The 115,343-nt window shown below is 47.1% G+C and carries 87 protein-coding genes, 1 tRNA gene, 7 pseudogenes and 1 riboswitch (1 of these 96 only partly in view); of the genes and pseudogenes, 59 read left to right on the plus strand and 36 right to left on the minus strand.

Annotated elements, in window-relative coordinates; translation table 11 throughout:
* Window positions 1–23 precede the first annotated feature (23 nt).
* The gene (locus tag KDW_RS00490; RefSeq protein ID WP_151754153.1) at window positions 24–1,019 is read right to left on the minus strand and encodes a methionyl-tRNA formyltransferase; all 996 of its coding nucleotides are present in this window, start codon (window positions 1,017–1,019) and stop codon (window positions 24–26) included.
* Between the two features lie 304 nt (window positions 1,020–1,323).
* Here KDW_RS00490 and KDW_RS00495 point away from each other — a divergent pair, with 304 nt between their 5' ends.
* Together KDW_RS00495 and KDW_RS00500 are read left to right on the plus strand one after the other, a co-directional pair.
* On the plus strand, window positions 1,324–1,644 hold the full coding sequence (locus KDW_RS00495) for an oxidative damage protection protein (protein WP_151754154.1): 321 nt from the start codon (window positions 1,324–1,326) through the stop codon (window positions 1,642–1,644).
* On the plus strand, window positions 1,641–3,077 hold the full coding sequence (locus KDW_RS00500) for a CUAEP/CCAEP-tail radical SAM (seleno)protein (RefSeq protein ID WP_269822459.1): 1,437 nt from the start codon (window positions 1,641–1,643) through the stop codon (window positions 3,075–3,077). Before KDW_RS00495 ends, KDW_RS00500 begins: the two co-directional genes overlap by 4 nt.
* A gap of 212 nt (window positions 3,078–3,289) precedes the next feature.
* Here the strand turns inward: KDW_RS00500 and KDW_RS00505 are convergent, their stop codons facing one another.
* Complete coding sequence (locus KDW_RS00505; RefSeq protein ID WP_198925132.1) at window positions 3,290–4,711, minus strand: PQQ-dependent sugar dehydrogenase; 1,422 nt, start codon at window positions 4,709–4,711, stop codon at window positions 3,290–3,292.
* 337 nt (window positions 4,712–5,048) lie between these two features.
* Between KDW_RS00505 and KDW_RS00510 the strand changes: the two genes are divergently transcribed.
* Together KDW_RS00510 and KDW_RS35640 are read left to right on the plus strand one after the other, a co-directional pair.
* On the plus strand, window positions 5,049–5,225 hold the full coding sequence (locus tag KDW_RS00510; RefSeq protein WP_151754156.1) for a flavin reductase: 177 nt from the start codon (window positions 5,049–5,051) through the stop codon (window positions 5,223–5,225).
* A gap of 3,296 nt (window positions 5,226–8,521) precedes the next feature.
* Window positions 8,522–8,702, plus strand: a pseudogene (locus tag KDW_RS35640) (3-hydroxyacyl-CoA dehydrogenase family protein); the annotation flags it as partial.
* Between the two features lie 85 nt (window positions 8,703–8,787).
* On the opposite strand, the gene KDW_RS00520 reads toward KDW_RS35640, so the two are convergent.
* The 4 genes from KDW_RS00520 to KDW_RS00535 all read right to left on the minus strand — a co-directional run bounded on the left by KDW_RS00520 (window position 8,788) and on the right by KDW_RS00535 (window position 12,808).
* Complete coding sequence (locus tag KDW_RS00520) at window positions 8,788–9,156, minus strand: hypothetical protein (protein WP_233097568.1); 369 nt, start codon at window positions 9,154–9,156, stop codon at window positions 8,788–8,790.
* Window positions 9,153–9,581 (minus strand): cytochrome c oxidase subunit 4, encoded by a 429-nt coding sequence (locus tag KDW_RS00525; protein ID WP_162004835.1) that lies wholly within the window; start codon window positions 9,579–9,581, stop codon window positions 9,153–9,155. The genes KDW_RS00520 and KDW_RS00525 overlap by 4 nt, the downstream gene beginning before the upstream one ends.
* Before the next feature lie 2,030 nt (window positions 9,582–11,611).
* Window positions 11,612–11,953 carry a hypothetical protein gene (locus KDW_RS00530; RefSeq protein ID WP_151754159.1) on the minus strand — a complete coding sequence of 114 codons (342 nt, stop codon included), beginning with the start codon at window positions 11,951–11,953 and terminating at the stop codon, window positions 11,612–11,614.
* 267 nt (window positions 11,954–12,220) lie between these two features.
* Window positions 12,221–12,808 (minus strand): hypothetical protein, encoded by a 588-nt coding sequence (locus KDW_RS00535; RefSeq protein ID WP_151754160.1) that lies wholly within the window; start codon window positions 12,806–12,808, stop codon window positions 12,221–12,223.
* 458 nt (window positions 12,809–13,266) lie between these two features.
* Between KDW_RS00535 and KDW_RS00540 the strand changes: the two genes are divergently transcribed.
* Window positions 13,267–14,409 carry an ABC transporter ATP-binding protein gene (locus KDW_RS00540; protein WP_151754161.1) on the plus strand — a complete coding sequence of 381 codons (1,143 nt, stop codon included), beginning with the start codon at window positions 13,267–13,269 and terminating at the stop codon, window positions 14,407–14,409.
* Window positions 14,410–14,466: 57 nt separating this feature from the next.
* Here the strand turns inward: KDW_RS00540 and KDW_RS00545 are convergent, their stop codons facing one another.
* From KDW_RS00545 to KDW_RS00565, 5 genes are all read right to left on the minus strand, one after another.
* Window positions 14,467–14,796, minus strand: a complete 330-nt coding sequence (locus tag KDW_RS00545; RefSeq protein WP_151754162.1) for a hypothetical protein — start codon at window positions 14,794–14,796, stop codon at window positions 14,467–14,469.
* A gap of 60 nt (window positions 14,797–14,856) precedes the next feature.
* Window positions 14,857–15,915, minus strand: coding sequence for an ABC transporter ATP-binding protein (locus KDW_RS00550; RefSeq protein ID WP_151754163.1), 1,059 nt, complete (start codon window positions 15,913–15,915; stop codon window positions 14,857–14,859).
* 73 nt (window positions 15,916–15,988) lie between these two features.
* Window positions 15,989–16,807, minus strand: coding sequence for an ABC transporter permease (locus tag KDW_RS00555; RefSeq protein ID WP_162004836.1), 819 nt, complete (start codon window positions 16,805–16,807; stop codon window positions 15,989–15,991).
* Between the two features lie 5 nt (window positions 16,808–16,812).
* Complete coding sequence (locus KDW_RS00560; RefSeq protein WP_151754165.1) at window positions 16,813–17,607, minus strand: ABC transporter permease; 795 nt, start codon at window positions 17,605–17,607, stop codon at window positions 16,813–16,815.
* 280 nt (window positions 17,608–17,887) lie between these two features.
* Window positions 17,888–18,784 carry a hypothetical protein gene (locus KDW_RS00565; RefSeq protein ID WP_151754166.1) on the minus strand — a complete coding sequence of 299 codons (897 nt, stop codon included), beginning with the start codon at window positions 18,782–18,784 and terminating at the stop codon, window positions 17,888–17,890.
* Window positions 18,785–19,727: 943 nt separating this feature from the next.
* On the opposite strand from KDW_RS00565, the gene KDW_RS00570 reads away from it, so the two are divergent.
* From KDW_RS00570 to KDW_RS00580, 3 genes are all read left to right on the plus strand, one after another.
* Window positions 19,728–20,246: a serine/threonine protein kinase gene (locus KDW_RS00570; protein ID WP_151754167.1), complete on the plus strand. Its 519-nt coding sequence runs from the start codon at window positions 19,728–19,730 to the stop codon at window positions 20,244–20,246.
* Window positions 20,247–20,265: 19 nt separating this feature from the next.
* Window positions 20,266–21,858, plus strand: a complete 1,593-nt coding sequence (locus KDW_RS00575; RefSeq protein ID WP_162004837.1) for an outer membrane protein assembly factor BamB family protein — start codon at window positions 20,266–20,268, stop codon at window positions 21,856–21,858.
* Window positions 21,859–22,060: 202 nt separating this feature from the next.
* Window positions 22,061–22,522, plus strand: a complete 462-nt coding sequence (locus KDW_RS00580) for a MerR family transcriptional regulator (protein ID WP_151754169.1) — start codon at window positions 22,061–22,063, stop codon at window positions 22,520–22,522.
* A gap of 5 nt (window positions 22,523–22,527) precedes the next feature.
* Here the strand turns inward: KDW_RS00580 and KDW_RS34715 are convergent, their stop codons facing one another.
* From KDW_RS34715 to KDW_RS35645, 3 genes are all read right to left on the minus strand, one after another.
* Window positions 22,528–23,091: an MFS transporter gene (locus KDW_RS34715; protein ID WP_269822460.1), complete on the minus strand. Its 564-nt coding sequence runs from the start codon at window positions 23,089–23,091 to the stop codon at window positions 22,528–22,530.
* A complete protein-coding gene (locus KDW_RS00590) occupies window positions 22,980–23,837 on the minus strand; it encodes an MFS transporter (RefSeq protein ID WP_151754171.1) in 858 nt (285 codons plus the stop codon). Before KDW_RS00590 ends, KDW_RS34715 begins: the two co-directional genes overlap by 112 nt.
* Before the next feature lie 123 nt (window positions 23,838–23,960).
* Window positions 23,961–24,206, minus strand: a complete 246-nt coding sequence (locus tag KDW_RS35645; RefSeq protein WP_151754172.1) for a MoaD/ThiS family protein — start codon at window positions 24,204–24,206, stop codon at window positions 23,961–23,963.
* A gap of 321 nt (window positions 24,207–24,527) precedes the next feature.
* On the opposite strand from KDW_RS35645, the gene KDW_RS32515 reads away from it, so the two are divergent.
* A complete protein-coding gene (locus tag KDW_RS32515) occupies window positions 24,528–24,950 on the plus strand; it encodes a hypothetical protein (protein ID WP_198925133.1) in 423 nt (140 codons plus the stop codon).
* Window positions 24,905–25,773 (plus strand): annotated as a pseudogene (gene map, locus KDW_RS36385) (type I methionyl aminopeptidase). Before KDW_RS32515 ends, map begins: the two are co-directional and overlap by 46 nt.
* A 124-nt stretch (window positions 25,774–25,897) precedes the next feature.
* Here map and KDW_RS00610 read toward each other — a convergent pair.
* From KDW_RS00610 to KDW_RS35650, 3 genes and pseudogenes are all read right to left on the minus strand, one after another.
* A complete protein-coding gene (locus KDW_RS00610; RefSeq protein ID WP_151754174.1) occupies window positions 25,898–26,392 on the minus strand; it encodes a hypothetical protein in 495 nt (164 codons plus the stop codon).
* Window positions 26,392–27,282 (minus strand): ABC transporter ATP-binding protein, encoded by an 891-nt coding sequence (locus KDW_RS00615; RefSeq protein ID WP_151754175.1) that lies wholly within the window; start codon window positions 27,280–27,282, stop codon window positions 26,392–26,394. Before KDW_RS00615 ends, KDW_RS00610 begins: the two co-directional genes overlap by 1 nt.
* Window positions 27,276–28,452, minus strand: a pseudogene (locus KDW_RS35650) (FecCD family ABC transporter permease). The gene KDW_RS00615 and the pseudogene KDW_RS35650 overlap by 7 nt, the downstream one beginning before the upstream one ends.
* Window positions 28,453–28,501: 49 nt before the next feature.
* Window positions 28,502–28,700: riboswitch (cobalamin riboswitch) on the minus strand.
* A gap of 269 nt (window positions 28,701–28,969) precedes the next feature.
* Here KDW_RS35650 and KDW_RS00625 point away from each other — a divergent pair.
* Genes KDW_RS00625 through KDW_RS34725 form a run of 3 tightly spaced genes read left to right on the plus strand, consistent with a single transcriptional unit; the run spans window position 28,970 to window position 30,202 of the window.
* A complete protein-coding gene (locus KDW_RS00625) occupies window positions 28,970–29,605 on the plus strand; it encodes a flavin reductase family protein (RefSeq protein ID WP_151754176.1) in 636 nt (211 codons plus the stop codon).
* Window positions 29,580–29,933: a uracil-DNA glycosylase family protein gene (locus KDW_RS34720; RefSeq protein ID WP_162004838.1), complete on the plus strand. Its 354-nt coding sequence runs from the start codon at window positions 29,580–29,582 to the stop codon at window positions 29,931–29,933. The genes KDW_RS00625 and KDW_RS34720 overlap by 26 nt, the downstream gene beginning before the upstream one ends.
* Window positions 29,934–29,962: 29 nt before the next feature.
* Complete coding sequence (locus tag KDW_RS34725; RefSeq protein ID WP_162004839.1) at window positions 29,963–30,202, plus strand: uracil-DNA glycosylase family protein; 240 nt, start codon at window positions 29,963–29,965, stop codon at window positions 30,200–30,202.
* 62 nt (window positions 30,203–30,264) lie between these two features.
* Here the strand turns inward: KDW_RS34725 and KDW_RS00640 are convergent, their stop codons facing one another.
* From KDW_RS00640 to recD2, 3 genes are all read right to left on the minus strand, one after another.
* A complete protein-coding gene (locus KDW_RS00640) occupies window positions 30,265–30,684 on the minus strand; it encodes an iron-sulfur cluster assembly scaffold protein (protein ID WP_151754179.1) in 420 nt (139 codons plus the stop codon).
* Window positions 30,685–30,853: 169 nt separating this feature from the next.
* Entirely contained in the window at window positions 30,854–31,342 is a 489-nt protein-coding gene (locus KDW_RS00645) for an ATP-dependent DNA helicase (RefSeq protein WP_151754180.1), read from the minus strand.
* A gap of 20 nt (window positions 31,343–31,362) precedes the next feature.
* On the minus strand, window positions 31,363–33,165 hold the full coding sequence (gene recD2 / locus KDW_RS00650) for an SF1B family DNA helicase RecD2 (protein ID WP_151754181.1): 1,803 nt from the start codon (window positions 33,163–33,165) through the stop codon (window positions 31,363–31,365).
* A 465-nt stretch (window positions 33,166–33,630) separates the two neighbouring features.
* Here recD2 and KDW_RS00655 point away from each other — a divergent pair, with 465 nt between their 5' ends.
* Window positions 33,631–34,038 carry a VOC family protein gene (locus KDW_RS00655; protein ID WP_151754182.1) on the plus strand — a complete coding sequence of 136 codons (408 nt, stop codon included), beginning with the start codon at window positions 33,631–33,633 and terminating at the stop codon, window positions 34,036–34,038.
* A 139-nt stretch (window positions 34,039–34,177) separates the two neighbouring features.
* On the opposite strand, the gene KDW_RS00660 is transcribed toward KDW_RS00655, so the two are convergent.
* Window positions 34,178–34,630 (minus strand): hypothetical protein, encoded by a 453-nt coding sequence (locus KDW_RS00660; RefSeq protein ID WP_151754183.1) that lies wholly within the window; start codon window positions 34,628–34,630, stop codon window positions 34,178–34,180.
* A 223-nt stretch (window positions 34,631–34,853) separates the two neighbouring features.
* On the opposite strand from KDW_RS00660, the gene KDW_RS00665 reads away from it, so the two are divergent.
* From KDW_RS00665 to KDW_RS00675, 3 genes are all read left to right on the plus strand, one after another.
* A complete protein-coding gene (locus KDW_RS00665) occupies window positions 34,854–39,221 on the plus strand; it encodes a DUF6788 family protein (protein ID WP_151754184.1) in 4,368 nt (1,455 codons plus the stop codon).
* Window positions 39,222–39,692: 471 nt separating this feature from the next.
* Window positions 39,693–40,643: a GNAT family N-acetyltransferase gene (locus KDW_RS00670; RefSeq protein WP_162004840.1), complete on the plus strand. Its 951-nt coding sequence runs from the start codon at window positions 39,693–39,695 to the stop codon at window positions 40,641–40,643.
* A 178-nt stretch (window positions 40,644–40,821) separates the two neighbouring features.
* Window positions 40,822–41,508, plus strand: a complete 687-nt coding sequence (locus tag KDW_RS00675; RefSeq protein WP_151754186.1) for an O-methyltransferase — start codon at window positions 40,822–40,824, stop codon at window positions 41,506–41,508.
* Between the two features lie 78 nt (window positions 41,509–41,586).
* Here the strand turns inward: KDW_RS00675 and KDW_RS00680 are convergent, their stop codons facing one another.
* The 3 genes from KDW_RS00680 to KDW_RS00690 form a co-directional block, all read right to left on the minus strand.
* A complete protein-coding gene (locus tag KDW_RS00680) occupies window positions 41,587–43,176 on the minus strand; it encodes a hypothetical protein (RefSeq protein WP_151754187.1) in 1,590 nt (529 codons plus the stop codon).
* Window positions 43,173–43,763 (minus strand): RNA polymerase sigma factor, encoded by a 591-nt coding sequence (locus KDW_RS00685; protein ID WP_151754188.1) that lies wholly within the window; start codon window positions 43,761–43,763, stop codon window positions 43,173–43,175. The genes KDW_RS00680 and KDW_RS00685 overlap by 4 nt, the downstream gene beginning before the upstream one ends.
* Before the next feature lie 806 nt (window positions 43,764–44,569).
* A complete protein-coding gene (locus tag KDW_RS00690) occupies window positions 44,570–45,247 on the minus strand; it encodes a Chromate resistance protein ChrB (RefSeq protein ID WP_151754189.1) in 678 nt (225 codons plus the stop codon).
* A gap of 428 nt (window positions 45,248–45,675) precedes the next feature.
* On the opposite strand from KDW_RS00690, the pseudogene acs reads away from it, so the two are divergent.
* The 5 genes and pseudogenes from acs to KDW_RS00720 all read left to right on the plus strand — a co-directional run bounded on the left by acs (window position 45,676) and on the right by KDW_RS00720 (window position 51,896).
* Window positions 45,676–47,615: pseudogene (acs, locus tag KDW_RS00695) on the plus strand (acetate--CoA ligase).
* A gap of 181 nt (window positions 47,616–47,796) precedes the next feature.
* Window positions 47,797–48,027, plus strand: coding sequence for a hypothetical protein (locus tag KDW_RS00700; protein ID WP_162004841.1), 231 nt, complete (start codon window positions 47,797–47,799; stop codon window positions 48,025–48,027).
* Window positions 48,028–48,134: 107 nt separating this feature from the next.
* Window positions 48,135–49,874 (plus strand): arginine--tRNA ligase domain-containing protein, encoded by a 1,740-nt coding sequence (argS, locus tag KDW_RS00710; RefSeq protein WP_151754191.1) that lies wholly within the window; start codon window positions 48,135–48,137, stop codon window positions 49,872–49,874.
* A gap of 231 nt (window positions 49,875–50,105) precedes the next feature.
* Window positions 50,106–50,906, plus strand: a complete 801-nt coding sequence (locus KDW_RS00715; protein WP_151754192.1) for an LLM class F420-dependent oxidoreductase — start codon at window positions 50,106–50,108, stop codon at window positions 50,904–50,906.
* A 216-nt stretch (window positions 50,907–51,122) separates the two neighbouring features.
* Window positions 51,123–51,896 (plus strand): alpha/beta hydrolase, encoded by a 774-nt coding sequence (locus KDW_RS00720; RefSeq protein WP_162004842.1) that lies wholly within the window; start codon window positions 51,123–51,125, stop codon window positions 51,894–51,896.
* Between the two features lie 102 nt (window positions 51,897–51,998).
* On the opposite strand, the gene pyrF is transcribed toward KDW_RS00720, so the two are convergent.
* The 7 genes and pseudogenes from pyrF to KDW_RS00755 form a co-directional block, all read right to left on the minus strand.
* Window positions 51,999–52,847: an orotidine-5'-phosphate decarboxylase gene (gene pyrF / locus KDW_RS00725; RefSeq protein WP_151754194.1), complete on the minus strand. Its 849-nt coding sequence runs from the start codon at window positions 52,845–52,847 to the stop codon at window positions 51,999–52,001.
* Window positions 52,837–53,538: a phosphoribosyltransferase family protein gene (locus tag KDW_RS00730; protein ID WP_151754195.1), complete on the minus strand. Its 702-nt coding sequence runs from the start codon at window positions 53,536–53,538 to the stop codon at window positions 52,837–52,839. The genes pyrF and KDW_RS00730 overlap by 11 nt, the downstream gene beginning before the upstream one ends.
* Before the next feature lie 212 nt (window positions 53,539–53,750).
* Window positions 53,751–56,955 (minus strand): annotated as a pseudogene (gene carB, locus KDW_RS35655) (carbamoyl-phosphate synthase (glutamine-hydrolyzing) large subunit).
* Complete coding sequence (gene carA / locus KDW_RS00740; RefSeq protein WP_151754196.1) at window positions 56,948–58,078, minus strand: glutamine-hydrolyzing carbamoyl-phosphate synthase small subunit; 1,131 nt, start codon at window positions 58,076–58,078, stop codon at window positions 56,948–56,950. The pseudogene carB and the gene carA overlap by 8 nt, the downstream one beginning before the upstream one ends.
* Window positions 58,079–58,219: 141 nt before the next feature.
* Entirely contained in the window at window positions 58,220–59,212 is a 993-nt protein-coding gene (pyrB, locus tag KDW_RS00745) for an aspartate carbamoyltransferase (RefSeq protein WP_151754197.1), read from the minus strand.
* 477 nt (window positions 59,213–59,689) lie between these two features.
* Window positions 59,690–61,078, minus strand: a complete 1,389-nt coding sequence (locus KDW_RS00750; protein WP_151754198.1) for a solute carrier family 23 protein — start codon at window positions 61,076–61,078, stop codon at window positions 59,690–59,692.
* A gap of 149 nt (window positions 61,079–61,227) precedes the next feature.
* Window positions 61,228–61,977: an FKBP-type peptidyl-prolyl cis-trans isomerase gene (locus tag KDW_RS00755; RefSeq protein ID WP_198925142.1), complete on the minus strand. Its 750-nt coding sequence runs from the start codon at window positions 61,975–61,977 to the stop codon at window positions 61,228–61,230.
* 171 nt (window positions 61,978–62,148) lie between these two features.
* Between KDW_RS00755 and KDW_RS00760 the strand changes: the two genes are divergently transcribed.
* From KDW_RS00760 to KDW_RS00775, 4 genes are all read left to right on the plus strand, one after another.
* Window positions 62,149–63,243: a hypothetical protein gene (locus tag KDW_RS00760; protein WP_151754199.1), complete on the plus strand. Its 1,095-nt coding sequence runs from the start codon at window positions 62,149–62,151 to the stop codon at window positions 63,241–63,243.
* A 5-nt stretch (window positions 63,244–63,248) separates the two neighbouring features.
* On the plus strand, window positions 63,249–64,688 hold the full coding sequence (locus tag KDW_RS00765) for an Eco57I restriction-modification methylase domain-containing protein (protein ID WP_151754200.1): 1,440 nt from the start codon (window positions 63,249–63,251) through the stop codon (window positions 64,686–64,688).
* A gap of 86 nt (window positions 64,689–64,774) precedes the next feature.
* Window positions 64,775–66,868 carry an Eco57I restriction-modification methylase domain-containing protein gene (locus tag KDW_RS00770; RefSeq protein WP_151754201.1) on the plus strand — a complete coding sequence of 698 codons (2,094 nt, stop codon included), beginning with the start codon at window positions 64,775–64,777 and terminating at the stop codon, window positions 66,866–66,868.
* 44 nt (window positions 66,869–66,912) lie between these two features.
* Window positions 66,913–67,110, plus strand: a complete 198-nt coding sequence (locus KDW_RS00775; protein ID WP_151754202.1) for a hypothetical protein — start codon at window positions 66,913–66,915, stop codon at window positions 67,108–67,110.
* A gap of 150 nt (window positions 67,111–67,260) precedes the next feature.
* Here KDW_RS00775 and KDW_RS36390 read toward each other — a convergent pair whose 3' ends face one another.
* Window positions 67,261–67,695, minus strand: a complete 435-nt coding sequence (locus KDW_RS36390; RefSeq protein ID WP_151754203.1) for a DUF6992 family protein — start codon at window positions 67,693–67,695, stop codon at window positions 67,261–67,263.
* Window positions 67,696–68,160: 465 nt separating this feature from the next.
* On the opposite strand from KDW_RS36390, the gene KDW_RS00785 reads away from it, so the two are divergent.
* The 12 genes and pseudogenes from KDW_RS00785 (at window position 68,161) to KDW_RS00840 (ending at window position 84,226) form a co-directional block, all read left to right on the plus strand.
* Window positions 68,161–69,006: a DUF8726 domain-containing protein gene (locus KDW_RS00785; protein ID WP_151754204.1), complete on the plus strand. Its 846-nt coding sequence runs from the start codon at window positions 68,161–68,163 to the stop codon at window positions 69,004–69,006.
* A complete protein-coding gene (locus KDW_RS00790) occupies window positions 68,987–70,690 on the plus strand; it encodes a DUF8815 domain-containing protein (RefSeq protein ID WP_151754205.1) in 1,704 nt (567 codons plus the stop codon). The genes KDW_RS00785 and KDW_RS00790 overlap by 20 nt, the downstream gene beginning before the upstream one ends.
* Window positions 70,691–70,798: 108 nt before the next feature.
* Window positions 70,799–71,556: pseudogene (locus tag KDW_RS35670) on the plus strand (SIR2 family NAD-dependent protein deacylase).
* A gap of 135 nt (window positions 71,557–71,691) precedes the next feature.
* Window positions 71,692–72,774 (plus strand): glycosyltransferase family 2 protein, encoded by a 1,083-nt coding sequence (locus KDW_RS00800; RefSeq protein WP_198925144.1) that lies wholly within the window; start codon window positions 71,692–71,694, stop codon window positions 72,772–72,774.
* Between the two features lie 111 nt (window positions 72,775–72,885).
* Window positions 72,886–74,076 carry a glycosyltransferase family 4 protein gene (locus KDW_RS00805; protein WP_162004843.1) on the plus strand — a complete coding sequence of 397 codons (1,191 nt, stop codon included), beginning with the start codon at window positions 72,886–72,888 and terminating at the stop codon, window positions 74,074–74,076.
* Between the two features lie 38 nt (window positions 74,077–74,114).
* Window positions 74,115–75,077: an NAD-dependent epimerase/dehydratase family protein gene (locus KDW_RS00810; protein ID WP_198925145.1), complete on the plus strand. Its 963-nt coding sequence runs from the start codon at window positions 74,115–74,117 to the stop codon at window positions 75,075–75,077.
* Between the two features lie 80 nt (window positions 75,078–75,157).
* Entirely contained in the window at window positions 75,158–75,547 is a 390-nt protein-coding gene (locus KDW_RS34735) for a lysylphosphatidylglycerol synthase domain-containing protein (protein WP_162004844.1), read from the plus strand.
* A gap of 34 nt (window positions 75,548–75,581) precedes the next feature.
* Window positions 75,582–76,241: pseudogene (locus KDW_RS34740) on the plus strand (lysylphosphatidylglycerol synthase transmembrane domain-containing protein); the annotation flags it as partial.
* Window positions 76,242–76,546: 305 nt separating this feature from the next.
* The gene (locus KDW_RS00825; protein ID WP_151754210.1) at window positions 76,547–77,644 is read left to right on the plus strand and encodes an efflux RND transporter periplasmic adaptor subunit; all 1,098 of its coding nucleotides are present in this window, start codon (window positions 76,547–76,549) and stop codon (window positions 77,642–77,644) included.
* A 25-nt stretch (window positions 77,645–77,669) separates the two neighbouring features.
* Window positions 77,670–79,088 carry a tetratricopeptide repeat protein gene (locus KDW_RS00830; RefSeq protein ID WP_151754211.1) on the plus strand — a complete coding sequence of 473 codons (1,419 nt, stop codon included), beginning with the start codon at window positions 77,670–77,672 and terminating at the stop codon, window positions 79,086–79,088.
* Between the two features lie 230 nt (window positions 79,089–79,318).
* A complete protein-coding gene (locus KDW_RS00835) occupies window positions 79,319–82,618 on the plus strand; it encodes a glycosyltransferase family 39 protein (protein ID WP_162004846.1) in 3,300 nt (1,099 codons plus the stop codon).
* Between the two features lie 300 nt (window positions 82,619–82,918).
* Window positions 82,919–84,226, plus strand: a complete 1,308-nt coding sequence (locus KDW_RS00840; RefSeq protein WP_151754213.1) for a hypothetical protein — start codon at window positions 82,919–82,921, stop codon at window positions 84,224–84,226.
* Between the two features lie 83 nt (window positions 84,227–84,309).
* Here KDW_RS00840 and KDW_RS00845 read toward each other — a convergent pair whose 3' ends face one another.
* Window positions 84,310–85,029 (minus strand): hypothetical protein, encoded by a 720-nt coding sequence (locus tag KDW_RS00845; RefSeq protein ID WP_151754214.1) that lies wholly within the window; start codon window positions 85,027–85,029, stop codon window positions 84,310–84,312.
* A 560-nt stretch (window positions 85,030–85,589) separates the two neighbouring features.
* On the opposite strand from KDW_RS00845, the gene pgmB reads away from it, so the two are divergent.
* From pgmB to KDW_RS00925, 16 genes are all read left to right on the plus strand, one after another.
* Window positions 85,590–86,237 (plus strand): beta-phosphoglucomutase, encoded by a 648-nt coding sequence (gene pgmB / locus KDW_RS00850; RefSeq protein ID WP_151754215.1) that lies wholly within the window; start codon window positions 85,590–85,592, stop codon window positions 86,235–86,237.
* Between the two features lie 61 nt (window positions 86,238–86,298).
* On the plus strand, window positions 86,299–88,515 hold the full coding sequence (locus tag KDW_RS00855) for a glycoside hydrolase family 65 protein (RefSeq protein WP_162004847.1): 2,217 nt from the start codon (window positions 86,299–86,301) through the stop codon (window positions 88,513–88,515).
* A gap of 218 nt (window positions 88,516–88,733) precedes the next feature.
* A tRNA-Glu gene (locus KDW_RS00860) sits at window positions 88,734–88,807 on the plus strand.
* A 446-nt stretch (window positions 88,808–89,253) separates the two neighbouring features.
* On the plus strand, window positions 89,254–89,637 hold the full coding sequence (locus KDW_RS00865) for a cupredoxin domain-containing protein (protein ID WP_151754217.1): 384 nt from the start codon (window positions 89,254–89,256) through the stop codon (window positions 89,635–89,637).
* Between the two features lie 235 nt (window positions 89,638–89,872).
* Window positions 89,873–90,490, plus strand: a complete 618-nt coding sequence (locus KDW_RS00870; RefSeq protein WP_151754218.1) for a hypothetical protein — start codon at window positions 89,873–89,875, stop codon at window positions 90,488–90,490.
* Window positions 90,491–90,990: 500 nt separating this feature from the next.
* On the plus strand, window positions 90,991–91,497 hold the full coding sequence (locus tag KDW_RS00875) for a (2Fe-2S)-binding protein (RefSeq protein WP_151754219.1): 507 nt from the start codon (window positions 90,991–90,993) through the stop codon (window positions 91,495–91,497).
* Window positions 91,498–91,591: 94 nt separating this feature from the next.
* Window positions 91,592–93,928 (plus strand): xanthine dehydrogenase family protein molybdopterin-binding subunit, encoded by a 2,337-nt coding sequence (locus tag KDW_RS00880; protein WP_151754220.1) that lies wholly within the window; start codon window positions 91,592–91,594, stop codon window positions 93,926–93,928.
* Window positions 93,929–94,021: 93 nt separating this feature from the next.
* Window positions 94,022–94,888, plus strand: a complete 867-nt coding sequence (locus KDW_RS00885) for an FAD binding domain-containing protein (RefSeq protein ID WP_151754221.1) — start codon at window positions 94,022–94,024, stop codon at window positions 94,886–94,888.
* A gap of 201 nt (window positions 94,889–95,089) precedes the next feature.
* The gene (locus tag KDW_RS00890; protein ID WP_151754222.1) at window positions 95,090–96,193 is read left to right on the plus strand and encodes an aminopeptidase; all 1,104 of its coding nucleotides are present in this window, start codon (window positions 95,090–95,092) and stop codon (window positions 96,191–96,193) included.
* Window positions 96,194–96,445: 252 nt separating this feature from the next.
* Entirely contained in the window at window positions 96,446–97,303 is an 858-nt protein-coding gene (locus KDW_RS00895; RefSeq protein WP_151757264.1) for an AAA family ATPase, read from the plus strand.
* A 2-nt stretch (window positions 97,304–97,305) separates the two neighbouring features.
* Window positions 97,306–98,658: a vWA domain-containing protein gene (locus KDW_RS00900; RefSeq protein WP_151754223.1), complete on the plus strand. Its 1,353-nt coding sequence runs from the start codon at window positions 97,306–97,308 to the stop codon at window positions 98,656–98,658.
* Between the two features lie 24 nt (window positions 98,659–98,682).
* Window positions 98,683–99,000, plus strand: coding sequence for an XdhC family protein (locus tag KDW_RS00905; protein WP_151754224.1), 318 nt, complete (start codon window positions 98,683–98,685; stop codon window positions 98,998–99,000).
* Between the two features lie 49 nt (window positions 99,001–99,049).
* A complete protein-coding gene (locus KDW_RS00910; protein WP_151754225.1) occupies window positions 99,050–99,805 on the plus strand; it encodes an XdhC family protein in 756 nt (251 codons plus the stop codon).
* Window positions 99,806–100,159: 354 nt separating this feature from the next.
* A complete protein-coding gene (locus KDW_RS00915) occupies window positions 100,160–100,477 on the plus strand; it encodes a hypothetical protein (RefSeq protein WP_151754226.1) in 318 nt (105 codons plus the stop codon).
* Window positions 100,478–100,536: 59 nt separating this feature from the next.
* On the plus strand, window positions 100,537–101,502 hold the full coding sequence (locus tag KDW_RS00920; protein WP_151754227.1) for an LCP family protein: 966 nt from the start codon (window positions 100,537–100,539) through the stop codon (window positions 101,500–101,502).
* Between the two features lie 180 nt (window positions 101,503–101,682).
* Window positions 101,683–103,083: a protein kinase domain-containing protein gene (locus KDW_RS00925; RefSeq protein WP_151754228.1), complete on the plus strand. Its 1,401-nt coding sequence runs from the start codon at window positions 101,683–101,685 to the stop codon at window positions 103,081–103,083.
* Between the two features lie 2 nt (window positions 103,084–103,085).
* On the opposite strand, the gene KDW_RS00930 is transcribed toward KDW_RS00925, so the two are convergent.
* Window positions 103,086–104,768, minus strand: coding sequence for an isovaleryl-CoA dehydrogenase (locus KDW_RS00930; RefSeq protein ID WP_151754229.1), 1,683 nt, complete (start codon window positions 104,766–104,768; stop codon window positions 103,086–103,088).
* A gap of 249 nt (window positions 104,769–105,017) precedes the next feature.
* Between KDW_RS00930 and KDW_RS00935 the strand changes: the two genes are divergently transcribed.
* Complete coding sequence (locus KDW_RS00935; protein ID WP_151754230.1) at window positions 105,018–105,341, plus strand: ferritin family protein; 324 nt, start codon at window positions 105,018–105,020, stop codon at window positions 105,339–105,341.
* A gap of 45 nt (window positions 105,342–105,386) precedes the next feature.
* Here the strand turns inward: KDW_RS00935 and KDW_RS00940 are convergent, their stop codons facing one another.
* Window positions 105,387–106,430: a homoserine dehydrogenase gene (locus KDW_RS00940; RefSeq protein ID WP_151754231.1), complete on the minus strand. Its 1,044-nt coding sequence runs from the start codon at window positions 106,428–106,430 to the stop codon at window positions 105,387–105,389.
* A gap of 15 nt (window positions 106,431–106,445) precedes the next feature.
* The gene (murJ, locus tag KDW_RS00945) at window positions 106,446–108,770 is read right to left on the minus strand and encodes a murein biosynthesis integral membrane protein MurJ (protein WP_151754232.1); all 2,325 of its coding nucleotides are present in this window, start codon (window positions 108,768–108,770) and stop codon (window positions 106,446–106,448) included.
* Between the two features lie 438 nt (window positions 108,771–109,208).
* On the opposite strand from murJ, the gene KDW_RS00950 reads away from it, so the two are divergent.
* From KDW_RS00950 to pepF, 4 genes are all read left to right on the plus strand, one after another.
* Window positions 109,209–110,087, plus strand: coding sequence for an acyl-CoA desaturase (locus KDW_RS00950; RefSeq protein WP_151754233.1), 879 nt, complete (start codon window positions 109,209–109,211; stop codon window positions 110,085–110,087).
* Window positions 110,088–110,377: 290 nt separating this feature from the next.
* Complete coding sequence (locus tag KDW_RS00955) at window positions 110,378–111,442, plus strand: mannose-1-phosphate guanylyltransferase (protein WP_151754234.1); 1,065 nt, start codon at window positions 110,378–110,380, stop codon at window positions 111,440–111,442.
* Window positions 111,443–112,286: 844 nt separating this feature from the next.
* Window positions 112,287–113,291: a glycosyltransferase family 2 protein gene (locus KDW_RS00960; RefSeq protein ID WP_151754235.1), complete on the plus strand. Its 1,005-nt coding sequence runs from the start codon at window positions 112,287–112,289 to the stop codon at window positions 113,289–113,291.
* Between the two features lie 422 nt (window positions 113,292–113,713).
* A protein-coding gene (gene pepF / locus KDW_RS00965) for an oligoendopeptidase F (protein ID WP_151754236.1) crosses the window boundary here: on the plus strand, window positions 113,714–115,343 show its 5' portion. Its footprint extends 167 nt past the window's final position; only the first 1,630 of its 1,797 coding nucleotides appear in the window; its start codon is at window positions 113,714–113,716; its stop codon lies off the right edge, out of view.

Below are 115,343 nucleotides of genomic sequence, written 5' to 3' on the forward strand. Positions count from 1 at the left end.
CCTGAAATGTGTTGTCAAAACTATTATTTACAGTATACTCGTAGCCAGCCGTCACGGCAGAGAATTGTTCCATCGCTATGACTATCGTGCTGTATAACATCCATATCGGCCTCTATACCTTCTAAACTATAAGAAACAGCACCGGTGGCGAGAAGATAGTGATTGGTAGTGACTATTTCAACGGGCCGCTCTTCACTGGCTACACCACAGATGAAGTTATAGAGATGCCGGGCGGACCACTCGTTCGCGTTTACGACATAATCATCATCAACTGGATACGAATGATAACTGGCTTGCTCTTCATCTTGTGGGTATTCGCTATTTTTGCCTGTTGCTAACGCTTCTATCGCACGCGTTAGTAATTGCCCTCCTTTTTGCGCACATAGCAATTCCAGTTCTGCATAGCTAATACCTTCAGGAACTGCCATCTCCTCTTGCTCCAGGATCGGACCACTATCAAGCTTCTCTGTCAATCGATGAATAGTAATTCCGGTATCTTTATGGCCCTCATAAAAGGTCCAGAACAGAGGTTGCGGACCTCGATTGTCTGGTAGCAATGAGGGGTGGACGTTAATACATCCAAATGGTGGTAGATGCAAAATGGATGCAGGGATTAATTTGGAGAAACAGGCAACACATATCAAATCTGGCTGATATGCGACAAGTACGTTCAAAATTTCTGGATCATTCAGTGTCCGTACCTGCCAGACAGGAATAGCGTGTGTCCAGGCTAGTTGCACAATTGAATGTGTAGAGGTAGAAACCATCGGTAACATTCCCCGCGCTACATGTGGTGGTGATTTCTGGAGTATGATTGGAGAAAGATGAATACCTGGGAGGATACTCTCGTCTGATGGAATGACAACGGCAACTATATGTATGTTGTTGCGTAGCAAAGCTTCCAGGACCGGGAGGGAAAAATCACACTCCATGCCGAAAAATACGATACGCAAAGCTTGCTGAGATGGTTTGCCAGTAACTCCTGGCAATTGTCGTAACTCATGTGAAGTTCCCGACATGTCATTGATCCTGTTCTAGCGGTTTTACTATACGCAACGCTTCAGGCAAACAAAAGTTCTAAATAATAGTAACAAATCACTCATCCACTGTCAAACAGCCTGATTATCAATTCCCCAAATTGACTACGGTGATCAGTGGGAAATGCTAGCAGAATTCGGAATGGTAAATCCATGCAAAGATACCCGCCGACATAGTACAATAACAAGTAAGATATGTCATAGGGCATTGTCCAGAGTTTTCCATTAACGGCAAGTGCGAGCTGCTCAATGGTCTTCAATACATCCACTATGGGAGACATTTCATATGCCTAGAATAGTTTATTGTGTAAAGTTACAGCGCGAGCTACCAGGGCTGGATAAGCCTCCGTTCCCGGGCAAACTCGGGCAACGCATTTATGAGCAGATTTCAAAGCAAGCGTACGATATGTGGCCAGCTCAGCAGGTGTTGATTATTAATCACTATGGACTGAACATGGCCGATCCTGAGTCCCGTAAGATTTTGCGTGAACAAATGGAAGAATTCTTTTTTGGCCGGGATTCCGCAATGCCAGAAGGATGGGCTCCAGAAGCCGCTGGGGCAGGTCCACAGCGCAAAGGGGGAGGAGGCGCACCACGAAAGAAATAAAAAAACGCGGAGATATTCTTTTGATCTCTTGCTATGAATTAGGGCATCAGCCCTTTCACCTGGCATCATTGTCGGCCATGCTTGAGCAGGCCGACTATCTTCCTGTCTGCGTGGATACAGCACTGGACGCGCTATCAGATGAGACAATCAACCAGGCACGCTTCGTGGCAATCTCGGTCCCTATGCATACAGCAATGCGTCTCGGAGAACAGGTAGCCCAACGTATCCGTACCCTGAATCCAACCGCCCATATCTGTTTGTATGGACTTTATGCTTTACTTAATGCCGATCATTTGCTCGCACAAGGCGCGATAGATGCCGCGATTGGTGGCGAATATGAAGTGCCGCTTTGCCAGCTCATTGCTGCCTTTGAGCAAGAAAAGGAGGAAGCTATTCCTGGCGTTTATAGCCATGGACATGTGAGTGGCCCCTGGATTCAGCGGACTCCTTTTGTTGTACCTGAACGCAACGGATTGCCTGCTCTGGACCGTTATGCACGCATGGAACAGGGAACAGAAACACGTGTAGTTGGCTATACCGAAGCCACGCGCGGGTGTAAGCATACCTGTGTCCACTGTCCAATTACGCCAATCTACCAGGGCCGCTTTTTTGCAGTCCCGGCCGAGATTGTGCTGGCGGATATCCGTGCTCAGGTAGCACGGGGTGCACAACATATCACATTTGGTGATCCAGACTTCTGGAATGGACCAACGCATGCGCTACGTATTACGCGTGCGATGCATCAAGAATCCCCCGATTTAACCTTTGATGCCACAATTAAGATTGAGCACTTACTCAAACATCGGCATCTATTGCCAGAAATAAAAGAGCTTGGCTGCGTCTTCGTGGTTTCAGCGGTAGAATCGCTGAATAATACAGTGCTGCAACAATTAGCAAAAAACCATACCGCCGCCGATGTCGCAGAGGCATTTGCTGAAATGGAACGTGTCGGCATAACCTTGCGCCCTTCGCTGCTTCCTTTCACCCCCTGGGAAACGTTGGAAAGCTATATCGAGCTACTCAACTTTTTTGAGTCCGGTCATTTTATCGAACATATTGATCCAGTCCATCTCTCGATTCGCCTCCTCATTCCTCCTGGTTCCGCCCATCTGGATACACCAGATAGCGAGCAATGGATTGGCGAGCTTGATCCAACCGCCTTTGGTTATCGCTGGAGCCATCCTGATCCTCGCATGGATGAACTACAGAAGCAGGTGGCTATTCTGGTCGAGCAAGGAGAACAGATGGGATCTGATGCGATCATGACCTTTTTCCAGATCAAGGCCAAAGCGCTGGCGATGCAGGGACAGAAACTTTCAGCCTTCAAAGCTATGCGCCAGTATGGAGATCGCAAAGAACTCCCCCACCTGACAGAATCCTGGTTCTGCTGTGCAGAGCCAACCAGTAATCAACTCTGCGCCAAACGAGCATAATTGCCAGAAACGAGTTGTGGATATATGGATTTCGCGCTGTCTACAGAATGGCAGTCATCCCCACAACTCGTTGCTTGTTACTTTTCTCACCTCAATCGTATCTATATAAACAACGCAATCCTCAGCCACTTGCCAGGCTTATATATTGAAACAGGAGAAATTTGCTAGCAGATGACCGAAGGCCAGGTAGTCTCAATCAGTCAGACTAAAAATTAGGCCTGATAGGACATTTTATAAATGGTGCCACTACTATCATCTGAAATAAAGATATTTCCTTGATGATCGATAGCAGTATCTACTGGTCTGCCCCAGATATTGGCATTATCATTCCAGCCCGTCACCAGATCAATCTGCTGTCCTGGCTGTTGTGATTGCGCATTCCATGGAAAATAGATAACTTTATAACCTGTTGGCTGCGTTCGATTCCAGGAGCCATGCAAGCTAATCAACGCTCCCGTATGCTGTGGATTAGCGGCCAGCGGATCTTGCAGGAATGTTAACCCCAGCGGTGCTGAGTGGGCCTGGATCCCTTTGTCGATACGAGTCATTTGACCACAGTTGACGTGCCCATCCGCGTTAAACTCTACATCACGATCAAAGGGCATCTGCTTCACACCGTTATCTGGATTGGGGTTACAAAATGGCCAGCCATAGTTGGCTCCTGCACGCACTCTGGTAAACTCTTCCGCTGGATGATTATCTACATAAGCTGGTATTTTCTGACCATACTGACCGGTAGCATCCTGGTGTGGATACAACAGGTTGTCGCGATTATTCACAGCGGCCCAGAGATCATTACTCCCTGGAACAAAAGCCAGCCCTTCAGCGTTACGTAGACCGCGCGCATAGAGTTTTCCCTGCGTGCCGTCAGCATTGTACTGATAGATCGCGCCACGCACAGGATTGCTCTGTGTATCGGCCAGGCAGGCATTACAGGTGGAAGCAATCGAAACATAAAGCTTGTGGTTGCTATCAAGCGCAATATTCTTCAACTCATGGCCATAGGCACCGTGTAGTTCACTGGTACTGCTATCTGGTAGATTAGCCACTACCACCTGCCGATCATGCGCCTGCGTATCACCTTTGTGATACATGAAACGGTTAATTTGATTCGTCTCAGATATATAAAGATATGTCTGCTGACCAATAGTATGGAACACCATATCATGTGGTCTGCGTAGACCAGTAGCAAAATCTGAAATAGTTGAATCACCTTGTTGGGAGGCCCGAACCAGGATAATTTTTCCTTCATCTGGTACAGAAACAAGCAAATCACCGTCTGGTGTGATAACCATAAAACGGGCCTTTGGAATACGGCTATACACAGCTATTTGCATTTTCGGCGGAACATTCAAATAGCGATCTTGTTCAAACACTCCGGTGCGCATCGCTGAAGAAACCTGAACCTTGACGCGCTGGCTGCCATTACTCGGCTGCGCCAGAATCTCCGCCACTGCCGATTTTTTCATTTTTTGATCCACCTGCGAAGTTGCGGTGGTCATGACGGTTGCTGTCGGACTGCCTGCTCCCGGCTGAGCATTCGTAGCAGTATTATTTTCACCACAACTACTCAATACTAAAGCCAAACAAAACCAGAATGCGGTCATGCTGGCAAGACGTGAATATTTTCGCACAGTACGTGGCTCCTTTTTCAAAACCATTCAACTCCCTGATTCAAACACGCACCACAACGTAATATGGTCCCACCACTCCCCATCTACTCAATTCAACAAACTTACTGCCTACAATACTTTCTTTACTCGATTTTCATATTCAAAATAGCAGCAAAGTACCATGCACGATAAAGAGGCTTAACCTGCAGATCGGTTCCTTTGCGATGTCTACCTGTAGCGTTATCCGGGCGTAAAAAGAGATGAAGTCGTCGACCTCGCTCGACCTCGGGTGGATACTTCCTTACGTTGAGCGATACAATGTGATAAGACATCTACATGAAAGAAATGAGGTAATATCATGGACCCGGCAGTAAAAAAGCAAGCCTTGCGGACATTTACCTATGGACTCTATGTAGTTATGAGCAAAGAAGATGAAGTGGTAAATGCCTTTACAGCCAACTGGCTGACGCAGGTTTCATTTGAGCCTGCATTGGTAGCGGTCTCAATTGAAAATGATGCAGACGCTGCTGATTGAACTACTCAAACGCTTTACGCATAAATGTCCTGCGTACTGGACAGCGCCCCTGGCAGAGGCTTAACCTGCAGATCGGTTCCTTCTGCGCATGTCACCGTAGCGTTTATCCGGCGTAAAAAGAGACTGAACGTTCGTCGACCTCGCATCGACCACTCGGTGGATACTGCTTACCCTGAGCGAATACAATGTGATAAATCATCTACATATACGAAATGATCAAACTGACGGTAATATCATCCTGGCACCCCCGGCAAAGGTAAAACAAAAGAGCAAGTCCCTGCGGATCATTTACCGAATGGACTCTAGTTGTTTTATGAGCAAGAAGTAATGAAAGTCTCTAAATACCTTACAGCAAATGGCTGACGCAGGTTTTCAGGTTTGAGCCTGCATTCGGTAGCGGTTCCTCAATTGAAATGACGCCAGATCGCTGGCACATGAACTTGAACCATTTATCAAACCTTTACCATCACAATGTCCCTGCGTACTGGACAAATACCGCGACTTGGGACAGGACATCTGGGCGTTCATCCCGAAGAATCCCATAGTAAGCTCTCACGGGCATCGAACTACCACAGTTGTATTTGACAATCGTTACCCGAGCTACAGGCAGGCTCTCTACTCCACTGGATCTAGCCTTATGGGTACGTCATACTGGTCCGCGAAGATGGGATATATACTTGCACCTTTTATTGCATCTGCACGAGCTTATAGAGTGCTGAAGGCAATGGCGTGGAAGTGCAATATTGCAGCTTACATATGATAATAGAGGCTCCGGCTTATGCGCCATGCTGGCACTAAAATATTCACTGCTAGAGTTGCAGACAGTTGACATTTCCTCACACACCGGAAACACTGTCCGTGCCGTCCTTTTACACACTATACATAATCACATAAGATACTCTCATTTATATCTCTCTTTACCTGCAAGAGATAATACACAAGAAAAAGGCAGTTGCCTGTATGGCAGCAACGAAAATAGTAGCAACCTCTCATAGAGCACACTGAAAAATTCATGCCTGCAATAGTCTCTTTTGACCAGTCAGAAATCCTCTATTACTGAATTGCTTCCGATGTAGAAGAATTTTTTTATAACTTAATTCCTAACTTCCTCTGTGTTATCTCCTGTTGTGTTATCCTGACCAATCATTGGCACTTTATCATTTGAAATGTTAGGCGATCTGGTTTAATATCTCTTATACAACACTTACACTCTTCGCTTTCATGGGGATGTCTGCCTCCACCTCGTATCTATTTAGATGTGATTTGATGTTCTCGCTACTTCTCATGTGCCGTTAATGAAATGACGAGCACCTCTTACTTCTCAAACCTCTCACCTGACGTTCGTATCCGGTCTTCTTATTTGGTGTTATCAGAGGTCACTTTTCTCCATTCAAACTTGTCTTTCCTCCTCCCGCATATATGCTTTTCTCCCACTTTTATGCTCCTTACATCTGCTTCGCCCATATGTCGTACCCCCTCACGCTACTGATAATACATTTTGTCTCACCGATGATCTTGTGCGGTCGACCAATTTTGGTTTACGTTATTCTGAAGGAGCCAATGGATTCGCTCCCTGTTCTATTCATCGGACAAAGGTGAACTTTGTTATTATTTCAACTCTGGAGGTGTCTCCATGCCCCAAGCGCGGCTGGTTCTTCCCTCCGGTTGAAGGCAGCATCTCTTTCTTTTACTGACTGGTTATTGTCTTAGTAATACACGACATGACATATTACGGTCCTAATGGATCATACCGCCCATAGCAATAATCATAAACACTGTCCGCTCTGTCACTATTTTTGTTCCACTAGTGAACTGGCACCTATTTTGATGAGTCCCAAATCCATTTCTTGATTTAGCTCTGTCATACAGATAATGGTCAATGGCTGATTCGTCATTGATACTTACGTCATTTTTTCAACGTAGTCTTCAAGCAACCATCATTCATAACGATGACATTCCCTACACACTTTCGTTTTCAACCGTTTGTTTTTCAATATTCGTTTGTTACTACGCAAAGTTTCTCAAAAACGGCGTAATTGATAACCAGTGTCGCTCGTTCGCTGAGCATATTCATCCATTGCAAGTGGAATATATTCTTTTTTCAATATAATACTCAAGTCAGTATTAAAATATTTGTCTATCCTAAGTTATCATTGCATCCAATGAGTCTTTCGCAAAGTTGGCGTTATTGGATTGTCGAGGTTTTATTGGTAGGCTGCTATATCGCTTCGAAGACCTCTCATCGGGCGCTCAACGCCTAGTGATTCACTATAACACCATCGTACGCCGAGTCATCAACCAAGGTGATTATCTTCTGGATTATTATATAGGTGGGTTTCACCCTTATTTCTCCTGATTTGTCCTCTCTATTGTGATCTCGCCTGGTGCAAAAGATGTTAAGTACAATCTTGGTGAATAAATTTATATTCCGACCCAATCAGGCTGCAAAGTAGACTTCTAGCGAATTTTATACTATATAATCGTCTTTGCAATCAGAGCATCTGATATCTGAATCTGTAGCCAGAATTGAACAAGATCTGGCGCGTATTCTTCTTATCTATATTTCTCATTCATATTTTCTTTTGTGTATGTTTTGTTATACTCGCTTCTTTTCGACATTTACTCTTCACGCCATCTTTCAATTTAATTCCCAAGCCAGTAATTATTCTCCAGAGGAATTGTGTGCTCAAGAAATTATTCTTGTCAATTATCCTACTCTCGACCTATTTCTCAAACCCAGATGCATTTATAACAATTTTATCTTCTTCTCTAGCTAACTTACTTCATTCTCACATTAAGTGTTACTAAACCCGCTAGATAATTCGTTGCGCGCTCGCTCTCGGTTCCACCAAACGTTCTCCGACTCTATGTGTCCGTGACTGTCATCTTTCTTTACAACATTTCCTGCTTTCTTGATCATCCAATCCAACTCGGTTGAGACTTGTCGCGCAGTCTAATCCAGCCTCGGATCGAAACAATTCGCTACGCGTCAAACAATTTTTCTCAATACGCATGGGTATGACACCCTGGTCGCTGGCCCAAACAGTTTACTTGTCTACCAATTTTTCACATACGTGTCTAATGCTATTACTTTCTTATCTTCTTCTGCCTTATTCTTCTATGTTATTCGACGTCAATCTGTTCTTCATTCGGATCTCTTTTCTCTTTTCCACTTGACTTTTTTATTCTAGCTTATCACGTTTTCTGCTATCTGGTAATATATATTGTCCATTGGTCGGACACGCTCTTTCACGAATCTAATTATGCGAAGTACGCGTAGAAACTCGCTGCGGCTTCCTATGGGACCTTCACGTCCTGGACTACGTAAAGGACTGATTACGACGCTACTGGGCCGGTGAAGCCATCTATGATGAGTATAAAGATCCTCTGTATGCTCCACCACCACTCTTACGCCGCATGGTGCAGTCTGGACACTATGGCAAGAAAAGTGGTAAGGGATTTTACGATTACCAGTAAAAATTGAGGAGAGAAAAAAAATGGCAGGGATGCCATTTCTTGCAAGAAAAAAGGGCTGTGAGTTTAACTCACAAGCCCCTTTATTTTAGTCGGCAGCTACTACGCGAGGAGGCAGAGATCGGCGCGTATTATAACCACGGCGATCAGAGACATAGCGCTGAGGCGTTGGTCGTACCTCTTCAGGACGATATGAGCCAGCTGCATCGGTGTTGATACCAGGGAAGTTGGGACCATAGTTGTAGTGGCCAGTCTCGGCAGGCGATAAAGGACCACGTGCAAACATTGGCACGCCTTTGACCTGTGGTACACCAAAATCAGGCGTCTCATTATAGAGATCGGCTGGCACGCGATCAAGACCGCGCTTCAGCAAATCAACTTCGCTGACCTTCAGACGTACAACATCATTTACAATATTGCTTTCAATGAAACGGAGAGGCACATAATAAACCTTCATGGAGAGACCCCACGATCGGCCAGAATATAGTTGCCCAGGCGAGCCTGCACTGTACCCAGCGACTCACCGTCTCTATCAATGATGCTTTGACCAATTTGGAATTTTGCCAGCTCTCCTGCTAGCTGCGGAGAAGAAATATATGTTTCCTTCATTGCAGCCATCGGATCTTCTAGTGCCCATCCCAGGATACCGATAAGGACGAAGACGGCGCCCACCAGCGTTAACCATGGAGCGTCGGGAATGAACAACAAGCCAATTATCGCCACCAAAATTGCGACGCTGAGTAAAACAGGCCACAGGCTTGGATTGGGTAAATGAACATGATGTTCTTCCTCAGTAGCCAGTGCCTCCTCCTCATGATCTGCGACGAGAGCACTCTCTTTCTCGTCCAGGGCGGGATTCACACGTTGAAGAGAACTATCCATAAGCATTTCCTCTAGAATGTAGTGACACTCCTGTCCCCTAAAGGGTGACAGGCTTCTGAGCAACGTCGGGGTGGTAGCCTATCTCCGAAGAGAGCACGTCTACAACGTGTGGTTGAAGCCCTGACTGACTCAGACAACAAAGGGGCGTGTCTGCCCTCCTACTACTTCAGTCCTTTCGAACGTACGTAGATACGTTGGTGCTACAAGTCTCTGCCTCGATCACGCGCCAACACGTGAGGCATTTGGAGCAAACAAAATACTTCTTGTGCCAGGGGTATCTGGAGGAGCAGGCCAACGGGCTTGTACCGTACCTACGAGCACAACCACCCTGGTTATTCGTATACGCTCTCTCTACGTATTCTATCAAAAAAAGGTGAAATGCACAACCACCCTATCCACCGGAAAAGGACTCGCCTTTCATCCCGTCCCATGAATGGAGACGAGACTTCCAAGCTCGGTAGTTAAAATCTGTGCGGACGAGTATCCCCTATAAAATTGTCCTGCTCTTAACAATAGCACAAAATCCCCATTTTTGACCAGAGTATAGCCTTCCCGATCAGGGTACACGTATGGTATGACTGCCGGCCTATGCGTAACACATACGTGTGCCTTGCCACAAGTAATGTGTCGTCAGGAGAGGAGTTCCTGGACGATCTCTTCTGGATGGAGTTGCTTACGCTTATTCCAGGCAGCCACAACGATATGTTGAATAACCCGACTATGGGTACGGCCAGGATGCCACCAACGATCCCAAAGAGCTCAACTGCCTTCGAAACAACGACGAGCATGGCCAGGATAGGAGGGAGGCATGCCCAACGGCGCTCTCCAGAAAGTGGGCTCTACATCAGTCTCCTCTTATCGTGTATGATACGCCCTGAAGTCCAGTAAATCACAAAAGTTATCTCCGCGACAATGAGGGATCGTGCAATCCCATCCAACTCCTCGCGGAATATCGCCATTCAATGATTCTGACAGACGTCGGCGTATCATTTTTTTCTTTCATCACCAATATGCCCACTCTTCTGATCATACCACCGGGGTTGTATTATTGATGAGTCACACATAACACATAGTCTCTTAATTAAGACTGACATAGGGACTCCCAACTTGCCACCTACCGTCACGGCCTCAACTTTCCTGTTCAGCATCGCCAGGCTATGGCTCCGACGATACAGAAAGCCGGCGAAAAATATGCACTCAGCCTTTGGTTTGCATCTACAATCCTATCAAGCCAGTGTCGAAAATTTCTCTTGATCCTCTATTTTTTCTGATCATTGAACTGAGTATAAATCACAAGCTTTTATTCTTTTTTTTTTATTATGTCTTTTCTTCGTTTCCTTTTTCGCGCATCTCTAGCTGGCCATACCGTTGTACTACCGCAGCCTGTCTTTCTGATAATAGTTTAACACCCTCCAGTGTGTCTTGGCTCATACACAATGATATCGATCAGATCAACATTATTAAGTCCCCCTCTATCTTTGTCGCACCGAATGTGTTATTCATATAAGCGCACCCATGAAAGATATGTTTCCTTATTGACGTGTTCGAATACATAAGAGCTGTTGTCTTCATAGAGTTAGTTATTCCTTTATTGCTTGTGTAGAATATTCACATACCCTCTGTTTAGGTTTATTCAAGATGCCTGTTTGGATCCCTTCTTGTTGTTTCCCTGTTCTTTTGTACTCCTTTTCACGACCTTGAATCTCAGTTGATTCTAATTCCCTTATTCACGCTCTTTCACTTTTTTTTTCTTTTCACTATTTCGTTCTCATTTTTTTTCTCACCTTTTCTGGTTTTTTCTTTTCTATTTTCTCTTATCTAGGTTCTTTTTCTCTATAGTTCAATTCACTTTTTCATTTTTCGTCCTTCATCTTTCTTCCTGTGCTCAATTTCTCTCATGGTCTCTCATCTTATGAAAATACAACCTTGTGTGCTTGATCAATCCTGTAATGCGGCAATTTGATTAAAGACAACCTGTCCAACGCTGGCAACCAGCAAGCATAACGCCACCAATAATAATACAAAGACAATCACAATAGCGATAACACGCGGATGAAGCGTTCAAGAAAGAGCACAATCGGATAAATGAGGTATGCCAGGAGTGCACCTGCAAAAATCAATGTAAGTGCTGCCCCGACACGTGCCACGGCCATAAAAAAGAAGTAGAAAAGAATAGCCCAGATCAAGATTGCCGCACCAACGATCAATCGCCGCGTCCATAAAGCACGAAAGTTGGCTGCGCGCCGGGACTTCTCCTGGTTCTCCACTGTGTCGGCTGAACCTGGTTTTGGTGTTGTTGCCACCTGCGTGGAAGATGAAACTGCATTCTTCTGAGCAGTCATCTCCTGCGCTGGCTGTTCCATAGAACCCATGGATCGGATACCTCCGAAGTTTTAAAGTTGCAATCGCATCCTTTTTCTGTCTGCCTGTTTTTAAAGGAGACAGTGCGCTGCATATATAGAGCAAGTATACCAGCATAGGACTATATTTTGCATTCCCCGGGGTGAATGTATCCATATCACAATAAACATCTATTCTCACCCAGACCCATCGTTACACTGCCTGAGTCCCTGGCATAATGCTCTACTTTTCTCATTGGGATTAAATAACAATGGTTAGCATTTGTTGGAGTTCCCGGTTCAACGGCTGGCGCGCTTGAATGTGTTTTCAGTCGGGTACTTCATATCTCCTGATAACTTCTGCTTGCTCGATAAATAGAAGTCCTGGTCTACCTGCCTCTTGATGATTGCGTCTTGCATGAATGCCAACAACACAACACGCTGTTCAGATGCAACTGACTGGGAAGGCAAGGTAAGGATCGAGCGTTGTGCCAGGGCAAGTAAAGCCGTGGAGATATTCAATACACGAGCTAATCCCAACTTATCCAATAGAGCTGTGTGTTTCTCTTCCTCGATGTCATCAAGTAAATCAAGAGCAGATATAAAACACATTATTGCGGCAGCTACGCTGGCAGCGGTATCGGGATCAATCTCAGGTTCAATATACTTAGCAATCAAGAAAGGAAACAGCAGAGATATACCAGCATATTTCCTGTCGTCACCTTTCTGCATTACAGCACCAAACAATCTTTCAGGATCGTGGAAAACCTGGCTCACATCAGCTTTCACATGTTCATCGAGCGATGATACCAATAACGCTAAATGTTTTAATATGCTTTCTTGCCGATCAGCAAATAACGGAAATAAAGCGATAGGTTGCTTATTCATAACAACAACTTTCTATTATTGCTATATTAAACCACAATGTAATTTTATTGAAAATCGTAATTTTCAATATGCAGTGATATTTTTATCCACGAGATATTTCTATCAGGCCATTTCTTCTCATACTCACCGCGAGTTTTTTTTCTCCTCTAGTTATTGATATTTTTTTCACAATCGACCGTTCTACACTCGAGAAGGTTTTTTCCTGCAATGCTATTTCTTTCATTCCTGGAATAAATTTCAGGCTACCCTTATCGTCTTATTTTTACCTGTATAAGGTTATAGTATACACTGAAACATTGATATTCATCATTATTTCAGTGTATAAGTGATGCATAGCAGTTATGTTCCATCTGGCTGTTATTTAGTACGTTCACAAGTAGCAAAACTTGCGCTATTGGAAGAACAACAAGGATGATCATGCTCACTGTTCAGGATTTATCAATGGAGATGATACATGTATGAGTAAATTGGAAGTACGCAATATTTCAAAATGGTATAACGAGAAACTTGCAGTAGAGAACATGAGCTTTACGGTAGATGATGATGAGCTTTTTGTTCTACTTGGTCCATCTGAGAGCGGCAAAACAACTCTTTTCCGGATCATTTGTGGCTTTGAAAATCCTGATGAGGGAAGTATCTGGCTCAATGGTTATGATGTCACCAAACACGAGGCCGCGCAGCGCAATATCGCTGTGGTTTTTCAGGATTATGGCCTCAATCCCAGACTTACGGTTTATAATAATATTGCCCAGAGCCTGCGCTTTCGCCGCTTTCCAAAAAGTGAAATCGAGATGCGCATCGTCATGGTGGCTGAGATGCTGGGCTTAAAGGATAAACTACAGGTCCAACCCAAAAATCTTTCAGGCGGTGAAATACAACGTGTCGCTATCGCTCGCGTGATGGTTAAAGATGCTGATTTGTATCTCTTCGATGAACCAATTTCTCAATTGGATCCCGGTACACGACGGCGTACACGCCAGGAAATTTTGATGGTTCAGCGCATTAAAAAGAAACCTGGTATCTATATTACTCAGGATCAATTTGAGGCGTTTAGTATGGCGAATCGTATTGGCCTGGTTGCTGATGGCCGTATCCAACAAATTGGGAGTCCTGATGAATTGGTACAAACACCGGCAAATTTATTTGTAGCGCGTTTCCTCAGTGACCCACCACTGAATATAATCGAAGGCTATATTCAACTGGTTGGCACACGTTATCATTTGAGAAGCGAATGCATGACCATTTCGTTTCCTCCCCCATGGACACCGCTGCTTTCACGACTCGGACCACAGTCTAAAATCATCATGGGCATACGTGCTAACATTATTGTGCCTGAATGGTCATTTTCAGCGCTAGGGGCGGCTCCTCGCGTAATGATGCGCGCCCAGGTTATCCATTCTGGACCATTAATGGGACGCCGTACAGTGTTGTTGCGTGTAAGCCAGAACGTAGAAATAACAGCAGAGTTTAAAGATAATATCAGCATTCAAAATGGCCAGATCATCACTGTCGCCATCAATCCTGATCAAATGTTTTTCTTCCATCCTCACACGGAGGAGTTGCTCAATCCAACCCATACCTCGGTTTTTAGCATGCACTGATACCACTTTATTTTTTCGTTGAACTGGTCTCTATTTGTGACACAAACAGAGACCAGTTCAGGATTCAAGTTCTGAAGGTGGTAACCACTCGTGTTTCTCTACTAATTTCTTGCCCTTACGCCAGCGTAAAACTATAGGTGGAGCATCTTTCAGGATGCGATCTGATGACCATGGTGCCACTGGCGCCATAATTAATTCCGCCAATCCCAATAAGACAGTATCATAATTGACACGCCATCCCTGATAATCTTTCCATGCTTGCTCACGGTCCACTACCAGCGGCACATCGGCAGCAGCTAATTGATCAAGCGCCGCGTCGAATTCAGTGCGGGAGATACTGATTGGATCGGTATATGTAGCATTAGCAGGATAACGTATTAAAAACATTTTAGCTCATCTATACTACGCCTGAGGTCACTTGTATCTTCGCTTATATACAATCATTACTTATACAGGCATGCCAATATCTCCAAGTAAGAGATCTTTTTCATAAATGCGCCGAATAATATCTTCAATGTCAGGCTCACGAAAGGTCACGTCGCGTAAAGTATAACGTGCACCTAACCATGCTACAAGTTCGTGTGCTGGCAAGGCTTCACGGCCAAAACCAAGCTCGATCTGCGGCCCGTCCAACTTCAGTAAACGCACGCCAGCGGGTAGATCGGGCAATGTAGCTAACCCATCTTCAGCACTGGGTAGCATTGCTAATCTCGCCAACTCAGATCCATCCAGGACAGCAATCAGCGTTCTCTCACCGCCGAAGCGGGTGCGAATATCTTTGACAGCACCATCATACAGTTTACGCCCATGGTCAATAATCAAGATGCGTGGACACAGAGTTTCGATATCATCCATATCATGTGTCGTAATGAGCACAGTAGTCGAACGCTGAGTATTAAGCGCAAGCAAAAATTCTCGGATGCGCGCTTTCGCAACCACGTCCAGGCCGATAGTTGGTTCATCCAGATACAGCAGTTCAGGCTCATGGAGCAGAGCCGCCGCCAGATCGCCGCGCATACGCTGTCCCAACGACAATTGACGGACCGGGGTATCAATAAATTCATCCAGATCCAACATTACGCGCAGTTGCTTCAAGTTCTCACGATGACGCGCTTCCGGTACGCGATACAGGTGTCGTAATAATTGCAGAGAATCTAACAGCGGCAGGTCCCACCAGAGTTGCGTTCGCTGTCCAAAAACAACACCAATACGTTTGGACAGTTCACGGCGCTGATGGATTGGCGTAAGCCCTGCTACACGTATCTCGCCACCTGAAGGGGTTAAAATACCTGTGAGCATTTTGATGGTGGTACTCTTGCCAGCCCCGTTTGGTCCAACCAACCCTACCATCTCTCCTCGCTGTACCTGTAAGGAAAGATCCTGTACCGCAGAGACTATACGTACCTCAGGATCTACAATGCTACGCAGACCACCAAATATACCTGGTCGACGCTTAGCCACACGGAAGTTTTTCTGTAAAGCTTGCGCATCTATGATAACCGTCATCGTCCTCACCTTTCCTGTAACATGACAGATCGGCATATATATTTTTCATCTTCTTATACCAGGGACCTGTAATCTAACTGCCTGTGCTTTGATAGTGACGTACCCCAAAGGTCCAGATCCAACCTGAGACCAGGGCGAACAAAAGGGCGACGATAGGAGAGGCCAGAGCCAGCTCTGCTGGCAATCCAAATGGAAGAGGCCGCTCCAGCACATAGCAGACCGGAACATATGAAGCAAATGCCACAGGCACAATGAATAGAAAAAAGCGTTGCAGTACCTGATGGTAGATTGTCAAAGGATAGCTCAACATCTCACGGCTTCCATATGTCAGGATATTGGTGATCTCGGTGGTTTCGACAGTCCAGAAACACAATGTGGCGCCTAACAATACAATGGATAGGAATATAATGGTTCCACTTATGATGCCAATTCCTAATACAAGCAGTTTGAAAAATGTCCAGTGAAGCGCTGGTAAGAAATGCAGGGCGAGTGCAAAAGCCAGCATACCCTGTGTGATGCGCCCCAGACGACGTAAGCGAAAATCATTACCAATCACCTGGACAAATGCACTGACTGGCCGCAATAACACACGATCAAACTCGCCGCGATTGATTAAAACAGAAAAGTTGTCGATCCCTGCTCCAATTAATTCTGATAGACCAAAACTCAGCGACATCACTGCTGCCAGCATAGCCACTTCACCAACATGCCAGCCGAGCAATGTCCGAAAAGGTACAAAATAGAGCAATAGCGCGACGAACTCCAGTCCTGTTATACCCAGGTACGAAATAATATCTAACGACAAGTTGGCCTTATACTGCAGTTGCGCTTTGATCTGTATCACTAATAAATGTTGATACAATTGCAGATCTTCCCAAAGATTTCGCCACATCTCTTTTATCCTCCCTGGACAACCACATGCTGTCTGGCTACCTGTACCAACCACAGAACCAGGCATGTCAGAATGATTAACCAGCCCACCTGCAGCCCAAATGCTCCCCACAGTAAACTGCCAGATATTTTTCCGAGAAAGACTTGAACTGGAAGATCCATAAAGCCACGAAAAGGCAACCAGTTGACGATAGTCTGAAGCCAGCCCGGAAGCAGCGGCAATGGAATAAAACTACCCGTAAGAAATTGAGCAATGGTAAGCGCAAAGGACACCACTGCCCGTGCCTCAATAATCCAAAAAGCCACGATATTATAAAGAAAGCGATAGGCAATTCCAAGTGTGGCTCCAAATGGGGGGATCAAACCAAAAGCAAGCCAGGACTGCCATGTCAATGGTACACCCAACTTGAAAATCACCATGCCCGCCAGATACGTTGGCAAACCACGAAAAATGGCATAGTACACATTTTTTCCCATCTCGCGACTAAACCAGTACAGATAAAAGTCACAGGGTTTGCTTAGATCTGTCACAACATCGCCAGTCCGAATGGTCTGCATCAAATCTGTAAAGCCAAAGGGCAACACGACCATCAAGATCGCTTGCATCATCCAGGTATAACGTAAAGTATCGTGAACATCATAACCCGCTACCACAGGACGAACAGCATAGAGCGCAATGATGATGTAGCTGACAATCAACGCAAAAAATATATTAGTACAAAGGCCAGCCAGATTAGCCCAGCGATAGACAATCTGCCTCCGAAAGGCGGTCCCCGCCACCTCAAAGTAGAAGCGTAGCATTATCTTCTCCTATCTGATAGTGAGCAAACAGAAAAAAACCAGGCACCTGACAAATTGGTCCCCGGCTCATACGCTACAATTTTTGGCATGCAAATACGCAGGATAGAGGAAAACTACCCTGTAACCTTCATCGTCAGTAATTACTTACCTCTGATTGCGGAAGGGACGATTAGTATAGCGGAAATGGAGATGAGCGTCAACATCTTTACCAGGCTTTTTTGACAGATGAACGGTTTTTTCTGAATATTCTTCCAATATTGATAAACGCAAATATTTTGATCTATCGTTCTTTATCTAATGGATCTGGAACGGCTGGATAGGCACGATAAGTATTCAACTCAGATAAGGTGGCTCGGCCTTCCTGGCTTTGTTGACTTGGATGAGCACGTTCTAGCGGCAACTGTTGATGATGGTACAAACGATTAGAAATCAAGGCACTATTAGAGGTCATTGCGACTTGCATAGCTTCAATCAACTGCTCCAACCGCTCTACGCTTTTGGCGGCATTTTGTGTTACAGCGATGCTCTCATGGGATGAGGATAAAGATTCAGTAGTAGCAAAGTTGCCTGGCTGTGGCAAAGAAAGTTGTAGCGCGGTAATCTGAGTCTGGGTTGTCTGTCCTAGCTCTTTCAAGGCTGCCAGCACTGTTTTTTGCAGGGCAGTCAAGCGTTCTTCAATGGTATTATCAACCAGTGTGGCAAGTTCTTCCCAGGGAATCTCAGTCTGTACTTCGATGGTATCAAATTCTGGTTGCCCTTCAAGGGTATAAGACATCGTCAATTCTGAATCTTGAGCTGTTGCTGCGAAGCGCTGGTGCATCATTTGTTCTATGGCTAACAGCTGAGCAGCCAAGGCACGATCTATTGTATCCTCATAACGCTGTTGTTGTTGCTGCTGCTGGATCTCAAATGCATGTTCCAAAGCCTGCACATAATGAGTCTGCTGACTATTAAATTGCTGCTGTAAAAATTCACGTGTACGCGTATGCTGGTCAGTCAAACGCTGTGAGATTGTACGCGCTAAATCGTGGTGAACAGTAGTCACACGCTGCTCAAACTCACGTCGCAATGCTTGCAGGCGTAAATCAAAGGTCCGCTCCAGATCATGACGCTGCGCCAACAGCTTTTGCTCCATGATTGTGTTGAGTGATTGTAGTTCATCTTGCGTAAACGCCATTGAACGGTACCTTTCCCCTTCTTCTGCATCCATTTAGCTGGTATGCATTGTGGCTCATACAACAACGAACATCAGAGATGTGGCTAGTATGGCCACAATAATGTAATATTAACAGTCGATCACCTCAACAGGCAGATTCTAGCTCTTTTGCTGGACACGGTTATAGGGTCTACCTTGCTGTCCCCTTAGTATAGAAACAGCATAACAAGGTGTCAACGTCTCTAAAGGATAAAGCCCAAGTTGGCTATTCAACAAGCTTCACAACACGTTGCACCCGGTAAAAATTCAAAAATATTCAAGCCGTTTTCGGCTTAGCCGGGAGATATGTATTCCAGTATTCAAAGGATATGGGATATTGTAATACTATATAAAGCAGGGTTATATATCTATAAATTCAACATTACACACATAAATAAGTGGACAATATGCACATTACAATATAAATCTATAACTTGTATAATGCATCTAGTAGGAAGGAAACCTCCCTATGAGGCAAGGAAGCCTCGAATAATTCATCACCCTAAAAATCACCTGATCCCCAAAAAACCACAATCTATGAAGCAACTACCCACTAGATTAGCATCACAATACACTCCATTTCAAATATACTTTGTTTGTGAGACAATTCTCCTCACCCTCTCTTTCAACAATACATTCACATTCACCTGCTCATGCGTCATCAACTGGCTCATAGGTGCTATAATGATCACCATCTACTATTTGCTATAAACCAACTATTACATTAATGAAGGTAAGCAAAAACTGAACAGTACTATCTACTACCTGCAATAGTTACAGGTACAATCACTAAATTGAGGTCAGTAAGTCTTCTTGCTGACGAGAAAAGCAGAACTCAATCCTAATCTCCCTTCTGCATTGTCTATAAATCGTATATAATTTTAGGTGACACATTCAATACAGCCTCTCTACGCAAAGGACGCGCATGGTGAACGACAAATTAATAGGTAGCCAGCTTGGCAGTTATATCCTCGTGGAGTTATTGGGTCACGGGGCATTTGGCAGCGTCTACCTCGGGAAGCACTTTCTACTGGAGCACAAACAGCCTGTGGCAATCAAGGTGTTAAATACAACCTTGAATACCCAGGAGGAGATTGATCGCTTTTTTCAGGAAGCCGTAATTCTCGACAAATTGACTCATCCCAATATTCTTCCCGTGGTTGATGCCAATCTGTATGAAGGCTATCCCTTCTTTGTAGCAGAATACGCTCCCGGCGGCTCTTTACGTGATCTTTTAGATACTTTTGATGGGGCCCCGATGCCTTTAATGGATGCAATGCACATCCTGAATCAGGTCGGCCAGGCGTTGCAGCATGCCCATGATCTGGATATTGTTCACCGGGATCTTAAGCCCGCCAATATCCTGTTCAATGCTGATGGAAACGCCCTGCTGGCGGATTTCGGCATTGCTATTCAGGTGCAAAAAAACACGCCGCGTCGATGAGATTGGCACACCACCATATATGTCGCCGGAACAGTTTAAAGGCAAGATCAGTAAGAAGAGTGATCAGTACGCACTCGGCTGCGTAGCTTATGAATTACTGACTGGACAACAATTGTTTACAGCCGACGATCCATATACCATCGGTTATAAACATATTTACGAACAACCAGTTCTACCTCGCGATCTCAATCCAAATATCCCACCCGCCATCGAGATTGTTATTCTGAAAGCACTGGCGAAAGAACGGGATGATCGCTTTGAGAATGTTGCGGATTTCGTTATTGCTCTACGCGAGGCAGTAGGTTTACCGATGACTCAGAGTACGCCTCTGCCACCATTGCGCAACCCATCCACTGCGACGCCACCGGTCAAAAAGGTTGATGGTGTACTTGATCCAAATTCAGCGCAGCGTGATGGCTCACAGGAGCATTGGACGCATCAGGTCCCGGATCACCATCGAACATTGTCGAATACAGGAGGTGCATCAACACCGCAACCCTTCGTACGCCCGCCTGCCCAGACTCCAATCGCCAATCGCGCAAGGGCGCGAGCTTCTTCCAATAATGGAAGCTCCAATTCGTCACGGACGGTGCTCGCCTGGTCAGTCACCACAGGACTGGATCATACTTACTACTCAGAGCCGGCGGTCTTGAATAGCGTCGTTTACGCTGGCACCTATACCACGACGATTGATAATCCTTTGAAAGAAGCGAATCAGTTACGTGCGTTGGATGCTCTTACCGGTCAACAACTCTGGGCGGTCACCACAAAATATGGCATCTATGATGCGCCAGTCATTGCCAGCGGTGTCGTCTACGTTTGTGCTGGCAATATCAATCAGCCAGGGGAAGTCTATGCAGTGGATGCTGCGGCCGGAACTGTACTCTGGTCCTTTCCAACGGATGAATTTATTAAGGTACGACCAACGATTGCTAACGATATCGTTTATGCCTATCCAGACCATGCTGTCCATGCGCTGGATGCCCAAACTGGCAATGAAATCTGGGGCGTAACTATCAAAGCAGGTCTGGCGCACCGGCCAGCCATCGCTAGCGGTCGCATGTATCTGATAACGGAACGCGGCTACTGCTATGCGTTAGACGCTTTGACAGGTGAAAAGCTCGAAACATTTACCGATCTGGGTGAAGTCCATGCTGCCGAGACAACGGTTGCTGGCATCAACTGCATCTGCTCCGCAGATGGGGAACTGTATGCCATTGATATGCAAACACAGCAAAGGATCTGGAGCACGCGTCTGGATAAACAGATCTCTGGCGATCTGATACTCAAAAATGGTGTGGCGTATGTTGGTTCTCATGGAGGCTTTGTGGGTGATTCAGCCAATACAAAACTTCATGCGATCGACACTACCAATGGTCAGATACTCTGGGTTGCCCATCTCAGGCATGAAATTGAGTCGGCCCCAGTCGTCACAGATAATAATATTGTCTACGTCAGTACGTTCGGGCGTGAGCTTTACGCCATTGATGCTCAAAATGGACGCATTCTCTTTACCTCCAAGTTAGGAAAAGGGCGTATCAATCGTCCAGCCGCCGAACAAGGGATGATCTTTGTGAGTACCGGCGAAATGCATGCTTTGGAAATCAAATAAAAGTCAGAAAAGAGCTAGAAAGACAAACGCTTATTTTTTACAGAGCGTTTTCTGATGGCTCTTTTTTGGCCTGATATTGTGGCTGATTTTCTCGCTCCCACATCGCGCTTGGAATATTCATGAAAGATGCAAACAGAAACAGCTATAAATAATATTATCAATTATATAGAGTCAGGACAGTCAAAAGAAACACTTGAGCAGCATGGAAGATTTAACAATCAGTCAGGTCGCAGGTCAGGCTGGAATACGCCCATCCGCAATCCGTTACTACGAGAGTATCAATGTTCTTCCACCTCCACGCAGGGTCAGCGGGCAACGACGCTATGATGCCGCAGTAATTGATCAACTCACCTTTATCCAGATTGCCCAAAAATTGGGATTTACACTGACCGAAATACAATTGCTCTTTCAAAATCGCGATGCCGAGGTTCCACTTTCTGATTTCTGGCAGGGATTAGCACAGCAAAAACTTACTGAAGTAGATAAGCTGATTCAGCAAGCACTGGGTATCCGTAAATTGCTTGTCCGAGGTTTGAATTGCCACTGCCCTAACCTGCACGACTGTATCAATTGTGTGCTTACTAATTGCCATGGATCACCACCACATGCTGCAAAAAACGTGCGCCCAAACCGGACTGGTTCAGGCACAGTTCAGCAGGATTAGTTTACTTACGAGTTGCCAGTTTTGACCTTAAGCAGGCTGGGAACAAGGACAGCAATAATCAAGGTGGTAAGCATACAGGCCACACCACCACTGATCACCGAAAATTGAGTGCTTGTCAGACCAGCAACCAGACCAGATTCAAATTGTCCCAGCATAGGACCTCCAATGACAAACATCGCTGTAACAGCCCCCATGCGTCCACGGAACTCATCAGGCGTTGTCAATTGCACCAATAGATGGCGAAGTACCATGCTCACCATGTCAGCCGCCCCGGCGCCAGCTAAGAGGAATGCGGATAGCCAGAGGGGTCCGGGAACCAGGCCAAAAATAATGATACAGATACCCCAGACGAAAATCGCCAGCACGACTCCCAGTCCCTGTCGGGTGATACGGCTGATCTTGCCCGTCACTGGAGTCAATGCCACTGCCCCCAGTGAGATTGCACCCAACAAAATGCCTAATCCCTGCGGTCCCACATGTAAAATATCACTGGCATAAACAGGAAGAAGCGCCCTGGGTGAGCCAAACAGAGTGGCAAAGAAGTCCAGTGAGAGTACTGCCAGCAGTATTGGATGCGTACGCAAAAACTGGATACCTTCTCGCATTGCTCCCAGCCCGCTTGTGCTCTCTTCTCCAGAGGAATACGTGGCACTACCATAAAAAGTAATGAACCAATAACGATAAAATAGGATAATACATCGATCCAATAGGTATTAACTACTCCGATTTGAGCAATCGCCAGACCACCAAGCGTAGAACCGGCGATCATCGTTACCTGCATCATAATTGTATTGAGTGAAACTGCATTTGCCATCTGCTCAGGCGGGACCAGCGAAGGAATCATCGATTGGCGCGTGGGAAACTCGAAGGCTGAAACAGTTGCCGAGATCAGAACTGCAGCACAAAAAATAGTAATGTTGATGATATGCGCCGCAGTAGAGACAGCCAGAATCATTGAGGTAAAGGCCAGAATAACTTCAACGATCAACAGGAGCTTGCGCCGATCAAAGCTATCCGCCAATACCCCGCCTACCAGTGAAAAAATCAAGCGGGGTATCGCTTGCAGTAATCCAATAATCCCTAATATCACTACTGAGTGGGTAAGCAGGTAAACCTGCCAGGAGACAGCCACAACTTGCATCTGTGTTCCAGTTGAGGAAAGAAGTTCACCCCAAAAAAAGAGCGCAAAGTTGCGATTGCGCAATACGCTCCACTGGCTGGGAACCTTCGCCGCTACATTGCGATCCTCGGTAGAGACAGAGATAGCAGGAGAGGTTGCTTCAGATGATGAGTCTCTGTTTGATTTGATCCTCATGAAGAATTCCAATTCTAGCAAAAGTAAAAAAGACAGCAGAAATACTTTTCTTAGTATACTATAGCCTTTCTTCGCTGAGATTGGGATATCACTATAACGAGACTCGGGCCAAACAGGGTTAGATTACACATTGAAGGTAGTTGGTAGAACTATTACTTCTTGTCCTGGCATTAAAACTGTCTTGAGTCCATCATTGCCACTAATCAACTGATTGTTGACAAAGATTCTGACATGCTCACGAATGCTTCCATCCTCGGTACACAACTTTTCCCAGACCTGGGGATGCTCTTTATGTAAAGCGTTGAGTAGTTGCTCAACCGTTTCAGCTTCAACCGTAATCTGGCTTTTCCCCCACTGTAGGCGCTTAATGTTGAAGGTAAACGAAGGGTAGCCGTAGCCTTGTCTGTATCACTCATATACACCTCTTTTAGAGAACTCTCATAGGTTTCTTTACGGTATTTATATACAAAAAGAACAAACGTTTATACATGTGTTCCACAACTTGGTGCAAGTATACGGGGAAGTCTTACAGATTGCAAGTGGTCAACCAGGTGAATCCACAGTGAGGGATTTCTAGCAATGCTCGGTCTATATTGTACAGGCAAGCAAGTACATTGTATTGACATGCCACTACAATGTTGTTATACTGAATACAGATGTAAAGACATTGAATTTTTTGAGGTGCTGATCATGACCATTTCCTGCAAATTACGCCTGCTACTGGCCAGAGCAAATGTTGAAAGGGCCAGACTGGGTGAACCTGCTTTAAGCTTACGCCGACTGGCTGATGAGAGCCGTGTTTCTCTGAGTGTGCTTGCGGCACTGCATACAGGCAAAAGCCAGCGCATAGACTATATGACGATTGATCACCTCCTCACTTACTTTAATCGCTATTTCCAGGTCACTACCGATGATCTTCTCAATTGGGAATTTGCGCCTGAGCGTGATCTCCCATTGACATATCCAGATTATCCAAAGAGGGTACCCAGAAGACATCGTATGCATGACCATTTTGATTTTTTAGCAAGAGGATATTATGGCAGTTCTTATAAAATCACGGCAAAGAAATTGATAAATTACGTGAGGCTGGCCGCCTGGTGCCGAGACGTTTGAAGTCTTCGCCACATGTAAAGCCAGGTGTGACGACGGCAGAACTGGATCAGATCGCTGAGGATTATATCCGTAGTCATAATGCGATTCCTATCTATAAAGGCTATGGTGCGCATCCCGGTGGACATGGCCGTCCAGCTATCCCTCCATTTCCTGTACGATCTGTTCATCGTAATGCAGTGTTGTCACGGATCCAGGATAAGAAAGTGTTACAGATGGCGATTATATGCGTAGATATTGGTGTGACACTATGGCTGGTTGGCGATTCCTGTAATGACCTAGCTGTAGTTAGATTGAGATGTATAATCACGGCATTAGTGATAAGAAAGTGTTACAGGATGGCGATATCATTGGCGTCGATATTGGTGTGACACTCAATGGCTGGGTTGGCGATTCCTGTATGACCTATGCTGTAGGTAACATAGATGAAGAATCTCAGCGTCTGATGGATGTAACCCGCAAATGTATGGACCTGGGTATTGCACAGGCCCGCCATGGAAACCGCCTGGGAGATATCGGCGCCGCTATTCAGACATACGCCGAGTCAAATGGCTTCTCAGTTGTTCGCGACCTGGTTGGGCATGGTGTTGGACGCTCGTTGCATGAAGATCCTAATGTTCCTCACTTTGGTCGTGCTGGTACCGGCATGCGTCTGCAAAAAGGCATGGTCTTTACCATTGAGCCTATGATCAACGTCGGCACATATGAAACAGCGACCCTTGCGGATCGTTGGACTATCGTAACCGCTGATCGCAAGCGCTCCGCCCAGTATGAGCACAGCCTGGCTGTCACCGATGGTGAGCCAGAATTGTTGACTGTACTTTAAGTCTCTTTACTAATAAGAAGCAGGCAGGATTATTGTAGGGATAATCCTGCCTGCTTCTTATTAAGTCATTCCAAACAAATAACCATTTTCTAGTCAGGCATATCATAGCGGTCACTTGCAAGGGCTAGATGGCCTGGCTGGAAGCACCTTTGCGAATTTCTTCGAGTGCAGACCCAACAGATTCAACAATAATAGCACCGGTGTGAACCAGTTGCTCGAAATAATATGATCCCTGCCCCCCTGTATAGTCACGCGCAGCAACGCTTTTGAGTAAGTGCTCGGTGGTCGATCCCTCGACTGGTATCTCCTCGCCTGGTGCACAAGTTGTGTTAAAAGGCGCCGTTACCAGCACGACAGAAAGTCCATCGCGGGCCGCCTGAAGTGCTTCTTGTATGAGTACCAGATTGCCAGGTCCAATGGCTGTCGGACACAGCAGGAGCACATCAGCTTGTTGCAAACGTTGGCGCACTTTAAGTAAAGATGTCTCTGAGATTGGAGCATACGGCTGCTCAGTAATTACTTCTTCGGCCAATCTCAAGGCCAACGTATGATCACTATCTCCAATATTTAAGGCCCCAATGCTAAAAGGGATATGCGCATCCGCCAGCGCTCGCATCATCAGTTCACCAGAGCCACCACCTGCGATAAGATGGACTGCTGGCGTTGTATGCTGTTGCTGCCTGGGTATTTCCTCAGTTTGTGTCGGGGGAGAACGCTCAGATGCTCGGCACCACGCAGGATGCCTACCTGAACTTGAATGCCATACACGCGGCTGAGCAGCCCTGGTTCCAATATTTCAGCCGGGCTGCCGTCCGCGACAATGCCACGTTGAAAGAGCAGCAGACGCGGAAAATAACGCGCGGCCAGATTAAGATCATGCATGGCCGCAATAATGGTCATTCCACGCTCGTGGTTGAGTTGCTGTACCAACTCAAGCAACTCAATCTGGTATTTAATATCCAGATGGGAGGTAGGCTCGTCCAATAAAAGAAGACCAGGTTGCTGAGCCAGTGCCATCGCCACTGTGACACGTTGGCGCTCACCGCCACTCAACTCGTTGAAGATACGTTCACTTAACGCACTGACTCCCGCGGCCTGCATAGCGTCTTGAATAATAGTCGTGTCGTGCTCTTGGCGAGATCCAAAAAAAGATGAAGCAAATGGTGTTCGCCCCAGGCTCACCATCTGCTCAACGGTATATGCAAACGGCATGTGTAATTCTTGCGGTACGACAGCAATCCGCTGCGCCGCCTGGCGGCGTCCCCATTGTGTCAGTGTTCGCCCTTGCAGCAAGATCTGACCTTGTCGAGGCTGCAGGACTCCACTTAACAGGCGCAATAAGGTGGTTTTCCCTGAACCATTGGGTCCTAATAGTCCAATCATCTCTCCTGAAGCCACTGTGACTGAGACATCATATAAAAGGTCGTGCCGTTTATAACCAAAAGAGATACCTTGCATTTCTAAGATTGGATCAGGCCTGACTGCTACAAGTTTTTTGTTCTCTACCATTTATATTCTCGCTTACTGCTACGCAATAGAAATAAGAAAAAAGGCGCACCAACCAGAGCGGTAAAGACACCAACAGGAACCACCGTTGGGGCCAGCAGTACGCGAGCAAGCATATCTGCCAGGGTCAAGAAAATCGCTCCCCCAGCGCGGATGCTGGTAGTAATGTACGATGGCGGGGCCCGAGGAGCAGGCGCATAAAGTGCGGTGTCACCAGACCAACAAAACCAACCAGTCCACTAATCGAGACAGCGGCGGCGGTTAATAGCGAGGCCACAATGACAATCAAGAATTTGGTCCATTCAACATGCAAACCTAAATGTGCCGCCGCTTCTTCTCCAGAGCAAAAACATCTAAGCGACCAGCAAGCCTGAAGGAGAGGAGTAATCCCAGCAACACAATACCAGCCACGATACTCAGCGAGGTCCATCCTACAATGGCAATACCACCTGAGAGCCAGTTATACAATCCAAGGATGCGTCCAAAGTCATTCGAAGGCCAGAGATTTAAAATCAGCGTCTGGAAGGCCGTTAAAATAGCGTTGACAACCACACCTGCCAGCAACAACATAATGACTGGCGTCTGACCATCAGAACGTGCCAGTGTATAGACGAAAAGAACGGTCAGCAGAGCCCCGACAAAAGCCAGTACAGGAGTGAGAGGAAACAGGCTTCCATAGACCGTATCAAGGGGCAGTACAAAGGCAATGGTGGCTCCCAGCGCGGCTCCCGATGAGGTCCCCATAAGATAAGGATCAGCCAGCGGATTGCGTAACATACCTTGAAAAAGCGTTCCTGCCACTGCCAGTGCGGCTCCCACCAGGACAGCACCTAAGACTACTGGTAGGCGTACCTGCAAGATAATAACTTCTAACGACGGATCCCAGGTCACAGGAAAATGGAATAGTGTTGTACTATTCAGCAAGATCTGCACAATAGTAATTATCGGTATGGAAACTGAACCAAAACTGACAGAGGTCAATATCACAGCGACCAACCCTATCGCCAGACAGCTTAACACAAATGGAGGCAAAACGCGTCGTGGAGACGACGGTGAGGGCGCGGGTGACGCAGACGTTGGGCGCGTTACCATCTTCATAACTAAATTGCTCACTTTGATTAATAGAGCGAGAAGGAGAGCAATGGCCTGGATGAGCCACCTGGAGGAAAACATTGAGCGGCATGCACACAATGGTCCTGGTTCACTCCTTTGACGCGAAGGAATGTGAGCCTCTCATCGGGCAGGTCTCCTGACTTCCGGAGCATACATTCCCATTCTTCTCGTACTCAATAAGCACTGAACTGGGATCAAGCTATGTCTGAATCACTTCTCCGGTTACAGTAGCGCGACTGTGTCGGATTTTCACCGACTTCCCTATTCTGCCTGGCATACACCAGGCCACCCAATGAAGACACCATCAATTTTTTTATCTTTAGGAAGAGTATATCGATACCAATCTACAAAGTCAAGCAATTACTATGCTCCTAAAATAGAGGAACCTGTACAGAAGGCCAGTTGACAAGTGCCAGATGAAAGGGTGATACTTTTAACAAGAAGAGTAGTCGCCCTGGCACAATAAAACTTTTTTTATACAACGTTTGAGATGCAGGGGAAGGAACCGACCACTGCGTTCGGCGCTGAGCCAATGGAGTTCCTATGTTTTGTATGTTTCCACTTGAAGGACTAATAAATGGCGATTGAAAAAGAACTTTTCAGGCAAGTAATGGGGCGCTTTGCTACCGGTGTTACGGTTGTCACAACAAATAGCAATGGGGTCCTTGCTGGCCTTACTGTAAATTCATTTTGTTCGGTTTCTTTAAATCCACCTCTGGTTCTTATCTGTATTGATAAAAATAGCAATACTCTCCCTCTTTTAAGAGAAAGTAAGATCTTCGCAGTCAATATGTTGACGAAGGCCCAGGAGGAATGGTCACGCGGCTTTGCGACAAATAGCCCGGAACGCTTTGAACATTTCTGTCATGCTCCACATTATACTGTCGCAACTGGCGCTCCTATCATTACGGATGTATTAGCATTTATCGACGCAAGGATCGTGGCAGAATATCCCGGTGGGGATCATGTGATCTTTATTGGTCAGGTTGAAGCGATGGGTACACCTCAACAGACAGCATTTGTAGATAGCGAGGGTCGCACTGAAAATAATATTCCAGCTGTGAACAATAATGGCAAACATACACACCATGAAGAAGATCCGCTGCTCTATTATGGTGGGCAGTATCGACATATAACAAAATTGTTCCATGAGCCGAGCTTAGTTGAAGAATATCACGAGGGAAATCTTGAAGAGCCAGCCCGCGGTAGATAAGATCGAGGCACTGGCTGATCTACAGCAATGTATTCGTCAGTGCCGTCTCTGCCAGGCGCGTGGATATATTCCTGTCGCTCATCCGATCGTAAGTGGGCGCGCAAGCGATCGTATCTTGATAATTGGACAGGCACCCGGCCATCGCTCAGTCACGCAGGATCGGCCATTTAGCGGGCCTGGAGGACGCATCTTACAATCCTGGTTGGAAATCGCCGGCTTTCCTCCTGGCTATCTCCATGACCATACGTATTTGAGTTCTCTGACTCGCTGCGATCCAGGTCGCAATCCACGCGGTGGTGGTGATCGCAAACCCTCCCCCCGGAAATAGCCCTCTGCCGTCCATACCTTCATGCTGAATTGCGCATCTTACAACCAAAGGTCGTCCTGCTGGTTGGCACCATGGCAATCGAAGCATTCTGCGGCAAAATCAAACTTGAGGATTGCATCGGTTCCTATATTGATGCAGATGGCACGCTTTTCTTACCTCTTCCCCATCCTTCAGGAGTCAGTCGCTGGCTCAATGATCCCGCGCATAAAAAATTGCACCAGCGGGCCTTGATGCTTCTAGCCGACTGGCGCAATAGATATAATTTGTAATTGGTGCTGGTAACACCGAAGCTTAGTGGGATGAATGCATCGGCAACCATCGCAACTCACGATCAGTGCTGATGGTGCGAATAGTCCGCTTTATCGGCACGCTGGCGCATATCAAACTCGTGGACGCCCTTTTTCAGTGTACCTAACGCCAGAGTAGCGCAGGTTGGACGTGTCATCACGATTTCGCGACCCAGTTGATCCATCAGATCCTCAAAGGTCACGTTTTCGATTTCCTCGGCACTCATGCCTTGTACCATCTCAGTCACATACGAAGCAGCGGCGCGACTAATGGTGCAACCGGTACCATCCCAGGCAATCTCTTGCACTTTGCCATCCTCACCAAAACGTGCCTGCATGGTAATCACATCGGCGCAACCAGGATTACCACCATTCAGATTGACATCAGGATGCTCAATTTCACCTTGATTGCGTGGATTTTCATAATGATCTAGCAGAAAGTCAATGGCTTCTTGACGATTCATATCTTCTCCTCTTTGGAGGGGTTTAGTATCAGGTCTTCCAAAGTGCACCCCACTCCGTTCACCAATTATAACATTCAATCCAAAATGCTGATATGGCAATGCACAACGTTTTTACATTCTTTTAGTAAAAACACAATCGAGAGGGAACTTTATTCCAATCTGAGTCAGGCTAACCTGATATTTGTATGGGATTGCGACGTAGTTCCAGTAAGCGTTCAGCCAGACCAGTATTACGCAATGCCACGCGATCATTATGGACAGCATATTCCAGAGCGGATGGCTGACCAACGATGACACAGAAGCGTTTGGCACGAGTAATAGCTGTATACAGCAGGTTACGTTGTAGCAACATGCGGTGTTCACGCACCAGTGGTAAAACGACAGCAGGATATTCGCTGCCCTGGCTCTTATGAACAGTCACGGCATAGGCCAGCACCAGTTCGTCCAGTTCATGAAAGTCATACTCGACCAGTAGCGGTCCAGCCTCTTCAGCAAACTCTACTTTGACCACGAGATTTTCGCGATCAATGCGCCGAATAAAGCCAACGTCACCATTAAAGACCCCTTTGTCGTAGTTGTTTCTGGTTTGCATCACTTTATCCCCCACACGAAAGAGTCGATCACCCCACTCAACCTGTGCTGACGCTGAAGGATTCAATTGTTCTTGCAGGCGTTCATTCAGTAGTTTGACGCCAACGGCCCTTTGTACATAGGGGCTAACACCTGGATATCTGAGATAGGATTAAAGTGATATTTCGCCGGTAGCCGTCGCTGCACGAGATCTAAAACCAGTTGCTGAGCCCGGAAAGGATCTTCTTCCTTCATAAAAAAGAAGTCGCTATGGGCTTCAATTTTAGGCGTAGGCACAATACCTTGATTAATCTGGTGGGCGGTCACAACTATGCGGCTTTGCTGAGCCTGACGAAATAGATCAGTCAGGCGGACGGCTGGAATGGCCTGGCTACGTAAAAGGTCGCGCAGAACGTTTCCAGGTCCCACTGATGGCAATTGATCGGCATCACCCACCAGTAAAAGGTGGCTGGTACGCGGCAGAGCCTTGAGCAGATGATAGAAGAGGAGAATATCCACCATTGAGAACTCATCAATGATGACGAATTGAAACGGTAGAGGATTCTCTTCGTTGCGTTGATAACTATTGTCGTGTGGGGCATATTCCAACAGTCGGTGCAGGGTTTTGGCCTGCACACCAGTAGCCTCCGTTAGCCGCTTCGCTGCACGTCCGGTAGGGGCCGCCAGTGCAACGTCGACTTTGCGCGTACGCAACAGCATCAGCAAAGCCCGCAATGAGGTGGATTTACCCGTACCAGGACCTCCTGTAAGAATCGAGACTTTTTGCTGATATCCGACCTGCACTGCTTCTCGCTGCCGCTCGGTCAATTCCATCTTACGTTGCTGACTGAGACGCTCAAAGACGATTTCCCATTGCTTTTGTGAGGTAGGTGGCAGACAACTGGGCGCGTTGCGTAGTATACGCAATAAGCGCATTGAACCATTTTCGGCATACCAGAAAGGTCCAAAATAGATGCGCGACTCCAGTGCACTGGACGACTCTAACGTATCAGCGTCATCTTCACCTATCTCCTCTGAGGTAGTTCCTGGTTTTTTTTCGCTTGCCATTGGTTCCAATGATGAAGTTGGTGGCTCAATAAACACATCTTGCTCCGAATGCAATTGTTCCATTGCACCCTGGAGAGTCTCAGAAGGTACTTCGAGAATATGTGCAGCACGGCGAATGAGATCGCTCTCCAGGAGAAAACAGTGGCCATCTTCGTTGGCTGCCTGTGTCAAAACATACTTCAAGCCCGTCGCGAGCCGCGCCAGACTATCCTGTGGCAAACCTAACTTTACAGCAATATCGTCTGCTGTGCGGAAGCCAATCCCACTGACGTGATCTGCCAGTTGATAGGGATTCTCGCGCACCACACGAATCGACTCACGGCCATATTCTTTGTAGATCCGCGTGGCTACGCTCATCGAGACTTCATGCGACTGCAAAAATAAATGGAGTTCTTTGACATCTTCCTGCTCCAGCCAGGCTTTCTCAATGCGCTCACAATCCTTGCTGCTAATCCCTTTGACCTGCGTCAACAGCTCTGGTTGCTGCTCAATAATGGCCAGCGTCTGTTCACCAAAATGATCGACAATCGCCTGTGCCTTCTTAGGCCCAATCCCTTTGATAAAGCCTGAACTGAGGTAACGCACCATACCTTCAGTAGAAGCGGGCAGGCGTTGCACAAAACTCGTAACTTTCAGTTGACGACCATACCGTGGATCGCTCTCCCATTCCCCTTCCAGGGACAACAATTCGCCAGGGTGAATACCAGGTAACACGCCTACGATTGTTGTTAAATCATCGCGAAAAAGGCGTCCGCGATCATTTAAACGAAAACGGGCTACAGTATACTGATTTTCTTCATTGTGGAAAACGATATTTTCAACTGAACCTTCAAGTTTTGGCATAGATCAAATTTCTTTTTCTTTCTAACAGCAAGAAAATACATAGCTATCCAATTGCATTCCCAGATCCAGGCAGCCCTTGCCTTTTCTCGCGGCAGCCATACACAGCAATTGCTTATTCTTTTTTGGGCAATCGAAGTGGCAAAGAACTTCAGGAGTAAATGATTACTCTAGTGTACCACCAACTTGAGCATCTATCTACGCGATACCGATCATTACAAAGAGATTTTCCTGTGTCTTTCCCTATGAAAACTATACCACCTGCTGGTGCCTTCTTACTACCAGCAAAGTGGCGATATAGTCAGGTACTACTGCCGAATTTCGAATTTAGGATCGATTGTTACCTCTACTCCTGCTATACTGCCAGAGATGTGATCAATCAGGACTTCCCAATCCTGAAAATTTACCATCAATCGAAAAATCGTAGTCAAAGCGACTCTTACTTCAACAAAAATAAAGGAGCAAAAAATGAAACTTATCTGTGTTCGTCTGCTGGTCAGCGATTTTGCCGCCTCACTTAAATTCTGGCGAGATGTTGTTGAATTACCAGTGAGCTATAGCGATGAGAGCATGGGCTATGCACACTTCAAACTGGGAGAGACAGGGATTGAACTCATGAGCCGGGATGAGTTTGTGAACTCTATTGGTGAAGTCCCTGCCACAAACTCACCTGCCGAGCGTCAGGTCGTACTCAATGTCCAGGTCGATGATGTGGACGCGACTTATGCCCGACTGGTTGAGCGCGGCGCGACTTCCGTGTTTGCGCCTCAAGACCGTCCGGCCTGGGGAGCCCGCACGGCCCACCTGAGTGATCCTGATGGACACCTGTTAGAAATTTATACGTCATTGAGCGAGAACAATATACCGACGGCGTAGCCATACATTCAATTACATTGATTATGCTCCCCCACGAGATAGGTGGATAGTGTCCAAACAGTCTAAAGATAATTATTTGGGAGCTGTATCTGGAACAGCTCCCAATATGGCTTAAAAATCAGCAAACGGCATCATTGTATCAAAATTGCCAGCCCCGGCAGTTCTTTACAAAACCAAACTTTGCTGCATAGTCAATTGCAGCATAAATCATTTGCTGCGCCAACTCAAGTGAACATGGTTGCATCTCCATACGCGATTGGAAACGCTCCATTTCTCTCTCATAATCCCGCTGTGAATAATCTGTACGTACAAACGTATTCTTCAGGCCCAGACACAACTTATCCACCAGGTATGAACCAAAACAAATTCTTCGATCCAACTGGGTGCGGGCAATAATAATCTGCACCAGACCAGGAGCATCTTGTTGCCAGCTCTGGCTAATCCAACATTCCAATAAGGGTAACGAGCGTGCCTCGCGTAGCATGCCTTCTTTCGAAAAGGTCAGGTTGGCTTTTGCTGACACTTTGTGCTGGGCAGCTTTTTTGCGCTTTTTCATCACAGCTTTTTGCTGCTTTTTTGGATCCTGCGGCATATATTTCCTCCCACTTATCTGAATGGATTCTAAGTTTGATTATAATCAAACTTCAAACAAGAAACAAATCAGAAATACTGAAATGCTTTAAGCAGATAGGCTATACTATTGTCGGGCTCATATAAACTAGGTTATAATAGATCTGATGTCACACATATATCATTTCAGCTATAGCAGGTATTTAGTCAGTTAAATGTGTCTCACAGGCAGATAGGCAAATAAAATGACAGGAAAAGTTACCTATCGCCAACAATTCACTCGTTGCGGCAAAGAGCGCTGCCGTAAATGCAAGGAAGGCTCCGGACATGGACCATACTGGTACGCATACTGGAGTGAAAATGGGCGTACTGTCAGCAAGTATATCGGGGCGACGTTACCAGATGCGGTGAAACTTGAGCAGGCTTCAGCTAATATGGCTACCTCTATTTCTTCGTTGTCTTCTCCAACCGCGACACCCGCGCTACGTGTCTATGTGTTGGGCCAGTTTCGTATTGATCGTAAAAATGAAAACGAAGAATGGCAGACCATCGATGGACGTCTCTGGCACCGCCGTCGCGCCCGTTCCCTACTGGGTTGCTTACTTAGCAGTCCAAACCGCCGCCTGAGTCGCGAACAGGTAATGGATCAACTCTGGCCTGATCTCGAGATCGGGATCGCTGCAAATCGGCTCAATGGCGCTGTACACGAACTTCGACAGATGCTTGAGCCTGACTTAACGCGTCCAGCAGATTCACGCCTGCTTCGTCTGGAACGAGATGTCCTGGGACTGGCCGGTCATCAGGATATCTGGGTGGATGCTGAAGCTTTCGAGAACTTGATCAAAGAAGCAGATACATCTACCGATCCAGTGCGCATCCGACAACTACAAGAAGAGGCGGCAGAACTTTATCGTGGTAGTTATTTATTAGAGGAACTGTATTCAGAATGGGCTGCCCAACGTCGAGATGCGTTGCATCGTGGCTGGGTGGGCCTTTTGCTTAATTTAGCGCAGACCCAGGCCGAACATGAGGAATACGTCAGTGCGATTGAAACTCTGGATCGGCTACGCACGGCAGATCCTACGAATGAAACAGCACTTCAACATTTGATGATGCTTTTGACACAACGAGATCGCCGTGGGGAAGCACTCCAAATCTATCGCCAGCATGAAACGTTATTACAACGAGATTATGAAGGCGAACCTCTACCAGAAACAACAGAGCTTTATGAAAAATTGCGCAAAGGCCATGTGCCTACACACTACACGCAAAAAATAGAGCCAGTCGCGCCTGTCCCGGAACCTCAAGCCGCGCCATCATCACCAGATGTATCTTTTACACGTCCAACATTTCAACTGGGTCGTCACTATCAAAATCCCTTGATCGGACGTGAACGCGAGTTCCATACGATCCGTCAGGTTATGGATTCTGTTCAGAAACAAACGGCAACAGCCACCACTCAACCATCAACCGAACAACATTATCCAATCACTGCAACCAGTTTACGTACACGACATCCCCACTTTATTTTATTGCGTGGTGAACCAGGCATCGGCAAAACGCGCCTGGCGGAAGAAATCAGTCTGGAAGCATATAAAGACGGTTGGACTGTGGCCTGGAGTCGCTCTTATGAGCAGGAAAGCTCGATTCCTTATCACCCCTGGACCGATCTGTTACGTACTCTTTTTAAAAGCACATCGGCATTTGCGGATCTTGTAAAACGTAGAAATGAGACGCCAACTGATACTATTATTCGCGAATGGGCAACATCGCCCCTCAAATTAGAACGTTTGAGTGCCCTGTTGCCCGACCTGGAAATCTTCCGCCAATCCAATAGCGCGAACATGTCTGCAGTTCCTATCTCACATGAACAAGAACGGCTAAACCTCTGGGAAGCCGCTCTGGGATTAATCAGTGGATTCAGCAAACAACATCCACTTCTCCTGGTCCTGGATGATCTACACTGGGCTGATGATAGCAGTATTGATTTACTCACATACTTGATTCATCATCTTCAGGATCAACCAGTACTCTTAATCGGGACCTGCCGCGATGCAGAACTTACCCCGCAACATAAACTACGTTCATTGATCGCTGATCTCCAACGTGAAAAAGCAGTGGTGGTTGTTCCGGTACTTCCACTTACGTCTACTCAAATTGCTACTCTTGTGGCACATGTGCCACAGGATTTAGTCGAAAGTATTCAAAATCAAGCGGCTGGTAATCCATTTTTTGCGGAAGAATTAGCGCGTTATGTCGATACGACCAATAAGGATACTGACCAGGACCTCCTCTTGAATCCATTGCCTGACTATAAATTGGCGAACTCAAATGGTCCGGCTTATCGTGCACACACCTCAACCATAAAAACTTCAAATCAACCTGACAATGAACTCAATCGCCCGACTGTCTCATTACCTGAAGCAATCGCTGCTGTATTGGAGCGTCGACTAGACCGACTCAGTCCCGGATGTCGACAATTGCTGGGTAAGGCAACAGTTATTGGTGGATCGTTTGAACTGCTCCAGTTGCTACCTATGGCAAATGATGCGGATGAAGATACAGTCCTGGATTTGCTTGACGAAGCGCTGAACGCTGGTCTATTGATTGAAGAAGGCACCGGCGCACATATCACTTACCATTTCTGGCATCCATTAATTATCAGCCATCTTTATAGTCGCCTCTCAGCTGCACGTAGGGCTCAGCTACATCGACGAGCGGCCGAGGCAATCAAAAACACCTCAGGTACTCAACCTGAGAAAGTAGCTGCCACGATCGTCTACCATCTAAGCAAAGGTGGTGGCGATCCAGAAACCTTAGCCTATTATTCTGAGTTTGCTGGTAATCAAGCCTATTCCTTAGCAGCTTATACTGAAGCACAGCAATACTATAGCCTGGTCTTTCAAGCGCTAAGCGGCAATGACTTTACCATGGCAGCTCATATTGATATTCATGCATATATCCAGCAAATCATTCATAAGGATATTGAGCAACTCCGCTTTGATGAGCCCCTCCATCTCTGCCGTATCCTGGAACGTATTGCTGAATGTAGTATTGTCCTTGGCAATTTTGTTGAAGGACGTCAGGTGTATGAATATATACTCCTTTTACGTACCAGCACTCGTTTCCAAAGCTATTTGACCAGAGATCTGTCTGAAAGCGATCCCCGTCACCCGGAACTACAACAACAAGAGGCACAAATCCAGGCCATGCTCTGGCGTGAAATTGGCAATACCTGGACCTTTATGAGCGAGTATGAAACTGCCTATAGTTGTTATGAGCGCGGAAAAACAACCATGCTCGAGGCTGGTATTACTGATGGTGCGGCCTGGGCCTGCCTCCATCTACAGTATGGCGCACTCTTACGTTTAGAAGGTGATTATACTCAAGCCCGGCGATATCTTCAGGAAGCGTTAACAATGCTAGAAAGTATTGTTCATGCGCCGGAACATACAAGAGATCTCTCGCTCACCCGCATCGAACGAGCCCTCACAGGCGATCCGCTTGAGGTTGGCTATGCCCATGAACGCCTGGGAATCGTGGCCGCGAGCCTGGGCGAAGTGAACAGTGCGATGGATCATCTCCATACTGCATTGAGTATCTATGAGCGTAGTGAGTTGATCTCAGAAATGGCGCGTGTGTGCGGAAATCTGGGTGCAGTCAACATCGTCAAAGGCTCACATGATGAAGGTCGCATGTATATGCGTCGCGCACTAGCATTGGCTGAACGCGGTGGTGATCTCCCAAATATGACGTTTGTCACACATAATCTGGGCGACGTCGCTCAGCGCTCAGGTGCATTACAGGAGGCTGAAGCCTGGTATAAACAAAGTCTGGAACTGGCTGAACGGATCAATGATCGAGAACATATCAGTTGGTGTTGTAACTCCCTGGCATCCGTACATACAGATCTGGGCAATTTACAAGCAGCCACCAACGACATACAATACGCCCTTGTCACCAGCCGGGCTATCAGAAGTACGCGCTGTATACGCTTTGCCCTGGTTGGGCTTGCTGATCTGAGAATCACACAAGCCCTTGCTATGCGGCAGTTGCCAGAAAACCAGGAGAATGCGAAACGTCGCACACAACTATTGGCCCGTGCTAAAACTACCTTACAAAAATCCATCGCTTACGAGGGGATGGAAATTGAAACTATTATCGATGCCAAGCATTCACTGGCCCTGGTGCATTTTTTACAGGGGGATCTGGATACCGCTCAGGAGATTGCGCAACAGACACTCAAGGATGCCCAGGATTATGAGACGACACGTATTATCGAACGGGCTTATCGGCTGCTAGGTCGTATCTTCCACGCTCGTGGATGGTTGGGGCTGGCACTCACCTACTTTGAGGAAGCACGCCAGATTTGTCAACAGCATGATCTACGACTCGACTATGCACGCACACTTGCTTGCTATGGTTCCCTCCTGTTACAGCAATATCGCCAGGCACATCCATTCCCTCAAGATACACAAAGTCATATCTATCAACAGGGAATGGACTATATCAGCGAAAGTCGTCAAATCTTTCAGGAATGTCATGCAGCGATTGATTTAGATGCAGTTGAACAGTCATTGAAAAAAGAGACAACTATCAAAGCCAGGCGTTGACCTGAAGTACTAGTTCATGTTAAGCTTAACATGGATCTTTTCCTGAAGAATCTTTTTCTTGAAATACTCATCTACTTAACTGAAAGGGGCTAGTGATAGACTATGGCAAAGGCGAAAGATAAACATCTGTTCGCTCGCTGTGGTTGCCGGCTATGCATTTTTGCACCCGAGCGACTCATCATCGCCCATAGCCTCACTATGCCCTTTTTCAGGTTGCAACGTCATGCATTACAGTACATGATACATACAACCTGAAACGTGAATTCCTCGCATAGTTCGTTGACCGGTCAGGCCATGGGCACATCTCCTGCGTGTTCACATTGAGCCTGTTGCTGCCTGTCACTCCTCGTCTGTCATCAATAATGCTCGGGCTGAATACACAGAGTTGTGCCTGCTTTTTTATGCAAGACAGGTATACGGGATTCCCCCATGGGATCCTACCTATTGATGACAGAAATGGAGCATTTCGAGATGACAACAATTACGCTACCAGCAGGTTTACTCGCTCGCGAGGTCCATCTTGAGGACGCAAGCGCAATTACTGACCTTAATAAGCAAGCAGACATAGCTGAAACAGGTCAGAGTGATACTACCATTGAGGATGTCTATGAGCTCTGGGACAATGAACAGTTGGATTTGGCCCGGGACGCATGTGCCATTACAAATGCCGGCGGAGATCTTATCGGCTATACCGGTGTTGCTGTTACTCTCCGAGGCGTTATGTTAGATGTCCATACAAATGTGCATCCTACCTATCAGCATTTGCCCATTGCCCGGTATCTGCTGCAGTTCGCTGATGAACGCACGCGGGCTTTACTGGAATCCAATCCAGAAACTCCACGCCGCCTCTACACCTGGGGGTTTACTCCCACAAAAACAGCTCTACTAGTTGGGCATGGCTTCACAATTGAGGAGAGTGACTATCGGATGGAAATCAAATTGGATAAAGAGCCAGAACCAAGCCAGGTCTTACCCGGTATTACCATTCGCCCGTTTGTACAGGGACAGGAGGAGCAAGCCGTCTATGCAGTGATTGCTGAAGCCTTTCCTGATATCGATGGCAAACCGTATCGACCTTATGATGATTGGTATCAAAATGTGTTTGTGAAAAGCACAAGCTTTGATCCAACCATGCTTTATGTTGCGGTAGCAGAGAATCAGATCATTGGTACAACATTGTGTCGTGTCTATCCAGAGAATGCCGAGGGCTTCATCTGGCAGGTTGCTATTCGCCGCTCCTGGCGCAAGCAAGGCATTGCTCAGCAGTTAATGCGCACAGTATTCGCTGCCTCGTATCAACGAGGAATGCAGCGTCTTCTGCTGGATGTGAATGCTACAAATGCTACAGGTGCCCATCAACTCTACGCCAGTGTTGGCATGCACAAACATTCTCAGTTTGATAGTCTGGTAAAAGTTTTCTAGCCAGTCCTATACAAGTGAAAGGGATACATGCCGCTTATGCTGCGCATGTATCCCTTTCAGCATTCAAAGAAAAATGTTGTATGATAAAAAGGAGCGCCGATGCTTCAATGAGGAACATGCATCACTAAAGCACTTTGATTAAATTGCTTGTATAGCTGAAAGAAGGGCAACTCATTTTATGTCAGAAGCTACGTCCGAACAACAAGCGGAACAGCGCCATCAGATAGAGTCTACCATTTCACGCCTCTTTGCTCCTGAAGACGCAGGTTTACAGGGCGCTTTACAGGCGGCCAGAGATGCTGGCCTCCCAGAAATACAGATCAATCCGATCCAGGGCAAGCTATTACAGGTGCTTGCCACGGCCTGTCAGGCCCGCAAGATTTTAGAGATTGGTTCACTCGCTGGTTATAGTGGCATCTGGTTAGCACGTGCCTTGCCCACCGACGGTCACTTGATTACACTAGAAATCAATCCCGAGCATGCTGAAGTGGTACGCGCATCATTTGCCAATGCCGGCGTAGGTGACCGAACCGAGGTGCGTGTAGGCGCGGCCCTGGATCTTTTACCTACCCTTACCACTGAAGGACCCTTTGATCTTATTTTTATCGATGCGGATAAAGCGTCGTATCCCCAGTATTTAGACTGGGCGATTAAACTCAGTCGCGCAGGGAGCATCATTATCGCTGATAACTGTGTGCGCGATGGCGTAGCGTTTCAACAAACAGCTACTATGGATGCCGATACTATTGGTCTGGTGCAATATAATCAGTTAACCCGAGAAGATCCACGTTTAACCACCATCGTGTTAGCCAACGACAATGACTATACTGATGGTTTAAACATAGCAGTCGTTAAAGCTCATTAAGCGCTGTCAGTTCCTCCATCAAAAATACATGTCATTCCTTGATGGAGGAACTCCTCTGATAACTTTGAAACGCTGAACTCAGTTAACGCTGAATTTATCCCACCCGATCAACTGCACTGGTTTTTTACCAGCAGGATTTTCTAACTCAGTCCGTGTGTTGGTATCCAGATCAATCGACCAGAGTTGGTATTCGTGAGCATTATTAGCTCCACCGACCAACAGGGTATGTCCGGTGGGCGAAAGTGCCAGGCTGTTATCACAAATAGCTCCTCGTGTTGTTCCACCATCACAAAGCGCCTGCACTTTACCATTCGCAATATTGCTAAAAAGCACCTGCGTCGAAGAGGTCTTCCTAATATCAAAGCCGCCAGTCATTTGATTCCAGCTTACATACATAATGGTCCAGACATTTGGTGCATCTTTTGTGTAGCCAATGGGAATACCATTCGACTGCATCGGTAGATCGCTGCTAGCCGCAGTATCACTCTGGTGCTTGTATATGTCGGGGTGGGTCGCGTTCTTTTTGACATAATAAATGTCTTCAGAGATTGGATCCATCCAAAACACTCTGGAAGCAGCCTCAAACACCACTTGCTGCTCAATACTTTGACTGTCATCCACATTGATCCGGCAAAGGGTATAGCCACGCACATAATATAAGAAATGATTGCGATAAAAAGCCAGTTGATCCGCATATATTGACTGCGGCAACCTGATTGGTGGAATATTGTGCTGACTGGTGTTGATTTTCCAGAGCGCTCCATTGTCGGTACTCAAAAAAACTGCCTGATCATCGGTCGACCAGACCGCGTTTAAGCCACGACCGGTAAAATAATATTGCTCGCCAGAAAGGAAATTATAGGCTGTTTGCTGTAATTCTTTATCATAAGTATGATAGATTAAATTACTCCCCTCATGAGAGACACCATCGACAACCGTGGTATTTGAGGAAGTAAAAAGTGTGAACGATCTTTTCTGGATAGGGTCATAGTTTTCTACAACCAGGTTCTTACCGTCTCCTGAAGGATGGGTCATTACAACAGCAGACCAACCAGGCGTTTTGAGCAATTTTATTAACCGATGCTTGTTCTTCTTTATGGCTGCATTCTTGCCACCTGCTATCTGACCGGCAGAGGAATTTTGTGAGACAGGTGAATAAACACCAGAATGTGAAAAAATGTAGAGTGAACCAATAACCACAACAGCTGCTACTGTCAGGATTAAGAAAAAGCTTGTATTCCATCGAGAACGTGCAAGACTATTTATTTTTAGCGAGCTCAATACTGGTGTATCTGCATACACAGGCATATCATATGCTTCAGAAAGGGTTGGATGTGGTTCATCCTGTAAGGCGATCAGAATAGAGGCAGTCGTCGAGGGTACTACAGTCTCACCTTCAGTCAGAAAGTCTTGTAAGCCATAACGTTGCCGATCACGTAACCTACGGGCGTTCGTAACCGCCATCCGACATGTCTCACAGAAGAGCAAATGCTCATGCAACTGCTTAACCCGTGATCGGTTCCACAAAGCATCCACGGCACCAGAACGGCCTGGAAAAGACAGCGCCGCTAAGCTATCGATCTCATCGATGCTTTGAACACAACGAGCACTAAAAGAACATGGCGGGAGATTAGAATTATGTGGGTCAGGATACCTATCCTTCATCATCTTCCTTCCTGATCGAGACGGTTATAAATGCGTTGAAACGCCTGCCGCGCACGCGATAGTCGGCTACGTACAGCCGATAGCGAGTCTTGTAATGTTTCAGCAATCTCATTGTATGAATATCCTTCGGCATCTAATAACAAACACATAGCCGAGGATTCTGGTAACTGTGCCAGGGTACGGCGAACCAATTCCCGTTGCATCACCTGTTCTTCGAAATGCTCATCACTAACGAGGTAATCCTCGCCTTGTTGATCTTCAAAGATATGCTCATCATTTCCCGGTGGCGTTGCAAAAGGAACTATTTTGATATGTTTATGGCGTCTCCATTCACTACGAACCAGATTAAGTGCAATGCGATATAGCCAGGGAGCAAAGCGCAAATCTTTGTCTTGCATGCGTGGCAAAGCACGATAGGCAGCCAGAAAAGTATCCTGGCAAAGATCTTGCGTGAGTTGGACATCCTGAGTCATACCGTAAAGCATTCGTCTGATGCGCGGCTCATAAAGTTTTACGAGAGACTCAAAAGCATCAAGCGAGCCGTGACAGGCATCCTCTACAAGTTGAGTCTCATTTTCCACTACATTCATTTGGTTCTGGTATCCAATGAGAGTTCCTGAATCAGTTCTCTACAAAGAGTAATACAAAACATGCGGTTTTTGTCTCGCTCAGAAAGATTTTTTTATTTGTATGACATTTTCTTTTAGTATGCGGTGTAGGTCACCATAAAACTATGAACTATTTCACATTTTGCTCTTGAATTAATAGTTTCTTGTTTTTTATCATCCCATTCTGGACATAATTCTATACCTGCTATATCCATCTTATCAGCCACAACTCATAAAATTTCACACAAAATGGGTCGACCCAGACATACCTCGCTCTTAATATAATCGCTGCTTTCACGAAAGTGTGACAGAAAAAGGTTTTTGGGCTATCCAACTGATAATCTGGTACTTTGATACAGGATCCAAAACAAAAAATGCCCACCAGAGACATCTAAATAGTCTCTGGTGGGCCGATCTTGCTCAGCTAGCGACCAGAAATGAGGTGGAGGACAAGAGCAAATCCAGCACCAGTCAGTAGAGTAATCAACATATACAGACGATAACGCAAATATCTTACTCGCTCATCAATAGCTATAGATTTTGCACCACTTGATCGTCGATTTTGATTTGGTCTTTGCATTGTCCTTCCCCCTGATGTCCTAAAAGTAGGAGGGTGACCTACTTAAACTACATTATAATTTACATTATATACGTGTCAGTGAAAGGTTTCGTTGTAGTTAGTTTGAGTGTACACGATAAGGTCCTAAAATGCTATGGTATAGGACATAAATTTCTGGCAAATAGTAATATCGCGTTCACAATGGCTTATTATTAGTTACAGATATTTTTTAGTTCTGTGCACTGCGGGTTGAGATAGGTTCATCGCTAGCTAGTTCTGATTGGCCAGAGCAGGGAGAAATTTCTTTCTCAGTTGTAGTTGGTAGATAGATCCATTCATAATTCATTTCAAGCAACCGGCGAGCCTTAGTAAATTCGCGCACTTGCAAGACACGGAAAACTTGCTCACAGACAGCAATGGCTTCAGCAGCAGACGCTCGTGCAATGGCGGTATATGCTCCAAGTACATCATGGCGCTTGGCGGCCCGGAAGGAAAGATGAACCTTTTCAAGGATCTCTGAACATTCTGCCTGGAGTTGCTCATTCCATTCTTGTTTCTCAACTAATGTAACTGCACGATTGAGGAAACGAGCGCAAACGTTCACCGCTTTATTGTAATCAGCGTTGCGACAATCTAACAACGCATGCAGAATACGTTGTTCATCGGCTACATCTAGTGCCACGACCGAGAAAATACTGGCTTCGCCACCCATCTCTTGAATATCATTGGCCAGTTGGCGGAAAATCTTTTCAACCTCATCAGAATACGGCAACAGGTACACTGAGTTTTGCAGGGCATAGGCACCCAGATTCTGTAGCCGTCGCCAGACCCACACGCGTTTCTGTGAAGGCTCACTGGGTACTTTATAGGTTAGCTGTAACCAACGCATGACTCCATGCTCTTGCATGTGTGCACTCCCACTAGAAAAAGAGATTTGGTTGTATCTATAGTTACTAATCGCTGCTATCGTACTCCAAAAAAAGCTCCTACGTCAAGTATAAGCGTCTGCTTATGCACTCAATACCGTGAGAATAATGTTATACTTAGAATTGCCGGGGAAGAGGACAATTTAGTAGCAGAAAAGAGACGAGGCGGATACACTCTTTCTAAACCCTGCCTCGTTGCATATAATAGAAAAGGATAACTGAAAGCGTGTGTGTCACATCACCCGATGTATCTTTTGTCGACCAGTTGGATATCTATCCACAGGCAAAGAGCAAAAGTATATTGGACACGGACGTTGAAATCCGAACACCACCTGTTCTACAATGATGTAAATCAATGGTTGGTATGAATCTCCGGATAGCCCTTTTGTATTGAGGAGGATACATTGGTATGAGCAATAATCTGTTTGAAGACACCGATTCAATTTTATCTGAAGAACGTATTTTCCCTCCTACCCAGGAAATGGTAGAAAACGCAAATATCACAGCTTATATGAAATCGAAAGGTTTCGATGATTACGAGGCTTTTTATAAGTGGTCTTTGGATAACCGCTACGAGTTTTGGGATGATCTAGCAAAAGAGCTTCACTGGTTTGAACCATGGCAAAAGACATTTGAATGGACGGATAAACCGTTCTTCAAGTGGTTTGTTGGTGGCAAGACCAACATTGTCTATAATTGTCTGGATCGCCATATGGAGACTGATGTGCGCCATAAAGTGGCGTTTCACTGGGAGGGCGATGACGGCGAGACGCGCTCAATGACGTATGAGCAGTTATATGTCGAGACCAATCGCCTGGCCAAAGGCTTGCAAAAGCTGGGCATTAAGAAAGGTGATCGAGTCGCCATCTATATGCCTGCCGTACTTGAACAAGTCATTGCGGTTCTGGCAGTAGCTCGTCTGGGTGCGGTACACACAGTCGTCTTTGGTGGCTTTGCTGCCAGTGCGCTACGCGATCGCATTATCGATGCCGAAGCCAAAATGGTGATTACGGCGGATGGTAATTATCGTGGCGGTAAGTTGATCAAGCTGAAGCAAATCTGTGATGAGGCTGTGGCGGAAACACCCACCATTGAACATGTGGTTGTCTTTAATCGCCAGAAACTCGATGCTCCAATGCAAGAGGGACGCGACGTCTACTGGCATGATTTACTGGCCGATATTCCTGCGGATACTGTGGTGCCTTGCGAGCCAATGGATAGCGAAGATCTTCTGTATATCCTGTATACCAGTGGCAGCACAGGCAAACCTAAGGGTGTCGTACACGTACAGGGTGGATACTCGGTGGGCGCCTATGCCACGACCAAATTTGTCTTTGATATTAAAGATGACGACATCTACTGGTGTACGGCAGATGTTGGCTGGGTAACAGGACACAGCTACATTATCTATGGACCCTTGATGACCGGCGTCACCAGCGTTCTGTTTGAAGGTACTCCGGCCTATCCAAATCCAGATCGCTGGTGGAGTGTGGCTGAGCGCTTTAAGGTCACGATTCTCTATACCTCACCGACGGGCATTCGCGGTCTGATGCGCTTTGGCGAAGAATGGCCGGCCAAACATGATCTCTCACATCTGCGCTTACTAGGCTCAGTTGGTGAGCCAATCAATCCAGAGGCCTGGATGTGGTATCGCCACAATATCGGACGGGATACACTGCCAATCATGGATACCTGGTGGCAGACAGAAACCGGCTCGATCATGATTAGTCCAACTATTATTCAGCCTTTAAAGCCCGGGAGCGCAACCCGGCCAATGCCAACAATTGAAGCGGATGTGGTCGATAAAAACAGTAAGTCGGTTGGCCTGGGCAAAGGTGGCTTCCTGGTAATCCGCCATCCCTGGCCAAGTCAGATGCGGACTATCTATGGTGACCCGAATCGTTATCGCACCTATTGGGAGACCCTCCCAATGTGTACTTTGCCGGTGACGCGGCCACGATTGATAAGCAAGGCTTTATCCGTGTTCAGGGTCGTGTCGATGATGTCATCAAGGTGAGCGGCCATCGCCTCGGTTCGATGGAAATCGAATCCAGTCTGGTCAGTCACCCTGCTGTTGCTGAGGTCGCTGCAATCGGTAAGCCAGATGAGCTTAAAGGCGAACATGTAAAAGTGTTTGTGATCCTCAAAAATGGCTTTGAACCATCTGATGAACTGGCCAAAGAGCTTAAACTCCATGTGCGCACAACGGTGGGTGCCCTGGCAGTACCAGAGGAACTTGAGTTTACCCCAAGCCTTCCCAAAACACGGTCAGGAAAAATCATGCGCCGCGTGATTCGTGCCAGAGAACTGGGTGAGCCCATTGGCGACATCAGTACATTAGACGCCTGAACAACGCCTTCAGACACCATAACATGACACAAAAAAGAAGGGTAGACGGTACATGTCTGCCCTTCTTTCATGCACAACAGATCCCGCTGTGAGGGAAACAGCACTCCCCTGTAGGCGCTTGACCATAAGGCATAACCTACGATATAGTAAGTTTCAACATTCAGGTTGAAGAGAGGGTTTGATGACAGTATTTAGTGAGGCACATTCTATGACCGAAACAACACCACAAGATATTCATACATATCTTATTGGTATTATGCAACAGGCGGTCGCAACATTCCTGCAACAAGAACAGATCGATTTTGATGCGACCCAACTACCTATCGATTTACGCCTTTCAGCACAAGCCAGCTTTGGTGATTATTCCATTCCGGTTATGGCCTGGTCTGGCAAGCTGAAACGCCCCCGCTGAAAATCGCGGAGGCGCTGCAAACAATACTTCAGGCACAACCACAGTCCATTGTCCAGGAAGTTACTGCCACTAAACCGGGTTATCTTAACTTCCGCCTGAACCGCCCCATGGTTGGTCAGGGTATCATTGAACGCGTGCTCGAAGCGGGTCCCGATTATGGACAGCACGAAGTCAGTATCGGTACCAAAGTTATCGTCGAACACACCAATATTAATAGCAATAAAGCGGCCCACGTTGGTCACCTGCGTAACTCATGTATTGGTGATACCGTGGTACGTATGTTGCGTTCCCAGGGCTATCAAGTAGAGGCTGACAACTATATTGATGACTCGGGTGTACAGGTAGCAGACGTCGTGGTTGGCTTTACTATGCTGCAACGTGGCCTGTTTGAACTGGCCGGCGGCAACGAGCAACAGCCTGATGAGTCGTTTGACTATTATTGCTCGCGTGTCTATACCACCATCAGCAAAATTTATGATGATAAAGAGTCCGAATTGGGACAGATGGCCGCCAGTTTACGTAAAGAAGTGCTTCACTCAATCGAGCATGGAGAAGAGCCTGAATCAGGCCCTGATTACCCGGTGATGGCTGCCGACATCTCTCATCAAATTGTTCAGGCCCATTTAAAGACGATGTCTCGCCTCAATATCTCCTATGATGTACTCCCCTGGGAGTCGGCGATTCTCCGCGCAGGTCTATGGCAACATACCTTTGAGATGCTCAAAGAGCGCAGCCTGCTGGAAAAGCCGGAGAGCGGCCATGCGGCCGGATGCTGGATCTTGCCATTTGGTGAGGGCGAAAGCCAGACCAGCGAAGGCGATCGCAACAGCGACAAAATTCTGGTCCGCAGCGATGGTACTGCCACCTATACCGCCAAAGATATTGCCTACCAGTTATGGAAATTTGGCCTGGCTGATCAACTTGGGGTGGATTTCCATTTTGTGCCCTGGGGTATCCAGCACGATGGTCGCAAGCTCTGGACGATGCGCACACCTAACGATGCCACGTTAAAACAAAACACGGATGAGGCACCAGCGACAAAATTCGGCCATGCCCGCAAGGTCGTCAATGTCATCGATGTTCGCCAGTCCTATCTGCAGCAAGTGGTTTACGAGAGCTTACGTCGCCTGGGTTATGAAGAACAGGCTGACAACTCCAGACATCTGGCCTATGAGGTCGTGACCCTCTCCGCATCAACGGCTGCACGCCTGGGTATTGATACCTCAGATGGTCGCGAGTATTACGCGATGTCTGGCCGTAAAGGCATTGAGATCAAGGCTGATGATCTGATTAATGCCGCCATCGAGGGCATGAAAGAGGTCGCCAGGAATAACAACAAGCCTGATCTCTCTGACGAAACCGCAGCCATTCTCGCGTCCTCAGCGATCCGCTACTTTATGATTCGTTTTAACTTACAACAGATTATTGCCCTGGATATGGATGAGGTCTTGCGCCCAAATGGCGACACCGGCGTCTATCTCCAATACGCCTATGCGCGTGCTAACAGCATTCGCCGTCGCTTACAGGACTCAGGCTATACCATTCCAGCCAAGCTCGAACAGTTGCCAGAACAGCTCGAACAGAGCGAGTGGGATCTATTACGCCACATCGATGCCTATCCACGTCGTCTGGCAGAATATACTGAACAAATGGCACCAGCGCTACTCGCTTCTTACGCCTATGATCTGGCCGCCCATTTCAGTGACTTTTATGAACACACGCCACCGATGTTGAAAGAGACGAATGAAGAAGTCAAAGCCTTCCGCACCTTCATGGTTCAGGCTACAGCCCAGACCATGAACAATGTCCTCCGCGTCTTAGGCTTTGAGCCACTTGAGCGCATCTAGAGCTGAGCACTTTCCATCTCCTCTACCTGTCATCAGGCTAGAGGAGATTTTTTATCCTGGCTTGCGTAGTACCGCAGCTGGCGCTTGCAGAACGAGCAAAGATGGGGGTAGACTGAAAGGGTCAAACACGAAAGTAACGTCATATCAATAACTATACGAAGGAGAGTATGCATTTATGGCTCACCTGAGTTTTGGTGTAAAAACCGCCCCCAATGGACAACCTATGAGGATATGCTGGCTATCTGGCAGGCAGCAGATCAGGAACCACTATTAGAGCATGCCTGGCTTTTCGACCATTTCTTCCCTCTCTCCGGCGAATTGAGCGGTCCTTGTCTTGAAGGTTGGACGGTACTGGCTGCGTTTGCGGCCGTGACAAAACGTATTCGCCTCGGCCTCATGGTCACAGGCAATACATATCGTCATCCAACGGTACTGGCAAATATTGCCGCCACCATCGATGTCATCTCTAAAGGTCGACTTGATTTTGGCATTGGCGCCGGATGGAATGAGGCCGAGCACAGCGCCTATGGAATTCCCCTCTATAAGCCCGGCGAGCGCCTACATCGTCTGGAAGAGGCGTGTGAAGTGATCAAGCGTATGTGGACTGAAAAAGGTGCGACTTTTGATGGCCGTTACTATCAAATCAAAGATGCCTACTGTGAACCAAAACCTGTACAACAACCCTATCCACCATTTGTTATTGGCGGTGGCGGTGAAAAGCTCACTCTGCGTATTGTTGCCAGATATGCTAGCGTCTGGAACATGGCAGGAGGATCTGTCGAGGATTTCAAACACAAAAATGCTATTCTTGACCAGCACTGTGCAGAGATAGGACGTAATCCCGCCGAGATCGCGCGTTCCATTCAGGTCGCTATCAATCCCACAAACATGGAAGAGACACGTGAACAGACACGAAGTTATATAGAGGCTGGAGTCAACCATATCGTCCTTAATATCCGACCACCATATCCTGAAAATATTGTCCGGCGCCTCGTCCAGGAAGTAGTGGAACCGCTCCAAAGCTCTAACTAAGCAAAGCGACATAGTTACTATCTGCCCTCATTTCAATCTGAGCAATCTATGAACTATTTTGTCTTTTTCGGACAAAATAGAGTAAGGCGATCCAGGCTTCTGGATCGCCTTACTTACGCGCACAACACATTTATTCTTGACATATTTATATCTGATCATTATACTGAACTTGCTAATTTGAACCACAATGATCCTATGAAAGTGGGGTATATCAAGATGAAATTATCTCGCCTGTTGTTGCTCATGTTTATTTTGCTTTGCATTGCTGCCTGCACATCAGAAACACCATCTCAATCGGCCGCAGTTGCGACACCTCAATCCACACCGACACCTGGTGTCACACCGACAGCCACTATACCTCAGATAGCATCCCATCTGGTACATTTTAAGACCTCTGATAATATCAATCTGGCAGGATCGCTCTATGGGAGCGGCAAGATTTTTGTCATCTGCTCACATGAACTGCACACCAATAAGACAATCTGGGCTGAAAGTGGTATACCTCAACACCTGGCCTCACTGGGTTATCAGGTACTGGCTTACGATTTTCGGGGCAATGGTGACTCCGAAGGAACAAGCGATCCTTCAATCCTGGCGACAGATCTGCGGGCGGCGATTGCCTTCGTGAAAAAACAGGGAGCAACGAAGATAGTCTTGCTCGGTTCAAGCATGGGTGGCACTGCCTCGCTAAAGGTGGCAGCAAACACCAGTGTCGCAGCAGTGATTACACTTTCGTCACCTGAAGCCTTTGCCACAAATGTTACCGATGATGATGTAAAAGCTATCAAAGCACCTACCCTGTTTGTGAATAGTAGATATGATACATATGTAGATGATACGACCCATATGTATTCTATTGCCAGAAACCCTAAAGAATTGCATATTTACGAAAACGCCTTACATGGTACGGCAATCTTTGGTGATAAAGATAGTGACGATCTGACACAACGCATCATTACATTTATCACCCACTATGCCCCTATCCACTAATGCAGGTATGATACAACAACATGCATTTGAGGGTAGTAATTTTGTTGTCCACCACTCAAATGCATGTGAAAAAACTAAGCCACACAATACATCAAGTTAGCATTAGCTACGATAGCTATTGATTTCGGTACTCAGTGCCATGGTAGCTGTACGGGCAGCCTGAGCGAAGTCGAACCCTTTAGAAGCATAGATAATACCCCGTGAGGAGTTAATAATCATACCCCAGCCCCGGCTATCCTGACCGGCTTTAACGGTTGCTTCCACATCGCCGCCTTGAGCTCCAATACCTGGAATCAGCAATGGCAAATCTCCTACGAGTTCACGGACGCGCTGCAATTCAGCAGGATAGGTAGCACCAACGACGAGCGCGCAGTTACCGTTATTGTTCCAATGATGGGCTACATTACGAGCTACGGTCAGATAGAGTGGCTCACGCGTCTCACCCACCAGAAGATCCTGAAATTCACCTGAACCAGGATTAGAGGTTTTTGCCAGTACGATCACGCCTTTGTCCTTACGGGACAAAAAAGGTGCCATGGCTTCTTTGCCTAAATAGGGATGCACAGTAATGGCATCGGCCTGTAAAAAGTCAAAGGACGAACTGACATATCCAAGGTTCGTATTTCCAATGTCGGCTCGCTTGGCATCCAGGATAATGGGTATCTCCGGGTATTTTGACTTGCTATAGCTCACTATCTGTTTCAGGGCACGTATTCCGGCATCGCCATAGGCTTCATAGAAGGCACTATTCGGCTTGTAGGCACAAACCAGGTCAGCGGTTGCATCAATGATTGAGCAGGCAAACAAGGTCAGCGCCGCTTCTGGTGTACGCCCCTCTTTAACCACGGCTGGCAAACGGTCATATTCTGGATCGAGACCGACGCAAACGAAATGACCCTGCTGCCAGCGTCGTTCAAGCAAGCTCACAAAAGACTCTGGCTCACTTACCATTATAGGTATTCCTTTCGGTTTCCGCTTTGATTGCCTTCTCCTGAGCCTTCTGGCGGACCAGAAAGGCACGTCCTTTGCCAAGTTCAGTATTGACCGGGATTGCTTGCTGGCAGAAAGGACATTCGTCCTCGTTATAGGTTTGGAGAGAAAGTGAGATTAAGGAGTGGATGGGAACATCACCAACATCTTTGGGCTGGACATTACCACGATTGCAAAGGGCCGTAATACCAACGACATTTCCACCATGGTGACGCACCAGATCTACTACCTGACGCACTGATCCACCGGTCGTTAACACATCTTCAACGATCAAAATATTTTTGTCCGCAATATAGTGATCATATCCACGGTTGAAGGTAAATTGCTTATCCAGGCTATCACTACCTTTTTCTGCAAAGACGGCCAGGGTTTCACCTGACTGGCGGCGCTGATTCAAGTAGTAGGCAACCCATTGCGAGAGCACAACCCCGCCGATCACCGGACCGACAACAACATCAATCTGCTCAGCTTTATAAGGCTGGGCCATGCGCTGGCAAAGTTCTGAAATCACTCCTGGATGCAGGTAGAGCGCATCTTTGTTCACATAAACTGAGCTATGACGTCCAGAACTATAGACAAAGTGACTATCGCTGACGATAGCGCCTACATTAGCAAACTTTTGCATGATCTTTGCATCATTGAGATCACTCATACGAATTTCCCTTGTTCTAGTTTGTACTATATTGAGAGACGAACAATCCATCCTCCTGAAGTAACGAACAGAGGCTGCATTTATAGCTGAACGTTCGTTCAGCAGCATACCATTCCATCAGGTAAGCGCAGTTGCCTGACAATCTCCTCCATTTCTGGTGAAGGCTGTTTGACTAATGGCAACTGCGCGGGCTATGACAGAACCGTCAACGACTACTTTTTAAAGACTTGATATTCATCCCATGATTTAATCGGAATGGTAGCCAGGTCTTGTTCGACCAGAGCTTTAGCGAAAAGGCGCGCCTGTTTGATTTTGGTGAACAGATGGATGTTGTGATCTACGGCATAACGGCGCATGGCATAATCATCATCCAATTCTTTATTGATGTGTCCCTCAACAATATTAATCGCCAGATCAATCTTATTATCTGCAAAGTAGGTCAGGACGTTGGGTGCTTTCTCTTCGTGGATCTTGTAAAGCATGGTAGTCTCGACCCCATGCTCGCGCAGGAAAGCGCTGGTCTTCTCTGTCGCATAAAGAGGCACTCCAAGCGTCGCCAACAATCTGGCGCTCTCCAGGAACTTGGCCTTTTTCTCATCGCCACCGAGGCTGATAAAGATACCTCTTTGTGGAATCTTGCCGCCTGTCGCAATAATAGCTTTGAGATAGGCTTCCTCTAGATTATCACCAAAGCAGGCCACTTCACCAGTTGAGGCCATCTCAACTCGCAGAACTGGATCGGCACCGGTCAGGCGTGAGAAAGAGAATTGAGGTGCTTTGACGGCGGTAAAGTTCAGTGAGGGGATGTCGACGACTGGAATATCATCCTGAAACAGTGCATCAACAAATAACTCAATAAAATTCACACCCGTTACTTTTGAGATAAAGGGGAAGGTCCGTGAGGCACGCAGGTTAACTTCAATCACATAGACCTGATTATCTTTAGCCAGGAACTGCATATTGAAAGGTCCGGTGATCTTCAAGGCTCTGGCCACCGCGCGTCCCACCTGCTCGATACGGGTTGTGGTCTCGCTATTGAGCGTCTGGGAGGGAGAACGATCGTCGCATCGCCCGAATGGACGCCAGCATTCTCGATATGCTCAGAGATCACAAAAGCCTTAACCTCACCATGCTGAGCCACCGCGTCCAGTTCAATTTCTTTGACCTGACGCATAAACTTGGAAACTGTTACTGGATGCTCGGGCGAGACCGCCGCCGCTTCTCGTACGTATTGTTCCAGTTCTTGCTGGTTATAGCAGATATTCATGGCGCTGCCTGAGAGTACATAGGAAGGCCGCACCAGAACTGGAAAACCGACGCGCTCAGCAAAGCTTGTCAGCGCACTGAGATCAGTAAAGCTATTCCAGGCTGGTTGATGAATATCCAGTGAGTCCAGTAAGGCTGAAAATTTATTGCGATCCTCAGCACGATCTATATCATTAGCATCGGTTCCCAGCAGACGGAAACCGTATTTCTGTAAGGCGCGGGCACGATTGTTTGGCGTCTGACCACCAACCGAAACAATAACACCCTTTGAAGCCTCAAATTCACAGATATCCGCAATGCGCTCAAAGGTCAGTTCATCAAAATAGAGCCGATCTGAGATATCGTAGTCTGTTGAGACCGTCTCTGGATTGCAGTTAATGATGATCGAACGCTTCCGGTATTTATGCAATGCCTGCACTGTACTTACACTGGTCCAGTCGAATTCCACTGAAGAGCCAATGCGATAGGGACCAGAACCAATGACGACAACGCCACTCTCCCCAATAGGGGTTACATCGTTATGCTGGCCGTTATAGGTCGTGTACAGATAATTGGTCTCGGATGGGAATTCCGCACCCAGGGTATCGATCTGGAACACAAAGGGAACGACGCCAGCCTCTTTACGGATAGCACGGACTTCCAGACCAGTCTTACCAATCAACTCACCAATGCGTTTGTCTGAGATACCCGCCTGCTTGATGGTACGCAATCGATCCGCTGCAAGTGCTGGATCTCGCTGGAGTCCTTCTTCCAGGTTCACGATATGCTTGATGCGTTGTAAGAACCAGAGATCAATACCGGTGACCTCGTGGATCTTTTCCAGACTATAACCATGACGCATGGCCAGTGGCAAGACAAACATACGCTTGGGGGTAGGGGTGTAGAGGTATTTTTTGATTACATCATCGACTATATTGCCGCTATTTGCAAAAACTTTCTCCGAGGTTGCCCCTTCGAAATCCAGGTCCAGCATACGAATGGCTTTTTGATAGGCCTCTTCAAAGGTCCGGCCGATACCCATCACTTCGCCAACCGACTTCATGCCAGTACCAATCGTTTCGTCCACACCTTTGAACTTATCCAGATCCCAGCGTGGAATTTTGACCACGACGTAATCAAGGCTTGGTTCGAAACAAGCTCTGGTTACGCCAGTCACCTGATTTGTTAGTTCTGTCAAAGCATAGCCCAGAGCTAATTTGGCGGCGACATAGGCCAGTGGATATCCGGTTGCTTTACTGGCCAGGGCAGAGCTACGTGAGAGGCGTGCGTTAACCTCAATCACAGAATATTGTGAGGTCTCTGGATTCAGCGCATACTGGACATTACATTCCCCGACAATTCCCAGGCTACGCACAATAGCCACTGAAGCTGAGCGCAACATATGGTACTCGGAGTTTGTCAGGGTCTGGCTGGGTGCAATCACGACTGACTCACCAGTATGAATACCCAGGGGGTCCATATTCTCCATATTACACACGGTAATACAATTGTCGAAGGCATCCCGCACAACTTCATATTCAACTTCTTTAAAATGGTGCAGGTACTGCTCAATCAATACCTGTGGCGCAAAGGCCAGTGCACCATTTACGATGTGCTCCAGGGCCGCTCGATCCCTGGCGATGCCTGATCCCTGACCACCCAGAGCAAAACCAGCGCGCACCATGACAGGAAACCCAATCTCTTCTGCGATAATCAACGCATTCTCTAGCGTCTCAGCAGTGCGACTCTGGGGGTCGGAATGTTAATACGGCCCAGATGCTGGGCGAACTCCTGGCGATCCTCCGTGAGCAAAATCGCGGAAATCGGTGTGCCAAGAATCTGCACGCCGTATTTCTCCAATACCCCGTTGCGGTGCAGATCTATACCACAGTTCAAAGCGGTCTGACCACCAAAGGCCAACAGAATGCCGTCTGGTCGCTCTTTCGCAATAATCTGCTCCACAAAAAAGGGCGTCACAGGGAGAAAGTAGACCTTGTCAGCCATCTCTTTGGATGTCTGAATAGTCGCAATATTAGGATTGACCAGGACGGTCGAGATTCCTTCTTCTTTTAATGCCTTCAGTGCCTGTGATCCTGAATAATCAAATTCGCCAGATTGGCCAATTTTTAGCGCACCCGCGCCAAGCACCAGTACCTTACCTGGTTTAGTCATGTTCGCCTCTCACCCTCTCCAGAAAGTAGTCAAAAATCCAATCGGTATCCTCAGGGCCTGGGGCGGCCTCTGGATGGAACTGTACAGAAAAGAATGGTAGTTGACGGTGTTTGATACCTTCATTACTACCATCGTTGGCATTAATAAACCAGGACTCAAAGCCCTCAGGCAAGGTGCCAACCGCAAAACCATGGTTTTGGGTTGTGATATAGCAACGTCTGCTTCCTTGCAAGAGCGCAGGCTGATTCTGGCTGCGATGTCCATATTTCAATTTGTAGGTATCGCCACCTGCTGCTAAGGATAGGATCTGATGACCCAGACAGATACCCATGGTGGGGATACCGCGTTGCATCGCTGTACGCACGGTCTCAATCGTCTTGTCTGCCATTTTAGGATTCCCAGGGCCATTGGAGATCAAGATGCCGTCGAAATCAAAGGTACAGTCATCAGAGAACAGGTCGTAGTCCCAGGGAACCGTGATAACCTGTATATGTTTGTTCAACAGGCTACGTAGAATATTCCGCTTGGCACCACAATCGATCAGAACAATGGTGGTATCGCCTTCTCCATCTTTCTGCACTTCAGTGCCAGAGACGCGCGCTACCAGATTCTCGCTGTTAGGATCATAAAAAGGAACATCCTCGTCAAAAACAATCTTGCCGAGCATCGCCCCATGCGTACGGATATGTTGTGTTAACAGTCGCGTATCTTTAATTTCCAGTGCAGGAATGCCTTCGCGCTGTAGCCATTCTCCCAGACTCATTTTGCTCTGCGGATGAGAAGGGGTGTCAACATAATTTGAGACAATTAAGCCGGCGACATGAATATGATCGTCTTCCCATAAAGATTTATCGGGAACACCGTAGTTACCCATGATAGGAAAAGTCATGGTTAAAATCTGGCCAGCAAACGAAGCATCCGTCAGGGCTTCGGGATAACCAACCATACCCGTGCAGAAAACGACCTCACCGGCTGAAGCACCATGATATCCAAATGAGATACCTTCAAAACGGGTCCCATCCTCTAATAAAAGTGCCCCATACGTTGTTGGGCGCTCGATCCCTATCCTCTGCAATTCCTCTGGAGACACCAGGAGATTGCCAGAGCGATTACTATTATGCATGTCTGATCCTCTCAGATAACGATATCTTGTCAAAAAAATTCCACTCCACATATCCAACAAGGTTCATCATTGGGAGCGGCCCATACGTCAAAAAAGTCATATTGTATAAGGGATACACAAAAATGCTCAATACCCTTTGCTTTATATACGTCCAAGCACGAGTGCCAGCAGTGCCATACGTGTATAGACGCCATTGCGAATTTGTGAGCGCAGATAGACGGCCCGCTCGTCCGCGTCAACCGCTGGATCAACCGACTCAACCCGAGGCAAAGGATCCATCAAGATCATATCCTTCTTCGCATATGTTTTGAGCAGTGCTGGCGAGGCTACCACAATCTCGCTCTGAGCTCGCTGATACTCCTCGGCAGAAGCAAAGCGCTCTTTCTGCACCCGCGTCCAATACCAGAAATCACAATCTCGTGGGATATCCTGCTCCCGATGGATCTCGATCAAACGAACGCCTCGATCCTGCAAGCTGACATAATCATCACGAGACAGTCGCAGTTGCCGGGGCGATAACACATACATAGTGTTGTTCTTGTACAGTGACAGTCCACGCAGCAGTGAGTGGATCGTGCGGCTATTCAGCGCATCGCCTGCTAGCAGACCTGTCAGATTATCCAGACGTCCAAAGCGCTCATACAAAGTATACATATCCAGTAACGTTTGCGTAGGATGTTCGTTATTCCCATCACCTGCATTGATCACTGGCACACATGTTGCCGCCTGTGCCGCCTGTCTGGCAGCTCCCGCGAAACGATGACGTAAGACAATGGCATTGGTATATGCCTCTATCACCTGAATGGTGTCCTCAAATGTTTCACCTTTGCTGACAGAGGAAACCGCCTCAGGATTCTGCATCTCAAGCGTCTGGCCGCCCAGACGCTTCACCGCAGCCGCAAAGGAACCAAAGGTGCGGCTCGATGGCTCAAAAAACAACAAACCAACCAGCAATCCTTCTAATATATGGCATGGCTCATTATTCTCGGCGATTCGCTTCATCTGACGTGTGACATTAAATACAGTGGTCAGATCTTCAACCGAAAATTGATCCAGGGACACAATATCTTTGCCTTTGAAATCCCCATTAATTATTTCAACTTCTGGTTGTAGATGCGATGTCATCTGATGCATAAAACCTCCCTTGATCAGTCACAACGACAGGTTGATAGGTCATCCTTTTCTTCCCACACAATCAGCTATCAGCGACTGGTTTCTATGTGGAGAGAGAACCTCGTCTACGGAACAGCTCACGCTTGCAAAAAAAAATTCCTCACCCCTGGAATAAAAGGGATGAGGAAAAAGTATTTTTCCTGAGAGAAACGACATCGGGCTTATCATAAAAAAAATGAATCAATCGACCTATCTTTTGCGATAGCATGTCAATGTACCATAGTTTTTTGCCCATGTAGATGCCGTGTCCTTTTTTTAACCAGGTTGGGAATCAGTTTCAAATTGCTAGAAGTATACCTTATGGAATTCATCACTGTCAAGCTAAATACCCTGGTAAATATTTATCTTTAACGTTAAACACTACCACTCGCATAAAAAAGGGACGCGAATGAATCCTATTCGCCTTCCCGCTTTTATGCGTTCAGATACAATCCAACGCTATTCACGGCCAACCGCAGAGTCTGCGACCACGGATTCGTCGGGTTGAGATTCTTTTTCACGCAGGATCTGGTAGAGAACGATGGCCGTAAAAGTAGCGACTCCAATCCCATCAAAGGTAATATTGCCAAACTTTACGACGATGCCACCAACCATACCCGAGCCAATAATCAGAGAAATACCAGCAGTCAAAAGATTGCGACTCTTAGAGAAATCAACTTTATTTTCAACCCAGATACGCGCACCTGAGATAGCAATTAAGCCGAACAAGACGATGGAGAGTCCGCCAAACACGCCTGTTGGGATGGTGCCAATGAGGGCGCCAAATTTAGGACAAAAGCCCAAAAGAATCGCCACAAGGCTGGCAACGACAAAGATCAGGGTGGAGTAGATCCTGGTCACAGCCATGACACCAATATTTTCAGCATAGGTAGTCACGCCAGTACCACCACCAAAACCTGAGACGATGGTTGCTATAGCATCACCCATGAAGGCACGACCCAGATATTTGTCCAGATTCTGACCTGTCATTGATGAAACAGCACGTACATGTCCAATGTTCTCTGCCAGCAAAATGATGACCACAGGTGCAATCAGGCTAATAGCACCACTTGAAAAAGTCGGAGTAGAAAAGTGAGGGAAACCAATCCAGGCCGCATTCGCAACTTTATGGAAATCAATTCTTGGTCCCAGGCCAACAAAGCCACAGATAAGGTTAATCAGGTACGCAATAATACCGCCAAGGAGAATTGAGAGGCGACGCAAGGAACCAGGAGCATATACCGCGATTAATGCCACCGCGACAACAGTAACGGCGGCCATCCAGCCAGCAAAAGCACTGCCTGCCGCCTGACCAATCGCAGCACCTGACAAATTCAAGCCGATTGCAGCCACGACCGTTCCAGTGACAACTGGAGGCATAAGAGCACTCACCCATCTGGAACCAACCAGCATCACAATCAGGGCCACAATTGCATAAATGATACCTACCGCGACAATACCTCCTAGAGCAACAGGCATGTTGGGATTGATTCCGCCCACGCCTCCTCGATAACTGGTGGCGGCAACGACCACGCCAATAAAGGCAAAGCTTGATCCAAGATAACTGGGCACGCGACCGCCTACGATCAGGAAGAAGATGAGTGTGCCTATACCCGAAAAAAAGATCGCGGTATTGGGATCAAATCCCATCGCCAGAGGCGCAAAAACCGTAGAGCCAAACATGGCCAGTACATGTTGTAGACCTACCAGCACCGTTGGTCCCCAGGGCAAACGCTCATCAGGACGAATAATGCCTTCCTTTTTTACTTGCCAGCGTGGAAAATATGATTTCTGCTCATCCTCTTCCACGCTAGTATTCTGTGTGTTTTTCAGTTCCGGAACTCCCATAACTATCCTCTCACCTTACAGTTAAAAATAATTGCAGCATTAATAAACACAAAAACAATAGCATATGTAAGGCAAAAAGACCACGCTGACACTATAACAGTCAGCATGGTCTTTCTGCCTTACGTATAAAAACGACTTATATAATTATGTTATTGGCCAGGCTGCTGTTGGGCTGGCGGCTGTGTAAAGCTTACGGCGGTAACATCAAAAATAAGGGTGGCTTTGCCAGGAATAATTACTTTCCCGGTCTGGTCCTTTTGATCTTTATCACCGTATGCCAGATTGGATGGAATAATTAATCGGCGCATCTCACCAAGCTTCATGCCGGTCACACCTTCATCCCAACCTTTAATAACCTGGTTCTGACCAATGGTTACGGCAAATGGCTGACCACCATGATCATAGCTACTGTCAAATTTTTTGTTGGTGCCCTCGATCCAACCGGTGTACTCAAAAGCCACGGTACTACCTGACTGCACAGTAGCACCAGTACCTGGTTTGATGATAATGTATTGTAGTCCGCTCGCGGTTTTCTGAGGTGTACCATCTACCTTGGGTGGGGTATCAGGTCCTTTTGGATTCGCCTTGATTAAGGACTGAACGTCAGCGGTTGCTTTCGCGTTCACTGCATTAGCGGTACTGGTTGCATGGGCACTGGTTGCATTAGCAGCTGCGGTTGCTGATGCATCTGCTCGTGCCGTCGCTTCGCTACTCTGGCGCGCTGCCACTACAGCCCAGGCAATCGCACCAACTAAGATCAACAGGGCCACCAGGCCACTGAATAATAGTACCAGGCGGCGTTGTCGGCGCTGCTTACGTTGCTGGCGCTCTCGCTGGCGCTGACCCGGGCGACCTGGACGTGAAGGTGGGGGGGTCTGATTTTTCATCGTCTGCGTCACGAAACTCTAATCTCCTCTGGATGATAGGCATAATCATAGCAATTCGAGGTTACCATTATTTCAGGTTTCTGACAAGAGGCAGAAGAAGTCGAAATTCCTATGTTCACCTCATCTTGACATTCTTGCTACAATAGACTCAACTAAAGTACTACTCGGATGAGGAGTGTCTATGTGACTGAGTCGCCTCCTGTCCACGATACCGTATTCAGTTCGGAACAACTGAACAAAAGATTTTACAATCAGTTTAAGTCTGAACATGCTCTGGCACTCAGGCAACTTCATGATGTTGCAAATAGTGTGAACGCGTCTACGTATATTACAACTCTCATGCTTCGCATCATGGTACTCTATTTTCTTCAAGCCCAGGGATTGTTAGACAACGATCCTGATTATCTTTTCCACCATCTACAACTGGTGCGACAATGGTCAGGTCCCGATTGTTTTTATCGTGGGTATTTACTGCCTCTCTTTACTGCATTATATACAGGCCAGCCAATGACAGTCGCCCCGGGGATCAACCCTGGACATCTCCCGCATGTCGAGATTCCATTTTTTCAGTTGGATCCACTAGAATCGGGCTCTCCACAATTTTTACTGGTTGATGCTATGTTTTTTCGCCTCTTTATTTTTTTTTCTTCCTATCAATGGCAATTAGATAATCAGCTCAAGCCGGAAAAGGATACACTCCAACCATCTATTCTGGCTTATATCTTTGAGCAACATAGTGATCAAAAACAAACGGGCACTTACTATACACAGGAAGATATAGCATTGTATGTCACAGGTTCTACAATTCTGCCACGATTACTCCTGATGGTTGCTGAAGATCGTCCTGAGGATTTTGTGGAATGCGCTCCCTGCTGGCAATTGCTCAGAACACAACCTGAGCGCTATATCTCTCAATCAATACGCACTATGTCGTATCTGCCTGAAGAGACTGCATATGAATACCAGCAGCGACATTTACACTATCACGACCTGCTGAACCGGCTCAAAACTGGCTCTATCTATAATATCGTAGATCTTATCACCTATAATCTCAATCTGCAACGTTTTACCACAGATATCCTGACTACTTATCATGAACCTGCTTTTCTGCTGGTTTTTCTACAAAAATTGAAGCAGATGACAATTCTCGATCCTACCTGTGGCTCTGGCGCGTTCTTGCTGGCTGCCGTGCAGATTTTACAACCTCTCTATACACTTTGTCTGGAACGTCTGGACATACTGATAGAGGATGCTACTTTACAGGGGAAAGTAGTCTGACGACATTGAGCATAGTACAACAAGAAGAGAAAAAACATCCTGATCGCCAGCACTATATTCTCACGATGCTTCTCAAGCATAATCTCTATGGTGTAGATCTGGCACCCGATGCCATTATGATGTGTCGACTGCGTCTCTACCTGGCCCGCCTGGCCTATGTTCAGCGCTTGGAAGATATTCAACCATGGAGCACGTTATCCTTTAATATACATACAGGAAATGCTCTGGTGGGAATGATCAGAGATTCTGGAGATAGTACTTCTACTACTGATCAAACTGCCATCAGACAAGCACACCAGCACCCATTCCACTGGCAGCAAACTTTTCCTGAAGTCTTCAGGGCCGGAGGCTTTGAGGTCATTATTGGAAATCCTCCTTACCTGGAATATAGTAAGGTTAAAGGTGAATATGCGATTGATGGGTATGAGGAAAAGAGTTGTGGCAATATCTATGCAGCCATTATTGAACGCTCTTTAGCATTATGTCGGCCAGGCCAGAGTCAACTGGGCTTGATTGTTCCGATCAGCCTGTGTAGTAGTCAACGTTTTACTGCGCTCCGACAACGATTATTCAAACAACATACGGCCCTCTGGCTGGCTAACTTTGAGATTTTCCCATGCCGCCTTTTTGAAGGCGCTTTTCAACGCCTCTCAATCCTCCTGGCCAGCCAACAGTCCAACTCCCTGGCACCTGCACTCTATGTAACGCGTATCCATCGCTGGTATACTGTTGAACGTCCTTATTTGCTCTCTCTACTCCACTATACTCAGGTGCAAACGTTACAAACGCAGACCCCTCTCACCTTTCCCAAACTGGCTTCTACACAACAAGAACACATTCTTCAACGGATACAACAAAGCGCCGCATCAATGAATATAGGAAAATCAATCGCGGATAAGCCAACAGATTACTATGTGTACTACCAGGAAGCAACAAATTATTGGATGAAGGCGGTTTGTCATGTGCCATTCTACAAAAAAAATGGACAGGTGATGGCTCCTCCTCATGGCAGGTTTCTCTTTTTTGCTGATTGGCAAACCGCACAGAGCGTTATGGCTGTCTTAAATAGTTCGCTCTTTTACCTCTGGTTCGCAAGTTTCTCTGATGGTTTCCATCTTTCACATGCACTGGTCAAAGATTTTCCACTCTCCCAGGCGCTCCTTCTCTCTTCAGAATTGAGTACATTGGCACAAAAACTTGAGCTGGATATTCAGATCCATGCTCGCCCGAGTACACGCAATACACAAAGTAAAACACCCGATACGCAAAGTGTACACCTTATCGAACTGACAGAGTATTATATGAGGTTCTCAAAACCAATTCTAGATGATATTGATCGCATACTTGCATTGTATTATCACTTTACTACTGATGATCTGGATTTTGTGCTGCATTATGATGGAAAACATCGTCTTACCAGCCAACACAAAAAGTATAAAGGGTAACATAAAACTTCAAATATACTTTACAAATAAAAAGCTACGGCATATTATGTGTAATAAAAGATATCTTACACAGTATGGAGTGTAGCGTGCTTAAAACTGAACGTTATTCAGCATTTCAGCCTATTGAGCAGGTCATTAAGCTTTTCTATGATCGCTTTAAAGTAGAGCGCGCGGCTTTCCAACACTATCTTTCGAGCGCAACACCTACTCTATCGACTGCTCAACAAGATCAATGGGCCTCTCTGCTGCTCAATCGCTTGATGTTTACCTATTTCTTACAAAAACAAGGCTTTTTAAATCGTGATTTGCTTTATCTCACCCATCAGTTGCAGGCGACACGCCAGCGCACGGGTCCAGATACATTTTACGTAGCATTCCTCAATCCCCTCTTCCATCAGGGTCTTGGCAGTTCGGTTCTCACGCCAGAAGCAATAAACTTATTTGGCCAGATTCCATGTCTGGGAGGAAGTCTTTTTGCGTTTCATGACCTTGATTACCACTGTAGTACGCTGGCAATTCCAGATAGGGCTTTTGAACAACTCTTTACGTTCTTTGATCTATATCGCTGGCATGTAGATGAGCCAGTCGATCTGGAGAAAAGCTTGTTGACACCTGATATACTGGGGTATATTTTTGAGCAATATATCAATCAACAGCAGATGGGGGCTTATTATACGCGTGAGGATGTGACGACATATATTGCCAGTAATACTATTATTCCAGCACTCTTTGATGGATTAGCACGGCTTTATCCTGCTGTATTCGGCTCAAATAGCCCCATCTGGCAACTCCTCCAACAACATCCTGAACGCTATATATATGATATATTGCTTGAGCAAAGCTATCTTCCAGATGAAACGCCGCGTGAATATAAGCTCCGCCTGCAAGCAGTTCAAACATTACAGGAACAGCTACACGCTGGCCGTATTACAACTATCGATGCAGTAATTTCGGCTAACCTGCAGATAAGTCGTTTTGCCTTAGATGCGCTACAGACCCTTGATAATCCAGCAATACTACTTACCTGTTATCAGCATCTGACCAAACTCAGCATCCTTGATCCTACTTGCGGCTCGGGGGCTTTTTTATTAGCGGCGGTGCGCGTACTTTTGCCTCTCTATGAGGCCTGCCTGGAAAAATTAGCGGCAACTACGACCAATCAGCTCCCACATCATCGTTATCATATACTTAAAACCATTATCACCCATAATCTCTATGGCGTTGATATCATGGAAGAAGCCATAGAAATTTGTAAGCTCCATCTCTTTCTAAGGCTTCTGGCACAGGCTGAACGCCTGGAGGATATAGAGCCGCTACCAATCATCGATCATCACATCCTGGTGGGAAATACGCTACTAGAGCTACAAGATTTCACAGTACACTGCTCTTTGGGTCTGCCTCCAACCAGCATTTCCCCTCAGGCGCAATGGCAATATAGCTTTCAACATATCTTAGCTCAAGGTGGTTTCTCTGTTATTATTGGTAATCCACCATATGTGGAGTATAGCAATCATACCTTTCCTTATGCACTCAAACATTTCTCCACCAATTCCTGTGCCAATCTCTATACCTGTGTTGTTGAACGCAGTCGCCAGTTGCTTTCGTCCCGTGGACGGCATGGAATGATCTTACCACTGGCAGCATTTGCAACCAGAAATATGCAACCGTTTCTGAGGGCATTTCTTCGCTGGTTTCCAGTGAGCTGGCTTTCTTTTTATCATTTTCGTCCCTCAATGCTTTTCTCGGGCGGTAAGGTCGCCAGTATTCCAACCGCTATATACCTGGCCAAACCAGAGGGTCAGGAGCAACGCTACAGCACCCGACTGCTCAAATGGGCACACGAACAACGTCCCTGGCTTTTTGCTCGCCTCACCTACCATGCAATCACTGCCCCGGATGATCCACTTAACCTCCACTATTATCCCAAGTTTAGCCATGCTGTTGAAGATACCATCCTGAAAAAATTGTTGCTCCACCAGCCTGTCAGCACGTATATTTCGCGCACACCCAATGCGAATACGATGTTCTATCGTACCGCTGGTGGACTCTATTGGAAAGTTTTTGTCAATTTCCCCTGGCCTTATGCCTCGACATCTAATAAGCAGTGCTTTTTCCTGCCGGATTATCATCGTGATGTGTTTGTCGCTCTGTTTAATAGTTCGCTCTTCTGGTGGTATTAACACGGTAACTTTTGATACCTTTAATGTAAAGGACTATATGCTTTTTGGCTTTCGCTTTAGATCCTACACATTATTCAATCATTCCATCAATTACTGATTATAACCAGCAATTGATGGATGATTATTGTCGTTATGCCAGACATCTCAAACGCGTCAGACCGATAGTTATACTATTTATGCCCGAAAATCAAAACCAATTATTGATCGCATTGATGAACTTCTGGCCCAACATTATGGGTTGACCGCAGAAGAACTAGATTTCATTATTAACTACGACATCAAATATCGCATGGGTCAGTCCCAGATCACGGAAAACCCAGTATAAGGTAAACAAAAGCTAAAGCGCCTGATTAGTCATAACAGTAACAATACAGCCAGCGTCGCCTGATTTCTCAGTCAAAAACCATCAAAAAGGAAATAGCCAGAGCCCCTGGACAAGAATACCCCAGCCCAATCCCTGGCGATCGAGCGACCCGGTAAACCGTCTCAGCATCCAAGGTTCCAATGAGTATATAGACAACATCCAGTCCAACATTCACCATTAAAATTCGCTGTAGCCAACCAATTTCTTTTTGCTCAGCCATGCGATCAATTTTTGCCTGGCGAAAATCCTGCTCTTTTGCGTCTGGCTCCACGGATACCAAATACCGCCAGGGCAGTGTCAATGGCTCCCCAGACGCATGCTTGCAGGCCGAACTGTTTCCAGAATACGGATGACATTGCCTGAAAAATAATGCCCGATGAGCATATTTACCAGACCCCAACCAAGCAAAATACCAAGCCGACGCTGCTGATAGCGATAAAAAATCATCAGATGTAGTTGTCATGTCTTCTCTTCATTTCTATATCTGCTACTAGACAAAAGCATGCCAAAAAATTTTACTATTAATAATGCGCCTGGGAATTCAGTATCGATGTAACTCAAACATATGCAGTAAACCTCAACATACATACCATCATCCAGGGATGGCCTTAACCAGAAAATATCTGCTTTCGTATTTTTCTCACCTTGAGTTAAAAGCGAAAAGCCTGCCAAAAAAGACGCTTATTGTCATATTTAGTGATGTCTTGAAGTAGTGGAAAGGGCCATTTTAGTATGCGTACTGGCTATAATAGCTGGCTCACAACACCAAATGCAAAAATCCTCATCTATGGATGTATTGGTCTTTGCATGCTGACACTTCTTTATTTTTGACCTGTACTATTTGTGGCTTTCCCCGCCTCCTCCTTCCACTATACAATCAACGGCCATAATTCAACAATCACGCTTGATTCTGGCTTTGAAAATACGTATGCGTTCAGGTTATTGGACACCTGTGCGTGTGACTATTGACAATAAAGGCCCGGCATTTACAGGCAAGGTCTCGGTACGTACCTTTTCAGGATCTATTCGTCAACAATCTATCGATGCGATCTCTCCATGGAGTTTTGAAGAACCTGTTACTCTGGCTCAGGGAGCACAGAAGCGTTTAACAATCAATGCACCACATTACGCAGGCAATCTGATCACACGTGGTTTTCTGGCCACGTTGAGCAATTCTCAGGGACAAATAATCAGTACGAAATCCACCCGTCAGGGCTATGAAGTGCAGCCCGGGGATACGCTGGTAGGAATCCTTTCAGATCATGATAACCTTGAGGCACAATTAAGTAAACTGACACTTGTCAATCAAGCCGGATCACTGAATGTCTCCCGCTTAGATATTCAGACACTACCCACCCTGGAAACCGTCATGGAAAATTTCGATGTGCTGATTCTCGATAATTTTGCGACTGATACCTTGAGTGCCCGGCAATTCACCATGCTCGAGACCTGGGTGAATCGCGGGGGCATTCTGATTGAAGTTGGTGGGCTTAATTGGCAGCGCACACTACAACCTCTTCCCAAGAGTCTGCTACCAGTCACGATGCAGGGACTGAATGTATTGCCAGAGCAGACCCACCTGCTCTCTTTTAATGGGAATACTATGCAGCCAGCAACGAAAGATATCCCACCTGTCGCGCCTGCCATTAGCACTGCAAGCATTCATCAGCAAAGTACATTTTCCACCATCCAGACAGTTGTTAGTATGAAAAAACATTCCACTGCTTGTTCAGGGACGCCAGGGTGCGGGCATCGTGTGTTATGTAGCATTTGATCCGGCGGCCCCACCACTGGATAGTGGGGACATCTCCTCAGGTATCTGGCAAACATTATTACAGCGAACCATGGGTGACCATTTATTGATTTCAAGTGGTGCGCAGAGTTATGATGGTGGACCTGGACAGATCTTGACGCGTGGCGGCCTGATCAATCTTCTGATGCCAACTATATCATCCACTCATCTGGAAATGTTTGGCCTTTTAATCGGTTATGTCCTGTTCCTGGGACCCATACGCCTATGGTACCAACGCCAATATCCACAGACACGTCGGCAAAGTTGGCGCATTATCCTGTGCGGTATTCTGGTTTTCTCAGTGCTATCTTATGGTGTGGCAGCCTCTGTAAAGGCAAGATCCATCATGAACAACAGTGTCTCTCTACTCCAGATTAATCAGGATGGAACGGTCGCCCATGTCACAACCTATCTGGAGATGCTTTCTCCAGAACAGGGTGATGTGAGTATTCAACTGCCAGAGGCAAATTTGACCGAGCCTATCGATGCACAATATCTGGATAGCACAACCACCCTTAACAATCAGACACAGATGGAGAGTACGCCCATAACGGTAACATATAATCCACACAACACGAATCTCACTTTACACAACAGTAAATTATGGTCTATGAACCCGGTAATTTCAGAACAAGATCTAGCGCTACAGGGCAAACTATCCGGACATCTAACCTTACACAATCATCATATGTTGGGAACAATCAAAAATAATTTACCAACCGCATTGAGCGATACCTATGTACTTTTCCCACACACGTTTATTTCCCTGGGCCATCTGGAGGCCGGTCAGACGCGTGAATTTGATACCTTCCTTAAAAATATCGCCCCCGCGTCCGAACAAACGCTGGCGGAACAGATTGCCAGCCGGGCAAAACTCCCCACTCAGTACTTTCCTTATCAACAGAAAAAGCAGCCACAAACTGATCAGCAACATCATTTAGCCCTCTTATCAGTTCTCAGTGGCATTGGCAACAGCTACTCTGCCTGTGAAGGATCATGTTTGACACACGCTATCACCAGCAAAAGTACCATTTATGTGACTGGCGGCCAGATACCTGATCCTAATCTCAAAAATGATTATGATCCATTACTTATTCCTGGCGCGCCGGCAACGTTGATCGCATGGGCGGATAATCCATTAAATGGGCTTCAGGCACCAGCAGTAAATCAGTTAACGACACAGGGACAACATACAAGTTTCTTGCAAATGCCACTTTCGGTGGATTACGCTGGCTCCATTACAGTTCCACAGGATAGTATCACTGGTTCGATCATTGAGATTACTAGCTTTGATGCAGGTGCTATTCTACCAGGCGTTTATACCCTCTCAACGGGAAATGTCACATTTGAAATGCCATTACCACAAATAAAAAAGCTTGATCTTGCTAGTTTTACCGTGACTATTCCAGATCTACTCAAGCGTCCTGCAGGTCCGGGGTCAGCCTCATCGCTCAATAACAGCAACATTTTAACCCGGATGTATAATTGGCAAACAAACACCTGGGAACAAATAACACTTACGCCAGAAGATACGTTCACGATCAATAAACCTGCAAGTTATACCGGACCTTATGGGCGCATTCTGGTTCAGCTAGCAAGCAAGGGTTCCTCACAAATTTACTTTGGCAAGCCCATACTCAATCTCAAGGGACAGGCACTGCATTGATCAAAATTCACTGTTTTTTTATGCTTGTGCTTGCCAGAGAGCTACTCAGGCGTTATATTTTAAAGAAGAGGATTGTCTTTACTGTACCGTTATTGATCGTCAGGATGCATGTTAAGTTTACAAGAACAAATCCAGGATACTGTTGAATTACTGCAAAACGCACGACAAATTGTAGTTCTTACGGGAGCAGGAATCAGTACAGAATCAGGCATTCCTGATTTCCGTAGTCCTGGCTCTGTCTGGCAACAGCAACCACCGGTCGGCTATCGCGATTTTATCAGTAATGCTGCGGCCCGCAGGCAATACTGGAAGACACGCAGCCAACTTGCGCAACAGGTAGCTGTAGCCCGGCCAAACACCGCTCATCAGGCTCTGGTTGTCCTGGAGCAAAAGCAACGCTTGCTCGGAGTAATTACGCAAAACTTCGATGGATTACATCAGGACGCTGGCCATCAACCCGAACGCATCGTAGAACTACACGGAACCTCGCGTTTTGCCGCCTGTACTCACTGTGGACACCGGTCATCAATAACAGAATTACAACAACGTGTGGATGCAGGTGAATATGATCCACGCTGCGCCTCTGTGGAGGTTATTTAAAAGCCGCCACCATCCTTTTTGGTCAGCGTATACCTGAAACTGAACTCAGTCGTGCCAAAGCACTGGCGAATGCCTGTGATCTCTTTCTGGTCATCGGCTCATCGCTGAAAGTTACTCCTGCCTCAATACTTCCTCGTCTGGCACTCCAGCGTGATGTCCCCCTCATCATCATCAATCTTACCCCTACCAGTCTGGATACACTCGCCGATGTTGTGATCCATGAACAAGCCGGATTGGTACTGCCAATGATTGTCACCCACCTCTAAATACCTGATGCTCGGATAGAAAAGTAGACGCACGTACCACTCAGCTAAAGTAGCCTGCTGAGATGTCGATTGTGTCATTTATAGAGGTCAATATACATGAAAGCTGATGTCCGTACTCTTTTTGGGGAAGTGTGTATGAGGGAGACGATGGTGAAAAAAAATAACAGTATACGTTCTAAATACTTGTCCGTCATTGTTCCTGTCTATAATGAAGAGGAAAGTATTCCACATTTGCACCAGCGCATCCATGCAGTTCTGGCCGAGCAGCCTTTTTCGTACGAGGTACTCTACATTGATGATGGCAGTAGCGATCAAACATTTCAACAATTAAGCAACCTGCTCGAAACAGATAAGCATGTACGCCTTGTGCGTTTTCAACGCAATTTTGGCCAGACCGCCGCCATGGCAGCAGGACTGGCCAACAGCCAGGGTCAGATTCTTGTTTTTATGGATGGCGACTTGCAGAATGATCCTGTCGATATTCCACGCCTCTTAGAGAAGATTGAAGAAGGCTATGATGTAGTCAGCGGCTGGCGTAAAAATCGTCAGGATGCAAAGTGGAGCCGAAAAGTTCCTTCTCAACTGGCCAACACATTAATTTCTAACGTTTCTGATGTCCATCTGCATGATTATGGCTGCACGCTGAAAGCTTATCGCTATGAGCTCCTGCGCCATGTACGCCTCTATGGTGAGATGCATCGCTTTATTCCTGCTTATGCCGCGCTCTATGGGGCACGTATCACGGAAATAGAAGTCAAACATCACGCGAGGCAATTCGGAAAATCGAAATATGGCATTTCCCGGACCGTGCGCGTCATACTGGATCTTATCACATTAAAGTTTCTGGGCAGCTTTGGCACCAAGCCTCTTTACGCCTTTGGCATTCCCGGCCTCTCAGCTTTAGGATTAGGCCTGTGCACTGGTGCATATAGCTTGCTACGTAGCCTTCTGCCTGATCGCCGGAAGAAGCAGCGCATCTCTTTGTTTCCTGTCTCACTTCTTTTCTTTAGTTTCGGTTTCCTCAGTATCATCTCAGGACTACTCGCTGAACTCCTCACTCGAACCTATTACGAGTCACAGGACAAACCGACATATATAGTTAAGCAGTTATCGCCAGAAGCACTTCCACAGCTTCAACTGATAGATGACAACCCTCAATCCTCGATCCAATCTACTGCTCAAGAGAACGGTGAAAAGGAAAATGCATCCAGCCACTAGCCATTTGAAACGCATCGTGGCAGTTCATTGAAGGGAATGTATGCGCTTCCCCTGAGACGCTGGACCCAATATATAGGCGACCTGGCAATCAATGCATACGAAAGGACAGAGATGAAAATTTTAATGATTGCACCTCAACCATTTATGGAGGAACGAGGAGCACCATTTGCCATCTATCATCATATTAAAGCGCTCTTATGCATGGGCCATACGGTTGATCTGGTCACCTATCATATTGGGAAGCCAGTAGAACTGCCTGGACTGCACATTTTTCGTATTCCGACCATCCCGGGTATTCACCAGGTAAAGGTTGGACCCTCAATGGCCAAGTTTCCTCTGGATCTATTAGTCTTCTTTGTAGCGCTATGGCGCCTGTGCATAACACGCTACGATTGTATGCATACACATGAGGAGGCTGGCGCCATGGGTGTCCTCCTAAGTCTTATCTTCGGTCGCAAACATCTTTACTATATGCACTCAGATCTATCCCAACAGATTGTGAGCTCAGAATTTACCAAAAATCCATTTATTATTCATTGCGTTAAACTGATTCAAAAATTGATCGTACGCAAAGCACATGGGATCATTGCCATTTGTCCCGATATTGAAAGGACAGCTCGCGGTATGACCAGCAAGACTCCCATTCATATGATTGAAAACTCAGCGGTAGATGAAAATTTGCCTGCGCCAACAATGGAGGAGGTTTTGCAGATTCGCGAAGAACTTGCCTTAGGAACTGGACCAGTCTTGCTCTATACAGGGACACTGGAAAGCTACCAGGGTATTGATCTGCTAATTCATAGTATTCCTGCTGTTTATAAAGTCTTTCCAGATATCCATTATGTGCTGGTTGGTGGTCAGACGGCTCAGATCGAACGACTATCCACCATGGCAAAAGAGTTTGGCGTCTACGATGCGATCCGCTTCATCGGCCAGAAACCACTGGCGGAAATGCCCAGGTATATGGCCCTCGCTGATATTCTGTTGAGTCCCCGTAGTAAAGGAACCAATACTCCTTTGAAATTATATACCTACCTGCATTCTGGCAAACCAATTCTGGCCACAGAAATTTATTCACAGACGCAGGTTCTTTCTTCAGAGACAGCACTGCTGGTACCTCCAACCGCGGATGGATTAGCTGAAGGGGCAATTGCACTTTTACGTAATCCACAATGGGCTAAAGCTCTGGGGGGAAATGGACGTCTGTTTGCAGAAGAGCATTATAGTTGGCGGGTGTTCCTAAAGAAGAGCACGTATGTCCAGGAGGAATTCTCTGCTGATTTATTAGAAATGGCGGCGTAAAACCAGACAGACTGCTATCGACTACCAAGGAGAACATCATGCGCTGTTTAGTTACGGGTGCAGCCGGCTTCGTTGGCTCCCATCTGGCAGAACGTTTATTGGCAGATGGACATGAAGTCTGCGGGGTTGATGCCTTTATTGACTATTATGACCGCGCGATTAAAGAGAAAAATCTGGAAGGCCCTCGTTCGTGGCGTACGTTTACGTTTGTTGAGGGTAATCTGATCCATCTTCCACTGGAAGCCCTGTTGGATGGTGTGGATTGGGTCTTCCATCAGGCAGCGCAGGCTGGTGTGCGCGCTAGCTGGGGTGAAGAGTTTGCCCGCTATACTGAGTGCAATGTCCTGGCCACTCAACGCCTGCTGGAGACAGTCCTACGCGTCGGGGGCGTTAAACGCCTGATCTATGCCTCATCTTCTTCGGTCTATGGCGATGCGATGACTTTTCCGATTGAGGAAGATACCCGACTACGCCCTTTCTCACCTTATGGGGTAACCAAATTGGCGGCCGAGAATCTCTGTACCCTCTATCACCATAACTTCAATGTTCCAACCGTCTCACTTCGCTACTTCACCGTCTATGGTCCACGCCAGAGGCCAGATATGGCCTTCCACAAATTTTGTAAAGCTATCTTACAGCATGAACCCATCCACATTTACGATGATGGATATCAGACACGCGACTTCACGTTCATCTCGGATATTGTCGAAGCCAACATCAGAGCCGCGACCTCAGAGACGGCTATTGGCCAGATAATGAATATTGCCGGGGGCTCATGCGTCACCTTGCGCAGCGTCATAGATATCCTGGAAGAGGTCAGTGGTTCTAGCATCAAAGTAGCCTTTGAGCAAAAACAACACGGGGATGTACGCCATACCTTTGCTGATACACGCAGGGCCCAACAGTTTCTCAACTATACGCCTTTGATCTCACTCACACATGGATTGGCAGAGGAGTTTGATTACGCTCGCTCACTCTATCGCCTGGTTAAATCCGCCTAGTTCATGCTTGTTCTTCAGGAGCAGACAACTGCCAGCGCTGCCAGCCAGTTTGCTCCGCTTGTATGCAAAGTGGAGGTGCAATGAGCATACCACGGCCACAGAAAAAAGATCTATCCCGGGAGAATTGCGCCCAGGCCGCAGCAGGGTCTCTGTCACCAAAACGTTCTCATAAGTTATTCTTTACACGCATCAAGTTCATACTCCGGCTCAGTTGTACGCTGCTTCTACTCACATTTCTCTTTAGATCATTTTCCTGGCCGAGCGTCCTACAGAAATTACAGCATCTTGACGATGGAGAAGTAGTAATAGGAGTGATTATTGGCTTGATTGGTGTCATGCTCAGCTCTTATCAATGGCAAAGTCTATTGGAAGGTGAAAGTATCCACATTGATCTTAAGAGACTGATCAATCTCTATCTTGTTGGCATTGCCTTCAATCATTTTTTACCTACCGGGATGGAGGTGATGTAGTTAAGGCCTATTATGTAGGCAAAGAAGGTCGCAATCCAGTGGCTCAATCAGTGCCGTCGTGATGAGCCGTGTGACTGGTTTTGTTGCCATGATCTGCGTTTCCGTTCCAAGTTTGCTCATCTGGCATGTAGCCTTTCCTACGTGGGTAGTTATCACTTATGGGCTCGCCAGTCTGGCCATGTGTAGTGCTCTGCCTGTGTTTTCTTTGCCGTCACGTTACTGCAAACTTACAGGGAAATGGGCCAGATATCGCATTGTCACTTCCTTGCTTGATATCGGGATGACGCTGCGGGAAAGTCTCAGGCATCCAAAGGCACTATGTGCGGCGACAGCTTTCGGAGTGCTTTTTCATCTTAGCGCGGCACTCAACTATTATGCCTTTGCCATGATCTTGCATATCCACATCCCGTTGCCTTTTTACTTGATTATTATCCCGATGGTCTCGCTCGTCTCAGTGCTACCAACAACGATTAACGGTTATGGCTTACGCGAAAGTACCTTTATCGCCATTCTCTCAAGTCTACATGTTGATCCGTCAAGTGCAACAGCGTTAGTGCTGTTGACAGAGTACAAAGATACTCAGGGCATTTTCTTCGCCATTATCGGCGGCACAATGTATCTGTTGATGAGGGAAAAGAAAATCGTCGGCAAGCCTGTGACAGAAATTATAGCTGTACAGGACCGTACAGTCTAAGCCATGATTACTGTATAAATATCAGGTCGATGCGCCCATCTTGCAGCAGTACCATGCCAGCGTGCTGGCTCACAATGCTCCATGTTCATGGACATGTTCAGCTATGGAGAATTTACTATGGACGAAAGACGGTCTCAAGTGTTACCTGAATATACTGAACCTTCTGAATCAGCCTCAAAGTTCCTACCGAAATCCGGGAAAGGACAGCTGAAAGATATGAAGGACCAGGCTACGTCTTCTTTGACCAGTAAAAATACTGAACCTGAAATAAAAAAGGCCCCGGGCAGCAGTCTCCCTGGTCCTCATTGTTACAACGTTCAAAGGCTGGTATCCAGACTTCAAAGCAACATTTTAAACAACAATCCAGACGCTCACGAGCCGTGAGCATTACTGTATTGGTTGCCACAGTACTCCTGATCGCCCTTATCCTCTATACCCTGTGGTATTCATTCCTGGCAACTCAACAGGTAACGGTCTTTAGCGTCGGCCGACAACAGCAAGTCGTGGAAAATGTGGGTGGTGGTGGACTGGTGGATGCCAAACAAAGCTTTAATGTCCAATTTCCACTGGCAGAACGTGTTTTAAATGTCATGGTCAAACCCGGCGACCATATTAAACACAACCAGGCACTGCTCAAATTGGATCCTTCGCAGCTAAACGCACAAATACAACAGGCCGCCAATGATGTTACCGCGGCTCAGGTGTATCTGAATTCGGTTTCAGCTACTGCCATCAATCCAGTTACGATAGCACAGGCTCAACAAGCTTACCAGGTCGCAAACAACCATTATCATGCCCTGCTCGCACAAACGAACAATCCAACCCTGCATAGCGGTAACCTGATCTCTCCGGTAGATGGAACCGTTATTACGGTCGCGATCAGTCCTGGTGAGGTTTTTGCCGCCAATACCATCTTGATGACACTCATGGATCAGTCTTCAGTAATTATCCATACCCAGATCCCCCTGGCGAATCTACAACAGGTGCAGATGGGGGCCGTGGCCCACATTACCCCTTCCGCCTTGCCGGATGTCACGCTGGATGGAAAAGTAACAGGTATTATCCCACAGGCGAATGCCCAGACTGATACCTTCCAGGTTGATGTTACCGTTGTCAATAATCGACAACTTCTGCTACCTGGGATGAGTACCTATGTTCGTGTAGAAGGTCAGCAGACCGCGTTTGTCGTGCCACGCATTGCGGTACTTAATCCCGATCATGAATCATCGGTCTTCCTGGTTCATAATGGCCGCGCTTATCTAAAGCAGGTTCACGTGGCTGGTTCAGCTGCCAATGTTTTCTATATTGATAGTGGGCTTAGCGCGAATGATCAGATTGTGGTGTTACCACTGAACCGTCTGCATCATGGACAGGCAATCACCATTAACTCAGTTGAACACTAAGGCTGGAAATGAGGGGAAGAAGAACATGGTTACCTCGAACCGACCCTGGTCCGCCCGGCGCTGCTGGGAACCGTACCGGGTAATTATCCCAGGGAGTGCTGGCGTTGGTATGCTGATTGCTAGCGTGTTTCCCTGGTTCACCGACCCCTCGGGAACACGCCTGACGGCATGGCAACTGCCGGTCGACCTCGGTTGGCAGTTGCGCTCGGGCATGTTCAACTATGGGCTACTTTGCACGTGCTGTGCCCTCTACATCTTTTTTGTGACGCATCAAACCTGGCAGATACTGCGGGCACAATACAGCGCCGATCCCACTTACCTGCTGGCGGCACCCCGTGTATCGCTCACTCGAAATTATATCATGGCCGGATTAGCATGTTTGCTGCCAATGGGATTATTCCTTTTTCAGTTTCTCTGTGCAGATATGCTCACTATCGCCGAGGTGACGCGACAACAGATTCAGCTGGAACTGGCACGCACCCATCTGGGCTATCAGTCCACTCCAGAGTTCACGCCAATTTTACCGTTTACCTTGCACCAATCCCATATGCTTGGGCGTTTTGCTATCCTGACAAATCAATTGGGCATGGGGTGGTTTCTACCGCTGATCAGCCTGGCCATTCTTTTTACGGCCAGGATTTTTCTTCCGCTGCGTATACGCTTGTCAGAACTGGCATTCCCACTGTTACCCTCGGAGCGTCGCCGCCGGGCCTGGCTCCTTGGAATTGCCGGACTGTTTGCACTACTCATCTTTGGCCGTGCACCCGCTGCATTGGCCAGTCAGGCCCAGGCTGATCACTTGCTAAGTGTAGGAGAGTATGCCAATGCTCTCAACTGGCTGGATCATGCGCGTACACTCAATCCCTCACTTGAAGAAACATTGGATTACCATATTGCCCGGGGGAATGCCTGGTACTTTCTCCATCCACATCAACCAAATGCTGAAAGCGACGTGTATCTGGGCAATTACTATCGTACCCAGAATGACATCTATAGTGCCTATCAGGCCCTGCAAAATAGTTGGAGTAAATATGCTCATACGTCCTGGCTACGCGATGAGGTCAGTCTGTCTTTAACACAAATGGCCGAGCTTAGCCACCCACTCAGAAGTATTCCAAGGGCAGCACTGACCAATAATGAACCGGCTTTACCCTGGCTCACTGAACTATTAAAACTTGATGCAACCAATTTTTATGCACAATTTACGGTTGGGCGTATTCTCTATGATTTGCGGGATGATGCCGGATGCGAAATGCATATGCGTATGGTTCTTACTCTAAGTGCCAGTCCAGAAATGCAATCAGCCGCTTATACCTATATTGCTTTGAGCAGATTCGATGCTGGAGATATCAATAACGCACGCGAGTATCTATATAAAGCTCAGGATCTTGACCCGGCCTATCGTAATAATACCGCGCGCCAGCGCATGTCAGGAATGCGGTAATCGCGCATGGCATCTCCTCCTACTTAATAAAAAAACATTTGTGAACGCTGCTAGCAAAGTTACCATATCTCAACTGATCAGGTACCAATAGTTGAGATATGGTAACGCCATTGGCTGTGTGCTAGCGATATTCACGATTGCATTTCAATAGCATGACATGGAGAAAGGCAATGAGCGTCATTTCCTCAAAAATTTCCAGAAGAGACAAATCTCCACAAGGAAAACTTGAGATGCTGGCCGTACAACGGACAAGGCATCGTCTTGCAAACTTTACTTTGTGGTTGTGTCTGCTGCTTGCGTGTACCGGAGCAAGCTGGTTTGCCTTCCAATATACGCTGATACCACAACAACAGACGTATGTGCCCCAATGGCATGGAGCCCATTGGATTGAACCAGCCGATGCCAGCGCACCAGTAGCTTATTATCACTATATGACAAACTTTAATACTGTTCCAGATAACGCTTTTGTGTTGATTACAGCTAATCAGGTTTTTCGCTTGTTTGCTAATGGCATTTTTATCGGCGCCAATACCCAGGATTTTGACCATGGCGAAGCGCCACGTAGCTATATGTTTGATCTAGACTCTGTTTTGCAAGCTGGTGTCAATGCATTTAGTATACGTGTGGTCGATGCGGACCAAAAACATCCTCAGCTCCGCGCCTCCATAGGTCTGAGTTGGGGTGGTCAGACTCACTATATTGGCAGTGATGCTTCCTGGCAGGCGACCGGAAGGACGATGCTGGCCCATGCCCGTGGTGCTCCCAAACCGTATAGCTGGACGCTTAACACATTTGATACGACCTCCTGGCAACCCGCGCACCTGGTCAGCAGGCCACAATATACTGATGCACTGCTTACAGTGGATCCAATTGTCTATACCCATCCCTTACCTTCACACTGGCTAAGTGCAGAAGGTGGACAGGAGGGCTACTTTGTACGTCAACTCGATGTACCAGAGCAGACTGGTGGCATTCTACTTCGCTTGATCGCCACCGGCCAGGCAAATGTTTTTATTAATGGCCATCAGTATATGCAATGGGATGGTCAACCTCCAGTCCCACAACAAACCCTCACCACCATCCTGGATGCGGCAGATGATGAGCCAGTTGTCTATCGTACTGGCCTGATTACAGGAGTTTATGATATTACTCCTTATCTACATAAAGGACACAATACGCTGGCCATTCACGTACTGGCTCCAGGAAACAGTACAGCTAAAGTGGGATTGGATCCACTGAAGAACGCGATTGCGGTTGATGTTCTGACCCAGACCGGTAGTACAGTCAGCAATCTAACCGCACAGGACACAAAGTGGCGTGTATCCACACAGGCAGTACCCAACTGGATCAGTGGCGGCAGTACCGTCGCGCAATGGTCAAATCCCAGTCCTATCGGACGTCCCGGGGCCAGTATGTCTTATTACTTGCCGGATAATAGTACACCCCGCAATGTGATCTCCTTGCCGCCAATCCTGGTTGCTAAAGCTATCATCTACAGCAGCCTCGCTATTCTAGCTTTCTGGCTCTTACTGGCCTTGCTGGTTCTCCAACCCTACTATCCCTCACGTAAAGCAGCCTTTGAGGCAGCCAGCCTGGTGTTTTTACCTGCATTGGCTCTCGAAGCACTGCTCATTGTGCTGGCGCGTGAGCCGTTATTACCACAACCATTTCCCTATACAACAGTGTGGGGATGCATCTTGCTTGCACTGGTAGGTGCCAGTGCACTGGGACTCTGGCTTAACGCACGTTACCGGCAACAACGCACACCCATTACCGAAACGCAGCCAACAAATGTCGGAGATGATCATATGCAACAGCCAGTGGTTACATCAACACTAGCTGTTGCCAGACCACCACATTCCTGGCAGCGGCAGCAACTACTGGTCTGGAGACAGCAGCTATTCGCCTGGCTGCGTCAAAACTGGGGCCTCATCCCTATTATGGCCTTGATCATTCCGATGAGCATTTACAGTATTGGTTATGAGCCATTCTGGCAGGATGAACTATCGAGTTACAATGCAGCTCGCAATATTATGCTGCACGGCTTTCCAGCTTTTCCATCTGGCTTCATTTATCCAAAAGGAGAACTGTATTCGTACTTGCTTGCTGCCTTCATGTTCATCTTTGGTACAACGGGACAGGTAGTACCACGCATAGTCAGTCTGATTGAATATCTGGTCAGTATTCCACTGCTCTATATATTCACCCAGCGTCTGTTTAATCGAAAAATTGCCTGGTTAGCTGCGGCAATGCTGGCCTTCTCTCCCTATGCGCTTAACTGGTCCCGACAAACACGTATGTATGAACAGGCTCAGTTCATGGTTATCGTTGTGGTCTACATGCTGTATCGCGCAATTGAACAACGCGAAAAAAAGCGACCAGTCTACCTGGCGATCGCCTGTCTGGTACTGGCCTACTTGAGTCATGAAGAAAACTTTATTATCCTACCAGCAGCACTGATCTGTACGCTCCTGGCAACGCGTGAAGCCCCTTATGGCATGCCCTATATCCTGCGTAAAAAACACTGGTGGATACCAGCCTTGACTGCCTGTGCATTGATTATTATTCAATTACTGGCGGTTTTCTGGACCCACCCTCCAACCTTTGCCACGGACCAGAGCCGGCGTCCACAAATACAGCCAGGCTTCGATAATGTCCCTTACTACTTTTCGCTGCTGTTCAAGCAGATTGCGATTAAAGATAATGCGGCTCCATGGCTGCTGACACAGCCCTGGTTGATTATTAATTCCTTGTTAGCAGTGCTAGGCATTGTGCTGGCTTTTATCCATAAGGATCGACGCCCGCGCTTCTATGCCTTGTTTCTGGTTATCGCCAGTGTCACATTAATCATGGTGTTTACCATGCAAGCGGATCGCTACTACTATCCCTTGTTACCCATTTACTACATACTGGGAGCCTACGCTTTCTGGAATGTTCTGAGTCTTCTCTGGCGTTTCGCTCGTCCCCATCTGGTCCTGAATACATTCTCAGGAAATGGACGTCGTCCCGATGTATCTCTACCCATACGTATAACACTGGGCACGATCATAGCGATCCTGGCTTTTAGTGTCCTCGTTTTTCCCGCCCTACCACTGAGCAACTATAACCTGCTTGTGAGTCGGACATTGGGATTAAGTTATCGTCACCATTTTGCTGACTATGACAATGTTTCAAACTATATGAAGGGCCATCTCAAGAAAGGTGATACAGTTGTCACCATCGCACCTGCTGTTTCTGTCCTCTACTATGTTGGTCAGGCCGATTACTACTTCTCGATTGACCGCGCGCTCTTCTTGATTGAGCAGAATGGCAAAATCGTTGAAACTACTTCGGGAAGTAGTCCATTGCTCAATCCCAAAGATTTCCAGAACGTGCTGGCAACGCATAATCGCGTCTGGTTGATCACAGACAATGGCGGCTATCAGGGAGGCGTAACCAAGCTGGGTCGTTTTACCTTCCCACCAGCGGATTTCCGCATGGTCTATGAAGGTTATGGGTCGGCAGTTTACTTCCGAGGTAGCGATGGCTAGTCTACGATCAGGCAATGTCGATAATAATAAACATGAATGCACCATGTGCTAAGTCAATGTTCACCCTGTACAACATAAAAATAGCGCGGTAATAAGACCATAGAGGAAGGGAGTGGATATAATCCGTCTCCCTTCCTCTAGCAGATATATTGGGTTTCATAAAAACAACAACCCGAAACTGGCTACATAGATCTATGCACATTTTTTGTATCCCTATCATTCAGGCATTACAACTATATGCTTTTTCCCTTATTGCATACCGCAAAAAAAGTGTTCGGAGATGAGAAAGTAGGTAATTATATGCAGCAAACTACGCCGATGGCAGAGTTGCCCGCTGCCAATTTTCCACCAGCAGAAGAACGGTCAGAAGCTGTAGAACAAAGCAAGAATCCTGTAAAAAAGCAAGAGCCACAACTGTTAGCAAGTCAGGTCTGGGCGTATCGACTCTTATGGATCACATTCTTCATTTTTTTCGCTTCGACAGGCGCTGGAAAATTGTGGGATCGCGTCTGGCATGCAACGGTGCGCTTTGATACCTTCTGGTCACCACCACATTTCTTTGTGTTTGTGATGACATCTTTAACGGCGGCGCTGGTTGCATTGATCGCCTTCACACCAAAGTTACGTACCTGGTATGGACCATCTGTACGTGTTCCGTTTTTGCCATTTGAGATTGCTGGCTCACTGGTAGTGCTGGGAGGCGGTCTGACGGCCTTAAGTATTACGATTATGTTCGATAATTTCTGGCACTCAACCTATGGCCTGGATGAGACCCAATGGTCTGTTCCTCATTGCATGCTGGGTTGGTCATGGTTAACCATCATTCTCGGCTTTATCGCGGCTCGCCTGGCTTTTCGAGAATATCGTCCCACCAATTGGATCACGAATCTGGTCATGGCCCTCTTAATCCTGGAATTCCTCTGTCCAGCGGTTCTGGGACCATTCTATCTGATGTATTCACCGCATCTGGTTGATGCCTTAAAAAACATTCCCATTGTGCGTACAGAACCATCAGCTCAACATATGTATCGCATCTATGAACAGTTTGGCCTGACGCGTCAGACCCACCTGCTGTTCATTCCTATCGTCACAGCCTTTGCTGGAGCAGCCATTGTGATGCTACGGCGGCTGGATGCACGCAAGCGTGTCTTCTTGCTGGCACCATTACTGTGGTCATTGCTTTTAATGGGTCGTGACTGGTATACGCTCTACTTCTTACATTATGCTGGCGCAAGAAAAATCGTCGATATCATCCCGATTATCCCTAGAGAACCATCGCTGTGGATGCCAATCCCTCTGTTTGTAGCCGCAATCGTCTACAGTGTGCTGTGCCACAGTAGTTTCAAGCATAATCGCATTCTCATTATCAGCGGACTCGTCTTTAGCATCTGCACTTTCTGCATCTGGCATACCAGTTCCTGGATGATTCTCCTGGCTATTCCAGCCTGCGCTACCATGCTCCTGGGAGCCTGGATTGGTAATTACATTTACAATATCATGGAAAAGCCACGTCTGGAAACACTGGTAAGTTTCCTGCTGGCGACCTGCGCCCAGATACCCGCCGTCCTCGGTATCGTAGATCTGTTTATGCGCCGCGCCACTCCGTAACATTCTTCCCTGAAAAAGAGGTACATTCCTGGTTAGAATGTACCTCTTTTATTGATGCATGGAAACGTATTCACAATAACAGCTTATTTACCTGCCGGCTTAGCATACAGGCCAGTTTGTGAGACATAGACATCATAGGTCTGGCTATCAGCAGGCTGAAAAACGGCGTTACCATAGGCAGCATCGACAAAAGGAGAGGTCCAGGCTTGCTTGTAGACCGTCTTGAAAAAATCTCCGTCACCACCATTCAGCGTAACGACTGTATGTTTGGAAGTGCTTTCCAGATTTGGATCACTGTAGGTGCCTTCCAGGCGCGTAAGTTTATAACTGGAATGGATGCCAAAGATATTCATCCAGGACGGAAATTTCACCATTGTGCATTCTAATTGCCAGCGATCACCATTCATACTATAGACTTTACTTGCAATCGGCTTACCATTATTATCCAGTGTTGTTAATGAAACACTCATATGCTGTGGATCATTTTCAAATGTTTGCGCATGTACCTGCGCGACTTTAACGTCGTTGGTTAATCCCAGGTAACTTTGAATCGAAAAAGTAAGCCAGAGCAGAAAGAGGGCCAGGATCAGCATCAAGACGCCACCAGTGCCTCGTTTCCAACGGAATCTACGGCGATGCTTACGCCAGCGTTTATACTGCCGACCATCTTCATCTTCAAATAACTCCATTTCTCGCTGGCCACTCATTAATCCCATGAGTGATGAAATGAGGAGTGCAATACCAATTACAGCAATCAAAAACAAGAATAATTGCGGCGGCCCAACCTGTATCGGTGTATTCATAAAAATCCTCAGCCTTTCGGATGGTGTTGAGAAACATCTCAATGAGCTCAAGCAGACATCTTCTTAATACTATACGACCCGGACACTTTTTTCAGTTCAAGTCATTCCCGATAGGAATTTTTCTCATTTCACGATAACGCTCGCTACGCGCTAGTTTCCCATCCGCTAGAATAAATCCTTTACTTCTATAAACGTAGCCACCTTATAATTTTCTAATCAGAGCAACCAATCTTTTCCTGAAAAATGCAGAGTGAACGTTGCTCACTTGCGGCTCACAAAATCACCAGAACGCAACACGTGTCAACCGATCAGTTACCCCGAGAGGATGCAACCTGTCAGGCAACGTCACGTATATCTTTGAATGCTAGACCGCAATTATCAGAGTACGATATACTTACACCCGTTCACCATATGCTGACATTTTGATGCATATAAGAATTATGCCTCTTTTGAGGGCTACGTTGTCAACATTTCAGCATGATCATCGTTTATAAACTAGGGACTATAACCAAAAGGCCTGTTGAGGCCATTTTACTTTTTTAGCGCGAGAGGAAGCATGTATGCCAAAAGCAAAAGCGATCTTGTTCGACCTGGATGGAGTTCTCACTGATACGTCGGAATATCATTACCAGGCCTGGAAACAATTGGCCGATGAAGAGGGCATTCCTTTAACAAAGGAGGAGAATGACGCCCACCTGCGTGGCGTGGGCAGACGCGATTCCCTGATGTATATTATTCGCGGTCGTAATTACAGCGAAGAACAGATTCAGGATATGATGAAGCGCAAAAATGACTACTACAACAAACTCATTGAGAAAATGAGCCCGAGCGAGGTTGTGCCAGGTGGCAAAGAGTTGCTACAGGAGATTCGCCAGGCTGGCTTGAAAAGCGCGGTTGCTTCCGCTAGCAAAAATTGCCGCATCGTACTGGAACGATTACAAATTATTGATCTCTTTGACGGTATTGCAGATGGCAATAGTGTCGTCAATGGCAAACCGGCCCCCGATATTTTTGTTTTTGCCGCTGGACTGGTAGGAACGTCGGTTATTGATTGCATTGGTGTGGAGGATGCTGATGCCGGTGTCGAAGCGATTAAAACAGCAGGGATGTATGCGCTGGGCGTTGGTCCTAAAGAGCGCTTTAAACGCGCTGATAAAGTGGTACCAACCATGGAAAATGTTCGTCTACGGGATATATTGGCAGATTAATGAGCGCCTGATGGGGCGTTCTTTTGTGTTTTCACACAAAAACAAGCATGGAGGATGCGAAGTGGGAAATCTCTGGCAAATAAGCGAAGAGTCATTGAGTACCAATCTCAAGCAGATGCAGAGCCAGGAGACTGTATTTACTGTTGGTAACGGCTACTTCTGTACACGCGGAACCTTCGAGGAGGGCTATCCGCACGGAACACCGGCGACACTGCTCTTTGGTGTGTTTGATGCAATTCCAATCGCCAAAGAAGAGCTTGCAAACGCGCCAGACTGGGTTGGTATCCAGTTGTTTGTCAATGGCGAACGTTTCCGGCTTGATAAAGGAAAGCTGTTATCATATACACGCACACTCGATATTCAGACTGGCTTGCTCATACGCACTGTACAATGGGAGAGCCCTTCTGGCATCAAGGTGCGGATCAACAGTGAGCGCTTTGCCAGTCTGGCCGACGAACATCTGGGTATGATTCGCTATAGCGTCACGCTCGATGAAGCGCCAAAAGATCAAGCCGTTGATGTTTCTTTGCGTGCTAACTTTAATGCCGCTCGTGGTAATTATGATGTTATGCACTGGGATACCCTTGACCAGGGCCATACTTCTGATTTGCTCTGGCTGGAGAGCCGCACGAAAAAAACACAGGTGACCCTGGCACAGAGTATGAGCTTTAATTCTGGTGATAGCGAGTTACGTAAAGAATTTGTTGATGGTGATACTGAACCAAGTATTCGCCTGACTGGCTCATTGGCTCCTGGAGCGACGATTACTGCGGAAAAAGTGGTGATGATGTATACCTCACGTGATGGAGACGAACCATTACAGGCAACCCTCGATCATCACCAGAAGCTTCTGCATACCGCCGCTGAGGCAACTGCTGGCTCGGCACACACGGTCCTTGTTTTTGATGATCAATTTCAGCAACAAAAAGCTGCCTGGGAACAGTACTGGCAACAAGCAGATGTCGTTATTGAAGGCGACAATAAAGCACAGGTAGGTGTACGCTATAATATCTATCAGTTGCGCATCAATGTCTCAGCTCACGATAGCCGCTATAGTATTGCCGCCAAGGGTATGACTGGCTTTGGCTATCGTGGACACGTCTTCCATGATACTGAGATCTTTATGCTGCCCTTCTTCACATATGTGCTGCCAGACATTGCTCGTGATCTTTTGCTCTATCGCTATCACCTGCTAGCCGCTGCCCGCAAAAAGGCTGCCAGCAACGGTTATGACGGGGCACAATTCCCCTGGGAAAGTACGCTTAATGGTGAAGAGACGACACCACCATCGATCGTCCATCCCGAGACGGGTGAGGTCATGCCAGTCCTCAACGGTTTTATCGAATTGCACATTACCTCAAGTATAGCCTACGCGACCTGGGAATACTGGCGGGTTACTGGCGATGATGCCTTTATGCGGGACTATGGAGCCGAGTTGCTGCTGAGTACTGCCCTCTTCTGGGACAGTCGAGCTGAGAAGAATGAGCATCATCATAACTACACCATCTCGGATGTTATTGGTCCCGATGAATGGCATGAGCACGTCAATAACAACGCTCATACGAACATCATGGCCAAGCGCAATATTCAGACAGCCCTGAGCACGCTGAAATGGCTGAAAACTGCCGCACCCGCTAAAGCAAATGCGTTGACGGAGCAATTGAATCTCACTGATGAGCGCTTAATGCATATGCAAGATGTACAGGAACATCTCTATGTGCCTCAAGATGCTCACACTGGCTTGATCGAACAATTCGATGGCTTCTTCAAACTTCCAACCTTTGACCAGAGCAAATATAAAGGTCGTAAAGATTCCTATCAGGGTATCCTGGGTATTAGCGAGGTACAGAAATATCAACTCATCAAGCAAGCAGATGTGTTAATGATGCTGACCATGCTACGCCAGGAAACCGATGAAAACACCAAAAAAGTCAACTGGGATTACTACTTCCCGATTACTGACCATGACTATGGTTCCTCATTGACACCCGCCCTCCACGCCATCCTGGGCAATGAACTCGGCCATACCGAAGAAGCTTACCGGATGTTTATGAAAGGTGCCCTGGTAGACATCGAAAACCTCCGTGGCAATACACCCGAAGGTATCCATGCCGCGTGCTCTGGCGCTGTCTGGCAAGCCGTGGTCTTTGGCTTTGCAGGACTGCGCGTCACAGAAACAGGCTACAGTACCGAGCCACACTGGCCCGACAACTGGCAACGCCTGGCCTTCCAATTCAAACACAAAGGAGAGACAGTCAAAGTCGATCTGCACCGTTAATCTTTCCCAGCATATAACACAGTACAAGATGCAGGAAGAGTGGGTATCTCTTCCTGCATCTTGTACTGTCACTCAGAAATATCCATATTCAAAGCTTGATCACGCTTAATAACTCAATAAAAAAACCTTGACAAATACCCAAAGATGGGTTATTATATGTCGCGTGGTCAATACGCAGCCAGCAAAAATAGCTGAGTGCACCTGATCATAGACAGCAAGGCGCATTCGTCTAGCGGTTCAGGACATCGCCCTCTCAAGGCGGAGATCACGGGTTCGAATCCCGTATGCGCTATCCAATGAAACAAGCAGGAATTGTACATGTTCTTGCTTGTTTTTTTGCTATAGAGAAGTTGATGCAGTCTGGCCATCTTCTATGACTACAAGAAATCTATTTCTTCTTCTCTAACAGTGCCTTTTCGGGCCTCGCAAGCAGCCTGAAAGAGATTTACTCTTGTCGAATTAGCAATAATTTGCTATAGATAAAAGGAGAAGATTTGACCAGCGCTGTGGTTAAAAGCAGAACCAAAAACAGCAAAATGCTTGCGAAATACGCAACACTAAACAAATATCGGTTCAATCAGCCAGAGGATAGCCAGCCTTTTCGAAATTTCTTGCGAATAGCTTTGCCATATTGACGACATTTTGCTATAGTAGGAGTGTCCCCAGACAGGATATCCTTGTCATTATTAGATCTGATGGAGACGAACAGAATTCTCAAGGAGGACTCCAAGGAGTACTATGAATAAAAAGATCCTATTTGGACTTTTAGCTCTCTCTCTTATGACCGTTTTATTCTCTGCCTGTAGAGTTATTGACGCGAACACTATTCCTAAAAACGTGTCCGCTCATATGGGTGCGGCAACTTTCATCCAGACAAAGGTTGAGGTTCCCAAAGGTCAGAAGCTTGACATCATTGATGATGTAGCAGCATCACATATTATTAAAAATGGTACCTGGAAAGGTTCTAAAGCTGACTCAACAAAGGAAGCTGGGGCTCCCGATGTTAATTTGACTTTCGCAGGTGGCGATAAACAATCGGTTGGACCATTTAACACTGCTGGCACATTTGAGCTTTATTGTACCATCCATGGTGGCATGAATCTCACGGTCGTAGTTAAGTAACTAACCTTCATATCTGATGCACGGAGCACTGAGATCTGGCGCGCATATCTCTGAACTCCGTGCGTTTTTCTTTTTACTTCCTCGTAAAACTTTTGCTCACTACGCTGATGCATCCTGCTACATAGAAAGTAATAGTACTTTCATGGCAGACGTTGCACAATTTTACGGTCCCTGCCGAAAGGTGTGCTATACTACCCAACAATACAGTGAAATCAACGAGGGTGATAGTAGATTTATGCAACAAAAACTAACAACAGCTAACATAAAAGTATCTCCCATCTCATTCTCGCTCAAATGTGGGTCTATTTTATTGTTGCTTTTGCTCAGCACGATGATTGTCGCCTGCGGGGCAAACAGCGATACAACCAATGCGGCCGATGCGCCTCAGCCAGTTGCAACGATTAATTTAAATGGCTCGAAGGCCAGCCCCACTCCCGCTATTCCCCCCCAATCGTGTGGTGTCTGGCTGGAAAATGCTTCTCCTAATTTTAGTGCCGGCGGAGTCATCCCTCTTTATGCCAAGTTCACCTTAAATAAAGATGGTAACCCACAGGGTATTGCCCAGGCCGGGGTAACCTTTACGGTCCACTGGGGCGATGGGACAGCATATACCGCGTATGGCACAACAGGCAGTGATGGCCTGGCGGTAGCATCAGTACCCATGCTCGGTCACGCAGCCGCGGTTTACCACCTTTCATTGATTACGGCAACCTTCTCTTCAGGCAACGTAAGCTGTGCAGTGGATGATAAACGTCCTCAATCTTTTGTGCTGATCAATGGCGCGAAACCCAAAGGTCCGATAATAATGCCAGGAGGGGGCGGGGGCAAACCCGGCAAAAAACCTGGCAATTAAAGCGCTAGCGGAAATCCATCAGTGCCAGGGGAATCCTCAACAATATGATAGTGAAGCCTGATCAATAGTTGATCGAAAAGACGAGTGTGGCCGTAAAGCCCTCTCGTCTTTTTACATTGACAATGTAACCTCGCGTGTGCTACGCTCTTCACGTTATACAATTCCATTTCTGGTTCTGGACGTCTCAAAGGAGGGCCGTAGCGGGACAGGGACAGTATGTGTGTCCGCTCCATCCTACAGAAAAATAGATCAAGGCAAATGCGTATCCACCTGCGACTATCTGTAGGTCTCTACAATTTTCACCTCCTTCCGCTTAAATGAAAGGAGTCTGGCCGATTTCGAGAAGTGGCGTACACTAAAAGGAAGAGTAACCCGGCATATTTTCCTCACAAGTAACACAGCAGAATCTTTTGTACATTGGTTGCATAGACGTATCGCGCATATGACCTTTTCGACAGCAATGGAAGGCAGCGTGATTAGCAGAGGTAAAGGTACTATCAATGACAACGAAGCGTTCAATCACAGTCACCGTCAATGGACAACAACATCAGACTGAGGTAGAGCCTCGCATGTTGCTGGTTCATTATTTACGTGAAGTGTTGGATCTGACTGGAACCCATATTGGCTGTAACACCTCACAATGTGGCGCCTGCGTGGTTATGCTCAATGGAGAGGCCATCAAATCGTGTACCGTGCTGGCCGTTCAGGCAGACGGCGGTGAAGTGCTGACGATCGAAGGTCTGGCTCCTGAAGGCGGCCTCCATCCCATTCAGGAAGGCTTCTGGGAAAAACATGGACTCCAATGTGGTTTCTGCACACCAGGTATGATTATGGCTTCCTATCAACTGCTCAAAAATAATCCCCATCCAACGGAAACAGAGATTCGCCGAGGCTTAGAAGGAAATATCTGCCGTTGTACTGGCTATCAAAATATTGTGAAAGCCGTACAGGATGCCTCAGAGCGTATGAGCACCAGTGCAGAAACACCTGTCCCGGCTGGAGATTAGCGCTTAAGCCATTTCTGCGCAAGGATGCTCTCAAACCAGTGTTGTGTATGGATATGTTTCATTTCTCAACGTACGAGAAAGGATATGTACACTCATGGGCATTGCAGCTATGCTTGGTACGCCTGTTAAGAGGCGTGAGGATCCGCGCTTGATCACTGGTCAAGCGACCTATGTCGATGATATTAAACTCCTTGGTATGCTCCATATGACGGTGCTCCGTAGCCCTTACGGACATGCCCGGATTAATACTATCAACACAGACGCCGCCCGCCAGCTCCCTGGTGTGGTCGCTGTCTATACTGCGCAAGATATTAAAGGGACGGTCGGCAATATTCCTGTGGCCGCTCCTTTACCCCCACACATTACAAGTGGTATGGGTCGACGCCTTCCCCTGGCCGAGGAAAAAGTTCGCTTTTATGGAGATCCAGTGGCGATTGTGATTGCGGAAAATCGCTATATTGCTCGCGATGCACTGGATCTTATCGATGTCGATTATGAGCCATTGCCAGTGGCTATCGATGTCGAGAAAGCGATGCAGCCTGACTCACCAATCCTGTATGAAGAATTCAAAACGAATGTCGCCACCTCCATGCATCCTTCCTCTGAGCAGATCGATAAGATTTTTGCTGACACGGTCGCTAATGGTGGTGTGATTGTAAAAGAACGCTTCGTCAATCAACGCCTGGCTCCATCTCCAATGGAGACACGTGGTGTCGTAGCTGAGTATCGCAAATCGGACAAAGCCCTGAGTCTATGGAGTTCTTCTCAGATTCCTCACCTCCTGCGCAACTATCTGGCAATACAACTGGGACTGGAGCAAAATCAGGTACGCGTGATTGTTCCCGAAGTTGGCGGTGGCTTTGGTTGTAAGCTTAATATTTATCCAGAGGAGGCGCTGGCCTCTTTCGCAGCTATGAAAACCGGACGACCGGTAAAATGGATTGAGGATCGGGATGAGAATCTGGCGGCCACCATTCATGGCCGTGATCAGGTAAATTATCTGGAAGCGGCCGCCACCAGAGATGGCAAGGTGGTAGGACTCAAGTTCCATGTTATCTCAGATATGGGCTCATATCTACAGTTCTTTACCGATGTTATCGCCATTGCCTTTACGCTCCCTATGCTCAGCGGCTGCTATGATATTCCGAATATCTACAGTAGCTGTGATACGGTCTTTACTAATAAAGCCCCTACCGATGCCTATCGCGGCGCTGGCCGGCCCGAAGCAACCTATATGGTTGAGCGCGCCATGGATGTCATCGCTAACGAACTCAAGCGCGACCCTGCCGAGATACGCCTGCTCAATTTTGTCCAACCAGAACAGTTTCCCCATACGATGGCAACGGGAGCCCTCTACGATAGCGGCAACTACGGAGCCGCACTGGAAAAAGCACTGGATATAATTGCATATGACAAACTACGTGAGGAACAAAAGCAAAAACGCGCCCAGGGCAAGTTGATGGGAATTGGCATATCCTCGTATGTTGAAATGTGCGGCATTGGACCCAAAGGAACCACACCGTTTGGCTTGTATGAGAGTGCTCGTGTGCGTATTGAACAGTCGGGAACCGTCATCGTCTATACCGGCACATCCCCACATGGACAGGGCGAAGAAACGACGTTTGCGCAAATTGTGGGCAATGCGTTGAGTATTCCACAGGAAAAAGTGCTGGTCTTGCATGGTGATACCGATTCAACGCCCGAGGGCCGTGGCACGTATGGCAGTCGTACAACTTCAGTGGGCGGTTCAGCAGTCTTTCAAGCTACAGAGCGCCTGAAAGAGAAAATGAAGACCATTGCCGCCTCTATGCTTGAAGCCAGCGCCTCTGATATCGAGTTGGAGGATGAAAAATTCACCGTGGCAGGCTCACCACAAAAATCGGTCCCCTTTAAGAAGGTGGCGGCGGCGGCCAATACCTCAAACACGTTGCCTCCTGGCATCGAGCCGGGTTTAGAGACGACCGTTTTCTTTGAACCTGAAGCCTGTACCTTCCCGTTCGGCACCCACATCTGCGTTGTCGAGGTAGATCAGGATACGGGAGAGCCAGAGATTACCCGCTATGTCGCGGTCGATGACTGCGGCAAACAACTTAATCCTCTTATCGTTGCCGGGCAGGTCCATGGTGGTATCGCGCAAGGCGTCGGGCAAGCGATGTATGAAGAAGTAGTTTATAATGAAGACGGACAACTGCTGACGTCGACGTTTATGGACTATGCCATGCCGATCGCGCCTGAGTTGCCACATTTTGAGCTTGGTCATACCGTCACACCAACAAATGTCAATCCATTGGGGGTCAAAGGCGTTGGCGAGGCTGGCACTATTGGCTCAACGCCAGCAGTAGCCGCTGCTATTGCCGATGCATTGGGCGTCGCCCATATCGATATGCCACTCAAGTCTGAGAAATTGTGGCGGATTATCCACAAGCAATAGACTCAACCGCACACAGTTGTACGCAATGGGCATGGATTATTGCGTACAACTGCCAGGGAAGAAACGGTAAAGAGGAGAAGAGAGGAAAAAAGTATGTCTGTACCAGCAGCATTCGATTATCATCCCGCTACATCGGTGGACGAGGCGATTGCACTTTTACAACAATATGGCGATGAAGCCAAACTACTGGCCGGTGGCCATAGTCTGATTCCTGCCATGAAATTGCGCCTGTCCCAACCAGAACATCTCATCGATATCGGTAAGATCAGTAGTCTCTCCTACATTCGAGAGGAACAGGACCATATTGTCATCGGTGGGCTGACTACCTATGTCCAGATTGAGCAGTCTGACCTGTTGCGCAAACATTTCCCACTTCTGCCTGAAGCGACATCGATGGTTGGTGATCAGCAGGTGCGCAATCGCGGCACCATTGGTGGGAGTATCGCGCACTCAGATCCAGCAGCCGATCTGCCTGGCGTAGTGCTGGCTCTCAAGGCTGAAATCGTGGTTCAGGGTCCACAGGGAAAACGCACAATTCCAGCTGATGATTTCTTTGTCGATACCTTTACAACCGCTCTGGCACCTGATGAGATTCTGATCGAGTTCCGTCTCCCTAAAGCAACGGGCAGCACTGGATCAGCCTATGATAAACTGGCCAACAAGGCTTCACACTATGCTATCGCTGGCTGTGCCGCTGTGATTACCAGAGGACAGGATGGTAGCTGTTCAGCAGCCAGTATCGCGATCACAGGAGCAACAGTTCGTACGATTCGCGCCAGAGCGGTTGAAAATGCTCTGGTTGGCAAACAACTCAGTGAGACGGTAATTGCCGAAGCCGTTAGCCATGCGACTGATGGTGAAGATATGATCGTCGACATTCATGGTTCCGAGGAATATCGTCGTAAGATGGCTGCTGTAGTTGCCCGCCGCGCCATCATGCGCGCACTCGAACGTATCTAAAAACTGCTTCGCGCGACAGCACGGAGTGATGTTGAGTAAGTCTGGTTCCCACATGATAGGTATCTACTACCACTATCATGTGGGACTTCGTTTCCCATAGCTCTATAAACAGTTAGTAACACGCTGGTTGTACAAAAAATCGTAGAATGAAAGCAGTCTATCTGCTATTATCGACAGCAACTAGAAAGAAATGCTTGCGCTATGAACGATATCCGTATTGAACGCTGGGCACATGCACTGGTCCACTATTGTCTCTATCTCAAACCTGGAGAGATCCTTTCCATTCACGCAACGCCTCTGGCCGCTCCCTTGATCGAAGCGGTCTATCGTGAGGCACTGAATGTTGGTGCTCACCCGGTACCAGTAATTGCGTTGGATGAATTAAACGAAATTCTGCTACGTGAAGGTAATGATAGCCAGCTTACCATGCCCTCCCCCGTAGCCCTTACACTGGCAGAAAAAGCCAATGCCCGCCTGAGTATTCAATCTAGCAGTAATCCCAAAGCACTCAGCAATATTCCACCGGATCGAGGCGCGAAATTGCGCCAGGCAAGTCATGCCGTTGCATCAAAGTTCTGGAAACGTGAGCGCGCCGGTGATTTTCGCTGGTGTGGTACTCTCTATCCCACCACAGGTTATGCCCAGGAAGCCAATATGTCCCTCAAAGAATTTGAAGAATTTGTCTTTGATGTCTGCTTCCTCAATGATCCTGATCCGATTGCTAGCTGGCAAGAACTTTCCAGAAAACAACAACATTTTGTGGATTGGCTGGTAGGCAAAAAGAACGTCCATGTTTTGGGAGAAGGTACTGATCTAAAACTCTCTATTGCCGATCGTATATTCATCAATAGTGATGGTAAACGCAACTTCCCAAGCGGAGAGTTCTTCACCGGACCAATTGAGAACAGCGCGGAAGGCGTGGTACAATTCGATATTCCAGCCAGTTATGATGGTCGCGCAGTTGAGGGGGTACGCCTGGTATTCCATGAAGGAAAAGTCGTAGAGGCTAGCGCCCGTCAGGGTAATGATTATCTGCAGCAAATGCTGAACCTCGACGCAGGTGCTCGCTATCTGGGAGAATTTGCTTTCGGCAATAATATGCGCGTCACCCATGCCACCAAACAGATCCTCTTTGATGAAAAAATGGGTGGTACCGTTCACATGGCCCTGGGTTCCAGCTATCCTGAGACTGGTGGCGTCAATCAATCAGCACTACACTGGGACATGATCTGTGATTTACGTACAGCCGGTGAAGTCTGGATTGATGATACGCTCTTCCTCAAAAATGGAAAAGTGCTGGTGTAGCTTTCCTCTGTTCTATACGAGAAAACGCTTTTTTTGGCTCCATAGCACAAAAAACTTTGAGCTTTTTTTCTACTGATCTGGCATTGGCAGCAATCAATACTTTGTTGTTGCCTGCCAGATAGCGTAGAATAAGAGATAAATCTTTCGACTATTGTATGGACACGATTAGTATTTACCTGGAGGCTTACGTTGGAGCAGGCACAGTTTAGCCAATTGAACAAATTTGCCACAATTGAAGATGTACAGCAAGCGATGTTCAGTCAACACTATATCGCAGATCGCAGTCTGGCTACGGCTGTTTTTCTGTCCCTGAAAAGACGTAAGCCGCTGTTATTAGAAGGTGAACCTGGAGTTGGTAAGACTGAAATTGCCAAAGTGCTCTCTGCGCTCTTGAATACACGTTTGATTCGCCTGCAGTGCTATGAAGGCATCGATGTCAATACAGCTGTCTATGAATGGAATTATACACGACAGATGCTGCATATTCGAATGCTAGAAGCATCTGAAGTCAATCGACAGGATGAGATGAAAGAGATCTTTGGCCCCGATTTTCTGATGCAGCGCCCTTTGTTGCAGGCCATTGATCCCAACAATACCACGCCACCAGTTCTGCTGATCGATGAGTTGGATCGCAGTGATGAGGAATTTGAGGCCTATCTCCTCGAACTCCTGTCGGATTTTCAAATTACGATTCCTGAAATTGGGACGATCCAGGCTAAAGAACCTCCTTTTGTGATTATCACTTCCAACCGGACCCGCGAGATCCACGATGCGCTGCGTCGCCGTTGTCTTTATTATTGGATCGATTACCCGACCCTGGAGAAAGAATACCAAATCATCCTGACCCGCATGCCTGAGGCTCCTGAGCGCCTCTCACAACAGGTCACAAAGTTCGTCCATGAGTTACGCAGCCTGGAACTCTATAAAGCACCTGGTATCTCAGAGACACTGGATTGGATGAGCTCGCTGCTGGCACTGGATCAACAAGAACTGACCGAAGGTGCCGTCCGGGATTCGCTAGGAGCATTGCTCAAATACCAGGATGATCTGTTAAAAATTGGTGGACTTGATATTGGTAAAATTATCCAGAAGTTGCGAGGAGCCTCCTAGCCATGAATGCACAACCACCAGAGGATCAGGAACAACTGACATTGAGTGCCAGAGAGGTTGAGCATGGCGAACGGCTGCTCTATCGCTTAACCGAGTTTGGCCGCCTGCTCTGGGAATCGGGCATCAATGTGGGTCCTCATCAGTTGCTGGATGTGGCCGAAACGCTCAATGCGATCGATATCACCAATCAAGAGGATTTCTATCATACCCTGAAATGTAGCCTGATTACGCGTCATGAGCAAGAGCCAATTTTTGAGCAGATGTTTTATTATTTCTGGTCAATGCGTAGCAAGGTTGATAAAAAGGGTGAGAATGCCAATGATAAGGGGATGAAACGTGAGGAACGGCAGATGCGTCTGCCACCTTCCGAGCGTAAGCGTCTGGCAGAGCATTTAAAGACGAGTGAGTCGCGCAAAGAGTTACGGGGTGAGATGCGACCCACTGAGCGAAAACAAACCGCCGAAGAAGACATAGGCGATTCCGAGAACGATCAGGGAGATCCGCAGGGAACCGCTTATAGTGCCATTGAGCAGCTACGCAAAAAAGATTTTGAAAACTTTACCTGGGAAGAGGTGCAGGAAGCCAAACGCTTGATGGCCGAGATGCATTGGAACCTGGGCCAGCGCTCTACACGTCGCAAGGCACCAGCACGTAGCGGCTCGTATCCTGATATGCGCAGGATGGTCAGACATAATCTGAAGTATGGTGCCGAGATGATCGAGCTGACATGGCGCGAAATCAAGCAAAAGCCACGTCCGCTGGTGATTATCTGTGATATCAGTGGCTCGATGAGTCTCTACTCGCGCCTGCTGCTACACTTTATCCATACCATTTCTAATGGCTTACTTAATGTTGAAACCTTTGTCTTTGGTACACGCCTGACACGCATCACCCGTCAACTCAAAAGACGCGATGTTGATGATGCCGTACGTGACGTTTCAAAATCCGTACAGGATTGGTCAGGTGGTACCCGCATTGGCGATGCACTGCACTATTTCAACTATCATTGGGCCAGACGCGTTCTCGGCCGTGGGGCAGTTGTCCTGATTATCAGTGATGGCTGGGATAGAGGTGATGCAGATACCTTACGCGTTGAAATGGATCGCTTACAACATAGTTGCCATCGCCTGATCTGGCTTAATCCTTTGCTCGGTTCACCCGACTATCGTCCCCTGACCATCGGTATGAAGACATCTCTACCTTTTATTGATGATTTCGTACCCTCACATAATCTGGACAGCCTGATTAGTCTGGGTCATCTCTTATCCAATATCGATGATAGCCGCCCCAATAGAAGCACGTCGGCTCGGCGTAAAGCGGTCAGCGCCTGGAGCAACAGAACAAAGCGTCCTTGATCACAAGAAAATGGAGAAGATACTATGCGCGATGTCCTTCCTGATATTGAAAAATGGCGTTCCCAGGGTGACCAGGTCGCTATTGCTACGGTTGTCAGCATGGTAGGGTCCGCCCCGCGCCAGCCAGGAGCTAAACTCGCGGTCAGTGAAAAAGGCGAGTTGAGTGGCTCGGTGAGTGGCGGTTGTGTAGAACCGGCCGTGGTTCAGGCGGCAATGGAAGTCATTAAAAATGGCCAGCCACAGTTGCTAGAATTTGGCATCAGTGAAGCTGATAATATCGAGAAGATTGGCCTGGCCTGCGGGGGCACCATTCAGGTCTTCGTAGAACGCCTGGATTGGTAGCAGGCAAAAGCAATAAATTATAAATAACGAGAAAGAGCAGGAGGGGACGATGAGCGGCCTCTATGAAGAATTAAAAAACAGGCTTGAGCAAGAACATGGGATTGCTATTGCGACAGTTATCAGGGGAGTAGAACAACCTGGTGCCAGGATGTTGATCTATCCTGATGCCACCACGCATGGAACGTTAGGCTCTCCTGAACTTGATCAGCAAGTTACCAGTGATGCAACGCAAGCCATCTGGACCAGCGGGGCTGCCTTGCACCAATATAGTCTGGCACAACCAGATGCCCGCACCATTGAGGTCTTTATAGAGGGCTTTCCGCCACCGCCTGAATTGATTATCGTAGGGGCTGGCCATATCGCGATCCCACTTACCACTTTTGCCAAAACATTGAATTATCGGGTAGTGGTCATTGATGCTCGCGCTGCCTTTGCGACCCCGGAACGCTTTCCGCACGCTGATGAACTGATTGTAGCCTGGCCCGATGAGATTCTGAGCCAGCGGCCCATTTATCCTTCTACAGCGGTCGCCGTCCTGACCCATGATCCAAAATTTGATGAACCCACGCTTAAAGTTTTGCTTGAACGCCATGGCGGCTATGTGGGTGCTATTGGCAGCCGCAAAACCAGCACCGAACGTGGTGAGCGTTTAAAAATGCAAGGTCTTACCGATGAACAGTTACAGCGCATCTACGGCCCCATCGGACTGGATATCGGGGCAACCTCCCCCGAAGAGATTGCGCTCTCGATCATCACCCAGATTGTTGCTTATCGACACGGAAAAATCGGACCACAACAGCGTTAATGAATTATATATACTACTTCCCATAAAAGTCAGATAGTATAGCTCACATTCATACTTTCTTTCTGATTATACAAAAAAAAGGATCTCTACAATGTCAGGAATACATACGTATAATCAGGAAGAAAGTAGATAGCATAGCCACTTTTAGCTATATGAAATTCTGTAGTACTTCGTTGGGATATCAGGAGTGTTTGAGCTCAAATATGAAACTTCTCATTGCTTCATTCGTCTCTATGTAAGAGTCTATTCATTCAAATTGATTTTTTTATCATCATCTGGTCCTGACAAAAGACCTGGAACATAAATATGTAGTATCATCCTATGGCATAATACGCTTCAAGAAAAGGATAAAAGATGTCGGATAATTACTATCGACCGGACGACCATACGGAGGCGATACCTCCCTATCCACCTCAACAGGGTCAGGGTCAAGGATCACAAGGAAAATTGGTTCTTGGCAGTTTTCAGCAACAACCTCACCGCCAACAAGCTCCCGGACAAAGGCCACAACAGCCGGGGGCCAATCAAAATTTTCCGGGCCAGCAGCAACAGCGTGACTACGCCCCCAGGGACCTGCGCCTTCATCATATCCCTATCAACAGCCAGGTCAATCAGGGCCTGGACAGCCTGGCAGTTTTGGCAATGGCTCACCATCGCCTCAGCAACCGCTAAAGCCACGCAAGAAAAGAAATGGGCGCAAAATCGGTTGTACAACAGTATTGCTGATTCTGGTGGTACTGATCATTGTCGGTGTGATTACAACACAGCGTGTGCTCGCTTTTGGATCGGCAATCTCCAGCGAGTCACCTACCAGCACCAAGACTGGCTATATGACAACCAGCGACCGTACTAATCTACTGGTCATGGGCTATGGCGGAGGTAAACATGATGGCGCGAATCTGACCGACTCGCTGGTCGTGATCAGTATGATCCCATCTACCCAGCATACCTCGCTGGTCTCGATACCACGCGATCTCTGGGTACAGAATCCACCAGACTCGGGCAAATTTTCAAAAATCAATGCTGTCTATCAAACCGCTTCAAACAATGGCGAGAATCGCCAGGTTGGTGCGGATGCGATGGCAAAAAAAATATCTCTGGTCACAGGTATGGATGTAAAAAACTGGATGATGATCGACTTCACTGGTTTTAAACAATTTATCGATTCTATCGGGGGCGTCGATGTGTATGTCCCTGATTCATTTAATGCCTGTTATCCTAAAAACGATGATGCGGCTACCGATGCCAGCTGGATTAAAGTAGACTTTGAAAAAGGCAATCAACACATGGATGGTGCTACTGCCATCAGTTATGCGCGCGCGCGTGAGCCAATGAATGTGTGTAGCACAACTCCTACCAAAAACATGGCTGAGTTAAGTGATTTCGGACGTTCAGCGCGCCAGCAGCTCATCATCAAAGCAGCATTGGGCAAGATCCGCGATATCACCGTGTGGCCACGCTTCCTCGGGGCGATGGACTCACTGGAAAAGACAATTCATACCAATATGTCCCTGGCTGATCTTGGTCTCTTCTCACAGAAGATGGACCTGAATGATCCCCATACTGCACATATTGGTCTGAATACAGAGAATGTGATGGCGATTGATACCTCCGACGATGGACAATCTATCGTTGTTCCACGCGGCAATAACTGGGCATTGATCCCTGAGTATATCAAACAAAAACTCTACAATTAAAACAATAGAGAGAACACAATGCGCGGCCACTACTACAAAAGTGGCCGCGCATTGTGTTCTCATCTGCAATCTTGAAATAGACGCGCAGATATTGGTTATCATTTAAATGGGATTGTGCTACAATGCCAGCAGTGTTGCATCACATGATACGCCACATTTTTCGTGAGGAAAGGGATAGATATGCCACAAAGAGACACACGCTTGATCGGTGGAGTATACCGTATTGGACAACAGATGACGACTGGCGGTCTACTCACTACAGCTACAGCTTATAACCATAATACAAATGATGTGGTTGGCTTGTATGTTGTGGAGATCCCTCCCACGGAACAGCTAGATGCCATTCATGCCCTGCTTAAGCCGTATGAAAAACGCCGACAGATCCAGTCGCCTCATGTGCTGCGTGTTTTAGATTGGGGTATTGACGGCTCACGTATCTATATTGCCACCGATCCTCCACGTGGCCTGACATTGCAACATGTATTAGACACAGAGAATATTGATCTTGAACGTGCAATTGAATTGTGTCGTCATCTGCTCCTTGGTCTACAGGCACTTCATGCAGGAGGTAGCACTGGACTTGATTTACGACCACAGTTGATTACTGTTGATACTCTGGGGATTCAGGACCGTGTACAAATCGATGATCTCGGTCTGCGCTCCCTACTACATGCTCTCCACTATGAGGGAAACCAGCGTCCAGATGATCTCGGCTACTTAGATCCTCGCTACGCTCCACCAGAATATATCCAGCATCAACCTATTGGACCCTGGAGTGATATCTATCAGGTAGGAATTCTTTGCTTTACACTGGTTACTGGTCGCCTGCCCTTTGTGGGACGCACACCAGCTGAGACCGGTATTTTGCAGACCACAACCCCCTTACCAAAGATACGACAATTTAAACACAATGCCACACCTGCGCTACAGGCACTGCTTGAACGTGCCATGGCGAAAGCTCCAGCACAACGCTTTACCAGCGCAGACGAATTTCTGGGTGCATTAGATACATTACAGCAACAGCTCAATTCTGTGCATAAGGCCAGGTCAAATCAGGACGTTCAAGAACAACATGGTAACGGAACTGGCGCGACTGCGGCCATCGCACAAAAAGACCTTGAACGTATCACCGGACCACAAGCACAGCCTTCAACTGAAGTGGAAACGATAAGAATAACCCGAAAACCAACCACACCATTAAACGTGCCCATCCCAAATGCACAGGGAGCATATGCTTACCTCTGCCATGAAAAAAAAGGCGAACTGCCTCAACGTATTGCCATTACACGCCGCGATATGATCATTGGACGCCTGGATCCCAAACGTGGCGTTAGTCCAGATCTGGACCTCAGCCATATTGATCCAAATATGAGCATCTCTCGTCAACATGCACGGATTCGTTTTGAAGATACGTTCTTTTCGCTTGAGGATCTAAAAAGTCGCAATAAAACACGCTTAAATGATCTTGCTCTGACACCACTAAAGCCTGAGCTACTCACCCATGGTTCCAAGCTCGCATTTGGCAGTGTACTGCTGCGCTTTGAGGTTCCTGGTATGGATCATCCCAAAGAAAAAGCTTGATATTAACCAACTTTAGGGCGCGCGCGCTCAAGAATTGTAGCTGTGTCCACGCCCGATGGTAAGGTACCAAAGGCCCGATATCCGCCATCGGACAATCGCGAAGCACAAAAAGCTTCCGCAACGGCTGGATGTCCATACTGAACCAACAATGCGGCCTGCCAGATTAGAGCCATCTGTTCCACCAGACGACGAGCCTGCCATTCTCGCTCGTCTACATTTAATTGCAAGATATCCTGTTCAAACCTTACCAGAGCTACATCTAAACGCTGATCATGGCCTCTGGCCTGTCTCAATTCAGTGAAAAAGGCGTCCAGCGCCTGTGGATCTTTGTCTATCGAGCGCAGCACATCCAGGCAAATAACATTCCCAGAACCTTCCCAGATAGCGTTGACAGGCATTTCACGATAGATGCGCGGCATCCCGCTCTCTTCAACGTATCCGTTACCTCCCAGGCATTCTAAGGCTTCAGCAGCATAGGCTGAACCGCGTTTCGTAATCCAATATTTCGCGATGGCAGTTCCTAATCGCTTAATATACTGTTCGTGAGAATTACTCTGCGCCTGATCACAGGCGCGCGCCAGCCGAAATGCGAGGATCGTAGCGGCCTCTGATTCAACAGCGAGATCGGTCAAAACATTTTTCATTAAAGGTTGATCCAGCAACAGTCGTCCAAAAGCCATCCTATAGGCACTATGATGGAGTGCTTGCGCCAGTGCCTGCCGCATCATAGCAGCGGTCCCTGACACACAATCCAGGCGTGTAAAATTAACCATCTCAATAATGGTACGTACGCCCTGTCCTTCTTCTCCTAATCTCAGCGCCCAGGCATCACTGAATTCAACTTCACTGGAAGCATTTGAGCGGTTACCCAGTTTATCTTTTAAACGCTGCAGAAAAAAGCGGTTGCGCGTCCCATCCGCTAAAATACGTGGCAAGAGAAAACACGAAAGTCCACCCGGAGCCTGAGCCAATACCAGAAAAAGGTCACACATTGGCGCTGAACAAAACCATTTATGGCCCGTAAGCAGATATGCTGGTCCTCCATAGCTGCCTGCTACCGAGCGTGCCGTAGTTGTATTCGCACGCACATCTGAGCCACCCTGCTTCTCAGTCATACCCATGCCACACAATAAACCTGCCTTTTGGAGTGGTGGTCGCAAACCAGGATCATAGCTAGAGGTGATCAGGCGTGCAAGCCAGGGTTCCGTTATGTCTGCATGAGCTTTCAAGACCGGATAAGCTGCGTGGGTCATTGATAGAGGACAGCCATGACCAGCTTCCGCCTGCGTGGCAAGATAGAAGGCGGCAGTGCGGGCGACATGATTGCCTGTAGGCTGCCTGGCTTGCCAGGAAAGCGCATGGGCTCCATGTGTGATAGAGAGGTCCAGCAGATGATGCCAGGCAGGATGAAATGTCACCTCATCAATACGTTGCCCATATCGATCATGCGTCTGCAAAACTGGAGGAAATGTATTGGCAGCCTGTCCCCAACCTGCCACCTCTTCACTGCCAACCCTGGCCCCAAGTGCGGTTAATTGAGCTTCTGCCCAGTCCGCTCCCTCACGTTTTATACAATCGAGAAGCGTTATATCCTGGGTAAATATATTATAATTGACCAATGGCGGAGGTTGATTAGATACCGTATGGGTTGCATAGATCGCGGCAGGTTGCTCAACAATGTCCATTATTATCCCCTTTGATTTACTTTATAGACAACACGAGCAGTGATATTCACATGTAAAAAGCACTCTATTCATTAGCAAGTATAGCACAGGCATGCGCATCAGATAGATACATAAACACCACCAATCCACGCACAAATCAGACTGAACAGGTTACAGATTGACATCTAAAGAACGTGAATCAGCGTGTTATAGGCACACGGTACAAGCAGCTACCAGACATAAATATAAATCAAACAGAAGGACAAAAGAATGGCTACAGACCAATATCATGAGCCCACTAATGAGCTTACACCAGAGACACGAACCTTTGCACGTATCATTACTTCATTGCAGGAAGAATGCGAAGCAATCAATTGGTATCAACAGCGTATTTCAGTTGAACCTGATGCTGAGGCAAAAAAAATCATGCAGCATGCTCAGGAAGAGGAGTTTCTCCATTTTTCAATGGATCTAGAGTTTCTATTGCGCCGTCATCCTAAGTGGCGCGTAGCAGCCAAAAGAATCCTCTTTCAAGAAGGTAACATCGTGGATAATGCAGAAAAAGGCGAAGAAGCAGAAGAAAAACTGGACTAAAAAAAACGGGGGGTATTGAAACACCCCCCGTTTTTTTTTGCGCCTTTAGTGATTCCTGGCGATAGCAATCAAATCGGACAACAGACCCTGACCGGTCTCAAGGCGGCCGGCTCCCGGACCGCTAATAGTAACAGACGAGAGGGAGTCAGTGTGGAAGGTAAGCGCGTTCATAACGCCATTTACCTGGGCCAGAGCATCATCGATCGGTAATGCGATTGGCTCAACCCGGGCCTCTAATGGAGCATTAAGGGTATCAGCAGTGCGCGACAGCGAGGCAATCAGTTTAATCCGCTTCCCTTCATGCGCTGCCTGCTGAATTTGTTCTCGGGTTATCGCGGTAATACCTTGCCGACTTACCTGTTCGGGCTTTAGAGATTGTCCAAAGACCAGCGCAGCCAGGATCAAGGTTTTGGCAACGACATCATACCCCTCAACGTCAGCAGTAGGATCGGCCTCTGCATATCCCAATCCCTGAGCTTCAGACAATACCTCAGCATAGTCACGACCCCTGGCCATAGCTGTCAGGATATAGTTAGTCGTTCCATTGAGAATGCCACGCACAGACTTGATATTGACGCCTGCCATACCTTCTCGTACAGTACTCAAGATGGGTGTTCCCGCCATGACAGTCGCTTCTAGCCGCAGTTGTACGCCATGCTGTTGAGCCAGGGCTGATAATTCATTCGCGGACAGAGCAGCCGGGCCCTTATTGGCTGAAATGACATGCATGCCTTTCGTCAGCGCAGTCCGGATATGGCTGAGTCCGGGTTCGGCATCACGTAAATTGGTCCATGTAGCTTCGGCCAGGACATCAGCCGTAGTTGCTCGCAGACCCTCTAATGCACTGGACCACTGCTGAATATCAGGATGCAGTGTCAAAGGCTGACGGCTTGCTGCCAGATCCAGCAATGTTGGTATATCAAGTCCTTCTTCACGATAAATAAAACCATGACGACTATTGCTTACACCTACCAGCACGACTTCTAAGGAGAAGTCGCGCTGTAGTAATTCACGTTTTGCGTGTAGCAGTTCGGCCAAACCCTGACCAACCACACCAAAACCTACAATGGAAAGGCGTACACGTTTCATAGCTGCCACCCGACCTTATATCCACGATAATTTAAGACGATCCAGGATACGTTTAATTGGGCCCAGTTCTTGAATACCCATAAAGCGCGAGGCTCGCACATAGACAAACAGGCCAACAAAAACTTCAATGCCGAGCTTGATGATTGCTTCAATCGTGCCCAGGAAACCAGTTGACTGGCCAGTCGTGGTATCCAGAATACGATCAAGTAACTCACGGGCCAGGAAAACCACAATGGCCATGGCAAGTGATGCGAGTAAGACACGTCCAATAAATCTTAGCAGTTCTTTGGTCTGCATATCACCAATACGCTGATCAAGTAGCCAGAAAAGGACAATTGCCTCAAGGATATTGGCTGCCGAGGTAGAGAAGGCTAACGCAGCCAGACCCCATTTCGTTCCCCAGACCGCTGCATTTACCACCACCAGGCTCAAAGCAATCTTAAACACAAACTGTGCCACACTCACGATAACCGGCGTCTTTGTGTCACGCATGGCATAAAAAGAACGCGTTAACAATTCTACCGCACAGAGGCCTGACAGACCAATGGCGAAGGCGGCCAACGGGAAGTAAGTCCCCTGGGCGCTATCTAAATTATAGTGGCCATGTTGCAAGAGCACTTGAATAACTGGCAAACCGAGAATAATTAAACCAATACCTGAAGGTAGCGTTGTAAAGAGGATACTCCGCAAGGTTTCGAGAATGGTATTACGTACCCGATCAAACCGACCTTTGGCAACATTCTCCGCCAGGGTTGGAAAAACCGCTGTCGCTGGCGAAAGTCCAAAGATACCAAAGGGCAGGAGGACCAATTGGAATGCCTGATAGTACTGGGTAACACCACCACCCGCAGTACCTACAACCAGTAAGATCAGGTTGCGGTCCACAAAGGTGGAGAGATAAATCATTGCTGAGTTACCAATACGCGGTATCATCTGTTTGGCAATCTGTATAACACCAGGATCTTTCCAATCAAAGGTGCGTGTATACTTCATGCCAACTTTCATCAATCCAGGTACCTGAACACCGACCTGTAGTAAGGCACCGATTACGACACCCCAGGTAGCTGCATAAACAGCAAAATTGGCATCGCCACGGTTAGTTAAAGCAAAGAAAATGCCTGGACATAGTCCAGCAATCAGTCCAACATTATAGAGTACAGATCCAATGGCTGAAAGCTTGAAATCTTGTTGCGCATTCAAAACCGATGTCACGATGACACCACCACCCAGGATCACAGACTGCAACAACATAATGCGTGTTAGCGATGCAATCAGATCCAACTGGGCAGATGCAACCCCAATGTTGTATAGGGGAACGATCTGACGAGCAAAAATGATACCGGTCAATGACAGGACGGTCATTAAAACGACAGCCAGGTTTAAAGCTGAACTGGCAACATGCCAGGCTTTCTTCTCGTCACGTTCACCAACCATATAATTGGTAAAGACTGGAATAAAAGCTGAGCTCAGTGCTCCACCCGAGACAATATTAAAGATAAGGTCAGGGATCAAAAATGCCTGTAGATATGCATCTGAGACATGGCTGGTACCAAAGACATACGCGAACATTGACGTTCGTAAAATACCTAGAATACGACTGGCAACAAAGGCAATCGTCAGAATCGACATCGCCCGTCCGACGCGCACCTTCTGCAGCATACCAGTATCCTGGGCCGAAGCCGCAGCTGGCTGCAGATCTGCCCCTGTTGGAGGTAGGCGTTTGGGTAATTGTAGTCCCTGAGGTCGCAAACTTGATAAACGAACCGGTACTACGGTTTGATCATCTGTAGGGTCAGATGGCAATCCTTGAGCTGAATCCTGGGGTGGTCGACCTGGTGTACGCGGCACATAGGGTCCACCAAGATTACCTGAGCTAAGTGATCCACTTGGTGGCGGAAGACTATCTGCTCCGGCAGAATTGGCCCCTTTCCACGGAAAGATCGTTGTCAGGTCAGCACCACGGATACGACGCTGTTGCCGACGCATCCGCTCTTCACGCAACTGCTGCAAACGGTCCTGACGCAGTTGTGCCATTGGCTGGGATGGCTGCGGAACATCAAAAAACTGATTTTCCGTGCCTTGTCCAAAACCTAAGGTCATTCCCATATCTTGTACAGGCTGCTGAGAACGTTCCTGATAGTGTTGCTGATATTTAGAAGGCACACGTGTCTGCTGGGGATCAGGTGCCTGAGAAGGATATTTCTGTGGTGGCTTCCCTGAAAGAGGGGGAAAGGACCGAGGAGGAGCGCCAGAAGGAGACGGTGGCCTCACTTCTGTTGCGTCCTGGTCATACTGCCAGCCGTAATATCCTTGCTGTTCCGATGGCCTTTGATCAGACAAAGGCCCTTGTTGTCCTTCGTTTTCCACGTTCTTCTCTATCGATAAATCGCAATGAGTATAACAACTCAGTCCAATTACATTTCTGTATAGTATTGTGCGTCAAGCATACCATACTAGCAATACTTCTGACTAGAGGATTACTAGATGGTACTCATTCCACTATAATTAGCTAACTTACAGGCAATAAAATAATAAGCCTGAACACCCTTCCCAGGCCAATCAACAGGTTTTCCATTGCGGGATCCACTCCCGATCATCCTCTGCTCCATAAACAGGTATTCTGACAGGAAAATAAGCCCGAATATTTGAATAGTAGCAATCAGCTAAAAAGTCGTGAAACAATTTTTAATTGAATATCCTCTTACTTATAGTTGCCTTTCATACAAGGCATGAAAAAAAAGATCCATCTCATTGAGAGAGATATAAACCGGAGGTTTGATGAAATCCAACGCCCTGTATAAAGGTGTTCTTGTACTTGTAGTGGTACTCCCCTTTCTCGCCACCATCTATGCCATGTGGACATTGTGGAATAGAGCCGTCTTTCTGTCAGATATTATTATGCTCCTGGTATTCTATACCTGTGTTACCTTTGGTGTGACCGTTGGGTTTCACCGTATGCTTACACATAGGAGTTTTCAGGCTAATCCAGTCATTAAATTTTTATTGCTCGTCTTCGGCTCCATGTCCCTGCAAGGACCTGCCATTGAATGGGCCGCCACACATGTGAAACATCATGCCCAGGCAGATAAAGAAGGCGATCCCCATAGTCCTGTTGAAGGCTTTGTCCATTCGCACTTCGGCTGGCTCTTCAAGGACCGCATGGCCGATCCAAACGTCTATTGTCGCAATCTCGTCAACGATCGTATGGTCATGTTTGTGAGTCGCACATTCTTATTGTGGGTGGCTCTATCGTTGTTGATTCCGTTTGCCATCGGTGGTTGGCATGGATTACTCTGGGCAGGCTTAGTGCGCATCTTCATCGTGCACCATGTAACCTGGAGCGTCAACTCAATCTGCCATACCTTCGGCATGCGTGAGTTTGAAACTACTGATAAAAGTCGCAATGAGTGGGTCGTTGGTTTACTGGCCTTCGGTGAAGGCTGGCACAACAACCATCATGCCTTTCCACGCTCTGCCTTCCATGGACTTCACTGGTGGCAGGTAGATTTCTCAGCATACCTTATTCGGGGCATGGAACGCCTGGGATTGGCGAAAGACGTCTATCGTATTCCACCGGATATGTTGGCTCGCCGTTATAGCACTGACACTACTACAATAGCGTCTACAGTGGCCGAAAAAGTTACCCTCAGTAAATAATGAGTGAGAACAACTGCAGATGGTTGCAAGAAGAAATGGAGCTATCCAGATGTACATCTGGTGGCTCCATTTCTTCTTGTCCAACACTGCTTGGGGTAGTATTCTTTTTGCTAACATTACCGAATACTATACTTAGTAAAAATTTAGAGAAAGTTCTAGCATATTAGTTCCGTAGTTTGACACAATAGGAAAACACCGATACAATCCCCCATATGCTCATGTACAGTAGAAATTTACACATAAATCTACCTATGAAATTGGATTTTCGATGAGGAGCGTACTTTCTCAATATGAAACATCTTAATGCCGTTATCTTAGCGGGTGGCAGTGGCACACGTTTATGGCCTCTGAGTACACCAAGCTTTCCCAAACAATTTTTGCCACTTCCAAGCGGAAAAAGCATGATCCAGGAGACCCTGGAACGGGTCGCACCACTTATAACTCCTGCGCAATCATGGGTGATCACAGGTAAAAGCATGGCTGATCTTGTTCAAGAACATTTGCCAACTGTGCCCGCTCAACATATTCTACGTGAACCGATGGGGCGTAATTCAGCTCCCGCTATTGCCTGGGCTGCGGCCGCAATCGCCAAACAGGATCCAGATGCAATTATGGCGATCTTTAGCGCGGATGCGGTCATTACCCATGTAGAAAGTTTGCGTAACACACTCGATCTGGCATATAAACTGGCTGAGCAGGGAAAGTTGGTAACCATTGGCATCCAACCAACATCCCCAGAGACTGGCTATGGCTATATCCGCTTTGCAAAAGAGGTCAGCGAGGGCTCCGGCTATAAAGCGTTCCAGGTTGAACGTTTCGTAGAAAAACCCAATCTAGAAACAGCGCAATCCTATCTGGATGATGGACACTATGTCTGGAATGCAGGTATTTTTATTTGGAGTGTTAAAGCTATCCTGGCTGAGTTCAGTCAGCATTTGCCTGACATCGCTGAAAAAATCAACCAGATCGTAGATAAAGCATCCACAGAAGATGGTCAGCATATGCTCGATACGCTCTGGCCTCAACTACAATCTATTTCAATCGACTATGGGATCCTGGAAAAGACCTCGCAACTGGTTGTTATTCCTGCACAGCTAGGATGGAATGATGTGGGCAACTGGAATCAGTATGGCGCACTCTTCCCTGCAGATGAACAGGGTATCCATGCGGTTGGATCTCATACCGGCTTCGGCAGTCAAAATGTCATTGTATACAATAATACCCAACGCCGTGTGTATACGATTGGACTGGAAGATGTTATTGTCGTAGAAATGGACGATATGACTGTCATCTGTCACAAAACTCATGTACAACGTGTGAAAGAGCTGGCAGAAAAACATCATAAAAAAGCGTAAAAGCCGAATTCATCGCTATTTTTTTAATAGAGCAGCTAATTCTGCGACAGTAGGTACGTTTCCTGAGGCGTACCTACTTTTTTTAACATTAACAGCAACGACAGTAACATATATGCATGAGCAGGCACGAAGCTATAGACGACGACTATCTTCAAGCAGATTATCCGGGATTGTCACCGATAATTGCACATAAAGATAAGGGTATATGTTATAATGGTGGACAGATTCGTAGTGCCTCATAAAGAAGGGGGTCTGCCATGATACTCTCCAGACAGCTAATCTTCCATAGGAATGGTATAGTACCACCAACCATAAACCTCAGAAAAGGCAAGCTCGCCACAACTCATCAACCTTATAAGGATATGCTACGTGCTTATTAGTAGATAATGCTGCTCAACTCAGCATCATGGTTATGCAGGAATCAGAGGTATCCATGAAGTTTGATAGTATGTGGATTGGTAGCACAGATATACAATTACTATCAACTATGATAGACTTTGGACGCTACGTCCAATTGGTCATGGCGACCCGATGGTAACACTCAAAGCATGTTCCAACAAACTGAGACAAACACATGCATAAACTACGCAAAAAAGGACATATGGGGACACACTAATGAGAGTGTCCGTATGACTACAAACATACGCCACCACGTATTCATACGCAGGCGCTTCATTGTCACCCTGTCTACAACATTTATGGGAGGATGGTCTGGGGGCTGAGAAAAGTAAGGTTGTTGGTTACTCACCCAGCTATTTTCAAGGGGCTACCACCCGTACACCATGCCGGGCTGGTGGGAATGTTTCGTGGATAGAGTTTAGCGTAGCAAGGAAGGAAACAACATATGTCTACCCGTCCATATCGTCCAGGTATTCCCGAAGAAATTCTCGCGCTTTCTCATGAGCGTGACCTCCTTCGGCGTAAAGGACAATACGACCGCGCTGATCTCCTCAAACAGCAGCTTGAGGAGGCTGGTTATGTCGTCAAAGATAATCCGCATGGCGCTCACCTGGTTATTCTACCGAGCATTTTCGTGGATGGAACCCAGTACCGGACTGTACGTCAATTGCCTTCATTGCTTGATGAAGCCGATCTCTGTACCTTTTCCGTGAATGTGCTGGCCCAGAACAGTAGTGAACAAACGCGTCGTTGTGTGGAAAGTGTCTTGCAGTATGCAGGCAATGCTGACATTGAGATCATCCTGGTTGATAATGCTTCACAGGATGGTTCTGACATCTGGGCTGAGGCGCTACAGCATCGTGATTCACGGGTCCATGTGTTGCGCTCCACACGTAAAATAGGTATTGCTGAAGCACGCAATATTGGTCTTCAGCAAAGTCGGGGCACGTATATTCTGCTCCTCGATACAAATGTCGAACTCACGGGCGACATTTTCACACCACTGGCCCGGACACTTTCCAATCCCGAGGTGGGATTGACAGGCCTGCGTGGTCTGCATACCGACGACCTGCGTCACTTCGAGGAGAGTGAAGAAGTTGAGGTTGAGGCCATTGATCAGCAGTGTATGGCCTTTAAGCGTTCATTGCTGAAACAGACTGGACTACTGGATGAAGGTTATCGTTATCCCTGGTATATGGATATCGACTTCTCGTTTGCCATTCGTGATCTGGGTGTCACGGCTGTTCGTACCGCTGATCTCCCACTCGTGGCTCACCCACTCCTGGAAAACAGCAAACTTTCCGACGCTGAACGTACTCGCCTGTCTAAACGAAATTTCTATCGTTATCTCTCTAAATGGGGAGACCGCGAAGATTTACTGCCCGAAGGTTTAGATGATGAGTATGAGTATGAGGACGAGGAAGAGGACGAGACAATAGGAGCGGAATAATTATTCGTCTTCCCCATAACCTTGAAAAGGGAGCTAATAGCTTTATTAGCTCCCTTTTCTTTTTCAGCAGTAAAAATTTTTACTGACGTCCAAATATTCCGCGATTCCTATCTCATATTACTGCGGCGTCCTGACACTTTGATCATCTTATGCCTGTCCATCTGTGCTATGAATTGAACCACAAGGAAATTTTTACAGAGATGGTACGAACAAGCTCTGGCAAAAATCATCTATATCATCGTATCGCTAGCTTTTCGAGAATTATGTGCCTCCCAGTATACCAGCGATTCACCAATATACTGCCTTTCAAGGGTTCTATTGCTTGAGAACCTGAACCATCTGTTGCTGCAAGCATATGATATTATGTGAGTACATCCAGAAACACACCCGATTTCACATCATTGAGGAAAGGTTGTAGAACATTGCAAACGTACAAGAAGCGTGAAGAGATTCCAACCGAATATACATGGAATCTTGCCAGTATCTTCTCAAAAGACGAGGAGTGGGAACGCGATTTCCAAAGTATTCAACAGCGTCTGCCCGAGCTAGAGGCACTACAGGGTACCATTGGCGCAAGTGGCCCCGCGCTGCTCAAAGTACTACAAAAACGCGATGAGATTTATGAAGCGCTCGAGAAGCTGTATGTCTATTCCTCCATGCGCAAGGATGAAGATACCACGAACAGCAAATACCTGGCGATGGCGGATCGGGCGATGCAGTTATTTGTGCGCACATCGACAATCGCTGCATTCATAGAACCAGAAATTCTGGCCCTCCCCCAGGAAACACTTAATCAATATATCCAACAGACACCAGGACTGGATCTCTATAACGTCCAGCTTGATGATCTGAATCGCAAACGTCCCCATGTGCGTTCTGCAGAAGTTGAGGCTGTCCTCGCTGCCACAGGTGAGGTCACCGATGCACCTGATGCGATCTTCTCAATGATCGCCAATGCCGATTTAAAGTTACCGACAATTCGTAATGAAGAGGGAGAAGAAGTTGAACTGACACAGGGCAACTATCTGACCTTTATTCGCAGTAAGAAGCGGAGCGTACGTAAGGAAGCCTTTGAGGCACTGCATAACACCTTCCTGAAACAACGCAATACTATCGCTTCGACACTGGCGGCACAGGTCAAGACGGATATCTATTATACCCGTCAACGCAGTTATAGTTCCAGCCGCGAACGCGCCCTGTCACGCTATAACATTCCTGAAAGCGTCTATGACAACCTCATCTCAACGGTTGGTGAACATATTCCATTGCTCAACCGCTATATGAAATTGCGTAAGCGCATTCTGCAATTAGATGAATTGCACATGTATGACCTCTATACGCCTATCGTTGAAGAAGCAACAGATACAATCACCTATGCACAGGCGCAGGATATCATTGTGCAAGCGCTGGCTCCTCTAGGTGAACAGTATATCTCGATCCTCAAAGACGGTTTCGCCAAACGCTGGATCGATGTCTTCGAGACACCTGGTAAACGCGGTGGCGCCTATAGTGGTGGCGCCTATGGTACACAGCCTTTTATCCTGCTAAACTTTCAGGAGAAGCGCGAGAGCATGTTTACCCTGGCTCATGAGTTGGGACACTCAATGCACTCGTATTTCACGCGTAGCAATCAACCTTACCAATATGGCGATTACACCATCTTCGTGGCTGAGGTAGCTTCAACCCTCAACGAAGGCTTGCTTACCGAATATCTGTTGAAAAACACCAACGATAAAGCGGTACGTATCGCCATTCTCAATCATTCACTGGAGGATATCCGCTCTACGCTCTTCCGCCAGACGATGTTTGCTGAATTTGAGCAACAGATTCATAGTCAGGCAGAAAATGGTGAAGCCCTGACCGCCGACGCCTTGACTGACATGTATAGTGGACTGAACAGAAAATACTATGGTGATGAAGCCATCATTGACGATCTGATTGGCATCGAATGGGCACGTATTCCTCACTTCTACTACAACTTCTATGTCTATCAGTATGCGACAGGAATCTCAGCTGCCTCGGCACTGGTTCATCAGATTCTGACTGAAGGTG

Source organism: Dictyobacter vulcani (genome assembly GCF_008974265.1).
Taxonomy (GTDB): domain Bacteria; phylum Chloroflexota; class Ktedonobacteria; order Ktedonobacterales; family Ktedonobacteraceae; genus Dictyobacter; species Dictyobacter vulcani.

Bases quoted from the DNA above. Each gene is read 5' to 3' on its own strand.
- KDW_RS00490 (WP_151754153.1), bottom strand. From the start codon at position 1,019: ATGTCGGGAACTTCACATGAGTTACGACAATTGCCAGGAGTTACTGGC.
- KDW_RS00495 (WP_151754154.1), top strand. From the start codon at position 1,324: ATGCCTAGAATAGTTTATTGTGTAAAGTTACAGCGCGAGCTACCAGGG.
- KDW_RS00510 (WP_151754156.1), top strand. From the start codon at position 5,049: ATGGACCCGGCAGTAAAAAAGCAAGCCTTGCGGACATTTACCTATGGA.
- KDW_RS00520 (WP_233097568.1), bottom strand. From the start codon at position 9,156: ATGAAGGTTTATTATGTGCCTCTCCGTTTCATTGAAAGCAATATTGTA.
- KDW_RS00525 (WP_162004835.1), bottom strand. From the start codon at position 9,581: ATGGATAGTTCTCTTCAACGTGTGAATCCCGCCCTGGACGAGAAAGAG.
- KDW_RS00530 (WP_151754159.1), bottom strand. From the start codon at position 11,953: ATGGGTTCTATGGAACAGCCAGCGCAGGAGATGACTGCTCAGAAGAAT.
- KDW_RS00535 (WP_151754160.1), bottom strand. From the start codon at position 12,808: ATGAATAAGCAACCTATCGCTTTATTTCCGTTATTTGCTGATCGGCAA.
- KDW_RS00540 (WP_151754161.1), top strand. From the start codon at position 13,267: ATGAGTAAATTGGAAGTACGCAATATTTCAAAATGGTATAACGAGAAA.
- KDW_RS00545 (WP_151754162.1), bottom strand. From the start codon at position 14,796: ATGTTTTTAATACGTTATCCTGCTAATGCTACATATACCGATCCAATC.
- KDW_RS00550 (WP_151754163.1), bottom strand. From the start codon at position 15,915: ATGACGGTTATCATAGATGCGCAAGCTTTACAGAAAAACTTCCGTGTG.
- KDW_RS00555 (WP_162004836.1), bottom strand. From the start codon at position 16,807: ATGTGGCGAAATCTTTGGGAAGATCTGCAATTGTATCAACATTTATTA.
- KDW_RS00560 (WP_151754165.1), bottom strand. From the start codon at position 17,607: ATGCTACGCTTCTACTTTGAGGTGGCGGGGACCGCCTTTCGGAGGCAG.
- KDW_RS00565 (WP_151754166.1), bottom strand. From the start codon at position 18,784: ATGGCGTTTACGCAAGATGAACTACAATCACTCAACACAATCATGGAG.
- KDW_RS00570 (WP_151754167.1), top strand. From the start codon at position 19,728: ATGGTGAACGACAAATTAATAGGTAGCCAGCTTGGCAGTTATATCCTC.
- KDW_RS00575 (WP_162004837.1), top strand. From the start codon at position 20,266: ATGTCGCCGGAACAGTTTAAAGGCAAGATCAGTAAGAAGAGTGATCAG.
- KDW_RS00580 (WP_151754169.1), top strand. From the start codon at position 22,061: ATGGAAGATTTAACAATCAGTCAGGTCGCAGGTCAGGCTGGAATACGC.
- KDW_RS00590 (WP_151754171.1), bottom strand. From the start codon at position 23,837: ATGAGGATCAAATCAAACAGAGACTCATCATCTGAAGCAACCTCTCCT.
- KDW_RS32515 (WP_198925133.1), top strand. From the start codon at position 24,528: ATGACCATTTCCTGCAAATTACGCCTGCTACTGGCCAGAGCAAATGTT.
- KDW_RS00610 (WP_151754174.1), bottom strand. From the start codon at position 26,392: ATGATGCGAGCGCTGGCGGATGCGCATATCCCTTTTAGCATTGGGGCC.
- KDW_RS00615 (WP_151754175.1), bottom strand. From the start codon at position 27,282: ATGGTAGAGAACAAAAAACTTGTAGCAGTCAGGCCTGATCCAATCTTA.
- KDW_RS00625 (WP_151754176.1), top strand. From the start codon at position 28,970: ATGGCGATTGAAAAAGAACTTTTCAGGCAAGTAATGGGGCGCTTTGCT.
- KDW_RS00640 (WP_151754179.1), bottom strand. From the start codon at position 30,684: ATGAATCGTCAAGAAGCCATTGACTTTCTGCTAGATCATTATGAAAAT.
- recD2 (WP_151754181.1), bottom strand. From the start codon at position 33,165: ATGCCAAAACTTGAAGGTTCAGTTGAAAATATCGTTTTCCACAATGAA.
- KDW_RS00655 (WP_151754182.1), top strand. From the start codon at position 33,631: ATGAAACTTATCTGTGTTCGTCTGCTGGTCAGCGATTTTGCCGCCTCA.
- KDW_RS00660 (WP_151754183.1), bottom strand. From the start codon at position 34,630: ATGCCGCAGGATCCAAAAAAGCAGCAAAAAGCTGTGATGAAAAAGCGC.
- KDW_RS00665 (WP_151754184.1), top strand. From the start codon at position 34,854: ATGACAGGAAAAGTTACCTATCGCCAACAATTCACTCGTTGCGGCAAA.
- KDW_RS00670 (WP_162004840.1), top strand. From the start codon at position 39,693: ATGACAACAATTACGCTACCAGCAGGTTTACTCGCTCGCGAGGTCCAT.
- KDW_RS00675 (WP_151754186.1), top strand. From the start codon at position 40,822: ATGTCAGAAGCTACGTCCGAACAACAAGCGGAACAGCGCCATCAGATA.
- KDW_RS00680 (WP_151754187.1), bottom strand. From the start codon at position 43,176: ATGATGAAGGATAGGTATCCTGACCCACATAATTCTAATCTCCCGCCA.
- KDW_RS00685 (WP_151754188.1), bottom strand. From the start codon at position 43,763: ATGAATGTAGTGGAAAATGAGACTCAACTTGTAGAGGATGCCTGTCAC.
- KDW_RS00690 (WP_151754189.1), bottom strand. From the start codon at position 45,247: ATGCAAGAGCATGGAGTCATGCGTTGGTTACAGCTAACCTATAAAGTA.
- KDW_RS00700 (WP_162004841.1), top strand. From the start codon at position 47,797: ATGACAGTATTTAGTGAGGCACATTCTATGACCGAAACAACACCACAA.
- argS (WP_151754191.1), top strand. From the start codon at position 48,135: ATGGTTGGTCAGGGTATCATTGAACGCGTGCTCGAAGCGGGTCCCGAT.
- KDW_RS00715 (WP_151754192.1), top strand. From the start codon at position 50,106: ATGCTGGCTATCTGGCAGGCAGCAGATCAGGAACCACTATTAGAGCAT.
- KDW_RS00720 (WP_162004842.1), top strand. From the start codon at position 51,123: ATGAAATTATCTCGCCTGTTGTTGCTCATGTTTATTTTGCTTTGCATT.
- pyrF (WP_151754194.1), bottom strand. From the start codon at position 52,847: ATGGTAAGTGAGCCAGAGTCTTTTGTGAGCTTGCTTGAACGACGCTGG.
- KDW_RS00730 (WP_151754195.1), bottom strand. From the start codon at position 53,538: ATGAGTGATCTCAATGATGCAAAGATCATGCAAAAGTTTGCTAATGTA.
- carA (WP_151754196.1), bottom strand. From the start codon at position 58,078: ATGCATAATAGTAATCGCTCTGGCAATCTCCTGGTGTCTCCAGAGGAA.
- pyrB (WP_151754197.1), bottom strand. From the start codon at position 59,212: ATGCATCAGATGACATCGCATCTACAACCAGAAGTTGAAATAATTAAT.
- KDW_RS00750 (WP_151754198.1), bottom strand. From the start codon at position 61,078: ATGGGAGTTCCGGAACTGAAAAACACACAGAATACTAGCGTGGAAGAG.
- KDW_RS36390 (WP_151754203.1), bottom strand. From the start codon at position 67,695: ATGACAACTACATCTGATGATTTTTTATCGCTATCAGCAGCGTCGGCT.
- KDW_RS00785 (WP_151754204.1), top strand. From the start codon at position 68,161: ATGCGTTCAGGTTATTGGACACCTGTGCGTGTGACTATTGACAATAAA.
- KDW_RS00800 (WP_198925144.1), top strand. From the start codon at position 71,692: ATGAGGGAGACGATGGTGAAAAAAAATAACAGTATACGTTCTAAATAC.
- KDW_RS00805 (WP_162004843.1), top strand. From the start codon at position 72,886: ATGAAAATTTTAATGATTGCACCTCAACCATTTATGGAGGAACGAGGA.
- KDW_RS00810 (WP_198925145.1), top strand. From the start codon at position 74,115: ATGCGCTGTTTAGTTACGGGTGCAGCCGGCTTCGTTGGCTCCCATCTG.
- KDW_RS34735 (WP_162004844.1), top strand. From the start codon at position 75,158: ATGAGCATACCACGGCCACAGAAAAAAGATCTATCCCGGGAGAATTGC.
- KDW_RS00830 (WP_151754211.1), top strand. From the start codon at position 77,670: ATGGTTACCTCGAACCGACCCTGGTCCGCCCGGCGCTGCTGGGAACCG.
- KDW_RS00835 (WP_162004846.1), top strand. From the start codon at position 79,319: ATGCTGGCCGTACAACGGACAAGGCATCGTCTTGCAAACTTTACTTTG.
- KDW_RS00840 (WP_151754213.1), top strand. From the start codon at position 82,919: ATGCAGCAAACTACGCCGATGGCAGAGTTGCCCGCTGCCAATTTTCCA.
- KDW_RS00845 (WP_151754214.1), bottom strand. From the start codon at position 85,029: ATGAATACACCGATACAGGTTGGGCCGCCGCAATTATTCTTGTTTTTG.
- pgmB (WP_151754215.1), top strand. From the start codon at position 85,590: ATGCCAAAAGCAAAAGCGATCTTGTTCGACCTGGATGGAGTTCTCACT.
- KDW_RS00865 (WP_151754217.1), top strand. From the start codon at position 89,254: ATGAATAAAAAGATCCTATTTGGACTTTTAGCTCTCTCTCTTATGACC.
- KDW_RS00870 (WP_151754218.1), top strand. From the start codon at position 89,873: ATGCAACAAAAACTAACAACAGCTAACATAAAAGTATCTCCCATCTCA.
- KDW_RS00875 (WP_151754219.1), top strand. From the start codon at position 90,991: ATGACAACGAAGCGTTCAATCACAGTCACCGTCAATGGACAACAACAT.
- KDW_RS00880 (WP_151754220.1), top strand. From the start codon at position 91,592: ATGGGCATTGCAGCTATGCTTGGTACGCCTGTTAAGAGGCGTGAGGAT.
- KDW_RS00885 (WP_151754221.1), top strand. From the start codon at position 94,022: ATGTCTGTACCAGCAGCATTCGATTATCATCCCGCTACATCGGTGGAC.
- KDW_RS00890 (WP_151754222.1), top strand. From the start codon at position 95,090: ATGAACGATATCCGTATTGAACGCTGGGCACATGCACTGGTCCACTAT.
- KDW_RS00895 (WP_151757264.1), top strand. From the start codon at position 96,446: ATGTTCAGTCAACACTATATCGCAGATCGCAGTCTGGCTACGGCTGTT.
- KDW_RS00900 (WP_151754223.1), top strand. From the start codon at position 97,306: ATGAATGCACAACCACCAGAGGATCAGGAACAACTGACATTGAGTGCC.
- KDW_RS00905 (WP_151754224.1), top strand. From the start codon at position 98,683: ATGCGCGATGTCCTTCCTGATATTGAAAAATGGCGTTCCCAGGGTGAC.
- KDW_RS00910 (WP_151754225.1), top strand. From the start codon at position 99,050: ATGAGCGGCCTCTATGAAGAATTAAAAAACAGGCTTGAGCAAGAACAT.
- KDW_RS00915 (WP_151754226.1), top strand. From the start codon at position 100,160: ATGTCGGATAATTACTATCGACCGGACGACCATACGGAGGCGATACCT.
- KDW_RS00925 (WP_151754228.1), top strand. From the start codon at position 101,683: ATGCCACAAAGAGACACACGCTTGATCGGTGGAGTATACCGTATTGGA.
- KDW_RS00930 (WP_151754229.1), bottom strand. From the start codon at position 104,768: ATGGACATTGTTGAGCAACCTGCCGCGATCTATGCAACCCATACGGTA.
- KDW_RS00935 (WP_151754230.1), top strand. From the start codon at position 105,018: ATGGCTACAGACCAATATCATGAGCCCACTAATGAGCTTACACCAGAG.
- KDW_RS00940 (WP_151754231.1), bottom strand. From the start codon at position 106,430: ATGAAACGTGTACGCCTTTCCATTGTAGGTTTTGGTGTGGTTGGTCAG.
- KDW_RS00950 (WP_151754233.1), top strand. From the start codon at position 109,209: ATGAAATCCAACGCCCTGTATAAAGGTGTTCTTGTACTTGTAGTGGTA.
- KDW_RS00955 (WP_151754234.1), top strand. From the start codon at position 110,378: ATGAAACATCTTAATGCCGTTATCTTAGCGGGTGGCAGTGGCACACGT.
- KDW_RS00960 (WP_151754235.1), top strand. From the start codon at position 112,287: ATGTCTACCCGTCCATATCGTCCAGGTATTCCCGAAGAAATTCTCGCG.